General features: G+C 44.4%; 99 protein-coding genes and 1 riboswitch (1 of these 100 running past the window's edge). Of the genes, 40 read left to right on the top strand and 59 right to left on the bottom strand.

Annotation, left to right across the window (positions count from 1 at the left end; genetic code table 11):
* Together V6C11_RS18210 and V6C11_RS18205 are read right to left on the bottom strand one after the other, a co-directional pair.
* Positions 1-346, bottom strand: the 5' portion of a protein-coding gene (locus V6C11_RS18210) for a GGDEF domain-containing protein (RefSeq protein WP_333532630.1). It extends 878 nt beyond the left edge of the window; only the first 346 of its 1,224 coding nucleotides appear in the window; the start codon lies at positions 344-346; its stop codon lies off the left edge, out of view.
* Positions 347-655: 309 nt separating this feature from the next.
* Positions 656-2,224, bottom strand: a complete 1,569-nt coding sequence (locus V6C11_RS18205; protein ID WP_333532629.1) for a methyl-accepting chemotaxis protein — start codon at positions 2,222-2,224, stop codon at positions 656-658.
* A 239-nt stretch (positions 2,225-2,463) separates the two neighbouring features.
* Here V6C11_RS18205 and V6C11_RS18200 point away from each other — a divergent pair, with 239 nt between their 5' ends.
* Positions 2,464-2,799, top strand: a complete 336-nt coding sequence (locus V6C11_RS18200; RefSeq protein WP_333532628.1) for a hypothetical protein — start codon at positions 2,464-2,466, stop codon at positions 2,797-2,799.
* 179 nt (positions 2,800-2,978) lie between these two features.
* A complete protein-coding gene (locus V6C11_RS18195) occupies positions 2,979-3,434 on the top strand; it encodes a hypothetical protein (protein ID WP_333532627.1) in 456 nt (151 codons plus the stop codon).
* A gap of 243 nt (positions 3,435-3,677) precedes the next feature.
* On the opposite strand, the gene V6C11_RS18190 is transcribed toward V6C11_RS18195, so the two are convergent.
* The 6 genes from V6C11_RS18190 to V6C11_RS18165 all read right to left on the bottom strand — a co-directional run bounded on the left by V6C11_RS18190 (position 3,678) and on the right by V6C11_RS18165 (position 10,728).
* Entirely contained in the window at positions 3,678-4,763 is a 1,086-nt protein-coding gene (locus V6C11_RS18190) for a dehydrogenase (protein ID WP_333532626.1), read from the bottom strand.
* 207 nt (positions 4,764-4,970) lie between these two features.
* Positions 4,971-5,885 (bottom strand): DUF1177 domain-containing protein, encoded by a 915-nt coding sequence (locus tag V6C11_RS18185; protein WP_333532624.1) that lies wholly within the window; start codon positions 5,883-5,885, stop codon positions 4,971-4,973.
* Positions 5,886-5,896: 11 nt separating this feature from the next.
* Positions 5,897-6,718 (bottom strand): nitrilase-related carbon-nitrogen hydrolase, encoded by an 822-nt coding sequence (locus V6C11_RS18180; protein WP_333532623.1) that lies wholly within the window; start codon positions 6,716-6,718, stop codon positions 5,897-5,899.
* Between the two features lie 10 nt (positions 6,719-6,728).
* A complete protein-coding gene (locus tag V6C11_RS18175; protein WP_333532622.1) occupies positions 6,729-8,276 on the bottom strand; it encodes a hydantoinase/oxoprolinase family protein in 1,548 nt (515 codons plus the stop codon).
* A complete protein-coding gene (locus V6C11_RS18170) occupies positions 8,276-9,376 on the bottom strand; it encodes a DUF917 domain-containing protein (protein WP_333532621.1) in 1,101 nt (366 codons plus the stop codon). Before V6C11_RS18170 ends, V6C11_RS18175 begins: the two co-directional genes overlap by 1 nt.
* Before the next feature lie 26 nt (positions 9,377-9,402).
* The gene (locus V6C11_RS18165; RefSeq protein ID WP_333532620.1) at positions 9,403-10,728 is read right to left on the bottom strand and encodes a purine-cytosine permease family protein; all 1,326 of its coding nucleotides are present in this window, start codon (positions 10,726-10,728) and stop codon (positions 9,403-9,405) included.
* A gap of 413 nt (positions 10,729-11,141) precedes the next feature.
* Between V6C11_RS18165 and V6C11_RS18160 the strand changes: the two genes are divergently transcribed.
* The 3 genes from V6C11_RS18160 to V6C11_RS18150 are packed head-to-tail and all read left to right on the top strand — an operon-like array spanning position 11,142 to position 15,281.
* Positions 11,142-12,842, top strand: a complete 1,701-nt coding sequence (locus V6C11_RS18160) for a sigma-54 interaction domain-containing protein (RefSeq protein ID WP_333532619.1) — start codon at positions 11,142-11,144, stop codon at positions 12,840-12,842.
* A 6-nt stretch (positions 12,843-12,848) separates the two neighbouring features.
* The gene (locus V6C11_RS18155; RefSeq protein WP_333532618.1) at positions 12,849-13,967 is read left to right on the top strand and encodes a DUF917 domain-containing protein; all 1,119 of its coding nucleotides are present in this window, start codon (positions 12,849-12,851) and stop codon (positions 13,965-13,967) included.
* 3 nt (positions 13,968-13,970) lie between these two features.
* The gene (locus tag V6C11_RS18150) at positions 13,971-15,281 is read left to right on the top strand and encodes a methylhydantoinase (protein WP_333532617.1); all 1,311 of its coding nucleotides are present in this window, start codon (positions 13,971-13,973) and stop codon (positions 15,279-15,281) included.
* 7 nt (positions 15,282-15,288) lie between these two features.
* On the opposite strand, the gene V6C11_RS18145 is transcribed toward V6C11_RS18150, so the two are convergent.
* The 10 genes from V6C11_RS18145 to V6C11_RS18100 all read right to left on the bottom strand — a co-directional run bounded on the left by V6C11_RS18145 (position 15,289) and on the right by V6C11_RS18100 (position 27,705).
* Complete coding sequence (locus V6C11_RS18145) at positions 15,289-16,359, bottom strand: ATP-binding protein (RefSeq protein ID WP_333532616.1); 1,071 nt, start codon at positions 16,357-16,359, stop codon at positions 15,289-15,291.
* 53 nt (positions 16,360-16,412) lie between these two features.
* The gene (locus V6C11_RS18140; RefSeq protein WP_333532615.1) at positions 16,413-16,865 is read right to left on the bottom strand and encodes a response regulator; all 453 of its coding nucleotides are present in this window, start codon (positions 16,863-16,865) and stop codon (positions 16,413-16,415) included.
* Between the two features lie 77 nt (positions 16,866-16,942).
* Positions 16,943-18,259 carry an MFS transporter gene (locus V6C11_RS18135; RefSeq protein WP_333532646.1) on the bottom strand — a complete coding sequence of 439 codons (1,317 nt, stop codon included), beginning with the start codon at positions 18,257-18,259 and terminating at the stop codon, positions 16,943-16,945.
* 170 nt (positions 18,260-18,429) lie between these two features.
* A complete protein-coding gene (locus tag V6C11_RS18130) occupies positions 18,430-19,365 on the bottom strand; it encodes a cation diffusion facilitator family transporter (protein WP_442886096.1) in 936 nt (311 codons plus the stop codon).
* Between the two features lie 171 nt (positions 19,366-19,536).
* Positions 19,537-21,453, bottom strand: coding sequence for an anaerobic carbon-monoxide dehydrogenase catalytic subunit (cooS, locus tag V6C11_RS18125; protein WP_333532613.1), 1,917 nt, complete (start codon positions 21,451-21,453; stop codon positions 19,537-19,539).
* A 212-nt stretch (positions 21,454-21,665) separates the two neighbouring features.
* Entirely contained in the window at positions 21,666-23,471 is a 1,806-nt protein-coding gene (locus V6C11_RS18120; protein WP_333532645.1) for an ABC transporter ATP-binding protein, read from the bottom strand.
* Between the two features lie 68 nt (positions 23,472-23,539).
* Positions 23,540-25,267, bottom strand: coding sequence for an ABC transporter ATP-binding protein (locus V6C11_RS18115; RefSeq protein ID WP_333532612.1), 1,728 nt, complete (start codon positions 25,265-25,267; stop codon positions 23,540-23,542).
* A 183-nt stretch (positions 25,268-25,450) separates the two neighbouring features.
* Positions 25,451-25,642 (bottom strand): hypothetical protein, encoded by a 192-nt coding sequence (locus V6C11_RS18110; RefSeq protein ID WP_333532611.1) that lies wholly within the window; start codon positions 25,640-25,642, stop codon positions 25,451-25,453.
* A gap of 82 nt (positions 25,643-25,724) precedes the next feature.
* A complete protein-coding gene (locus V6C11_RS18105; RefSeq protein ID WP_333532610.1) occupies positions 25,725-26,384 on the bottom strand; it encodes a potassium channel family protein in 660 nt (219 codons plus the stop codon).
* A 10-nt stretch (positions 26,385-26,394) separates the two neighbouring features.
* Entirely contained in the window at positions 26,395-27,705 is a 1,311-nt protein-coding gene (locus V6C11_RS18100; RefSeq protein ID WP_333532609.1) for a TrkH family potassium uptake protein, read from the bottom strand.
* 234 nt (positions 27,706-27,939) lie between these two features.
* On the opposite strand from V6C11_RS18100, the gene V6C11_RS18095 reads away from it, so the two are divergent.
* Positions 27,940-29,520: a DHA2 family efflux MFS transporter permease subunit gene (locus tag V6C11_RS18095; protein ID WP_333532608.1), complete on the top strand. Its 1,581-nt coding sequence runs from the start codon at positions 27,940-27,942 to the stop codon at positions 29,518-29,520.
* Between the two features lie 3 nt (positions 29,521-29,523).
* Here V6C11_RS18095 and V6C11_RS18090 read toward each other — a convergent pair whose 3' ends face one another.
* Together V6C11_RS18090 and V6C11_RS18085 are read right to left on the bottom strand one after the other, a co-directional pair.
* Positions 29,524-31,404, bottom strand: coding sequence for an MASE3 domain-containing protein (locus V6C11_RS18090; RefSeq protein WP_333532644.1), 1,881 nt, complete (start codon positions 31,402-31,404; stop codon positions 29,524-29,526).
* Between the two features lie 149 nt (positions 31,405-31,553).
* Complete coding sequence (locus V6C11_RS18085) at positions 31,554-32,057, bottom strand: hypothetical protein (protein ID WP_333532607.1); 504 nt, start codon at positions 32,055-32,057, stop codon at positions 31,554-31,556.
* A 189-nt stretch (positions 32,058-32,246) separates the two neighbouring features.
* Between V6C11_RS18085 and V6C11_RS18080 the strand changes: the two genes are divergently transcribed.
* Both V6C11_RS18080 and V6C11_RS18765 read left to right on the top strand, forming a co-directional pair.
* Positions 32,247-32,393, top strand: a complete 147-nt coding sequence (locus V6C11_RS18080) for a hypothetical protein (protein ID WP_333532606.1) — start codon at positions 32,247-32,249, stop codon at positions 32,391-32,393.
* A gap of 590 nt (positions 32,394-32,983) precedes the next feature.
* A complete protein-coding gene (locus V6C11_RS18765; RefSeq protein WP_442886095.1) occupies positions 32,984-33,154 on the top strand; it encodes an aspartyl-phosphate phosphatase Spo0E family protein in 171 nt (56 codons plus the stop codon).
* 34 nt (positions 33,155-33,188) lie between these two features.
* Here V6C11_RS18765 and V6C11_RS18075 read toward each other — a convergent pair whose 3' ends face one another.
* Entirely contained in the window at positions 33,189-33,449 is a 261-nt protein-coding gene (locus V6C11_RS18075; protein WP_333532605.1) for a TIGR04076 family protein, read from the bottom strand.
* A gap of 184 nt (positions 33,450-33,633) precedes the next feature.
* On the opposite strand from V6C11_RS18075, the gene pdxK reads away from it, so the two are divergent.
* From pdxK to V6C11_RS18040, 7 genes are all read left to right on the top strand, one after another.
* Positions 33,634-34,455, top strand: a complete 822-nt coding sequence (pdxK, locus tag V6C11_RS18070) for a pyridoxine/pyridoxal/pyridoxamine kinase (RefSeq protein ID WP_333532604.1) — start codon at positions 33,634-33,636, stop codon at positions 34,453-34,455.
* Positions 34,456-34,614: 159 nt separating this feature from the next.
* A complete protein-coding gene (locus tag V6C11_RS18065; RefSeq protein ID WP_333532603.1) occupies positions 34,615-36,024 on the top strand; it encodes a sigma-54 interaction domain-containing protein in 1,410 nt (469 codons plus the stop codon).
* 334 nt (positions 36,025-36,358) lie between these two features.
* Entirely contained in the window at positions 36,359-37,213 is an 855-nt protein-coding gene (locus V6C11_RS18060; protein WP_333532602.1) for a 3-hydroxyacyl-CoA dehydrogenase family protein, read from the top strand.
* Between the two features lie 15 nt (positions 37,214-37,228).
* Positions 37,229-38,008: an enoyl-CoA hydratase-related protein gene (locus tag V6C11_RS18055; RefSeq protein ID WP_333532601.1), complete on the top strand. Its 780-nt coding sequence runs from the start codon at positions 37,229-37,231 to the stop codon at positions 38,006-38,008.
* Positions 38,009-38,033: 25 nt separating this feature from the next.
* Complete coding sequence (locus V6C11_RS18050) at positions 38,034-39,215, top strand: thiolase family protein (protein ID WP_333532600.1); 1,182 nt, start codon at positions 38,034-38,036, stop codon at positions 39,213-39,215.
* Positions 39,216-39,230: 15 nt separating this feature from the next.
* Positions 39,231-40,367, top strand: coding sequence for an acyl-CoA dehydrogenase family protein (locus tag V6C11_RS18045; protein ID WP_333532599.1), 1,137 nt, complete (start codon positions 39,231-39,233; stop codon positions 40,365-40,367).
* 25 nt (positions 40,368-40,392) lie between these two features.
* Positions 40,393-41,736, top strand: coding sequence for an acetyl-CoA hydrolase/transferase family protein (locus V6C11_RS18040; RefSeq protein WP_333532598.1), 1,344 nt, complete (start codon positions 40,393-40,395; stop codon positions 41,734-41,736).
* A gap of 158 nt (positions 41,737-41,894) precedes the next feature.
* On the opposite strand, the gene V6C11_RS18035 is transcribed toward V6C11_RS18040, so the two are convergent.
* The 3 genes from V6C11_RS18035 to V6C11_RS18025 form a co-directional block, all read right to left on the bottom strand.
* The gene (locus V6C11_RS18035; protein WP_442886094.1) at positions 41,895-42,047 is read right to left on the bottom strand and encodes a hypothetical protein; all 153 of its coding nucleotides are present in this window, start codon (positions 42,045-42,047) and stop codon (positions 41,895-41,897) included.
* A 123-nt stretch (positions 42,048-42,170) separates the two neighbouring features.
* Positions 42,171-43,442, bottom strand: coding sequence for a sensor histidine kinase (locus tag V6C11_RS18030; protein ID WP_333532597.1), 1,272 nt, complete (start codon positions 43,440-43,442; stop codon positions 42,171-42,173).
* A gap of 18 nt (positions 43,443-43,460) precedes the next feature.
* Positions 43,461-44,186: a LytR/AlgR family response regulator transcription factor gene (locus V6C11_RS18025; RefSeq protein ID WP_333532596.1), complete on the bottom strand. Its 726-nt coding sequence runs from the start codon at positions 44,184-44,186 to the stop codon at positions 43,461-43,463.
* A 179-nt stretch (positions 44,187-44,365) separates the two neighbouring features.
* On the opposite strand from V6C11_RS18025, the gene V6C11_RS18020 reads away from it, so the two are divergent.
* The 7 genes from V6C11_RS18020 (at position 44,366) to V6C11_RS17990 (ending at position 57,076) form a co-directional block, all read left to right on the top strand.
* The gene (locus tag V6C11_RS18020; RefSeq protein ID WP_333532595.1) at positions 44,366-45,502 is read left to right on the top strand and encodes a hypothetical protein; all 1,137 of its coding nucleotides are present in this window, start codon (positions 44,366-44,368) and stop codon (positions 45,500-45,502) included.
* Entirely contained in the window at positions 45,499-46,062 is a 564-nt protein-coding gene (locus tag V6C11_RS18015) for a hypothetical protein (protein ID WP_333532592.1), read from the top strand. The genes V6C11_RS18020 and V6C11_RS18015 overlap by 4 nt, the downstream gene beginning before the upstream one ends.
* A gap of 86 nt (positions 46,063-46,148) precedes the next feature.
* Positions 46,149-46,703 carry a LemA family protein gene (locus tag V6C11_RS18010; protein WP_333532591.1) on the top strand — a complete coding sequence of 185 codons (555 nt, stop codon included), beginning with the start codon at positions 46,149-46,151 and terminating at the stop codon, positions 46,701-46,703.
* Between the two features lie 8 nt (positions 46,704-46,711).
* The gene (locus V6C11_RS18005; protein WP_333532590.1) at positions 46,712-48,406 is read left to right on the top strand and encodes a DUF2207 family protein; all 1,695 of its coding nucleotides are present in this window, start codon (positions 46,712-46,714) and stop codon (positions 48,404-48,406) included.
* 26 nt (positions 48,407-48,432) lie between these two features.
* A complete protein-coding gene (locus V6C11_RS18000; protein WP_333532589.1) occupies positions 48,433-49,341 on the top strand; it encodes a DUF4428 domain-containing protein in 909 nt (302 codons plus the stop codon).
* Positions 49,342-49,379: 38 nt separating this feature from the next.
* Entirely contained in the window at positions 49,380-49,559 is a 180-nt protein-coding gene (locus tag V6C11_RS17995) for a hypothetical protein (RefSeq protein ID WP_333532588.1), read from the top strand.
* Positions 49,556-57,076: an S-layer homology domain-containing protein gene (locus tag V6C11_RS17990; RefSeq protein ID WP_333532587.1), complete on the top strand. Its 7,521-nt coding sequence runs from the start codon at positions 49,556-49,558 to the stop codon at positions 57,074-57,076. The genes V6C11_RS17995 and V6C11_RS17990 overlap by 4 nt, the downstream gene beginning before the upstream one ends.
* A gap of 69 nt (positions 57,077-57,145) precedes the next feature.
* A riboswitch (cyclic di-GMP riboswitch) is annotated at positions 57,146-57,232 on the top strand.
* A gap of 47 nt (positions 57,233-57,279) precedes the next feature.
* On the opposite strand, the gene V6C11_RS17985 is transcribed toward V6C11_RS17990, so the two are convergent.
* The 8 genes from V6C11_RS17985 to V6C11_RS17950 form a co-directional block, all read right to left on the bottom strand.
* Positions 57,280-57,465 (bottom strand): hypothetical protein, encoded by a 186-nt coding sequence (locus V6C11_RS17985; RefSeq protein WP_333532586.1) that lies wholly within the window; start codon positions 57,463-57,465, stop codon positions 57,280-57,282.
* Between the two features lie 101 nt (positions 57,466-57,566).
* Positions 57,567-59,099, bottom strand: a complete 1,533-nt coding sequence (locus V6C11_RS17980) for a PAS domain S-box protein (protein ID WP_333532585.1) — start codon at positions 59,097-59,099, stop codon at positions 57,567-57,569.
* A gap of 48 nt (positions 59,100-59,147) precedes the next feature.
* On the bottom strand, positions 59,148-61,901 hold the full coding sequence (locus V6C11_RS17975; RefSeq protein ID WP_333532584.1) for an ATP-binding protein: 2,754 nt from the start codon (positions 61,899-61,901) through the stop codon (positions 59,148-59,150).
* Positions 61,902-62,029: 128 nt separating this feature from the next.
* Positions 62,030-62,593, bottom strand: a complete 564-nt coding sequence (locus tag V6C11_RS17970; protein ID WP_333532582.1) for a hypothetical protein — start codon at positions 62,591-62,593, stop codon at positions 62,030-62,032.
* Positions 62,594-62,767: 174 nt separating this feature from the next.
* The gene (locus V6C11_RS17965; RefSeq protein ID WP_333532581.1) at positions 62,768-64,387 is read right to left on the bottom strand and encodes an ABC-F family ATP-binding cassette domain-containing protein; all 1,620 of its coding nucleotides are present in this window, start codon (positions 64,385-64,387) and stop codon (positions 62,768-62,770) included.
* A gap of 158 nt (positions 64,388-64,545) precedes the next feature.
* Positions 64,546-65,214 carry a TerC family protein gene (locus V6C11_RS17960; RefSeq protein ID WP_333532580.1) on the bottom strand — a complete coding sequence of 223 codons (669 nt, stop codon included), beginning with the start codon at positions 65,212-65,214 and terminating at the stop codon, positions 64,546-64,548.
* A gap of 155 nt (positions 65,215-65,369) precedes the next feature.
* Positions 65,370-65,831, bottom strand: a complete 462-nt coding sequence (locus V6C11_RS17955) for a universal stress protein (RefSeq protein WP_333532579.1) — start codon at positions 65,829-65,831, stop codon at positions 65,370-65,372.
* A 179-nt stretch (positions 65,832-66,010) separates the two neighbouring features.
* The gene (locus tag V6C11_RS17950; protein ID WP_333532578.1) at positions 66,011-67,123 is read right to left on the bottom strand and encodes a YeiH family protein; all 1,113 of its coding nucleotides are present in this window, start codon (positions 67,121-67,123) and stop codon (positions 66,011-66,013) included.
* A 463-nt stretch (positions 67,124-67,586) separates the two neighbouring features.
* Between V6C11_RS17950 and V6C11_RS17945 the strand changes: the two genes are divergently transcribed.
* A complete protein-coding gene (locus V6C11_RS17945; RefSeq protein WP_333532577.1) occupies positions 67,587-68,264 on the top strand; it encodes a hypothetical protein in 678 nt (225 codons plus the stop codon).
* Positions 68,265-68,302: 38 nt separating this feature from the next.
* Here the strand turns inward: V6C11_RS17945 and V6C11_RS17940 are convergent, their stop codons facing one another.
* The gene (locus tag V6C11_RS17940) at positions 68,303-68,485 is read right to left on the bottom strand and encodes a hypothetical protein (protein WP_333532576.1); all 183 of its coding nucleotides are present in this window, start codon (positions 68,483-68,485) and stop codon (positions 68,303-68,305) included.
* Between the two features lie 157 nt (positions 68,486-68,642).
* Between V6C11_RS17940 and V6C11_RS17935 the strand changes: the two genes are divergently transcribed.
* Together V6C11_RS17935 and V6C11_RS18760 are read left to right on the top strand one after the other, a co-directional pair.
* A complete protein-coding gene (locus V6C11_RS17935; protein WP_333532574.1) occupies positions 68,643-68,918 on the top strand; it encodes a hypothetical protein in 276 nt (91 codons plus the stop codon).
* Between the two features lie 61 nt (positions 68,919-68,979).
* Positions 68,980-69,036 carry a hypothetical protein gene (locus tag V6C11_RS18760; protein WP_442886099.1) on the top strand — a complete coding sequence of 19 codons (57 nt, stop codon included), beginning with the start codon at positions 68,980-68,982 and terminating at the stop codon, positions 69,034-69,036.
* On the opposite strand, the gene V6C11_RS17930 is transcribed toward V6C11_RS18760, so the two are convergent.
* From V6C11_RS17930 to V6C11_RS17835, 20 genes are all read right to left on the bottom strand, one after another.
* Positions 69,033-70,688 carry an outer membrane protein assembly factor BamB family protein gene (locus tag V6C11_RS17930; RefSeq protein ID WP_333532573.1) on the bottom strand — a complete coding sequence of 552 codons (1,656 nt, stop codon included), beginning with the start codon at positions 70,686-70,688 and terminating at the stop codon, positions 69,033-69,035. The two genes, V6C11_RS18760 and V6C11_RS17930, sit on opposite strands and share 4 nt — an antisense overlap.
* A 357-nt stretch (positions 70,689-71,045) precedes the next feature.
* Positions 71,046-71,507, bottom strand: coding sequence for a chemotaxis protein CheX (locus V6C11_RS17925; protein ID WP_333532572.1), 462 nt, complete (start codon positions 71,505-71,507; stop codon positions 71,046-71,048).
* A gap of 2 nt (positions 71,508-71,509) precedes the next feature.
* Complete coding sequence (locus V6C11_RS17920) at positions 71,510-71,977, bottom strand: chemotaxis protein CheX (protein WP_333532570.1); 468 nt, start codon at positions 71,975-71,977, stop codon at positions 71,510-71,512.
* Positions 71,978-71,988: 11 nt separating this feature from the next.
* Positions 71,989-72,354 carry a response regulator gene (locus V6C11_RS17915; protein WP_333532569.1) on the bottom strand — a complete coding sequence of 122 codons (366 nt, stop codon included), beginning with the start codon at positions 72,352-72,354 and terminating at the stop codon, positions 71,989-71,991.
* A 59-nt stretch (positions 72,355-72,413) separates the two neighbouring features.
* Positions 72,414-73,478 (bottom strand): protein-glutamate methylesterase/protein-glutamine glutaminase, encoded by a 1,065-nt coding sequence (locus V6C11_RS17910; protein WP_442886093.1) that lies wholly within the window; start codon positions 73,476-73,478, stop codon positions 72,414-72,416.
* The gene (locus V6C11_RS17905; protein WP_333532567.1) at positions 73,475-74,299 is read right to left on the bottom strand and encodes a CheR family methyltransferase; all 825 of its coding nucleotides are present in this window, start codon (positions 74,297-74,299) and stop codon (positions 73,475-73,477) included. Before V6C11_RS17905 ends, V6C11_RS17910 begins: the two co-directional genes overlap by 4 nt.
* Before the next feature lie 53 nt (positions 74,300-74,352).
* Complete coding sequence (locus tag V6C11_RS17900; RefSeq protein ID WP_333532566.1) at positions 74,353-76,467, bottom strand: methyl-accepting chemotaxis protein; 2,115 nt, start codon at positions 76,465-76,467, stop codon at positions 74,353-74,355.
* A gap of 18 nt (positions 76,468-76,485) precedes the next feature.
* Positions 76,486-76,962, bottom strand: a complete 477-nt coding sequence (locus V6C11_RS17895; protein WP_333532643.1) for a chemotaxis protein CheW — start codon at positions 76,960-76,962, stop codon at positions 76,486-76,488.
* A gap of 22 nt (positions 76,963-76,984) precedes the next feature.
* Positions 76,985-79,135 (bottom strand): chemotaxis protein CheA, encoded by a 2,151-nt coding sequence (locus V6C11_RS17890; RefSeq protein ID WP_333532565.1) that lies wholly within the window; start codon positions 79,133-79,135, stop codon positions 76,985-76,987.
* Between the two features lie 17 nt (positions 79,136-79,152).
* Positions 79,153-80,739, bottom strand: coding sequence for an HD domain-containing phosphohydrolase (locus V6C11_RS17885; protein ID WP_333532564.1), 1,587 nt, complete (start codon positions 80,737-80,739; stop codon positions 79,153-79,155).
* A gap of 289 nt (positions 80,740-81,028) precedes the next feature.
* Positions 81,029-82,480, bottom strand: a complete 1,452-nt coding sequence (locus V6C11_RS17880) for a sigma-54-dependent transcriptional regulator (protein WP_333532563.1) — start codon at positions 82,478-82,480, stop codon at positions 81,029-81,031.
* Between the two features lie 170 nt (positions 82,481-82,650).
* Positions 82,651-85,386, bottom strand: coding sequence for a PAS domain S-box protein (locus V6C11_RS17875; RefSeq protein WP_333532562.1), 2,736 nt, complete (start codon positions 85,384-85,386; stop codon positions 82,651-82,653).
* On the bottom strand, positions 85,379-85,840 hold the full coding sequence (locus V6C11_RS17870) for a response regulator (RefSeq protein WP_333532561.1): 462 nt from the start codon (positions 85,838-85,840) through the stop codon (positions 85,379-85,381). The genes V6C11_RS17875 and V6C11_RS17870 overlap by 8 nt, the downstream gene beginning before the upstream one ends.
* A gap of 68 nt (positions 85,841-85,908) precedes the next feature.
* Positions 85,909-87,612 carry a sensor histidine kinase gene (locus tag V6C11_RS17865; protein WP_333532560.1) on the bottom strand — a complete coding sequence of 568 codons (1,704 nt, stop codon included), beginning with the start codon at positions 87,610-87,612 and terminating at the stop codon, positions 85,909-85,911.
* 234 nt (positions 87,613-87,846) lie between these two features.
* Positions 87,847-88,674, bottom strand: coding sequence for a sulfite exporter TauE/SafE family protein (locus tag V6C11_RS17860; protein ID WP_333532559.1), 828 nt, complete (start codon positions 88,672-88,674; stop codon positions 87,847-87,849).
* Between the two features lie 78 nt (positions 88,675-88,752).
* Positions 88,753-89,103, bottom strand: coding sequence for a DsrE family protein (locus V6C11_RS17855; RefSeq protein ID WP_333532558.1), 351 nt, complete (start codon positions 89,101-89,103; stop codon positions 88,753-88,755).
* Between the two features lies 1 nt (position 89,104).
* Positions 89,105-90,037: a (2S)-3-sulfopropanediol dehydratase activating enzyme gene (gene hpsH / locus V6C11_RS17850; RefSeq protein WP_333532557.1), complete on the bottom strand. Its 933-nt coding sequence runs from the start codon at positions 90,035-90,037 to the stop codon at positions 89,105-89,107.
* A gap of 78 nt (positions 90,038-90,115) precedes the next feature.
* The gene (gene hpsG / locus V6C11_RS17845) at positions 90,116-92,602 is read right to left on the bottom strand and encodes a (2S)-3-sulfopropanediol dehydratase (protein WP_333532556.1); all 2,487 of its coding nucleotides are present in this window, start codon (positions 92,600-92,602) and stop codon (positions 90,116-90,118) included.
* Between the two features lie 179 nt (positions 92,603-92,781).
* Positions 92,782-94,095 (bottom strand): MFS transporter, encoded by a 1,314-nt coding sequence (locus V6C11_RS17840; protein ID WP_333532555.1) that lies wholly within the window; start codon positions 94,093-94,095, stop codon positions 92,782-92,784.
* A 419-nt stretch (positions 94,096-94,514) separates the two neighbouring features.
* Entirely contained in the window at positions 94,515-95,240 is a 726-nt protein-coding gene (locus tag V6C11_RS17835; RefSeq protein ID WP_333532554.1) for a GntR family transcriptional regulator, read from the bottom strand.
* 250 nt (positions 95,241-95,490) lie between these two features.
* Here V6C11_RS17835 and V6C11_RS17830 point away from each other — a divergent pair, with 250 nt between their 5' ends.
* Positions 95,491-96,321, top strand: a complete 831-nt coding sequence (locus V6C11_RS17830) for an amidohydrolase family protein (protein WP_333532553.1) — start codon at positions 95,491-95,493, stop codon at positions 96,319-96,321.
* 79 nt (positions 96,322-96,400) lie between these two features.
* On the opposite strand, the gene V6C11_RS17825 is transcribed toward V6C11_RS17830, so the two are convergent.
* The gene (locus V6C11_RS17825; RefSeq protein WP_333532552.1) at positions 96,401-97,513 is read right to left on the bottom strand and encodes an iron-containing alcohol dehydrogenase family protein; all 1,113 of its coding nucleotides are present in this window, start codon (positions 97,511-97,513) and stop codon (positions 96,401-96,403) included.
* Positions 97,514-97,686: 173 nt separating this feature from the next.
* Between V6C11_RS17825 and V6C11_RS17820 the strand changes: the two genes are divergently transcribed.
* Complete coding sequence (locus V6C11_RS17820; RefSeq protein ID WP_333532551.1) at positions 97,687-99,072, top strand: substrate-binding domain-containing protein; 1,386 nt, start codon at positions 97,687-97,689, stop codon at positions 99,070-99,072.
* A gap of 90 nt (positions 99,073-99,162) precedes the next feature.
* Here the strand turns inward: V6C11_RS17820 and htpG are convergent, their stop codons facing one another.
* Positions 99,163-101,007: a molecular chaperone HtpG gene (htpG, locus tag V6C11_RS17815; RefSeq protein WP_333532550.1), complete on the bottom strand. Its 1,845-nt coding sequence runs from the start codon at positions 101,005-101,007 to the stop codon at positions 99,163-99,165.
* A 423-nt stretch (positions 101,008-101,430) separates the two neighbouring features.
* On the opposite strand from htpG, the gene nhaB reads away from it, so the two are divergent.
* Positions 101,431-102,957, top strand: a complete 1,527-nt coding sequence (gene nhaB / locus V6C11_RS17810) for a sodium/proton antiporter NhaB (RefSeq protein ID WP_333532549.1) — start codon at positions 101,431-101,433, stop codon at positions 102,955-102,957.
* Positions 102,958-103,052: 95 nt separating this feature from the next.
* Here nhaB and V6C11_RS17805 read toward each other — a convergent pair whose 3' ends face one another.
* Positions 103,053-103,433, bottom strand: a complete 381-nt coding sequence (locus V6C11_RS17805) for a DUF4363 family protein (protein WP_333532548.1) — start codon at positions 103,431-103,433, stop codon at positions 103,053-103,055.
* Positions 103,434-103,458: 25 nt separating this feature from the next.
* Positions 103,459-104,139 (bottom strand): DUF421 domain-containing protein, encoded by a 681-nt coding sequence (locus V6C11_RS17800; RefSeq protein ID WP_333532547.1) that lies wholly within the window; start codon positions 104,137-104,139, stop codon positions 103,459-103,461.
* 145 nt (positions 104,140-104,284) lie between these two features.
* On the opposite strand from V6C11_RS17800, the gene V6C11_RS17795 reads away from it, so the two are divergent.
* The 10 genes from V6C11_RS17795 to V6C11_RS17750 all read left to right on the top strand — a co-directional run bounded on the left by V6C11_RS17795 (position 104,285) and on the right by V6C11_RS17750 (position 111,522).
* The gene (locus V6C11_RS17795; protein ID WP_333532546.1) at positions 104,285-104,491 is read left to right on the top strand and encodes a DUF1657 domain-containing protein; all 207 of its coding nucleotides are present in this window, start codon (positions 104,285-104,287) and stop codon (positions 104,489-104,491) included.
* 72 nt (positions 104,492-104,563) lie between these two features.
* The gene (locus tag V6C11_RS17790) at positions 104,564-104,779 is read left to right on the top strand and encodes a DUF1657 domain-containing protein (protein WP_333532545.1); all 216 of its coding nucleotides are present in this window, start codon (positions 104,564-104,566) and stop codon (positions 104,777-104,779) included.
* 23 nt (positions 104,780-104,802) lie between these two features.
* Entirely contained in the window at positions 104,803-105,663 is an 861-nt protein-coding gene (locus V6C11_RS17785) for a DUF421 domain-containing protein (protein ID WP_333532544.1), read from the top strand.
* A gap of 13 nt (positions 105,664-105,676) precedes the next feature.
* Positions 105,677-106,156, top strand: coding sequence for a stage V sporulation protein AC (gene spoVAC / locus V6C11_RS17780; RefSeq protein ID WP_333532543.1), 480 nt, complete (start codon positions 105,677-105,679; stop codon positions 106,154-106,156).
* Positions 106,156-107,163: a stage V sporulation protein AD gene (gene spoVAD / locus V6C11_RS17775; protein WP_333532542.1), complete on the top strand. Its 1,008-nt coding sequence runs from the start codon at positions 106,156-106,158 to the stop codon at positions 107,161-107,163. The genes spoVAC and spoVAD overlap by 1 nt, the downstream gene beginning before the upstream one ends.
* 12 nt (positions 107,164-107,175) lie before the next feature.
* Complete coding sequence (gene spoVAE, locus V6C11_RS17770) at positions 107,176-107,529, top strand: stage V sporulation protein AE (protein ID WP_333532541.1); 354 nt, start codon at positions 107,176-107,178, stop codon at positions 107,527-107,529.
* A gap of 17 nt (positions 107,530-107,546) precedes the next feature.
* Entirely contained in the window at positions 107,547-107,990 is a 444-nt protein-coding gene (locus tag V6C11_RS17765) for a YhcN/YlaJ family sporulation lipoprotein (RefSeq protein WP_333532540.1), read from the top strand.
* A gap of 109 nt (positions 107,991-108,099) precedes the next feature.
* Positions 108,100-108,603, top strand: a complete 504-nt coding sequence (locus V6C11_RS17760) for a BglII/BstYI family type II restriction endonuclease (protein WP_333532539.1) — start codon at positions 108,100-108,102, stop codon at positions 108,601-108,603.
* An 81-nt stretch (positions 108,604-108,684) separates the two neighbouring features.
* The gene (gene nadE, locus V6C11_RS17755) at positions 108,685-110,595 is read left to right on the top strand and encodes an NAD(+) synthase (RefSeq protein ID WP_333532538.1); all 1,911 of its coding nucleotides are present in this window, start codon (positions 108,685-108,687) and stop codon (positions 110,593-110,595) included.
* Positions 110,596-110,841: 246 nt separating this feature from the next.
* Positions 110,842-111,522 (top strand): hypothetical protein, encoded by a 681-nt coding sequence (locus tag V6C11_RS17750; RefSeq protein ID WP_333532537.1) that lies wholly within the window; start codon positions 110,842-110,844, stop codon positions 111,520-111,522.
* A gap of 160 nt (positions 111,523-111,682) precedes the next feature.
* Here V6C11_RS17750 and V6C11_RS17745 read toward each other — a convergent pair whose 3' ends face one another.
* Together V6C11_RS17745 and V6C11_RS17740 are read right to left on the bottom strand one after the other, a co-directional pair.
* The gene (locus V6C11_RS17745) at positions 111,683-112,831 is read right to left on the bottom strand and encodes a DUF4179 domain-containing protein (RefSeq protein WP_333532536.1); all 1,149 of its coding nucleotides are present in this window, start codon (positions 112,829-112,831) and stop codon (positions 111,683-111,685) included.
* Between the two features lie 19 nt (positions 112,832-112,850).
* Positions 112,851-113,408 carry a sigma-70 family RNA polymerase sigma factor gene (locus tag V6C11_RS17740; RefSeq protein WP_333532535.1) on the bottom strand — a complete coding sequence of 186 codons (558 nt, stop codon included), beginning with the start codon at positions 113,406-113,408 and terminating at the stop codon, positions 112,851-112,853.
* A 211-nt stretch (positions 113,409-113,619) separates the two neighbouring features.
* Here V6C11_RS17740 and V6C11_RS17735 point away from each other — a divergent pair, with 211 nt between their 5' ends.
* A complete protein-coding gene (locus V6C11_RS17735) occupies positions 113,620-114,666 on the top strand; it encodes a DUF2157 domain-containing protein (protein ID WP_333532534.1) in 1,047 nt (348 codons plus the stop codon).
* Positions 114,663-115,199 (top strand): GDYXXLXY domain-containing protein, encoded by a 537-nt coding sequence (locus V6C11_RS17730; RefSeq protein ID WP_333532533.1) that lies wholly within the window; start codon positions 114,663-114,665, stop codon positions 115,197-115,199. Before V6C11_RS17735 ends, V6C11_RS17730 begins: the two co-directional genes overlap by 4 nt.
* Positions 115,200-115,343 lie beyond the last annotated feature (144 nt).

The following is a 115,343-nucleotide window of genomic DNA, read 5'->3' as shown; positions in this document are numbered from 1 at the left end:
CACAGTATTCATGCCACCTGGTAACAGCTTCCGGGGCTGCTGGTGGTTTGGCTAGCAATAGAAAAACTACTGAAACTCCAATTATCACCAAGCGAAGTTCTGTAATGAATGGTGCTATTGCCAGTGCTCTAGAAAGGTCAATGTGTTCAATATGCTTTAAATTCACTCTATCTATAAATACCTGTTGAATACCTATGAAGAAACCATTAAAAAAGATCAGCAACCAGGCAATCATGCGTAGCCTGAGGATATTTGTATGAACCAGTGTTTTTTCCAGATAGCCCCGTTGTATTTCCGGTACTATTGTTCCCCAATTTTTGAATATACTTTTAATTTTAGCTATCATAATGATTATCCTTTGCGGTGCTAGCCCCATTAGCAAAAGTATTTTTCTTAATATTCAGTGTTTCTACAAGCAATAGGTCATTCCTGCAAGAAACCTATTATTCCCAAACATTGGATATTTTTTTCTTTCCATTGTATGTCTCCTATCTTGTACAAACCCATAATATTATTAGAAAAGCTTGGCGCGAGCCTTAGCTTTTCTAATAATATTATCCTTAAAATTCTATACTTTCTGATTAGTACAAAAAAACAAGGCCAACAATTGTCACTGGCCTTGTTTCTTGCAACATAAAAATCCCCTGTTTTTAACTTAGACCTTAAATATTCTTACCATCTCGTTTAATTCCTCTGCCATTTTGCTCATTGCGGTGGCCGAAACAGTGACTTGCTGAACAATGGCACTCATTTGTTGAGAAGAACCGGCTAAATCCTGTGTGCTTTTGCTTATTTGCTCGGCACCGGTGGCAATTTGGGAAATTGAACCCGAGGAATTCGCCACGCCCAAGGATATCTCGGCAAAGGCATTCCCTGTTGTCAGGATAACACCGGTAACTTTAGCTACCTCTTCTTCACTTCTCTGCATGATCTCCAGAACACCTTCAACACGGCGTTGGATTCTTACTATGAGATCTTTAATTTCTTTGGCAGCATTGGCAGATTGCGCCGCTAATTTTCGAACCTCCTCAGCAACCACGGCAAAGCCTCTGCCATTATCTCCGGCCCGGGCTGCCTCTATGGCAGCATTTAAAGCCAAAAGGTTCGTCTGGTCGGCAATTTGGGTAATTACTTCGATTATCTTACCAATATTTTGGGAATGATCATGCAGTATTTTAACCGATTCAACGGATGTATTAACCGTTTGTTTTAATGTATTCATTTGTTCAATAGAGTTTTGAGCAGACTGATTTCCCCGCTGAGCCTTATCATTAATCCCATCCATATCCGTCGCTGCCAGGCGTGAGCCGGCGGCACTTTGTTCGGTGATGGCTACCACTTCTGTGCTGTTAGAAGCCATACTTTCAATGGTTGCGTTGACTTCCTCACTTACAGCAACCAACTCCTGACTTTTACCGGCTAAGTCAAAGGAATTCACTGCTAACTTACGGATGACTTGTTTTAAATTAGCAGCCATTTTGTTAAAATTATTGGCCAATTCACCCAATTCATTATGTACGGTAACCGTAATCTCCTGGTTTAAGTCGCCTTCTGAAATGGCCGTGGAACCGCTTTTCAATTTATTGATGGGCTGTATGACCGTTTTATTAATCCGCCAGAGAATAATTACGATCGATATACCCAGAATAACGAAACTGATCAGGCAAATATTTCTTAAAGCCTTATTTAGCATACCATCAACAAATTGTTTTGAAACACCAACGTAAAACATGCCTATGACATTGTTCGCTTGATCATAGATCGGTTTGTAGGCAGTTTGATAGATTACCCCGACCACATTTGCCTCACCGTAATAGGGTTGTTTCTGTTTAATAACTGTATCGATTACCTCTTGGGAGGCCTTGGTACCCACGGCCCTCGTGCCATCTTCCTTTTTTACATTTGTGGCAACTCTCTGATCGTTTAAAAAGATCGTGCAAGTATCATTGGTTAGTTGACCAATTTTGTCAACAATGTCGTCATTATGATTCATTAATGTGGTACCTTTATATAACTGATCACCTTCCACCCTCCAGGGACCTGGAAAGGCTTGTTCTATAAAGGCCTCACCCAAGGCTAGGTCACCCTTTGCCTTCTCCACAACGGAAGTATCTGTTGCTTCGTTTACCATGCGGTAAGCTTCATATCCCGTGGCGGTAATTGCCATTATTAAGACTAAAATGACAATACCCAGAAGCTGAAATTTAATTGATTTTTTTGCCATCGTATACCCCATCCCTTTAAAAATTACCGTACCAATTTTACCATATCAATATTATACCTTAACAAATAAAAAAGTACATATGAACTATATTTCACTAATGAAATTCTTTGCTGCCTTTTTAGACCTATAACAATTTTCCTTGACAATCATTTCAACAAAATAGTAGTAATATGTCGCATTTTGTTCAAAGGGTTTGCCCTATCCTGTGTTTAAACCTACTGTGTAAGGGGGTATTAATCATGAAATCAAGCCAGGCTCTACGATTATTTGGTTTATGTGTTAACGGGCTAATTGATCTTGGACATACAGAAAAGATAGAAGATATTGAAAGAGAAATGGCAAAGGAGAGCATTCTGGAATATTTATCAACAAAATATAGCCAAACCGGTTTTTTCTCTGAATTGGTGGAAGGTGCCTATAAGGAACAGGCCCTTGCATTGAACAACCTATTTTCACAGTGGTCGGGCTATATCGAGGGCAACGAATGTCGCAGATTTTGGGTGAAAAAGAGTGGGCTTACCTTACTCTCCAGTCTCTGTTTAGAAATGCTTTCCGAATCAGACCGAAAAGACTAGACCAAACCCATGACCCATGTCAAAGGGTTCATGCACATATGATAGGAAATGCGAAGCAAATAATTCAAAGAGGTATTACGGTCTTCCTAAAAGAAGATAATTAAATCGATCAAAAAGATTGGCTTAATTCTATAGGCTGATTGGCGAACTTTTAATCTTTAAGGAGTGGAGCAGTGGGTTTGAACAACAAATCGAATCAGATCATCGCTATAACCATGCTATCTGTACTTCTATTCGCTTTACCTTTTTTTGAGGAGATTCACTATACCGTTCTTTATTACGTAGTGATTATTCTTTTTATACCAATTGCAATCTATCGAATCATTTTGGCTGAAAAATTTGAGGCTAGATTTTATAAGAGATGGCAAAAAGCGAAAGAGCAAGGGTTTTGGGTAAATGTTGTTCGGGAAGGGACACGATCACTTGTTTCAATGATCGTATTAATAAGTACCTCACAACTCTTTGGCAATGGTCGTACCCCATTAGAGATCGTTTCAAAGTTACCAGGCAGTACACTCGTATGGATATCCTTGTTTCTTTTAGCCTTTAATTTAGTGGTAGGAATCGTCGCTTGGCACGAGAATAACAAAAAATACAATCGAATCCATGGTGCCTTGCAAAACAACAATAAGTAATTTAACTTCTACCACACAGCATCTGTAAAATAAGTCAGAGGTGCAAGAGCAGCACCTCTGACTTATGATAAATTTCAACTTAAGAGCGACTATCATGCGAATCAGCAAAAATTCCCGTTTATCTTCTCAGCCCCAATACCCATATTTTGTATAATTATTGTTTTATCATATGGGTAAATGTTGGAAATATCCCAGAACTTGAGTGATGCGGAACAACACTGAGGTTGTTCCCTAAAATTTTATCTATTTATATATCCCCTTAAGTACTTCTCCTGCCATATCAATAAAATTTATGTCTGTATCATAAAAAACATGTTTTATACCCGGTGTTCCCATGGTTGTAATTAGCCTATCCAAACCTTTATTATCAAGCTTTTCTAAGGGCTGGCGTAAAACTGAAATATTTTCAATATGATTTTTAAGTGGCTTCATCAATGTTTCATAATCCTTCCCATTGATAATGGCTCTGGCAGCCATAATTCCACTAATTATGGCTGCTACACCACCAGCACCCATCAGTCTTTCGGTTAAACCTGCAGCACGTCCGGCTAATAGGACATTGTCTATTTGAAACTTACTAACTTTTCCCGTAGAAAATACAGGCAAGGAGTATTTCATTGTAAACTCTAAGTGTTCCAGCCCTTCCCGCACAATAAACTCATTAAATAAGCTGTCTACTTCCATTTCGTCATGCCCTATGCAATATAAGGCTAGTTCCAACTCTGTAGTGGTAATAGGAGTTAATTTGGCATAACCATGTCCTGCATATCTGGTGTCATAAAAAAAGGTTGTGGCATTGGGAGGGTAGTCTCCCATAGCCAAACCTCCTCGGATATGAACCCGCCCCATATCCTCCCAAACCCCTAACTCCTTGGCTGCGGTATCTTTGCCTGTGGCTACTACAACATAGTCATAGCTTTTAGCCAATTCTTTATAATCCGCCGGACGGTTAAAGTGAATGGGAGTTCTTTTCAATGTTCTTATTAACTGATTTTCAATAGAATCAGGGTGTTTACCCCGATAATAAAAATAACCCAAATGACTATTTATTTCCGCTTTTGCATTGGGTGACTTTAATATAAGACTTCTGCATACTCCAGAAGGTTTTAAATCAAGATGATACTCCCTGCGAAAGTTTTCCCTAACGTCACCCATTCCCCTTTCAAAGACATTGACAAAAACAACTATCCCTGGCCATATCCAGCCAACGTTATAGCTTTTTTCAAAAACATCGGCAATAACCCCAAGTCTTTCACACTCCAGTGCACAGGCCAAGCCCGTTGGTCCGGCACCAATAATGGCAATCTTTAAATCATTTTTATGCTTCATGTTTTATTTCTGTCTCCTTTATAAGTAACACATATACATTCTGGCTGTAGATCCTCTTAATATGCCTCAAAAAATAAAAAAAACCTATAAAAATTGATTTTAAGGTGGATTTCCAATATTAGACTAATAAAAAGAGAGAGCCTCCAACACCGGAGACTCTCTCTTTTGCAATAAGATTATCGGTTTTAACTTATTCAACAAACTGACTTATTTAACCATCGGCAGCCTATATAAACTTTGCAAAAGTTTAAACTCCCCGGCATCATAGAACTGGCAGCGTCCGGCACCGTAGTCTTTGGCCACTTCCAGGGAGAATTTGGCTGCGGCGGCAATATCGGTTTCGTGGCTTGCTCCGGTGGCGCAGCCTGGTACCGTTACTTCACTGGTGATGGCCACCGCCACCAGGGGTGAGCTTGTCACCACCGAGGGCTGAAAGATACTGTTAATGTGGTGCAACCCGTTGCCATAGGGGGTTATATCCTGCAGGGCCACCGGGAAGGTTACCGGCAGACGGCCGGTGGTGATCTGCAGGGTCGTTAATAAATCCTCACTGACTCTTAAAATGTATCCCTCTTTGATGGTAGGGGAAATAGCAATACCACGGTGGTTAATCACCCGGTTACCCTTGGTGGTGTCAAGGGATAAAATAGCGTCCATGGCTGGGTCCACTTCATAGCGATTCATGGTTTCCATATCCACCGGGGACCCCATGAAGGGTACCGGTTCGTGGGGTTGGGTCGGTGCATGGGGGCAAATATGGGTGGTGATCATCACATCCCCGGGCAATTTGTCTCCCTTTGCTTGCATTTCCACTAATTTGAGGGCCACAGCCAAGGCGGCAATGGCCCCGTCAGCATCGGATACCAGACCAATGCGCTCGGGTCTGGCGCCTATGCCTCCTAAGCGGCCAATTACTCCCAGGGTGGGTGCCGCTCCCCCCGCTGACTTGCCGCAGGTACCGGGTACATCAATTCGAATGAAATCAGTCGAACCAGCCTGTCCCTGTACCTGTTTTACGGTAACCTTATTTGCCCCCCGGCTTTGCAGTAAATCTGCCACTTGTTGTCCCGTTACCGCGGCACTATCCAGTAATTCATAAATTTCTATTACCTGTTTTAACATCGGTCGCCACCTCAATAAGTTTGCGTAATTAAGCCATAGCCGGCCGGTTTGCGATCCTTTAAATAGGGGGTCTCCCGGCGCCCTTGGATCAATTCAGCCAAATCCACCGTAGCCACCAGAATATCTTCCTCGAAGCGGGCTGCCTCGGCCAAGGTTTTTCCCCTGGTACTGACAATCTTGCTTTTGCCGTGCATAACCACATCTTCTTCCCTGCCGACCCTATTCACCGCTGCCACAAAGAGCCTGTTTTCCAAGGCCCGGGCAGCTATGTTAATATCCCAGATATCTTCATCCTCCTGGCGCCAGGCCGAAGGGGCAAAAATCACCTCGGCCCCCTGGAGAGTCAATATCCTTGCCACCTCGGGAAAGCCCATATCATAGCAAATCATAACCCCTACCTTACCAAATTCCGTTTCAAAAACGGGATAATGGTTGCCATCGGTAAAATAATAACGCTCCGTCGCATAGGCATGGACCTTACGGAAAACACCCTGCACCTGGCCGCCCTTGTCGATAAAGACAGCAGCATTATGGATCAGGCCGGTACTGGCACCCTTTTCATTCATGGGCAAAATAATATAAATACCTAATTCCTTCGCTAACCGGCAAAATATATCCGTGGTGGGACCGGGTACAGGTTCCGTTAGCTCCCATAATCTATTCTCTAGAAGCTCCGGTCGGTAGCCGGTGGTGCAAAGCTCCGGCAGGCAAACGATTTGTGCTCCCTTGGCTGCCGCCTGCCTGATCTTGTCACTGGCTGTGGCTACATTGGCCGGGACATCCCCCAGTACACAGTCCATTTGAATTAATCCAATGGTTACGTTTCTATTCATCACCCAACACCTATACCACCAGATTGCCGGCGGCCTTCACTCTGATTTTGGTGGCATTGCCCGGTAAATATGCCAGTGGCACATCTTCAATTTCAACAATATCGATGCTGTCTGGATCAGCACCGGCCTTGATTGCTTCTTCAATGGCCATTTGTTTAGCCCTTTGGATGGCCCCTTCCCGTCCCATTTCGTCAATGGAAAAGACCCTTTCCACTTGTCCGCTCACCTGGGCTATGGCCGAACCAATGGCATTGGCCACATCGTAGTGAGCCGGGCGTATTACTTCCGAAGCCCCGGCTAATTGATCCGGCAGGATGATACTGCCACCACCCACCAGGATAACGGGAATCGGCTCTGAGCTAGTTTTCATCCGATCGATGACGTCCTCGGTCATAGCAACGATTTGACCATAAGCTTGGTCCAGGGTTTCTTTGGGCAGGTCTTTCACCTTGCCGGCATCCCCCATGGCTGCTAAACCCAGGGCGGTTACCACATCCGAGGTGGTCAGGGTTTTGCCGCCAAAAATCATGGCTTCTTCGGTAATCCGGTAACCCACACTGTCCGGGCCAACGGTGATACCCCTTTCATTGCGTACAATGGTGCCGCCGCCCAGTCCAATGGAGATTAAGTCCGGCATGCGGAAATTGGTGCGCACACCGCCGATTTCTACGGCGATGGAGGATTCCCTGGGAAAACCGTTGACCAATACCCCCACGTCGGTGGTGGTACCACCCACATCAACCACCAAAGCATTCTTTTGCTTGGCTAAATAGGAGGCCCCTCGGATACTGTTGGTTGGGCCGCAAGCAATGGTTAGAATGGGGTAACGGGTGGCGTAGTCCACAGCCATTAAGGTTCCGTCATTTTGGCCAAAGTAAACGCTGGCATCAATGCCCTCCCGCTGCAGTGCGGCGATGAAACCTGCCGCTGTGGTCCGGGCCACATCAACTAAAGCGGCATTCAGCACGGTGGCATTTTCCCTTTCCAAGAGACCGACACTGCCAATTTCATGGGAAAGAGATACTGGGATATCGCCCAATTCCTCCCGCATAATTTCCGCTGCCCTCAATTCGTGGGTATTGGTGACCGGCGAAAAAACACCGATAATGGCGATCGAGTCCGCTTTGCCTTTGATTTCCTTGGCAATTTCCCGCAGCCTTTGTTCCTCCAAGGCAGCAATCTCCCTGCCGTCAAACTCATGACCGCCCTTCACCAAAAATTGTAGGTTGCCAATGGCTTGGCGCAGATCACTGGCCCAACCGGTTAGTGGTTTGATGGCACCGGTGGCCGGTAAGCCAAGTCGAATTACCGCCACTTTATTTAAACGCTTGCGCTCCACCACGGCATTGGTACAGTGGGTGGTGCCCAGCATGGCATATTTAATCTTACTGGGTTCCACTGCCCCCTGCTGCAGTACCATGGACATGGCCTGATAGATGCCAGTGGATACATCCGGCGTGGTGGGTGTTTTCGTTTTAGCCACAGGAGATAAGTTTTGATCCAAGATTACGGCATCGGTGTTGGTGCCGCCTACGTCAATACCAATTCTGAAACCCATTATTCTTGACCCCCCTTGTTACTTAGAACCCTTTCCTCTAATGGGATGTAATCAAGATCATAACCAAAATAGCGGGGTCCTACTGTGGCAATACCTTTGGCCGTACGCCAATGGGGGTGGCAGGGAATACCAATAACCACAGCCCTGGCTCCGTATCTTAGCCCTTCAGTGGTAATGGGGCGGCCGGTTTCGGCATCCAGAACGGCAATTAAATCCGGTGTGGTAATCAGCACTTCATTTTCTGTCCTGGCAATCAGGTGTTCGTTTTGGAAATTTAGAGTCAGGGCCTGTCCTCTATAGGCGTCAATGCCTTCCAGTTTACTTTCACCCCGGGCAAAACCACCCACGGTTCTACGGGCCACATCCACAACCTTGCCCCGGAACAACTCAAAACCATTGGTTACCCCTAGTACTGTTTTGATGGGGTCCATCCGATTTACCTTGGCCTCCCGAATCGCCCGGCCAATTTTCTCCGTTAGGGTAATAATGCCGTGGATGCCGCTCTTTTTCAGTTGTAAGCCTTGCATGGGATAAATGGCCAGCATCACTGAGCCACCCATTTCCACCGTGGCATTTCTGGCCAAACGCTCGGTCCAGACATTATCAACGGTATTTAACATTAGACTATTGCCCTTTTCATCGCAGAGCACCATCGGGGTGGCAGATATATCATTTAAGTGAAAGGTCACCATTTGCAATTCTGGAAAGGCTCTGCCCATGCCATCTGTGTCCACCACCGGAATACCCATCCGGGCAGCCAAGGCCAGAGGGATCATGGAGTTAACACCACCCGCTTCAATGGGAATCGTGGCATAAATCTTAGAACCCAGATAGCTCTCCAGGGAGTTAAAGGCACTCATAACCTCTTCGCCGCTGGGCACCTTTTCCACCAATACCGTGGGTGCACCCATCATGGCAGTGGGCACAATCAAGGCATCGTCGGGAACTTCATCTGGCTCTAAAAGTTTAATGGGACCAAACTCTTCCACAGCCTGGATAGCCATCAGTTTCCCTACATAGGGATCACCGCCACCCCCGGTACCCAATAAAGCTGCACCCAAGGCTATATCTTCAATGGCCTGAATATCTAAGATGCGCATTTAAAACTCTCTCCTTAAAATAAAAATTAAACAGTTTCGTGGGTCTTAGCAAATTCTACTTGGCTCTGGTTTGACACCATGGCATACACTTTCATGCCGATATAGTAGCCCAGTCCACCGGCCACCAAGGAGTTGATGGCAGGAATGCCGGTGTCGGTAACAAAATAACCCACCAGAAAACCAAGCAACCAGGCAGCCATGGTCACAGGATTCCATATTTCACAGGAATCTGGTAAAGCCCCCCGCTCCCTGCTCTCATCCAGAATCTGCCGGTTTCGTTTTAAAATATAATAGTCCACAAACATAATGCCAGCCACCGGCGGCACTGCTACCCCCAGGAATACTAAGAAATCAACAAAATAATTAATAATGCCAAGCATGGAGAGAACCGTTCCAATAACGCCAATGGCCCAAGTGGCGGTAACGCGGTTTACCTTCCATTGGAAAAGGGCATTGAGCATGTTGGTGATACCCAAACTCGAGGAATAAAGGTTGATGTCGTTTAATTTAATGGTTGAGAAAATAACGATGGCTGCCCCGATCCAACCGGCCAGGGATAGCATAATCGTTACGATATCACTGGAGCGAACTGCCAGAGCCATTAAAACAGACATCATGTTCATACCCAATTCTCCAACAAAGGTACCAATCAGAGTCATCCAGAATACATCTTTTTCTGATTTCATAAAACGGCTTAGGTCGGGGGTAATAATGGCACCAATCATAAAGCCCCCTGCCACCATGGTGGTGGCCACAGCAAAACTCAGAGGTTCCCCGGCAGGTTTGGCATGAATTAACTGCCCCACATCATGACCGGACAACACTTGATACATCGCAAAGCCTACGGCCAAAATAAACAAGGGTACCGAAATATTGGCAGTCAGACTTAACAACCGGAAACCAAAAACCACAATGACGGTTACAGCCAGCCCGGTAATCATAGCCCAAACTTGGACATTGAAAAGGCCAGTGGCCTCTAATAGCCCTTCGGCAAAAACCGTGTTTTGCACACCAAACCAACCCATCAGGGCAATAGCAATAACCCCCCCAATAATGGAGGAACCCATTTTACCAAAACCGGCCCAGCGGGATAACAAACTGGTGGATAAGCCTTCTCTGGCCGCCGCAGCACCCAGGGCATAACTTACCACCTGCAGCAGAACACTGCCCAGCATGGTTGCCCAAAAGGCACCCCAAAAAGTCATACCATAACCCAGTGCTGCACCTAACATAAGCTGGGAAACACAGGCTAGGGAACCAATACGGATCACCAGTACCTCCCACATTGGCCGCCTGGCCTCCATTGGTACCCTAGCTAACGAGTAATCGTCGCCGCCGTGTAGATTTGCCATCAATACTCCTCCTCAAAAAGATAAAATTATTTCTCAGGTAGACACCGGCAGGACTATTATTATGCAAAAACAATGCCATGGTTTTGTGAGAATCGGAGTTGTTGCAAAACACTGTTAAAAACAGCAACGAATAGGATAACAGGAGCTGCTTGGCCATCAGCCTTCCGCCTTCCGCTTTTTTGCATGTTTTGCTTAGGGGTCCATTGAGGATTAGCCGTTATCTTTTTTAAGCTGAAGACGGATGGCTAAATCACATTTCTCATTTTACACCTTTTTTCTCAATCATGTTTGCTTATTTATTAATTTTATATATATATTTCTCATATTTTCTCGTACTTTATCATTAATTTGCATATTGATACATAAACCCCAGGGGTATATAGTATAGTTATTAAACATTTGGAGGAAGACCTATGCTTATCAGTGGGGCAATAACTGCGGCTGTTAATAGCTTGGAAAATTTGTTACCCTGTCAGATTACCCTTTGGTATCGGCAGAAAATAATCTTTACAACCTTACCCTCGCCTCACACCCTGGTCAAGGAATGGCCAATCATAGGGGAGGCCCAACAGCTAAACAGCTCAGTTGTAATCAATTCCCCCAGACAACACCACCTGTGCCTGAAATGTCCAGTGGTTGATACCTGCTCAACAGCATTGGAGTTGTTTTTCCCCTTTCTGGAAAATAGCCAGGAGCCAGGCAGCGGAGTATGTCTGCAATTTACCCAGACAGCTCTGGATTACATGAAAACCCTGGGCTTAAATCCTTGGTTGCGTCACCTCAAAAACTATGCAGAACATATCGAATTTCTACTTAGGCAAAATGCCCAGATAAAAAAAGACTTGCTGCATACCCAGCAAATCCATTATCTATTATCACTCATCCCAGAGGGTGTTGTCTTAATGGACGAACAAAGGGAAATAAGTACCATGAACGAGCCGGCAGAAAAACTTAAACTTCCCCATTACTTGGAGAATAACAAAAACCCAAAGAGTTTTAAAACCCTTGGCAATAACTTTAACTTAATGGAAACCCCTTTACAAATCCAAGTTAAAAACTTTTATCATGATAAAAAGTTTATCGGAGCACTTTATCATAGCCAAAATGCCATACCCACTAACCCTACACCCCAACGAGTTCCACCCGCACCGGAGTTACCTAAAATAATCGGTAAATCCCCTGCCCTGCAAAAAATAATTAGTATGGTTAAACAGGTTGCAGGTTCTGAGTCCACTATCTTGCTGCGGGGCGAGAGCGGCACTGGTAAAGAGTTATTCGCCCACTCCATTCACGAATTGAGTTTGCGGTCCGGTGGTCCCTTTGTGGCCATCAATTGTGCCGCTATTCCAGAGTCACTTCTGGAAAGTGAATTGTTTGGTTATGAAGAAGGCTCCTTTACAGGTGCCAAAAAAGGTGGAAAACCAGGTATCATTGAGCTTGCCAACAATGGTACGCTTTTTCTGGATGAGATTGGTGATATGCCCTTAACCCTTCAGGCTAAACTCCTAAGGGTAATCCAAGAAAAGAGTATCGAACGTGTGGGGGGATCCCGTCCTATTTCTATTAACATACGACTGGTGGCCGCCACTCACCGCAACCTGGAAGAAATGATTGAGGCAGGCACCTTTCGGGAGGATCTGTTCTTTCGATTAAATGTAATACCCATTTTTATCCCTCCACTAAGACAACGTCCAGAGGATATCGAGTTATTGCTTAACTATTACCTGAGAAAATATTGTCTTTTGCTGAGGAAACCCTTTAGGATCTTGTCTTACGCCGCCCTACAGAAGTTGCTTGGCTATAATTGGCCGGGAAATATCAGGGAATTAGAAAACATGGTCGAATATCTGGTTAATATTCATAATCAAGAAATCATTGCCCCCGGGGATTTACCCTTAAATATTCGACAACTAACCAACGAGAAAACCCCTCTGGTCCATACCACGGCTCCCTTGCCCCAAAAAACGAAGGAACAAAGATCCCAGCAAGAAATAATTGACCTGCTTAATCGTTATGGTTGGCATACCGAGGGCAAAAAAAGAGTCGCCGCTGTCCTGGGAATCAGTCTGGCGACACTTTATCGTCGGATCAAAAAATATAAGATCAAGGAGTAAGCAATGATGCGGGAAAATTTTGTTGACCAAGACATCCTTCCCTTAACCCTGGGCAGTATCCTCTTAGGTTCCGGCGGTGGCGGCAATGCATTCACTTTGACTACCCCGCTGGAGAACGATTTAAAAAGAAATAAGCAAAGGATTAAAGTGATCCCCTATCATCAATTACCTGATAATTATACAGTTGCTTCGGTTGGGCTGCTTGGTTCGCCGGAACTAATGGAAGAAAACCTACCCGATGGCAGCGAAGGAAAAAGAGCCATTAACCTACTGGAAAAAGCCATTAACCGTAAGGTAGATGCCCTTTTTGCCCTGGAAGCTGCGGGCATTAATATCCTCTATCCCCTAATGGTGGCAGCTAAAACCGGTATTCCATTAGTTGACGGCGACGGCATGGGCCGGGCTTTCCCGGAATTGCATATGACCACCTTTCATATCTACGGCCAACCTGGCACTCCCTCTGCCCTTGCCAACTCCGAGGGAAAAGAGGACTTGTTTTTCCATGAAGATAACTTTCTGTTTGACCTTAATATAAGGAAAGCTCTGGTTAAGTATGGGGGAGTGGGCTACTTTGCCGGGCAGGCTATGACTGGCAGGGAAATGAAAGAATTCATCGTGCCAGGCACCCTTTCCTTCGCCCTGGAGATGGGGCTTGCTTTAAAAAATGGTCCCTATGAAGATACCTTTCAGGGTTTAAGCCATGTAACGAAAAACTCTATCTATGGCCAGGCCATCGAACTATTTATTGGCTCTGTGGTGGAAATAGGTAATATTGCCACGCAAAAATTAAAATCCGTGGTCTTAAAAGGAATTAAACATTATCAAGCGGATAGCTTTCAGGTACTAATACAAAATGAAAACGTCTTTGCCTATCGCAATGATAAAATGGTGGCCATGGTGCCGGACATCATTTCTTTTCTCGAATATCCTTCGGGTAAGCCCATCAATAATAATGAAATATATAATGGCATGCAAATAGCGGTCATTGGTATACCCTGTCCCAATATGCTGCGTACCACCAAAGCCTTGACCGTGGTTGGCCCGGCCTCCTTTGGTTATAAGTCCAGTTATGAGCCCTTAGAGATGTTTCACCCTGATTACTATTTTGGTAAAAATGGAGTTTAAGCTATGAACTATACCTTGAGCATATATTTGGAAGAAAAAAACATTTCCTGCCTTCTGGCCATTGAAGATATCCTATCGGCAACCGGCCAAGTTGGTTATGACCGTGATTTATCCGATACCTTTGACAGGTTAATTAATGATCTGCTCAAGCAGTCCGTTGCTGCTCCCGCGGAAATCAAAACCCTTTTGATTACCTGTGATTTTCTTGACCTTTTTGAGGTCGGTCAAATTAGCCGGGACAAAATTGGTTATATCCGATATCTCCCTAAGATAACCAGGGATCATCACCCCTTGGAACACTCTTCCTTACAAGAACTTGTTATCACAGGAACAGTGGATAGTCTCGGGGGCCTGGAGGATATCCTGAAAAAAATGAGCACCCAAAGGCTAAGTGCCTTGGCCATTAATCCTTCCTATTTTACATGGCGTCACTTGACCAGGGAGGTTCTAGAGCCCCTGGTGAGTAAACATCTTGGTCCATTACCATTTCTTATCGGTTCTGCCTTAAATAAAATTGGTTATTCGGCCAGGGAAAACCTGTTATTAATAAATACCCTGCTGCTGCCAGGGGTTAACCATTTTTATAATAAGCTGCATCAAGCAATGAAGAAAGTAGGAATTGAGGCTAAAATCCTTACCCTGCGCGGTAACGGTATGCTGATGACCGAGTCAAAGGCACGCCAGTTTCCTATTTATACGGTCAAGGCACCCATGGCAGGATGTTTTCTGATTGACTCTCCTTTTTCCGGACATGTCATTAAAGTTTTTCAACAGGATAAACAACTTATTTTTGGGCTGACGGAGCAGGGCTTACCCCACGCACCCAGTGCCCCAATCCATTACCGCCAGGCTTCCTTCCAAATACCCTACCCCTTCACCCGAAGGGTAATTTTGCCGAATCACCGCAGTTCGGATAGCTTGGGTAAAGCCATTAAAGAAATATTAACCTCATTAAATATGACCAATGAGTCTATACCCGTTGTGATCGATTTGCCAGACAGCGAAATAAAATCAATATTATTTCGCATCTGTCAGCGTCTCTACTTGCCGGTAATTAGTTGCAATCCCCACACTAAGACAGGTGCTTTGGCAGCACCTGTCTGTATCGAACATGAATATTGCCTCTCAGACTACAGAGATGCAAACCGCCTAAAAATACAAGCAGCACTGTGGGATAAAATAGATCAAGAACTTATTTCTGAACAGTTGCAGCCACTGGGTGAATGGTCGAGGTTCTGGGACGAACGTTTCATTCGTTACCTGCCAGAACAAACAACCCTCGTCCACCTTGGTGTATACGGCCGCTATCGATAAATAATTTTTATAAAGGCTTGGTTTTAAATTTTAATAGGACAGTTGTTCCTGAAGATCCCGTTTCAATATCGATGGTTGCCTGATGTCTTGCTGCTATGCCATGGCAAACGGTCATGCCCAGACCAGTCCCCCGCTCCTTGGTTGTGAAGAAGGGGGTGCCTATCTTAGCAAGTACATCTGGGGTAATTCCGGGGCCTTGATCTGAAACGGAAAGAATGACTTCATCACCGGAAGTAAAGGTACGAATGGTTAGACAACCACCCTGGGGCATTGCTTCTAAACCATTGCGGGCTAAATTTAGAATGACCTGACGGATTTGCGCAGGGTTAAGACGTACCTGGGGAAGTTGCTCCAGCTTAATTTCTATCGTATTATTCCTCCCCAGTGCATCCACCTGAAGGAGGGGAGCTATATTTTCAATAATGGGGTTTAACGGATGCCAATCTAACTGACTCGTGTGGTTTCTGCCAAGGGAAAGAAATTCGGAAATAATATCATTGGTTCTATCGATTTCTTCAATCATTGTTATAAAATAATCTTGATACTGGGCACATTCTTTATCCGCCAGCATTTGTAAAAAACCACGCACTACGGTCAAGGGGTTGCGGATCTCGTGGCCTATCCCGGCTGCCATTTGACCAATCAAATTTAATTGGTCTAAGCGAATCATCTCTTTTTCTAATTGCTTTCTCTGCTTTCGGCTTGCAGCCTCACGAATTTCACGTTCGATGGCAGGAATCAGTCGGGCCAGATTACCCTTGACAATATAATCATGGGCCCCGGCCTTCATGGCCTCCACCGCTGTACTTTCCGTAATATTCCCTGATAAAATGATAAAGGGAATATCCAGGTCCCTTTCCTTAACCAACCGAAGTGCGTCCATGCCTCCAAAACTAGGCATCACATAGTCTGCAATAACAATATCCCATTTTGCTTCTGCCAAGGCAACAAGCATATCTTGTCGGTTATCAACCTGTTGATAGAAAATATTATAGCCACCCTTGCGCAATTCCCGTAAAAGAAGCAGGGTATCATCCGCTGAGTCCTCCACGATTAATACTCGAAGATCCTTTGTCATTCGCCTAAAACCCCCAGCTATCGTGCATTAACGTTAATTAAGCAATTTACACCCTAACTCCTTGACATTTTTTCGTTTGGCAATTGGTTTAGTACCATCCAATACAGACCTAACTGCCTGACAGCCTCGGTAAACTCTATAAAATTTACTGGTTTTCGAACATAGCTATTTGCTCCTAGCTGGTAGCTTTCAACAAGATCCCTTTCCTCAATGGACGATGTCAGAACAACCACTGGCACAAATTTTGTCCGTGCATCACTTCTCATTCTTTTTAATACTTCTAAGCCGCTGACTTTGGGAAGTTTTAAATCCAACAACATAACCTCCGGCATGAAACTGGTATCACGCCCCTCATAAATCCCCGTACCAAACAGATAATCCAAAGCCTCCACGCCATCCCTGGCCACCACCACATCATTAGCCAGATTGTTCTTTTTTAATGCCTTCAAGGTTAAAAACTCATCATCAGGGTTGTCTTCCACCAACAAAATTACTTTTTCACTCATAACATAACTCCGTTCCAAATATTTTAGCTGTTAGCCCTTAGCCAAAAAACCAAAAACGAATCGCCAACGGTTAAAGGCTAGGTTAAGATCTTGCCTCGGGTTTCTTGGCCCAAAAACAGAACTGCCAGGGCCGTGATGGCAAAAACCGCTGTTAGCATAAAAAAGACCACCGCATAGCCATTTTCATTTCCCAGGGCCTCATAAAGCACACCTACCACATAGGGGGCCGCGATGGCACCTAAGCGACCCACCGCAGCAGCCCAACCAACACCCGTGCCCCTGACACGGGTTGGGTAGTTTTCTGGTGTATAGGCATAAACCGCCCCCCAGGCACCCAGGCTAAAGAAGTAAAGGAGGCTTCCCATAACCATAATCTCAGTAACTGTGTTACTTTGACCAAAGAAGTAGGCCGAAACCGCAGTACCAGCTAAATAAAGGATCAGTACCGCTTTGCGGCCAATTACTTCTATTAAATAGGCAGCAGTAAAATAGCCTGGCACCTGTGCCAGAGTCATAATTAAGACAAACTGCAAACTCTTAATTACCAAAAAGCCCTTACCCACCAATAAAGTAGGAATCCACATAACAAAGCCATAGTAACCGAAGTTAATACCCAGCCATAATATCCAAAGGGTTAGGGTGGGCCGCCAAAATGATCCCGACCAAAGTTCACGGAAAGAAACACCCTGCTCCTTAACAAGGGTCCAATCCTTACTGGTTTCATCTACCTTCATGCCCGCTTGTTGCTCCATTTGAGAAACAATGGCATCCGCCTCTTGGTAGCGGCCCTGTTGTACTAAAAACCGTGGTGACTCCGGTATCGCTCGCCTGAGGAAAACAGCAGCCAGTGCCGGAACCGCGCCAATATAAAAGGCAATTCGCCAGCCATATTGCGGAATCAGTAGATAGGCTATGAGGGCTGCGGCAATCCACCCCCAGGCCCAAAAGCTTTCCAATAGAACAACAAAACGTCCCCGCACGGATAAGGGGGAAATCTCACTAACCAGAGTTGATGCCACAGGTAATTCACCACCCAATCCCAGGCCAACAAAAAATCTCGCCAATAGCATCGTGGTAAGACCAGTTGCCAGCCCAGCAAAACCAGTGGCCAGGCCAAATAAAACTAAGGTAAATAAGATCACCTTCTTGCGCCCATATTTGTCCGCTAAGGTTCCACTGAGGGCGGCCCCCAGGGCCATCCCCACCATGCCAATACTGCCAATTAAACCAAGCTCTGATGGTGACAGTCCCCATTCCTTCTGCAGGGCAGGCATAACAAAAGAAACCAATCCGACATCCATGGAATCAAATAGCCAGCCAATACCAGTGGCCAGTAAAATTGACCAATGCATGGGAACCACCGGCAGCCTGTCCAACCTTTTTGCAATATCCATCAACTTGTATCCTTTCCCCTCTTGTGTCAACAGTCCCAAAATTTTCCTATTGACAAAAAAACCTATTTTTCTTTAATTTTAGCACTAAGAAGTCAACCTTGCCATAAAAATTGCCAATTAATATTATATACAAAAAAATAAGAAAAACCCGTGATCTTTTCACAGGTTTTCTATAGGAATACTTTATAATGTTTTTTGCAGCGTTTACAGCGATTGGGTGAATTCTCTGCGTAGCATTCCGCGCCGCATGGTTCTGCATGGATTAAAATACAAATATTCGGAAGCTGCAAACGAATATCCTTTTCTATTTGATCACATAAATGGTGTGCCTCCACCAGAGTACAACACTTGGGAATTAGCAAATGCATATCAATGTATCTCTCGCTGCCAGATTTTCTTGTGCGAAGATCATGATAATCAATGATCTGGTCTGAATAGCGTTTTATGGTTTCATCAATGATACTAACTTCATTTTGAGGCAGTCTGGCATCCAGAATGCTGTCCATGGAACCTCTGATCAAGTTAAAAGCCGCTTTAAGAATTAAAAAAGCAACCGCAATGGCAACAATTGGATCGATGATGGTAAAACCAGTAAAATAAATGACAACTATGCCAATAAATACCCCTAGAGAAGTATAAACATCCGTTAACAAGTGCCAGGCATCCGCGGCTAAGGCGGGTGAGTCCGTTTCCTTGGCAACCTTCATCAGTTTTCTTGAGACAAGTAAATTGACAAAGGCGGAAATACCCATCACCGCAGCCCCTAGACCAAGATGGTTAATGACAACCTCCCCTAAGAGCTTTGGTATCGCATTGCAAATAATCATGATGGCCGCACCGATAATCAACACAGCCTCAATGACGCTGGCAACGTTTTCATACTTTCCATGGCCGAAGTTATGACATTCATCAGCTGGTCTAGCAGAAATTTTCACGGCCGAAAATGCAATAAAAGATGCTATTAAATCAAGACCCGAGTGAATTGCTTCTGAAATTACGCTTACTGAATTCATAGAAAAGCCAACAGCCAACTTACCGAGGGTCAACAAAGCATTAGACATGATCGATAATCTTGCTGCCCTTATCTTAGCACTCAACCCAACCACCCCTTTTTGGGAAGGGTATAATCTTTGATCTAATAATACTCTATGATCATTCGTTGGGGAAGTTTCAATTTTTTTGCTTTTAGCTGTCAGCCTTTCGTTTTTGGCTAGCTATTCTGAAAAAGGACCATTAAAAGGGGTTCGGATTATGTCCGAACCCCCTTCAACATCATGCTATATACCCAGCGCAGCCCGTTTCTTGTTAATATGTGCTTCAATGCCGTCGGCGGCATCAACTGGGTTGTTGGCTAGAGCTACTTTACCGCCGGTAATTCCCTCTAAATCTTCGGTTAATAGTTTTACTAGGTCTGGTCCGCCACTTACTGGTGGTATGGGTGCTAGGTGGGTGTAGAGGCCATAGCCCAGGGCAAAGAGGGCATCAATGGTTGCCTTTTGCTCTAAATATTGGGGAGCAGTGACAGCCACTGGCAGGTCGGAGGTATCCACGCCAAGGGCATTGGCAATTTCCGTTACCAGCATGGACATCCGTCCCGTGTCGGTACAAGTACCAAAACTAAGCACAGGGGGTATGCCCAGGGCCTGGCAAATTTCCTTCAAACCGGGTCCCGCCATCTCCACGGCCTCCAGGTTGCACAAGCCGGCAACTTCCATGGCATGGTTACCACAGCCGCCGCCAATAACCAGAATATCCCGCTTAATTAATTCCTTAGCCACATTAACCGTCATATAGTCATGGGGTCCAGTGGCCAGAGTGGTGCAGTTGATCAGGGCCACCACCCCTTTGATTTTGCCAGCTTTAATCACATCCAACAGGGGATCTAGTTTTCCTCCCAGAACCTTTAAAACGGCCTCTGTGGAAAAACCAGCAATGGCCTTTTGTACCTTGGTGGGTACCTTTGGCTCAATTTTACGTTCCTTACGTTTTTGGAAGTTTTCAATGCCCCAGTCGATTAGCTGTTGGGCAATATTGGCGGCCTCCGGTGGCTTGTAGTCAAAGTTTTTCTCTACGCCCGGAATACGCACTAAATCGTTTACGGATACCATGGTAATCTGGTATTTATCCGCATAGGGAGCGATATAGGGTGGTGAACAGTTTTCGTCCATAGCAAAGATGTCCACCGTTCCAGTGGCCAAAAGTGGTTCAATGGCCAACCAGTTACCGGTAAGTCCATTAAAGACCTCATCCATTTCAAACCGCTGCAGTACTTCCTGGCCACACTCAATGGAACCAGTTAATTTAATTCCTTTAGCCCCAGCTTGCCTTGCCTTTTCCTGATTCTTGGGGTCCTTAGCAGCCAACAGGGTTGCTACGCCAATCCAAGGCTCATGACCATTGACGACAATGTTTACATACTCGGGGTCCATAATACCCAAGTCGACTTGTACTTCGTGGGGACTAGGGGTGCCAAATAGGATATCCTGAACCATCTCCAGGCCAATTTGTGAGCCATAAATTGTGGCAATACCCAAACGCATGGCCTTTTTAGCCATCGAAACATGGTCACCATCGACGTTGGTCAAACAACTGGCCGCAGCATCTTTGATTTCATGCATAACCCCGGCTGGGTAAATAGCCAGTTCACGCCATTTCTTTTTCCTTGGCTCCGGGGCAAATACTTCCACCATCTTAGGTGGATCATCGTAACCACTGCTTAATTGGTACATGAGAAAATCCGCCAAATGAATGGCCGCTTCCTCTTTACTATTGCCCTTATCAATCTCTAATTTATCGCACATCCAGTAAAGCTTATCGACATCGGTAATCTGAAAGGGTGTTTTACCCTCTGCGGTGGACTTTAGGGTACGAAAGGCATTGTAGGCATGGTGGGTATAGGTAGATGTACCCATCATATTGCGCAGCAGCATATCCCGCATAGCCATGGCGTTACGATCAATACCGCAGGCACCATGGGTGGCACCCACTTTATCTGAGATACGACAGGGACCACCGGTACATAACTGACAGCTAACCCCTTCATTACAAAAGTTACAGCGAATCTTGGCCTGGGGGTCATAACGATCAAAAACGTTACTCAGACCGTCCGAGTGAATCCTTTCATACATTTCTTGCACAGAGTCGTGAATACTGATACGCCCATCCTTACGATGGGAGATAGCCTCCCGGGACAAATAAACCCCCCCTTTGAAATTTTTATTATGATTACCAGTTTTTTTGTTTTTATGTAAAATATTCAAAAAATGGTGTAAAAAAATAAGTCTACCTCCTTTAGGAAGTAGACTAGGGTAGTCGGCCTTGGGCCTTGGCTTTTTAGGCATTGTTCTTAGGGGTCCTTTGCTCATGGCTCCTGCCCATCTACCATTCCATAAGCGGAAGGCGGGGCTTATACCGCTTCGAAAATCCCTTTGGATGTAAACTGGCTGTTATAAAGGTCGGCATAAAAACCACCCTGGGCAAGAAGTTCTTCATGCTTACCCTGTTCGATGACCTTACCAGCATTCATCACCAGAATCAAATCTGCATCCCGAATGGTGGAAAGCCTATGGGCAATGACAAAACTTGTTCTGCCCTTCATTAACTCCTTCATAGCCCTTTGAATGGACACCTCGGTTCTGGTATCCACATTGCTGGTGGCTTCGTCAAGAATCAGGATGGGCGGATTAGCCAGCAGGGCCCGGGCAATGGTCAGGAGCTGCTTCTGCCCTTGGGAGATATTCGAAGCTTCTTCATTTAATACTGTGTCATAACCATCGGGCAGGGTTCTGATAAAGTGATCCGCCTGGGCAGCCCTGGCTGCCCTGACAACCTCTGCTTCGCCGGCACCAAGGCGGCCATAGGCAATATTATCCCGGATGGTGCCGTTAAACAGCCAGGTATCCTGCAGCACCATGCCAAAGAGACTGCGCAGACTGCCACGCTGGAGTTCTTGAATATTTACCCCATCAATGGTAATTTTACCGCCGTCAATTTCATAGAAACGCATCAACAAATTAATTAAGGTCGTTTTACCGGCACCGGTGGGGCCAACAATGGCGATGGTTTGGCCTGGCTTAACAGCAATATTCATATCTTCAATCAAGGTAACATCTTTTTGATAGCCAAATTTAACCTTTTCAAATTTCACTTCCCCCTTGGGGATTGCCATGTTCTTTGCCTGAGCAGCTTCCGGTATCTCTTCCGGTTCATCCAATAATTCAAAAACCCGCTCAGCGGAAGCAATGGTGGATTGAATAATATTGCTGATATTGGCCACTTGGGTTATGGGTTGGGAAAACTGTCTGGTATATTGGATAAATGCTTGAATATCACCAATTTCAATGGCCCTTCTTGTGACCAAAACACCACCCACCACGCAGACTAACACATAGCCAATGTTATTAATGAAACCCATAAGAGGCATGATAATGCCTGAAATAAACTGGGCTTTCCAACCGCAATGATATAACCTTTCATTTATATCATTAAACCCTTGAATTGATTTAGCCTCATGCCCAAAGGCTTTAACAACCGGATGTCCGGTAAACATTTCCTCCACATGCCCATTTAGTTCCCCAATGGTCCTTTGCTGCTCCATGAAAAAAGTCTGTGAGCGTTTAGCTATCAAAATGGTTACCACAAAACTAAGGGGTAACGTAAGAACTAGGATTAAGGTCATTAAGGGACTGATCGTCAACATCATCACAGTTATACCAACCAAGGTAATGATGGAGGTTATCAGTTGAGTAAGACTCTGTTGCAAAGTGGTACTGATATTATCGATATCATTGACAGCTCGGCTTAAGATTTCCCCATTGGCATGGGAGTCAAAATATTTAAGGGGTAAGCGAGAAAGTTTATCATTGACTGCCTTGCGCAGATCAAAAACCGCCCGCTGGGCCACCCCAGCCATAATAATTTGCTGGGTATAGGTAAACAAAGCACTAAAAATATAAAGTATAGCTATCATTTGGATTATCTGAAGGATCGATGCAAAGTCAATTGAGGCACCCGGTACACCCTTCATTTTCATCATAATTCCTTCAAACAATTTAGTTGTGGCTTTACCTAGGATTTTCGGGCTGACAATATTAAAAACAGTCCCCAACACAGCGGCAAAGAAAACCGCCATTAAACGCATTTTATAGGGCCTTAAAAAACCAAGCAGTCTTTTCAGGGTGCCTTTAAAGTCCTTGGCCCTCTGCACAGGCATCGTTAGGGGCTGTGCCCCATGGCCAACGCCACGCCTGCCTTTTGGTTTATGTTTTAGATCTTTATCACTCACGCTACTTCCTCCTCCGACAACTGCGAGGCCACTATTTCACCATAGACGGAACAGCTTTGCATCAATTCCCGGTGATTGCCGATGCCGGCAATGCGTCCCTCATCTAAGACAATAATTTGATCTGCATCCATGATGGTGCTTACTCGCTGGGCAACCACTAACATTGTGGCATTATCGGTTTCCTTTCTGAGGGCTGCCCGAAGTTTTGCATCCGTTTTAAAATCAAGGGCGGAGAAGCTATCATCAAAAATATATATTTCCGGTCTTCTCACCAAAGCCCGGGCAATGGCCAGACGCTGTTTTTGACCACCCGATAGGTTTGTCCCACCCTGGGAGATCATAGCATTGAAACCCTCCGGCAGAAGCTGGATAAACTCATTGGCCTGGGCAATATCAGCTGCCTGTCTTACTTCTGCATCTGTAGCCCCTTCCTTCCCATAGCGAATATTATCCGCAATGGTTCCTGAAAAGAGCATCGCTTTTTGCGTTACTAAACCAATTTTGCTCCTCAGTTGTTCCTGTGACATTTGACGTACATCCACACCGTCAACCAAAATACGACCGCTATCAAGATCGTAAAACCTGGGAATCAAATTAATCAAGGTAGACTTACCTGCGCCTGTACCACCAATAATTGCGGTCATCTGGCCTGGTTTGGCACAAAAAGATATGTCAGCCAGAACTGGCATTTCTGCACCGGGATAGCTAAAGGCAACATTTTGAAACTCAACATAACCCCTCCCTGCCTGGGTAAGCTCAGCCCTCTGGGGGTCTTTAATTTGAGGCTCCATATCCAATACTTCATTAATCCTCTGGGCAGACACAGCAGCCCGCGGAATCATGATAAACATCATGGAAACCATCATGAAAGAAATTAATATTTGCATGGCATACTGGATAAAGGCCATCAAGTCCCCCACCTGCATATTGCCATGATCGATACGGATGGCCCCAAACCAGATGATCGCAATGGTAGAAAAATTTATTACCAGCATCATGGTGGGCATCATCGCTGCTATAACTTTATTTACCTTAATTGCGGTATGGGTAAGGTCATCGTTGGCCTCATGAAAACGCTCCTTTTCATAGTCCGTCCGGTTAAAGGAGCGGATAACCCGAATTCCAGTGAGGCCTTCCCGCAGGACCAGGTTTAGTTTATCCAGCTTAAGCTGCATGGCCTGAAAAAGAGGTATTCCTTTACTGCTAATGATATAAATAGCCAGGGCAAGAATGGGAATAACCCCCACCAGCACCAAGGATAGTTTGGCATCCTTAGAGACTGCCATGATAATGCCACCAATGCACATCAGTGGTGCGCTGATCATCATACGAAGAATTACGATTAATACCTGCTGGACCTGGGTAATATCATTGGTGGTCCGAATAATAAGTGAGGCTGTACCCATTTGATTAAATTCCTGCAAGGAAAAATTCTCTACATGGGTAAAGATCTTTGTACGCAAATTTTTACCAAAGCCCACTGCAACCTTGGCCGAAAAAAAGTTTGCCGCAACGGAACAGACTGTACCCACCGCAGCAACCACTAGCATAAAGGAACCAATTTTTATAATATAACTTGTATCACCATTAACAATCCCAATATCAACAATATCCGACATTAAGGTTGGCAGGTATAGTTCCGCCATGGATTGTAAAAAGACAAGCATCACTACCAGAAAAATAGGCAGCTGATATGACTTGAGAAATTTAAATAGCTTTAGCAAGCCTAGTCATCTCCATTCCAATCATCTTTAGCAATTCTTTTCTATTATGTTCGATTAATTATATTTTGCCTTACTCGTCATATCAATCAGTTTTTATTACCCTTTTTTCAATATGTTGTATAAAAGTGTTGTATAAAAAATAAATCCCCGGCTTTGGCCGGGGGGCTTAGGGACCTTTTCATTTTATTGGTAGCCCTGGGGTAAAATATTTTCCGTTAAGTTATACTCACAAACTACACGAAGGTATTCATTGCTTTGCCAATCCAATGGTTTGTCCGAGCCCTCCTGTTTTACAACAATCTCGCCAGTCCAAGCCTCTGTTAAATGATATTCTTTACCATTACAAAGGATAACACGAGTGTATTTAGGAAACATGAGAACCACCTCCACTGTTTTAAAAATATATATTCAGTGGGGGTTGAAAATAAACACATTTTTCACAAATATTTTTTGTACCCTAAGCAAAGTTCTGTTTTTCAAATTCCTCCAACTTATCCCTTTTCCCAAATACAATAATCTCATCACCGACTTCTAAAATTGTTGAAGCCTGAGGTTGGATGGGAACATCGCCCCGATATACCAGTAAAATATAAACACCGAAGCGGCTAGGTATATCCATTTCAGCCATTGTTTGGCCGGTAAAAATTTTACCTACCCCAATTTGCTCCACCATAAATCCTTGGGGCAGCTCTAAAAGGTCTATTACAGAATCATTCGATATAAGATGGGCCAATCTGTGGCCAATATCTCTTTCAGGAAAAACAACTCGATCCGCACCCATTTTGATTAAAACATTGCCCCTTCTCTCTGTGGAAGCCTTAACCGATACAGGCAGGCCGGCTTCCTTGAGAATATGGGTAGCGATTAGGGCACCTTCCAGATCCTCACCCATGGCCACCACCGCCTCATCAAAATTTTTGTCACCAACAATTCGGGTTAACTCCTCATCATCCTCCGCCACATCCAGTATGGCCCCGGAGACAATCATGCCACGCACACTTTCCAACGCATCCTCATTGGCATCGATGGCAAAAATATCTTGACCTTTTTCATAAAGCCCCTCAATAACACCCCGGCCAAATCTACCAATACCTATGACTAAAATTGATTTTCTCATTTAGACCATCCTATCCAATTAAGATATCTTCCTTCATATAACGTAACCGACGATTTTCTTGTTTGGTCAAAAAGATTATCAGTGATAAAACGCCAATCCGTCCCACAAACATTAAAATCGTAATTAAGACTTGTCCAACGGGGGATAACTCCGAGGTTACTCCCAGTGAAAGACCCACAGTTGCCATGGCAGATACCACTTCAAACAAAACAGGCAGTAAAGAAAGGCCTTCGATGGTCATAATGGCTAAGGTACTAAGAAAAATGACAATCAAGGCAACGACGGTTACGGTGAAAGCCTTCATTACACTTTCGACGGCAATTTCCCGTTCCCAGAGGACAACTTCCTTTCTGCCCCGGGCTATGGACCAAACAGCCAGTACAATGGTACCAAAGGTGGTGGTTTTAATACCACCGCCCGTGGAGCCAGGGCTAGCTCCCACAAACATCATCAGAATCATGAGGAAAATAAAGGGTTCGTTCCAGATTGCAGTTGGTACGGCTGTAAAACCCGCGGTCCTGGTTACTGTATGAAAGAAACTCTCAACAATTTTTTGTCCCAGAGATAAACCTGCCATCTGGCTGTACTCGGTTATAAAGTAAAAGGTACTGCCCAGGAGAGTGATTAGGCCGGTTACCCATAAAACCAAACGACTGTGCAGGCTAATGCGGGACCAGCGACGTTGAATAAGAAGTTCCTGTAAGACCACATAGCCTAAACTACCCAAAAGGATTAACAGCATAAACACCAAATAAATGCCGGGAGACTGGCGAAAGGGTTCCAAACTTTGTCCGGTTAAGTCAAATCCCACCCCATTAAAGGCACTTACTGCATGAAAAATAACAAAAAAAGTACCCGGCCAAAATCCGTTTTGCCAAACACCCGGTATAAAATAAGCCATTAAAAGCGCTCCGATTCCTTCAATGATTAATGTCAATAAAAGTACGCTTCGGGCCAATCGAATAACACCTGTAACATTAAAATTATTACGGTCCTGTGCAATCAGCAGCCTTTGCCCCAAGGGAATTCTCATGCCAAGAAGAAACAGGAACAAAGTGGTAAGAACCATCACTCCCAGACCGCCTATTTGCATTAGGATAAGAATGACAGTTTGGCCAAATACGGTCCAATGGGTATTCGTGGACACTACCGTCAACCCTGTGGCAGTCAGCGCAGATGTGGCTGTAAACCAAGCTTGTAAAAATGTACTGGACGAACCTTCCCTGGTTGCCCAAGGCAGCATTAATAATAACGTTCCGACCATTCCTACCGAGAAATAACTGGCAACCAATAATTGTCCAGGGTTCCATCTTCTATACATTGTTTCACCATTCCAATATCTAACAATACCCAGAATCTCTCTATTAAAAGTTATAGACAGGGACTTCTAAATCCGATAGAATTTTATCATAATTTTCTTCTATTAGCTATGATAGCTTTTAGCCTGTTTCGTTTTATGAATGGCTATTCGGCTTCCGTGCCGTTAAGGTACCAGCAAGGAATGAAAATTTAATATTCGTGGATTATTATTTTGGGATGGGAGATTGAACATACGATGGAATCCAACCAATCAGTTAACAAAGAGCCTTCTTTTTGGCTTCCCTTATTTGTGCTTGTCACCGGTGCCTTTGCGGCCATTATGAATAACAGCTCCGTTAACGTGGCCATCCCGAAATTGATGACCATATTTGGTGTCTCCGCCAATGAAATTCAGTGGGTGGTTACGGCCTATATGTTGACCTCCGCTGTGGTAATTCCCATTACCGGCTATTTAGGGGATCGTTTTGGCAATAAAAGGGTGTTTATCCTTTCAACGGCTGTTTTTACAATTGGCTCCATACTTTGTGCCCTTTCCTGGGACAACAATTCCCTGATTGCCTTTCGGGTGCTGCAGGCCATTGGGGGCGGCATCATTATGCCAGTTAGTATGGTTATTATTTATAAGATTGTCCCAATGCAAAAAATCGGTTTAGCTCTGGGCGTCTGGGGCATGGCTGCGGTTATGGGACCAGCTGTCGGCCCAACCCTGGGAGGCTATATCCTGGAACATTCTAGTTGGCGCCTATTATTCTTAATTAATGTACCGGTTTGTGTTATCGGTATATTCCTGTCCATCCAATTACTAAAGGAAACCCCCGTCCGTCCTAACATAAAATTTGATTACTGGGGGTTTTTCTTTGCCACAGTGGGCTGTTTTACCCTGCTTCTGGCCCTAAGTCAAGGTAGTAAAGAGGGTTGGATGTCTTATTACATCGTTATGCTATTTATCATTTCTTTTTTCTCCCTCTTGCTTTTTGTTATATCCCAACTAAATGGCAAGGATCCTATGTTAGATTTAAGGTTGTTTAAAAACAAAACCTTCACCCTTAGCGTTATCATCGGTGGTCTTATTAATATCGGCCTTTTTGGCGGTATATTTTTAGTACCCATTTTTACCCAAAATTTGATGGGCCTGTCTGCCTATGACACGGGAATATTGTTACTTCCTTCGGCTCTCGCCTCTGGATTTATGATGCCCCTCAGCGGGCTGTTATTTGATAAATTTGGAGCCAAAGTGATTAGCTTTGTCGGAATTGCCATCACCGCCATCGGCACAGTTAAGCTCAATTATATAACGATGGATACCAGTACTCATACGATCGTTTGGATTATGATTGTGCGCTCGATCGGTATGGGCCTGTCCATGATGCCTTTAACAACTGTGGGCATGAATGTGGTGGCAAAACATCTCGTGGGTCGTGCTTCCTCCTTAAGTAATGTATGCCGGCAAATATTTGCCTCCTTTGGGATTGCGATTATGACTTTTATTATGCAAAATCGTCAAGCCTTTCACGCAGCCAGACTGTCCGACGGAGCTTCCTATACCTCACCGGTTGCTTCCTCCATTACCGGACAACTTCAGGGCCTGTTGGTTGCCTCCGGTGCCAGTACAGATGCAGCAACCAGCGGAGCCATTGGTATCATTTACGGACTCGTACAAAAACTGGCGATGGTCTTAGCCATCAATGATACCTTTTTAATTTCATCCTTTTTCCTTTTTGCAGCGTTGCCCATGGTTTTTTTCCTACAGGGTAAGGATCATGCCAAGAAAAAACCGGCACCAGAAGAAAACCCTGTGCCGGAAGCGGTTAAATAGAGCTTATGGGTAGATGTCTATAGACTTTGGGCTTTCATCGTAAGTTTGGCTAAAAATTTGCAATGTAAAATAAATGGTTGCCCCTTGGCCCAGCCTTCCCTCAGCCCATACCTTGCCACCATGACGGTCAATTACCCGTTTTACGGTGGCAAGCCCTATGCCTGTACCGGAAAATTCTTTTATCCCATGCAATCGTTCAAAGGGCCTGAATAATTTGTTTACATAGGCCATATCAAAGCCCACACCATTGTCACGAACAAAATAGACTGGATTTTTCTCACGCCACTGGCGGCCTATCTCAATGAAAGGGTTATTTACTTTGGCCGAAAACTTCAATGCATTGCCAATTAGGTTGCTCAAAGCAATTTTTAATAATCTGACATCACCCTGGGCAATAAGATCAGAAGAAACCTTGAACTCGACCTGTCGTTCTGGTTCAGTGGCTTGCAATTCTGCAAAAACCTCCCGGGCCAATTGGCTTAAATCGATTTCCTTAAACAGCATTTGCTGCCTTGTTACCCGAGACAAATGCAGCAGATCATCAATCATTTGCCCCATTCTTTGACTGGCTGCCCGAATACGGTAAAGATAATCCTTGGCCACGTCATCCAACTGATCTTCGTAATCCTCGAGCAGGGACAAACTAAAACCATCCATACTTCTTAGGGGTGTCCTTAGATCATGGGAGACAGAATAAGAAAAAGACTCCAGCTCTTTATTCGTAGCATCCAATTCCTTATTGGCCCTGGATAATTTTATCGTACGTTCCTCCACTAAATCTTCTAACTTTTCTTGATAAGCATGCAACCTCTGAAGCATTTCCTTTTGATCCGTAACATCCCTTGCCGCAGCAAAAAACAACTCCTTATTTTGATCAAAAACAGCCACCCAGGCCAGCCACTTATAGGAACCATCATGGCATTTGTTTCTGCTTTCAAATTTTATTGCAGACTCATCCGTGGACATACTTCTATTTATTTCTTCTCGGGCCATCGGCCTATCCTCTGGGTGGATCAAAGTATAGAGATCCTGGTTTAGCAAATCTTCCTTGGTGTAGCCAAGGTTCGTAATAAAAGATTGGTTAATTTGCCTGATCTGACCCTTTGCGTCAAAGATACAATAAAGGTCCTGGGCGATGTTAAAAAAGTTTTTCAGTTCCTCTTCCACATCCCTCATTTTCTTAACCACTTGTTTTACTTTAACAAAGGGTTCATCTACTGTAACAATATACATGCAGCGAAGCAGGTAAAAATACCCCATCACCTTGTAAACATGCCCCAACATGTTATATACACTGTGTACATTGCGATACAGGGTAAATATCAGCTCCCCGCAGAACAGGAAAACCAAAGCGGTGATCATTAGTAATTGATTTTGTTGTTTAGCCTCACGATAACGGCGGAGAATCATGATCACCGTAGCGAGATGTAAGATGCTAACAAGGTATTCAATGCCTAGTTTTAGATTGGTTACCCCTTGGCCTTCCACAACCAATACCGGAAGTTGCCCCGCCCAGCCGATAATGATACAGGAAATTGTCACTGCGTAAAAAAATGACGCTATAAAATAAGACTTCCAGTGTTTATGGTAAACTTGTCGTTCCCGGTAAAAGAAAATAATGGCTAGAGAAATAGCCTCCGTTAAACGAGCAGTCACCCAAAACCAAGTTGCCTTGGCCACAGAGCTTTCTGTAATAAAGGGAGGCATACCCTGAAAGGATAAGGTATGTACTAAATCCAGGGTGCCAACAGCTAAAAAAACAGCCCCAAGATAAAGACGGCGGCTATCGAAGGTATGGGGATAGGTTAACCAACCCTGCAGCATGATGGAAAAGGAAACAGCAATGCTAAAAAACTCCAATATAATATGTAAACTAAGATAAATATCTTGACTAATTTTAATATTTAGATCGCTTGCGCCAAAAATAATAAATAATAAAATAGCCAGTCCTGTAATTACACAAGTTCTTTTTTCAAAACTGTTTATTTTGCCTCCCCCCTTGTTCGGTCATAAGGCCTTCGAGCTAAGCTGCATTATTCAGGGCTTTGTAGTATTAAACACTTGTCTGTTTCGGAGGCACCCATCACATATACATTTTTGATTTTGCTCTTATCGTAGGGTACCTTGAAGCCAAACTCTTTGAGGGCTTTTTCAGGATTTGGCTGAACCTGTATGCGGATACAAAGTTCATTGCCAACGATCTTATATTGGGAATTTTTATATTGAAGATCGGGATCTAAAATTGTCCCTTGTATTAGCAGACTCTCCTTTTCAAATTGAGGGTTGTATAGATATATTTTTGAGGTATCTATAATCTGCATTTGCTGTTCTGATTTTTTTGTTTCTGCCCCTAAAGCTAATGGTAAGTGCATGTCTCTTTGTAGTAGATAGTAACCACCGGCACAAAGGGATAGCAGCAACATCAAACAAAGAAATCGTTTAAGTCCTTTTTTCATTCGGTATTTTTTCTTTTTCCTGCTTCCCTTTGGGTTGGCAAATTCGCTGGTCATGCTTAGGTCGCTGGCCTCTGTGTTCATACCAATATCTCAACTCCAAGCGCGGTGTTCTTTCTCTTTCTATAATAACTTTCACACCAAGGAAATGCCACTACTTTTAGTAAAATCATCTATTTCCTGACAATAAATACTTTTAGATTTATGTAACAAAAAAAACATACCACCATAGTATGGATCAAGTTTTAAAATAATTTATGAGGAGGTCTTCTAATGGGTTTTGGTTTTGGTGGTAATTGCGGCGGCAGTGGTGGTTGTGGTGGTGGTGGTAATAACAGTTCCTTTATCATTTTTTTAATTTTAATCTTGTTACTATTGGGCGGCGGTGGCGGTTACGGCGGCTGCAGTGTGGAGAAGTAGTTTAATAAACCGCTTGTAAATGATCCCTTTTGAAAAATGTTGGATTTTATCACAAGCCAGCATAAGGAAAGGTGGTAAAAAACATGGGTTTTGGTTTTGGCGGCGGTTGTAATGACAATTCCTTTCTTATCTTCTTAATTCTTATCCTTTTATTCCTAAACAACGGTTTCGGCTGTTGCGGAACACAAAAATAATACTTTAAACAACCCCCGGTTGCCGGGGGTTGTCGATTTTACATAGACAAATCAGAAGGAGGTTTTTCTGTAAGCCGTATCGAAAAACAAATAATATAAACTGCTTGGCTGGTTATTCCTAGCTGGTTATTCCTAAAGGAACAACTAAGCAGTACTTTCTTTTTAGGCAGCTTTTTCATTATCCTTGGTGTATACTATAACATAAGGCAGGAAAACCACCGAACGATCAATAATCTCAAAAAAGCTCTTCTAAATTAGAAGAGCTTTTCTCTGTAAAATATTTCAAAAAACAAGAAGGAATTTAGTTGTTCCTGTCTAATTTACTAAAAAATTAAAAAGTAACTTTTAAAAATGTTTTAATCGGGGGGCATTATCATTATTACCATATCAGACTTATTGAAGGGGAATATTGAGCTTCTTAGATTTAACTTGCAAAATTATGCAGTAGATAAACCCTTATTCGATTCAAGAGTGGTTCGTTTAAGCCAAAAATTAGATTCGCAAATATATGTTTATCAAAAAATTTTAAGTTATCAGCTTGACGTTTATTACCAAAAAGCTCTCTAGTCGCTGGGCAATCAACGATTAGAGAGCTTTATCTTTAAACCCTTTCTATTTTAAAAACGTTAATAACCTTTACATCCGGGCAACAAAAAACCCCGGATTTTTCATCTTCTTCACCTGGCAATAAGCCGCCATATCTAAGAATATCAATCATCGGAAATAATACATGCATCGCCATTGGGCAAAGATTGCCACGCTCGGTATCAAAGTCAAAGGTGTCTCCTATTTTATGGCCCCGGTGACAGTGGCCTTTGCCAATTTTATCAACTACAGTAATTTTAATTTTTGGCTTTTTCATCCTATCAAAGCCTCCTATTTTTTCTGTCTTTAAGATAAAATCAAATATACTTCGTTCATTTGAAAAAGTCAATTTCTTATATGACTTGATTTTTAATGTTAGGCATATACTATTTCTTGGAGGATTTGCGTTACCTACGTCGAAGATATCTTTTTTGTACGCTAGAAGGAAAAGGGGAATTTTTATGTCTATGTTCAAAGCTTTAACGATTGCTGGTTCCGACAGTAGTGGCGGTGCCGGTCTACAGGCTGATTTAAAAACATTTCAGGAGCTTGGTGTTTACGGCATGTCCGCAATCACTGTTATCGTTTCTATGAACCCTAAAGACTGGTCTCATAATGTTTTTCCTCAACCTATTGAAACCGTAAAATCGCAATTAAAAACCATTTTAGCCATTGGTGTAGATGCCCTCAAAACAGGCATGCTTGGCACAACGGAATTGATTGAGCTGGCAGCTGATACAATAGAGAAGCATCCGTTAAAAAATGTGGTAGTAGATCCTGTTTTGGTATGTAAAGGCGCAGATGAGATTTTGCATCCTGAGAATGCAACCTATTTAAGGGAAGTACTGGTTCCCAAGGCCACCATTGTTACACCAAATTTATTTGAAGCAGCCCAATTGAGTCAACGGGCACCCATTACAACACTGGAAGAGATGAAAAATGCCGCTCAAAGGATTTATGACCTTGGCTGCCCCTATGTTTTAATCAAGGGTGGTGCAAAGTTAGTACACGAAAAAGCCATTGATGTATTTTATGACGGAGAAACCTTCGAAGTGTTGGAAGGTGATCGAATCAATACCACCTTTACGCATGGTGCCGGCTGCACCTACTCCGCAGCCATAACTGCCGAATTAGCCAAGGGCAAACCAATCAGGGAAGCCGTACATACCGCTAAGGCTTTTATTACCGAAGCGATTCGCCACTCCTTCCGGTTGAATGAACATGCTGGCCCAACCAACCATGCTGCCTACCGCAAATATTGTCAGAATCTGCCAACATCATAAAACCGAAAAATCCTGCTGCTAAGCAGGGTTTTTTTATTGTTTACCCATCCAGGACCCCCCTGTATTAGTACATTTTTCCAGATGTCCGATTATCTAGCAGGAACTCGACCGTTTATTGGCGAAATATTTCAAAAATTATATACTAAGGGGGTCATCCTGGTGATTAGCAGATCAAGAGACCACCAAACAATAGAACAAGCACTAACAAGGGATCCAGTATTGGCCAATATCTGGGATGTACTAATAGACAGTCCCCATGAGGGAATGGTGGTTGTCGATAAAAAAGGCTACGTGGTATTAGTCAATCGCACTTATCAGGAAATGGTGGCAGTCAAGAGAAAGGATGCCATCGGCAAACACATTACCGAAATTACACCAAATACAAAACTGCCTGAAGTTATCCAGACACAGCATCCAATTTTATATGAGCCTTGGGAAGTAAATAACCATAAACTGATTGTACACCGTATTCCGATCTTTAACAGCCAGGGCGAGGTCATCGGTGCCATTGGTAAATCCCTTTTTGCCGATTCTTCCTCGGGAAAGCTGCTGGCATTGAAATTAAGGCAATTGGAAAAGGAATTGGAATTATACAAGGAAGAAATTCGAAAAATTTATACGGCCAAATATACCTTCAATAATCTGATCGGCGAAAGTAAACAGATAAAAGAGATCAAAAGACTGGCCCAAAGGGTGGCCCCTTCATCATCCACCATTCTGATTACCGGTGAAAGCGGTACGGGTAAGGAGGTTCTGGCCCAGGCCATTCACAATGCCAGTAACCGTAAACAGCATTCCTTTGTCCGGGTTAATTGTGCCGCCGTGCCGGAAAACCTATTGGAAACAGAGCTTTTTGGCTATGAGGATGGGGCCTTCACCGGTGCTAAAAAGGGTGGTAAGCCCGGTAAATTTGAGTTGGCCCAGGGTGGTACGATATTTTTAGATGAAATCGGTGAAATGCCTCTCACCATGCAATCGAAGCTGTTAACTGTCTTACAGGAACGAGAGCTGGAAAGAATTGGTGGGGTTAAAACCGTGACCCTTGATGTTCGAGTTATCTCCGCTACCAATCAAAATATCGAGGAAATGATTAATAAGTCAACTTTTCGCGAAGACCTCTATTACCGCTTAAATGTGATTAACTTCAAACTCCCCTCCCTACGAGAACGCCCAGAAGATATCCCACTCTTAACCCATTATTTGACGGATAAGCTTAATCAGAAACTTCACTGCCAAATTGAAGGCTATACCGATAAAGCCATGGATCTTCTTAAAAAATATCATTGGCCAGGCAATGTCAGGCAATTGGAAAATGCTTTGGAACGCATGTTTAGTTTCACAGAGGATAAAATTATCTCCGTAGAACATATGCCCTTTTTGGAAAACATTTTCAAAGATGATCCAAACTTAATGAAGCAACAAACGCTAGCCGAGGTCATTGTTGAAACGGAGAAGGAGCTGATTGCCAAGACCCTGCAGCAGGTGGCGAGTAATCGTAACAAGGCGGCAGAAATTCTAGGTATACACCCTTCTGTTTTATACCGTAAAATAAAAAAATACTCCCTATAGAAAAGTATACAAAAAAGGTCAGGCCCTGAATTTACTGATTTGCGACGAAAGCCAAATCAGTAAATTCAGGGCCTGACCCTTTTTTGCTTTTTTGCTAAAACTTTCTCAAAAAGGCAAACGCACCAAAGTCAACCATGGCTTAATTTAGGTATATTTCGCTTCGTGAAATAACGAAATATTTTTAATATTTCGTTATTTTTGTATTTTGGCAATTCTCAAATATCTTAATCTATCTCTCCTTTTCTTACTATTTCTTATTATATTACCACATTTTGTTTTTTATGGCACAAACTGTGCTATACCATTAGCTTAACAAATAAAAGGAGGTAACTATATGGGAATTAGTAAAATTGCCGTTCTCGGCAGCGGTACCATGGGTTCCGGCATTGCACAGGTGGCGGCCCAATCAGGCTATGAGGTGCTGTTAATTGATGTGGATCAAAAATTTATTGACAGGGCCTTAGCCAATATTGGCAAGAGCCTTCAAAAGGCAGTTGATAAAGGCAAAATGGCCGCCGATGACAAGGAGCAAATCCTGTCTCGCCTGAAAGGCAGCATTTCCTATGAAGATTGTAAAGATGTCGATTTGGTCATTGAAGCCATTCTGGAAAACATGGATCTCAAAAGGCAGGTCTATCAGAAGTTAGATGAAACTTGCCCCGCTCACGCCATTTTGGCTAGCAATACGTCCTCCCTTTCTATTACCGAAATGGCCGCAGCCACCAAAAGAACAGACAAGGTTGTGGGTATGCACTTCTTTAACCCTGCCGCAGTGATGAAGCTGGTGGAAATTATTCCTGGTTTGGATACCTCCGATGAAACAGTCTCCGCCATTGAAGAAGTAGCCAAAAAAATGAATAAGGTTCCAGTATATGCTAAAGAGTCCCCTGGCTTTATTGTCAACCGGATTCTGGTTCCCATGATCAATGAAGCAGTGATTACCCTCGGTGAAGGAATTGGCACAGTTGAAGAAATCGACACAGCCATGAAGTTGGGTGCCGGTATGCCCATGGGTCCTCTAGCTTTGGCAGATATGGTGGGCTTGGATATCGTTCTGGCCGTAACCGAAGTTTTCTACAACGAATTTTCTGACAGTAAATATCGTCCAGCCCTGCTATTAAAACAAATGGTGCGGGCCGGGCATTTAGGTGTTAAAACCGGACGAGGATTTTATAAATACCAGAAATAGATTAGGGGTGAAACAATGGAGTATAAAAGCTTGCTTTATGGCAAGGAAGAGAATATTGCCCTTATCACCTTAAACAGGCCCAAGGTTCTTAACGCCTTAAATCAAGATCTTATTGCTGAACTTCACCGTGTTCTGGATCAAGTGGCTGCAGATGAGGAAGTAAAAGCTGTCATCATCACCGGTGGCGAAAAGGTTTTTGCTGCAGGAGCGGATATTCCCTTCATGCTGGGACTGAGTCCGACCCAGGCCGAAGAGTTGGCAACTACCTTTCACTCAGCCTTTGATCGTATTGAATCTCTAAATAAACCAGTCATCGCTGCCATCGGAGGTTTTGCCCTGGGTGGCGGCTGTGAACTTGCCCTCGCCTGCGATCTGCGTCTGGCCACGGAGGATGCTAAGCTTGGACAACCTGAGATCAACCTGGGTGTTATTCCCGGTGCCGGAGGGACCCAGCGACTGTCCCGCTTAATCGGAGTGGCCAGGTCAAAGGAACTGATCTACACCGGAAAGATGATTGATGCACAAACTGCCCTAGCCTACGGTTTAATTAATGAAATCGTAAAAGCTGAAGATTTATTAGCTAAGGCCAAGAAGTTGGCCCAGGGCTTGGCTGCAAAACCCCCGGCGGCCCTAGCTGCTGCCAAAAGAGCCATCAACTATGGAGTTGAGGTTGATAAAAATACCGGCAATTGCTTTGAAAGACAGTGCTTTGCCTTACTATTTTCCACCCAGGATCAAAAGGAAGGTATGAATGCCTTTTTAGAAAAACGCAAAGCAGAATTTAAGGGGAATTAAGCCAAGTGACAAGGAGGTAACAGGATTGAGAAATGTAGTTATCGTCGGTGCCGCCAGGACACCCATTGGGGATTATTTGGGTTCTCTTAAAGAAGTATCAGCGGTTGATTTGGGTGTCACAGCCGTGACTGGTGCCTTAAATAAAGCTGGTTTAAAGCCGGAACAAGTAAATGAAGTGTTAATGGGGATGTGTATGCAGGGTGGCGCAAAGGGTAACCCTGCCCGTCAAATACAGATTGCTGCCAAAATACCGGTGGAAGCTCCGGCAGCCACCATTAATCAACAGTGTGGTTCCGCTATGAGAGCCCTGGAAATTGCAGCCCAACAAATCATGTTGGGTAAAGAGGATGTTATTGTGGCCGGCGGCATTGAAAGCATGTCCCAGGCACCCTACTATCTGCTCAAAGCCCGGGAAGGCTTTCGCATGGGGGATGGCAAGATCCATGATGCCCTCACCTATGACGGCCTAAATGATGCCATCAACGGCTACCACATGGGCATCACCACAGAGAACCTGGTGGAGAAATATAATATTTCCCGTCAAGAACAGGATGAGTTGGCTATTCTAAGCCATCAACGGGCTATTGCAGCCATGCAGGCAGGTACATTTAAGGAAGAAATCGTTCCTGTGGAGATTAGTACAAGAAAGGGGACCAAAATAGTCGACAGCGACGAGCACCCCCGAGCAGATATCTCACTTGAGAAACTCGCTAAATTAAGACCCGCCTTTAAAAAGGATGGTACGGTTACTGCCGGCAATGCTTCCGGCATCAACGACGGTGCCGCCGCCCTGGTATTAATGGCAGAGGATAAAGCAAAGGAGCTGGGCATTAAACCTTTAGCCCGGGTTTTAAACACCGCTTCCTACGGCGTAGATCCATCCATCATGGGCATCGGACCAGCCTATGCCATACCCAAAGCATTAAACTTTATCAATCTAAAATTAGCTGATATTGATCTTTTTGAAATAAATGAGGCCTTTGCCGGACAGTTTTTGGCCTGTAACCGTGAACTAAACATCCCCATGGATAAGGTCAATCGAAACGGTTCCGGTATTTCCTTAGGCCACCCGGTGGGTGCCACGGGTGTCAGAATCATCGTCAGTCTTCTTTATGAAATGAAACGTCAGGGATCACGCTTAGGGGTTGCATCGTTATGTTGCGGCGGTGGTCCTGGTATTGCTGCAGTAGTTGAAAGCTTAGATTAAAAGGAGGTTTATGGTATGGATTTTTTACTAACGGAAGAACAAGAAACCCTGAAACAAGTGGCTAAAAAATTTGCCGAGCAGGAAATTATGCCTGTGGCTCTGGAGTATGACGAGAAAAATGAGTTTCATGCTGAGCTGATTCCCAAGTTATTTGAGGCCGGTCTGTTAACAGTAGGAGTCCCAGAGGAATACGGCGGCCCTGGCATTGACACAGTTGGCCAGGCAGTGGTAATGGAAGAACTATCCCGGGGCTGTGCTGCTGTGGCCACCACCGTTGCCGCATCCTGCCTCCTCGCCGCTGATCCAGTGGTAATTGCCGGTAATCATGAACAAAAGCAGCGCTTCTTCGATGTCCTAAATGAAGGAAAACTGGCTGCCTTTTGTCTCACCGAGCCAGGGGCCGGTTCTGACGTGGCTGCACTAAAAACTACCGCTACCCTGGAAGGTGACGAGTATGTAATAAACGGTACCAAATGCTTCATTACAAATGGTGGTGTGGCTGATATCTTCACTGTTTGTGCCTCTGTGGACCGCAGCAAAGGTCACAAGGGTCTCTGCTTTTTCATCGTGGAAAGGGATCTTCCCGGCGTTTCCGTAGGCAAAAAGGAAAACAAACTGGGCATTCGTTCCTCCAGTACCACCGATGTAATCTTTGATAATGTTCGTATACCTAAAGAGAATCTGCTGGGCAAAGAAGGCGACGGCTTCAAAATTGCCATGCAAGCACTGGATATGTCCCGTCCCATGGTTGCTGCCCTGGCAGTGGGTGTAGCCCAAGCGGCTATGGAGTACGCCACCAACTATGCCAAGGAAAGAATTGCCTTTGGCAAACCCATCGCAGCCTTACAAGGCATCCAGTTTATGCTGGCGGAGATGGCTATGCAAGTTGAAGCAGCCCGCCTTCTGGTATATAAGGCCTGCTGGCAGAAAGATGCTGGCTTACCCTACAGCGTCCTTTCCTCACTATCCAAGGGTTTTGCCGGTGATATGTGCATGAAGGTAACCACCGATGCCGTGCAGGTCTTGGGCGGCTATGGTTATATCAAAGAATACCCGGTTGAGAAGTATATGCGTGATGCAAAAATCATGCAAATTTACGAAGGAACCAGCCAAGTGCAAAGGGTTGTTATTGCTGGCAATATGTTGAGATAGTTCAACTAAGGGAAGGGGGATTTTAGTGGCCAATTATACTGAAATGTATAAAAGTAAATTGACCACACCTGATCAGGCTGTCAGTGTTGTCAAATCAGGAGATTGGGTGGATTATAATGCCTTTACTGGCCGCCCCATCGCATTGGACAGGGCTTTGGCCAAAAGAAAAGAAGAATTGAATGGTGTAAAAATAAGGGCAACTACCACCATGTATGGCGTACCCGAAGTCGTCAAGGCAGACCCTGAATCACAGCATTTTATCTATAACAACTGGCATTTTAGCGGCCTTGATCGTAAGTTAGCCGACCAGGGAAACTGTTGGTATGCTCCGGTCCTTTACAGAGAAGTCCCCAGTTACTATCAAAAATATGTAGACGTTGATGTAGCCATGCTGCAGGTTTGCCCCATGGATGATAAGGGCTATTTTAACTTTGGTGTCCAGGTTTCCCATGCCAGAGCCATTGTTGACAAAGCCAAAATCGTTATCCTAGAGGTAAATCAAAATATGCCCCGGGCCTTGGGCGGCTATAATGAAATCATTCATATTTCGGAAGTGGATTATGTGGTGGAGGGTGACCACAATCCGATCCCACAGATACCCAGCCCCGTGGCCTCAGATGAGGATCGCAAGATCGCCCAATACGTAATGGAAGAAATCGAAGATGGTGCCTGTATCCAACTGGGTATTGGCGCAATGCCCAATGTAGTGGGTAAATTGTTAGCCGATTCTGATTTAAAAGACCTGGGTGCTCACACCGAGATGCTGGTGGATGCCTATGTGGATATGTATGAAGCCGGTGTGCTGACGGGAAAAAGGAAAAATATTGACCAATACAAAATGGTCTATACCTTTGCCATGGGCACCCAAAGACTTTATGATTTTATTAATAATAACCCCATCTGTGCCGCCTACCCGGTAAGCTACACCAATAACCCAAAAAACATCGCTCAAAATGACAAGGTGATGTCCATCAACAATGCCGTGGAAGTGGATCTTTTCAGTCAAGTGAATTCCGAGACCTCCGGCATGAGGCAGATCAGCGGCACAGGCGGTCAATTTGACTTTATAACCGGTGCCTATGAATCCAAGGGGGGCAAGAGCTTCATCTGCCTTACCTCAACCTATAAGGATAAACAAGGTAAGTCCTTTTCCCGCATCATTCCTTTCCTAAGAAATGGCTCCATCGTAACTGCCCCCAGAACATCGGTGGAATATGTGGTTACTGAATATGGCAAAGCTGTTTTAAAAGGAAAAACTACCTGGGAACGTGCCGAAGCCCTTATCTCCATCGCCCATCCCGATTTTAGAGATGAGTTGATTAAGTCAGCACAGGATATGGGTATTTGGCGGAGGAGCAATAAAATATAGCCAGCCGCTGTCAATGGCCGTGAGCCATGAGCCATCGGTTATAGGGGCGACCTTTGGTCGCCCCTTCCCCATGGTGCCGTTAGTTGATGGCAGCACAAATACGCAAGAACAAAACCCACAGTCAAAGGGCTGTGGGTTTTTAAGCTTAGAGGTGGGGATCAGACTATCTGTTCAGAAACCGATTGCTCAAGCAATATGGTTTTATCCTCTAACCATTGCCGTCTGGGAGCATCCAGTGCTGCCTGGGGATTTAATTGAAAATCTGTATTCATGATCATCTGGTGTCCCCGGGGCTGCATGAAGGCACCCATGACGTCAAAGGAACCCCTGGCTTAATTGTCCTTGGTTAAAAAGCCGGGGATAATGGCAATGGTTGTGAAGTATGACTCCATTTTACCTGGAATCGCTCTGCACTTTGTAGTTAAAACAATCCTTTATGCAGTGGCCTGAAACATAAACCAGCCATCCTTGACCGAAAATTGGCATACACCGCCATGCTTTTCCACGATATGAGCCATACTTTTTGTGCCAAAACCATGCCCCTGTTCTTTTGATACAGGAAGCCCCTGATGGAATATTGGTTCGGTCTGATAACTGTTGCGGATGTCAATGCACAGTTTATTATTCTTGTCATACACACGCAGCTTGATATAGCGTTCATTGCTGTCGGCTATATTTTCACAGGCATCTATGGCGTTTTCCAAAGCATTTGACAATAGTGAACAAAGCTCGGTGTCGCTAAACGGAAGCGAGTCGGGCAGCTTCGCTTCTACCGTCAATAGAATTCCCGATTGTTTTGCTTTGGCGGCAAAAGCGGACAAAATCAGATTGACGGTTTCATTTTCGCAAAAGCGCATGGGCGTGATGGCATCCATGTCGGACTGGGCAGTCCGTAGATACTCTTTGATCTCCTCTATGCGTTCCTCGGATGCCAGACCCTGTAAAAGAGCGAAATGGTGGCGCATATCGTGCCGATAGGCCACGGCATTCTGCTGCAGCTGCCGCAGAGAAGCAAATTCTGTTTGTGCCTGCCGGAACTGCGTATCCAGCATATCCCGCTCTCTTTGGATACTTGCCTGTTTTTGTGTTTCGGCATAGTAAAGGAGGACAAACACAAAATAGAATGCCGATGTCACGAAGGGCATGAACTGTACAGCCGCACGTGTTCCGCTATACATAAAATCGGTGTAAACCGTGGCGGTATAGTCGAACAGATAGTAAAAAGCCGGCATGGCGCCAAACAGCAGGCAGGATTTAACGGAGCGTTCCATCAGATGCCGAACCGATTTCACCACATATTTTTGCAGCAAATAGTACATCAGAAACACAGCCGCGACATAGCCGACATGGTTTATGGAAGCACTGTCAAAAGCGGCGCCTGCGACACTGCCGATCCAACGGGGAGGCTGGCAGCACAAGAAGGAGGCAAACATGCTGGTTAGTGAAATCAGCCACGGGCGTTTTAAGAACACGACGATAAAAACAGCCACCGGCAAATGAGAAATCAGCGGATATATTTTTATCGTCATGTCCATGCCCCAGATTCGCAAGCAGACTAGTTGCACAATAAATAAAATGAAGGTAAAGCATCCGAAAGCCAGATGATTTTTCCGTGTATGCGCCATTCCGGCGAAACTGACCGCAACCGCCGCACCGAATAACAGGGCAAACCAATAGCGAGAGAACGCAATGACAGTTTCTAGCATTTTGGTTCCTCCTTTCTCTTATTCCCCCTCCATTTGATAAGCCAGATACTGCTCTTTAATCTCCCGTGCCTTACCTTGTGCAACAGGAACAGATGAAAGGGTTTGTAAGGTCACCCGGCGATTTTCAATGGTATCCACATACTGCATATTCACAATATAAGAGCGATGGGTTTTGATAAAACGCCCATATTTCAGCAGATTATCGCAGACGGAGGAAAAGGGTTCTGTGCATTCGATTACCTTACCGGAGCGCAGATGATACAACACATTTCTGCCAATGACCTCGGCAAAAACCAAATTGGAGATCAGTATTTTTTGAATTCCCTCATTACTCTTTACGATAACCGCATCCTCACTTTTTTCCGCTTTTATCCGCTCCAGCATTTCGTCAAAGGTGAAGAATAATTTTTCCTTCGATATCGGCTTTAATACATAGTTAATGGCTTTCACCGAATAGCTTTCCAAAGCAAACTCGGGCGATGAGGTAAAGAACAAAATCGGTGCGGTTTTGTCAAAAGCACGGATTTCCTTTGCGACATCAATGCCCATAAAGCCCGGCATAATGATATCCAGACAGTATATATCAAACCGCTTTCCTTTTTCTAAGGCCGAAACCAGCTCAAATCCGTTTGGAAAGACGGCGTATTCGCAGTCCAGATGTTTAGAAGTTCGGTACAGATCTATAAGCTGTACCATATTGGATAACTCGTCAATATTGTCATCACAGACCGCAATCTGCAGCACAAGCACCCCCCATTTCCCTATTATTCTATTTCTCCATGATAAATTTACCATAAAAATCGAATATCCGACACTATGTTTCATGTCGAAAAAATCATGTTTCATGCAGCGGACGGTTTTTGCGGGGGAATTTCTGATAGCTTGAGGCTGTGAAACAAAATTTCTAAAGGAGGAACACCCTTATGAAAAAACGATTTATGGGCATACTGCTCATCTTTTGCATGGCACTGACGATGCTACCGATGACTGCATATGCATCCCTTCCCAACAACCCCACACCGAAAAATGGCTGGTACTATCTTCGGTGCATGGGCAACTATCTCAACCTTGACGCAAAGGGCAACGCGGAACTGCGCGACAAAACCAACACTCCGGAGGGAAATACAAAATGGCTCCTGCGCTACCTCGGAAGTGCCGGAAGCGGTGGCGCGTACGCCTTGGAGACGGTGGACGGCAAGCGTTTGGGCATATCCAGCATATCGAACGGTGCCCGGGTAAAGGTGTTGGCAAATGACCCGGCTAACCCTTTGCTGAGCTGGCGGCTGTGCGGCGAAAATAAACCCAGCAAGGATATTTGCAGCCTGCGCCCCGTTGATAATCAAGATATGTTATTGAACGCCTCCGGTCAAAAAAAGACGGATGGAACCGCGATTATTTTATGGAACCATATAGACAAATGGGTTTGTCCGAGCCACCCTGTCCCTGACGGGCCCGAACATAGCGAGTTCCGGTTTATCCCCGCGGACAACCCCTCCGCAGGCATCGCAAAAGCACCCGCCACCGGTTGGTACTGTCTGCAAGTGTTCAGCGGCAACAACCAGCGCACGCTAAACATAGATGCCTCGGGCAATGCGGAATTGAATCGCTGGAACCAATCCACAGAGGGCACACGGGAGCTCTATGTGGAAAACAAGGGGAACAATCAAATAACCGCCAGAATGAAGGACGGAAGATATCTGGGCATCGCCGATCCCATAACGAACGGAACACGGGTAAAGGCTGTGAGCAGTCCGTATCTTTGGAATGCCTACAACGAAAACACCGCTGGCTTAAAATCAAGCTACGAACGGTGCAGCCTGCGACCACCTACTGCCACTAAGCTGGTAATGAACGCCTCAAATGAAAAAAGCGACATCGGAACTCCCGTTATCCTGTGGACAGAAACGAACATGAACGCCCCGAGTCATGCCGAGTGGACATTTACCGTTTTAAGAGAAGACCAAATCCCGAACGTGCAATTCTCAACGAAACCTACCCCGGCGCCGGTCACACCACCCGCGCCCATGGTTACCCAACAGAAAATGGAGGATTTGAAATGAAAAAATTACTGGTACTTATGATGGCGCTTGCCATGACGCTGAGCCTTGCAGCCTGCGGAGGAAACAATTCCGCACCAACTTCCACGCCTGAGACATCGGCGCCTGTCGCTTCGGACATCACACTTGTCAACAAGGTAGCAAATTACACCGCTCTGCTCGTTCCCAGCGATTTTGGCGAATTTAGTGACAAAGACGGCTACGCTGTGGCTGAAGGTCCCAATGCCAGCATTGTCGTAACACCTACATTCCCATCGGATACACGGATTGGGGATGTTACCGAGGACTATATGCTTGAATCACTGGGGGATACCTATTCCAACATCAAGGTGCTTGCCTTTGATAATCCTGCTAAAATTGCGGAAGTGGATTCCTTGTCCTTCCTCTGCACAGGCGACAGCAATACCAGCGGCAAAAACGTAACCACTTGTCAAATTATTTTATACTTCGCAATCGATGGTCAGAATTGCGAGCAGCATATTGCTTTTACTTACACCACAGGGGCAAATTCCTCCCTTGAGGCGAATCTGGCCGATATACTTCCGAGTATCACATTGGAGTAATCACGCATACAGGCAACAAAATGGGCAGACGGACAAAATAGTGGTCTGTCTGCCCATTCAAAAATAAACAAGGAGGAAACTTTATTATGCTGCCAACTTTCATCGCAATCATCACAATTGCTACGGTCATTGTGTTGTGGATAATCTCTACACAGCGCAAGCTGGTGGTGCTTGATGAGAATATCAGCAATGCCATGAGCCAGATCGGGGTGCAGCTTTCCAGCCGTTTTGATGCCCTGACGGCTCTTTTGGATTTGACAAAGGGCTATGCCAAGCACGAAAGCGAAACGCTGATTGAAACAATCAAATCAAGAAGAAGTGTGATTACGGCAAAATCCACACCGGATGATGTGCTGCGTCAAGAAGGGATTATTTCCGAAGCCTTGGGCAGGATTGCCATGGTAACGGAGCAATACCCCGAATTAAAGGCAAACCAAACTTATATCAAAACCATGGACGCGGTGCAAACCTTTGAAAACATGGTGCGCACCAGCCGCCTGATTTACAACGACAGCGTGACGAAGCTCAACCGTGAAATCCGAATGTTCCCGGTCTCCATGATTGCTGGGATGTTAGGCTTCCGGCAAAGAGACTATCTGGAGGAGCAGGCGGCCAAGGCGGATATGCCAAGCATGAAATGAGGTGCTTTATGCGTAAAAGAGTGAGCAGCCTGATTCTATGCTTTGTCCTGCTATTTGCCCTACCTCTCCCCTCCTTTGCAGCGAATCAGGTGCATACCATGGATATTCAGGCTGTCATTTACGAGGATGGCTCTATGCACATCACCCAGAGCTGGGAAGGGAGCTTTGAGGAAGGAACCGAATGCTATATTCCCATGAATGCACCCGATTATCTGACCGTCAGCGAGCTTAAGGTCTCTGACCAAAACGGTATCTATGATACGGTGCCGGATTGGAACATTGATTGGAGCTTTGAAGAAAAGGCAAAAAAATGCGGTATTCATGATACGGACAGCGGTTATGAAATCTGCTTCGGCATCAGCCGGTACGGGCAAAATCGCTACACCATTGCATATAAGTTGGATAACGTAGTAGGTGGATATGCCGACAGGGACGGCGTAAATTTCCGATTTGTGGGTGACGGAATGAATACAACACCCACCGATGTGACGGTTCAAATCCGCCTTGCGGATGGCACACCCATCACCGATGAAATTGCCGATGTATGGGGCTTTGGCTTCGCAGGCGAGGTGGCATTTGAGAATGGAAGTATCGTTGCCCGTACAGATACCCCGCTCTCTGCGGAAAACCATGTGACGGTACTGTTTAATCTGGAGAAAGGAATCCTTTCCCCCTTACGACAGGAATCAGGGAGCTTTGAGGAAGTGAGAGAAAAAGCCTTTTCGGGCAGCGATTACGATAACATCGGCTCCACCGGCGAAGAAGTATCCGTATTTGCGGTAATCGTTACGATACTGCTGTCCATCGGACTTCCCATCGGGCTGATTATCTGGATTGGCAGGATGAAAAAGAAAAGGGCAGAGAAAAAACGGCAAAGATTCGCAGAGCGGTTCGGGTATTTCAGAGAGCTTCCCAACGGGGGCAGACTGAGCGCCACCTATGCGTTAGGGAGAATGTTTGATGTGTGTGAGGATGGCGCGATTCTCGCCACAGGGATGCTGCGGCTTACCCAGCTGGACTGCCTGTCCCCTGTGGAAACCCAGGAAGTCGGCTTTATGGGTAAGACCAAAGAAGCGGTCAGTCTGCGGTTGATGGGCAGCCAGCATGACAAAATGAACGAGTACGATGAGTACCTTTATACGGTATTGGAGGGTGCTGCCGGTTCGGATGCCATCTTGCAGGCAAAGGAGCTGGAACGCTTTGCAAATCAAAATGATACGCTGCTTCGTGCTTATATTCAAAAGCATGACAGTGCAGGCAGAGCCTATTTGAATCAAAAGCACTGCCTGAAACGGTGGAATATTCCTGCCAAACTAACCGACCTGACGCCAGCCGGTGAACAGGAGCTGGGCGAGCTGCTGGGGCTCAAACGGTATTTGGAGGATTTTTCACTGGTTGCCGAGCGGGGTGTCAAGGAAATGCCGATTTGGCGGGAGCTGCTGACCTATGCCATGCTGTTTGGCATAGCCGATCAGGTGGCGGAGCAAATGAAAGAGTTATATCCGGCACTTTCTTCCGAACTAACTGATTACAGCCAGAGCATGGTTACAGCCTATTCCTATCACTATTTGCTTTACAGCAATATGAAGAAAGCCGAGGAGCGGCGCGAACAGGAAAAGCGCAGCGGCGGAGGCGGCGGATTTGCTTCCTTTGGCGGAGGTGGCGGCTCCATCGGCGGCGGTTCAGGCGGCGGAACGAGATAAGAATTGATCATAGGGAGGAAATGAAGATGGGCTTATTCTCTAAAAAACCCCCTTGCCCCATCTGCGGCGGCAAAATTTCGTGGTTTCTGCCATCGAAAATAGAGGGCGAATACATCTGTGACACCTGCCACAACAAGATCGATATGGAGACCGACAAGGAAAGCCAACTGACGATGCAAAGTTTTCGGGAATATTTGACATTTTACGATCAAAACCAGCTGCTGAAAGATCAGTTCGTGATTTCTGAACGGATTGACTTCGGCCTTTGGGATACCAAAATTATCTTCGATTACCAGAACAAGCTGTTCTGCCTGAGCAAAAACCTGGACAAAACCGTATTTGAGGGCAAACAGTTGAAATCCTTTATCATTAAAGAGGATAGCGCCCCTCTGTTCGAGGGTTCGGCGGCGGGCCTACGCCGCTATGCCAGTACCGTGCCGGAGCGCGCCATGGCCCTGGCACCGCAAATCTCCCAGTTTATGATGAACAGGCAGATGGCCCGTGCCATGGACAAGCTGGATGACGGCAAGGCAAACTGGTCAGCACCGAGGCAGTATTTTGATGTGCCGGAACCCTTTCAGGTGTTTAACGTGGAACTGCATTTCGACCACCCCTACTGGACGGTGATTAAATGCGATATGGACGGCCCCCGATTTGATAATAACCTCCCGGATGTGAACGGCTACATCCGCTCGTATCAGCGCAGCATTGGGGAAATTGAAAAGCTGGTGACTGCATTCAAGACGGTGGCCTTTCCGGAAGCACCAGATCAGTCCATTGGTCATGGTGCAGCGGGGGCACAGGCGGTACATACAACCATGGCACCCCCTGTCGACGCCATCGGGGAAATCAAAAAATACAAAACACTGATGGAAGAAGGCATCATTTCCCAGCAGGAGTTTGACGCAAAGAAGAAGCAGTTGCTTGGAATTTGAAGAAAACCGCTATATCACTGTGGAAAGAAGGGGATTGCATGACTTACGCCTGCGAGGACTGCGGCTTTCTGTTCTACCGGGCAGGAGAGGTAAGGGAATGCCCCTCCTGTGAGAAAAACCATATTCGCTCTGCCACCAAAGAAGAAACCCAGAGGTTGCAGACACTTCTGGAACGAGGAAAACCAACTTTACCAGTTGAGGAGGAACAGACCCTATGAAGAAAAGAGGTAAAATGCTGCAACGCGGCAAGAGAAGGACTCCTAGGGGACGATTGCTAAGTATGTTTCTGGTGCTGTGCATGGTGCTTACCATGCTGCCGGTTTCGGCAATGGCGGAAGAAGCGCAAACGACCATTGGCGCAAGCGGGGAAATTATTGCATTTGAGCCGCTAGCAGAAACAGAAAAAACGGTCACGACCGGTACATCCATTAAGGATTTAGAACTGCCCGAAACCCTGACCGCCACAGTGCGGGCAGCCGTGATTTCGGACAGCGGCGCGTCGGAGGAAACCGTGCAGGATTCCGCAAGCCCGGAAGAGGATACGGCAGTGGATGATTCGGCTACTGCAACCGCCGACTCCGCCATAGAGGCAGAGGTCAGCGAGCCGCAGGAAGCAGGCGAAGCGACCACTCCCGAGTGGGAAGAAACAACCGTGGACATTCCCGTTACATGGATTTCCCAGCCGGAATATGACATGGACACCGAGGGTGAGTATGTATTTACCCCTGTGATTGGGGGATATACGGTCAGCGCTGAGCTGCCGGAGATTGCTGTGACGGTGGAAGCGGCGCGCATGATGATGGGGATGATCAGCCCGATGGCTGTCACAGAATACAGCATCTGGGTGGGCGGCACGCGGGTGACCAGCGACAACATGAACGATGTGCTCGGGGACGGAACGGTGCGCTACACCCCCGCGTCGAGCAGTCCGTACCCAACCCTTACCTTGAACAACGCCAGAATTACGGGAGCGCTTACTTCGCAGACGGTGCCCCAAAGAAAATACGGCATTTACACGGAATACAGCCTCAAAATTGTATTGGAGGGCAGCAATACGATTACTACTGAGTCCGGTGCTTATAGTTACGCCATCTGTGTGAATAACGGGCACCTTACCATATCCGGCACCGGTAGCCTCAACGCCGCAGGCGGGAAGGCAACATATAATCAAGGCGCCAGCTACGGTGTGTATCTCGACCAGGGTAACCTAATCGTTGAAAGCGGCAGTTTGACAGCAAGTGGGGATGTATCTAAGGGGTTCGGCAGTTACGGTGTGGTGGTGCAGAGCGGGAATGCCATAGTTAAAGGCGGCAGCCTTAAAGCCACAGGCGGGCAGGCAACAGATAAATCAGATGGTAAAAGCTATGGCATATGGATAATAGGCAACTCTAATAGACTAGTTGTTGAAGGCGGCGCGGTAAGTGCCACCAGCGGTACGGCAAAAACTGACAGCTACGGCATTGGTGCCAGTAGCATCAGCATCAACGGCGGCACGGTAACCGCCAGCGCTCAGGGGCAGGCAATGAAAATAGCCCCCACCTTCGGCAGCAGCTATATCCACAAAAACACTGCCGGAGCAAGCCCCAGCAGCACCGGCGCGGTAGTTGTGACCGACGAGATACTCACAACAGATATCAGGAGCTACAAATATGTCAAGATTGAGAGCCCAGTTGTTGCCAAAAATACAACAACAGGCACAGGCTACGCCACCCTGCAAAAGGCGGTTGATGAGGTTGCGGAGAAGGAAACCATTCAACTGCTGGATGACATCACACTCACAGCTACTGTCACCATCGCCAGCGGCAATAGTAAAAGCTTTACCCTTGACCTAAACGGACACACGCTGAACGGCGGCTACGCTACCGCCATAAGCCATGAAGGTAGCGGAACATTGACCATCACCGATACCTCAGGCGGTGAGGGCGGTACAGTTTTGAGCAGCAGTGGTTGGAAGGGCAGTACAATTACGCTACTAAATGATAGCTCTCTGGTTGTTTCAGGCGGTACTGTGAAGTATACAGGCGACGGCCTCGGTGCAATTTATAGCACATCCACTAGTAGCGTAAGTGTGACCAGCGGTACGGTGGAAAGCACTGGCCAATCCAATGGTATTTATAGCAGTAGCACTGGTAGTGTAAGTGTGACTGGCGGCACAGTGAAAAATACCAATTCTTCATCTGCAAATGCCGATGCGATTTCCAACAATGGCACCGGCATGGTGAGCGTTTCCGGAGGCAGAGTGATTTCGGGTTCGGGCCGTGCGATTCTCAACCTTGACGCCGGCAGCGTAAGCGTTTCAGGAGGAACGGTAAGTGCAGATGCAAGTCCTGCGATTTTGGAGGGTGGACTCGGAAAAATCACTATCGGCGGCACGGCTACGGTCACCAGCGCAAATTCTTCAGCCACCTACCCCGGCACGATTTATCTGGACTTTGGCGGTAGTCCTGCCCTTGAAATCACCGGCGGAACGATAGAAAATACCGCGGCAGGCGGCAATGCAATTTATAATATAATCAACAGAAAAATTTCAATCCCAAGCGGTACGCCTGTTATTAAAGGCGACGGCAAGGCGATGAACAAAGCCCCGGATTTGAGCGGCTATGCCAATGTAAAAGTTACGGCAAGCACCTTTTACAATGGAGCTTCACCGGTCACTTACAATGCGGCGAACATCGCCACCTACAAATACCTCAAGTTTGAACAGGGCTCGGCCAATGTCGCCCAAATCGGCAGCACAGGCTACGAAACCCTGCAAGAGGCGGTTAATGCAGTTGCGGAGGGACAGACCATTCAGCTGCTGGATGACATCACACTTACAGCTACTGTCACCATCGCCAGCGGTAGTAATAAGAGCTTCACCCTTGACCTAAAGGGCAAAACCCTGGACGGCGGCGCTAACACCGCCATCAAGCATGAAGGCACCGGCACGTTGACCATCACCGACACCAAAGGTGGCGGAAAGGTCACAGCAAAAAAAGACAAGTACTCCTGCACGATTGATCTAAATGGCGGCAGCCTTGTTGTTGTCGGTGGTACATTGGAAAACACAGATGTTGGTTCTGCAATCTATAACGAAGGTGCTGGAACTGTCAACATCCAAGGCGGCACAGTAAGGGGCTATTCTTATGCAATTCAAAACAAATCAACCGGCGATGTGATCGTTTTCGACGGTGTTCTAGAAGGCCAAATTGCGATTTATAATTCCTCCGGGAGCGGCAATGTAACGATTTCCGGTGGTGCATTAAGCGGCATGCGGGGCATTTACAACTTTAGCACCGGCGAAGTAAGTGTTTCCGGCGGTACGGTAAGCGCAAGCGGAGACAATTCGCAGGCAATTCAAAACGTGGGCGGCGGCAACGTGAATGTCTCCGGCGGCACGCTAAAAGCAAGCGGAGACAAATCACGCGCAATTTCTAACGGGAGCATGGTCAACGTGAGTATTTCCGGCGGCACGGTTAGCGCCACAGGCACAAACAGCGTTGGAATTGATTCTGCCACAATCTACATCCCAAGCGGTTCGCCCGTCATCCAGGGCGGAGGCAGAGCGATGAATACGGCCCCGGATCTTAGCGGCTATACCAAAGTAAAGGTTACAGCAAGCACCAATTACGATGGAACACCATCGGTTGCTTACGATTCGGAGAAAATAGGCACCTACAAATACCTAACCTTTACGAATGATACGGACAATACGGTCACCAACTTGAATTTGGGCGGCAAGCTGATCGCCCCGGAAACCGGCGGCACACCGATGACAACCATCACCGATGATGATCAGTACACCGGCACAGTGGAATGGGATGGCAGCCCCACGAAATTCCTTGCCGACACAGTCTACTCCGCCACCGTCACCCTAACGGCGAAACCCGGTTACACCTTTTCAGGCGTGGCGCAAAGGGCGTTTACCTGCACCGGTGCAACCTATGTAATGAACCCTGCAGGCGATGGAGATATGCTGAATGTGACCATTACATTCCCTAAAACGGCGGCAAGCGCACTGCAATCAATTGCCATTACCACGCCGCCTAACACGACGGCTTACAAATTTGGAGATGCTTTCAGTATTGCAGGCATGGTGGTGAAGGCCACCTATAACGACGGCACGGAGGATGCAAACTTTACCGCCTACACGGTGGATAAAACAGGTGCGCTCACCATGGGCGATACCACAATCACCCTGACGGCAAACGGCACAAGCATCACAACTACCCAAGCCATCACCGTTACCAAGGCCGACGGCCCCGCCGCTCCAACAGGGCTTGCGGGTGTAGCACCCACCAGTGCGGGCGGCACAGACGGCAAGATCACCGGTACAAGCACCGCCATGGAGTATGCTAAAAACCTCGGCTTTACCGGTGCTGCCGACTGCACCGCAACCGAAACCACTGGCCTTTCCGCAGGAACTTACTATGTGCGCGTAAAAGCCACTGCTACCCATGAGGCGAGTGCATCCGCCACAGTTACCGTTCCGGCAGGCGTTACGAAAATCGCCGTGCCTACCGCAAACACAGGACTCAAGTGGACTGGTACTGAACAAATCGGCGTGAACAGCGGCACAGGCTATACCCTCAGCGGAACCGATAAAGCAACGGATGTCGGGGACTATATCGCTACAGCGACTCTGCAATCCGGCTATGCTTGGAACGATAACACCAACACTGACAAAACAATCTCTTGGAGTATAGCAAAGGCTGACGGTCCCGCAGTCACCGGCGTATCTGCCGTGAACTGCACCACTGTCAGCAATAATGACGGCAAGCTCACCGGCGTGACTACCGCTATGGAGTATAAGAAAAGCGATGCTGCAAGTTACATCCCCGGTACCGGCAGCGACATTACTGGACTTACAAACGGCACCTATTTGGTGAGGGTCAAGGCAACTGCCACTCATAATGAAGGTGCGGACAGCAGCTTTACCGTGGGTGCATATGTGCCCGGTGCCCTCACCGGCACGGCAACCATAAGCAATGTAGCTCCGAGAATTGACAATGTGCTGAACGGCTCCCTTGACGACAGCAACAACACCGGTACGCTGACCTATGTATGGAAAGCTGATGGAACACAAGTCGGCACAGGCGCAAGCTATATGGTAAATATGGCAGACCACGGAAAGACAATCACGCTTGAAATTCAGTCAACTATAGAAACCGGCACGGTCACCAGCACAGCGACCGCGGCTGTGTTAAAGAAAGCGGCTCCGTCCGCACCGGGAGCGCCTACGCTCGCTTCAAAGACGCATAACACCGTTACGCTTACGGCAAATGCGGCTTACCAGTTCTCTAAGGACGGCACCACCTGGCAGACAGGCAATGTGTTCAGCGGCCTGACGGCAAGCACAGCGTATACCTTCTACCAGCGGGTGGCTGAAACTGCCGACACAGAAGCGTCGACGCCAAGCACGGGATTCAGTGTGACCACCGACACCGCTCCGGCAGATGCCCTTACCGGCACGGCGACCATCAGCGGTACGCTAAAATACGGTCAAACGCTGACCGTCGCATACAGTTCCGGCAATAACACCGGCAACCTTTCCTATCAGTGGAAGCGGGGCAACATCAATATAGGCACAAATTCCAATACTTATACCATTGTGGAAGCCGACATCAATCAAACCCTCACCTGTGAGGTAACAAGTGATGTGCAAACAGGCTCAGTTTCCGGTAGCATCACCGCTACCATTAGCAAAGCGGATGGTTACGCAGTCACCGGCGTATCTGCCGTGAACTGCACCACTGTCAGCAATAATGACGGCAAGCTCACCGGCGTGACTACCGCTATGGAGTATAAGAAAAGCGATGCTGCAAGTTACATCCCCGGTACCGGCAGCGACATTACTGGACTTACAAACGGCACCTATTTGGTGAGGGTCAAGGCAACTGCCACTCATAATGAAGGTGCGGACAGCAGCTTTACCGTGGGTGCATATGTGCCCGGTGCCCTCACCGGCACGGCAACCATAAGCAATGTAGCTCCGAGAATTGACAATGTGCTGAACGGCTCCCTTGACGACAGCAACAACACCGGTACGCTGACCTATGTATGGAAAGCTGATGGAACACAAGTCGGCACAGGCGCAAGCTATATGGTAAATATGGCAGACCACGGAAAGACAATCACGCTTGAAATTCAGTCAACTATAGAAACCGGCACGGTCACCAGCACAGCGACCGCGGCTGTGTTAAAGAAAGCGGCTCCGTCCGCACCGGGAGCGCCTACGCTCGCTTCAAAGACGCATAACACCGTTACGCTTACGGCAAATGCGGCTTACCAGTTCTCTAAGGACGGCACCACCTGGCAGACAGGCAATGTGTTCAGCGGCCTGACGGCAAGCACAGCGTATACCTTCTACCAGCGGGTGGCTGAAACTGCCGACACAGAAGCGTCGACGGCAAGCACGGGATTCAATGTGACGACAAATCCAAAGGGTGGCAGTGGTGGTTCCGGCGGTGGCGGCGGTTCCGCAGACAACAACAGTAGCCCTGTCCTTGTCACGCTACCCGCACCGGACAAGCCTAATTCTCCCACCCAGGGCGAAATCAAGGTTCCCGGCACAATGGACAGCAAGGGCAACGTCACAGTGAACATCACTGACAAAACCGTGACCGACGCCTTTGATAAGGCTCTGGCGGACGCCAAGAAAAACGGCAATGAGCAAAACGGCATCACTGTAGTACTCCGTGTGGACACCGGCAGCAAGACCGGCTCCCATGTTACGGTCAATCTGCCAAAGACCGTGCAGGATACCATCCTTGCAAAGAAAATCGTCAACATCCTTGTGGTGGTGGCCAACCCCGACATCCGAATCGGCATGGATTTGGCAACCGTGCAGGAAATCAATCAGCAGGCAAAATCGGATGTCAATATTACCGCCACCCGCACGGATAGCGGCAGGCTAACCGGGGAAGCGAAAAAAGCCATTGGCAGCCGTCCGGTATTCGACCTCACGGTGAACTACGGCAGCGGCAAACAGGTGCAGAGCTTTGGCGCAGGCAGCGTATCGGTAACCATCCCATACACCCTTGGCGCAAATGAAAAAGCCGGGAATGTGCAGGCGGTCTATGTGGACGGCAATGGAAAGGTACACTGGCTCACCAGTTCTGTTTATGACAGCGTAAACAAGGTACTGCGCTTTAGCACCAATCATTTTTCCACCTACGGTATCGGCTACAAACAAACCAATACCATATTTACGGACATTGCAAGCCATTGGGCGAAGGAAGATATTGAGTTTGTGGTAAGCCGTGGATTGTTCAGCGGCACTTCCACCACCACCTTCAGCCCGAACACTGCAATGACAAGAGGAATGTTTGTCACCGCGCTGGGACGGCTGGCAAAGGCCGATGTGAGCAGCTACAAGCAAAGCAGCTTCACCGATGTGAAAAGCGACGCTTACTACATGAGCTACATTGAATGGGCAAGTAAAAACAACATCGTAAACGGCACCGGCAATGGAAAATTTGCCCCGGATCAGTCTATTACCCGTGAGCAGATGGCAGTCATCATGCAGAACTGCACCAAAGTCATCGGCTTCACACTGCCAACGGTTCATGGGGAAAACACCTTTGCGGACAGCGCCAAAATCAGCGCCTACACCAAGGATGCCGTAAAGCAGATGCAGATGGCAGGCGTAATCAGCGGTAAAAATGGTAATCTCTTTGATCCGCAGGGTACAGCCACCCGCGCCGAGGCTTCGGCCGTGCTACGCCGCTTTGTGGAACTTGGCGATCTCCAGTAACACCATGCAGGATTGGACGATGAATGTGCTTCGGATTCCAACGAAGTAAAGCACGAACAATAAAATGAATAATGCCAAGGGCAAACCCGGTTAAAGCCGGGGACGCAAAGACATAGGGTCTCCGGCGTTTTACGCTATGATAGCCTGGCTGCAAAATCGTGCAGAGCCTACCCTCCATTCTGAGGGTGGGCTCTTGCCATATCTTACGGGTATTTCGGGTATTTGTGGTATCGGGCAGGGCTTTTGGTCTTTTGCCTTGGGCAAAGTGAATAGCTTAGACAAAATCGTCCGTATTTCCCCAAGTTATCAAGTTTGGCTTTTCCATCAACTTCAATGTTGGGATATAGCAGACCGTCCATCTCAATGTATTCCAGTTCAAAGTTTGTCATAAAGCAAATCCTCCAATAAAGATTATTTACAATTCATCGGTAATCGTTCGGCTGTATGCTAAACAACTATGATTTTCGTAAACATCCTTATTGGAGGAATGCTATTGTCCATATTTTTTTGTATTAAATCGAACATAAAAGGTTGTACCCTTGGTACTGGTATCGAAATTTATTACCGCATTGTGTCGGGCAGCTATACTATAACAAATACTTAGACCAAGCCCTGTTCCGTGGGCTTTGGTTGTAAAAAAAGGGGTACCTAATTTATTCATTATCTCGGGGTTGATCCCGTTACCTTCATCTTGCACCATTAAAACAACCATGTCCTCTTCCATATAGGTTTTGAGGGTAAGTTTGAAACCACTGGGCATAGCCTCCAGACCATTGCGGCAAAGATTTAAAATTACCTGCCTGATCTCCTTACTATTTAATAGCAGCTCCGTAATTTCATTGGTTTCTACCTGCAAGCCCTTACCCTGACTAACTGCGTCTGCTTGAATGAGGGGTTCAAGGGATTTCACGATGGAATTGAGATTTTGCTTTTCCAAATTAGAAGGCATGTTCTTACCAATAGAAAGAAACTCGCTGATAATGGAATTAGCCCGGTCAAGCTCTTGAATCATTAAATTGAAGTAGTCCTTATACATTAAACAATGATCTTTTCCCTGCAGCATTTGCAGGAATCCCCTGACAGTGGTCATGGGGTTTCTCATTTCATGACTAATCCCCGCGGCCATCTCCCCGATAATATTTAGCCGATCTAAGCGGACCATTTGTTCTTCCAAACTTTTTTTCTCAGTTATGTCTTGGACAAATACAATAATAAGCTCAATACTTGCATTGATATCCCGTGCTAAAAAAGCATTTAGCTGCGCCCAAATAGATTTGCCATCTTTCCGTATATAACACCGTTGCATTTCACAATAGTTTATTTTTCCATCTAATAAGTCCTTATATTTTCCCCCCATACTTTTAAGCTGGGTCAATTCATTGCTTACCCTTTCCTTTAATTCATCGTCCGTATAGCCTAACATTCTCTGAAAGGCTGGATTACTTTCCAAAAAGCTGCCTTCTGGATTTAGTAAGATAATACCGATTAGGGAATTTTCAAAAAAAGTACGAAACCGCCATTCACTTTTATGCAGTTCTTTTTCAGTACGTTGATGCTGCTCAATCTCCTTTTGCAGTTGTTGATTAACAAACAATAGTTCTTGGGTTCGTTGTTGTACCATAATCTCCAGTTGTTCCTGATGTTTGAACAGATTGACAAAGCCCACAATTTTGTATTTTAATGCCTTGGGGTCAATGGGTTTAAAAATATAATCAATGGCACCCAGGGCATAGCCTTTAATTACTTCCTCCGTGTCATGGTGGCTGGCGGTAATAAAAATAATGGGTGTTTGACGGGACCTTCCCCTAGATCGGATAAACTTTGCGGTTTCATAACCATCTAGTCCTGGCATACGCACATCTAGTAAAATTACAGCAAAATCCTCCTTCAAAACGAGCCTTAGGGCTTCCTCCCCTGAGCTTGCGGTGATCAATTGGTACATGGGGGAATCTAAAATACCCTCCAATGCTAGAAGATTTTCACGTCGGTCATCCACCATTAATATTTTTATTACACGTTCCATCCTTTTGAAATTCCCCCTAGCTTCCTGTATTCTATCGATGTCAGCCCACTACCTATACAGCCACACTTTCATTAAAGAAACCAATTGGTTAATATTCAGTGGCTTACTAATATAATCAGATGCACCAGCCTGTAAACATTTACTACGGTCATCCTTCATAGCCTTGGCAGTAAGGGCTATTATGGGAAGTTCTTCGTACCCGGCCATTTGCCTGATGGCTTGCATGGCCTCATAGCCATCCATTTCCGGCATCATAATGTCCATCAGTACCAGGCCGACGCCGGGGTTCTCCAGCAGCACGGACTGCGCTTCCCGTCCATTTTCTGCAAACAGGACTTCCATTTCCTGTTCCTCAAGGGCAGCAGTAATCGCAAAGATGTTGCGCATGTCGTCATCCACCACCAGCACCTTGTGCCCCTTGAGGGGTTTATCCCCAAAGTTATGGGTCTTGGCATCTGCCCCTTTGCTGATTTCTGTTTTATTTTCTGGAATAATCTCAACAGCTGCAGCAACCTCGGTCCGGTCAGTTTCAACATAAGGGGGAATGTAAATTGTAAAGGTACTTCCTTTCCCTTTGCTACTCTGTAGTTCTATATAACCACCTAATAGCCTGGTAAGTAAGCGACATATATAAAGTCCCAGACCTGTTCCCCCAAACTTGCGGCTGGTTGTACTATCCGCCTGATGAAAGGACTGGAAAATCAGCTCCTGTTCTTCCTCTGCAATGCCAATTCCGGTATCTGAGACGGAGAATGCTAATTGTTCGGATGTGCCTGAAGTCCTTTGGATCTTCAATCCTATACACCCTTCATGGGTAAATTTGAAGGCATTGGATAAAAGATTTTTTAAAATCTGCATTAATCTGTGTTCATCCGTAAAAAAGATTTTCGGCAGATTCTGATCCAGTTCAATCGTAAAATCTAACTTCTTCTGGTGAGCAACCGGGTCAAACTGGTTTTTTATACTCTTAACCAGTTTATCAAGGGAAATCATTTCAGGTTTTATATTTAATTTGCCCGCTTCAATCCTAGCCAGATCAAGAATGTCGTTAATCAAGGCCAATAGATCATTACCCGCTGCCAAGATCGTCTTGCCATATTCAATCTGCCTTGGGGTAAGGTTACCCTCCTTGTTTTGCACAAATATGTCGGCTAGAATCAACAGACTGTTTAGGGGAGTTCTTAGTTCGTGAGACATATTTGATAGAAATTGTGATTTATATTGGGAGCTAAGGGCTAATTGCTTGGCCTGTTCTTCTAATAACGTCTTGGCTTTTTGAAGCTCAAGGGCCTTTTGTTCGGACTCTTTATATTGATTTTCAATCCTTTCATTAAAGGTTTTCAATTCCTCAGACTGGGTTTTTAATTCCTCAGATTGAGTTTGTAATTCCTCTGTTAAGGCCTGGGATTCCGCCAGCAGTTTTTGAACTTGCATGTGACTGAGAATACGGTTTAGGGCAATGCCAATATTCCAGCGAACCTGCTCCAGTAGTTCCTGCTGCAGAAAACTCAACTCCGTAAAGGATGCCAGTTCCATAACCGCCATAACCTTTTCCCCAAACTCCACTGGCAATAGGGTAATGCATCTGGCGGGTGCTGTGCCAAGTCCAGATGTAATACGAATATATTGGTCGGGAATATTTCTAAGGTAAATCGCCTTGTTTTCCAGCAAACATTGCCCCACTAGACCTTCCCCGGCAGCAAAGCTCGCTGTTCCTACCTCCTGCCCATCACTGGCATAGGCTGCTGCTTTTACAAGCCTTTGTTGATGACCTTCACCTACAGAAATATAAAACACACCATAATTTGCTCCCACCATCGGAGGTATCCGACTTATAATTAGCTGAGCAAAGTTTTTAACATCCTGTACTCCCTGAAACAGAGACATTATTTCAGCAATCTTTGATTTCAGCCAGTGTTGTTCTTGAATTGCTAGGTTTCTTTCCTTTTCCTGACGGACGTGCTGCTCCAAGGCTTCCGCCATATTATTGAAAACTTCGGAAATCTCTCCAATTTCATCGCGCGATGCAATATCAAGGCGGGGTAGGGATGTTTTATCCTGGTAAGAGGAAACACCCTTCATAGCTATTGTAACTCGACTGAGATTTCCCGCAATATCCCTTATTAACCAAAATACAATGCTGCCACCCAAAACCATACCTACAAATACCAGCAGGGTAAAAATAACAATCACTCGATTATAAACTTCCTTTGAGCCGACCATCGCCGAATCCATTCCCTGTTTTTGATCGGCAGCAATTTCCTCCAGTAGGTGAACTAGCTTTGATCGAGTCTGTACAGAAGAATCCTGATATAGGACATTTTTAGCCTCATCTCGGTTACCTGATTGGACTAAGTCGTAAATACTTTTTTCAATTTGCAAATATTCATCGAAGGTCGTTTTAATATCAATGGTTAATTCCTTTAAAGCATCATCTTGAGCAACTTTCTCTAGGTTGGAAATAGCCATCCGTATTTCCTTGTTGGATTTTTCCATCTTCTTATAGGTCTCTAAGGTTGTGTTGTTTTCTTCTAAAATTAGATCCCTTAAATATCGGCTGGCATTATTAATCTCAAACTGAATGGTTGCAGTAAACTGCACCTTTTGGTAATCATCTTTTACAATTCCTTCTATTGTATTGTTTAACTTTTTCATCTGGTATATGGCACTGCCTGAAATTAGAAGCAAGATGATAAAAAGACCGCTCAGTCCTAAAAAAAGCCTTGTTTTTAGCCGCATCTCCTTTAAATCCCTTTCTTTCTTATTGCCTGGTAATATCTCATATCTTATTCTTTGAATCATTTTCAAAACCTTCTTTAAAGTTGTAATGTTTTGCAACTTTTGGCAAGGAAAAATCGCCTTATTTGTCGCAAGCCGGACCCATCAAAAAAGACTTGGCTGCCCACTAAGGACACCAAGTCTTTCAACAATTAGTTTACTAGAAAGTTATATTTACTGTTGCCAATAAATTTTCTTAAAATATCCTTTGCGTAACGGGTGTTCGCATCTCTGTTCAGGTAATTAATAATCTTATTAAAAACCCACCTGCGGATCGTCTCATCCTTTATTTCCTGCTCGATGGTGGAAAAAGCTTCTATAAAGAAACGACGCCATATTGGGTCCAAAGAAGAAAACCTGCTCCTTGGTAAACCATTCTTCTTTACCACCCTGAATCTTTGATCCAAGACAAACCCTAAATTTTTTAGGAGATCATTCATTTTTTGAATAACCACTGCCCTTATTTCTTGATCAATAATGCATTCATTTACCGCTGCAAAAATTATTTTGACAAGGTAGGAAAGTGACCAGCTTTTAGCCAGCGCCCTGGGAAACCAAATGAAAAAATAATGAAAAAGCAGGATTCCCGGCAGGAAGAAGCCTGTAACAACCGCTAACTTTCTGTACATATTAGCCTCCCCAAGCATTTGGGCTATTCCATATACCGTTACGATACTAAAAAACAGCATGCCCCAGTACTTCGTTTTTATTGTCATCACCCTCCCCCTAAAGTTACGCTCATACTATCATTAATTTTCACTGTTTCGCTTTAAATATATTTTAAAGCATTTACCACACCTTGCCAACCATTATCATATTATCTTTTCTTATCCTTCTGAAAGTAAAAAATGAGTTCCACCCGATGGTGAAACCCACTCTTTGTCCAAAAACTATTTCTGATAAAGTTCTGCACGCAACCTTTTAACTTCTTCATTTGTTAAGTATTCATCATAGGTCATTTGCCAGTCAATGAGACCGTTGGGGGTTATTTCTATGATGCGATTGGCAATGGTTTGGATAAATTGATGATCCTGAGATACGAATAAAATGGTACCATCAAACTTTATTAATCCATTATTAAGGGCAGTAATGGATTCTAGATCTAAGTGGTTGGTTGGTTCATCTAGGATCAATACATTGGCTCCACTAAGCATCATTCTGGACAGCATGCAGCGTACCTTCTCACCGCCTGAAAGAACCTGGCAATTCTTTTGGGTTTCTTCACCGGAAAAAAGCATTCTTCCCAGAAAACCACGAACATAGGATTCCTCTTGATCCCTAGAATACTGGCGCAGCCAATCCACCAGATTTAAATCAACATTAAAATAGTCAACATTGTCCTTTGGAAAATAGGCTTGGGAAGTGGACACACCCCACCGATAACTATTTTCTTCAGTGGCAGGCAGCTCACCCATTAAAACCTTAAACAATGTGGTTTTCACCAGACTATCAGGACCCACAAAAGCAATCTTATCCCCTTTGTTTACGGTAAAACTGAGGTTGTTGATAACCTGTTTCCCATCAATCGTAACACTTAGGTTTTCTATATCTAACAACTGCTTGCCAGCTTCTCGATCAGGCTTAAAATCAATAAAAGGGTATTTACGGGAAGAGGGTTTAATATCTTCCAAGGTTAATTTCTCCAACTGCCTTTTCCGGGATGTGGCCTGTTTAGCCTTAGAAGCATTGGAACTAAACCTTTCAATAAACCGTTGCAGATCCTTGATCTTCTCTTCTTTTTTCTTATTGGAATCTTTGGCTAACTGTAAGGCCAACTGGCTCGATTCTAACCAAAAATCATAGTTACCCACATACATTTGAATGTTACCAAAGTCAATATCGGCAATGTGAGTACATACCTTATTCAAAAAATGGCGATCGTGAGAAACCACGATAACGGTGTTCTGAAAATTATATAGAAACTCTTCTAACCAAGTAATCGCCTCTACATCCAAATGGTTGGTTGGTTCGTCCAGCAGAAGGATATCGGGATTGCCAAATAAAGCACGGGCCAACAAAACCTTTAATTTCTCAACCCCGTCTAATTCCTTCATTTTTTTATTATGAAGTTCATCATGAACCCCCAATCCATTGAGTAAGCGGGCTGCCTCTGATTCTGCCTCCCAGCCATTGAGCTCGGCAAATTCACATTCCAACTCCGATGCCCTGATACCATCAGCCTCGGAGAAATCTGGTTTGGCGTAAAGCTCATCCTTTTCTTCCATGATGGCATAAAGTCTTTCATGACCAGCCATGACCACTTTTAAAACTTGAAAATCCTCATAGGCAAAATGATCCTGTTTAAGAACTGCCAAACGCTCACCTGGGGTAATGATCACTTCCCCGGCACTTGGTTCGATCTCACCGGCTAATATTTTTAAAAAAGTGGATTTTCCGGCACCATTGGCTCCAATGAGTCCATAACAGTTCCCCGGTGTAAATTTTATATTGACATCCTCAAATAAGGCTCGTTTGCCAAACCTTAGTGCTAATCCATTTGTACTAAGCATTTATGACATACCATCTTTCTTTATATAATCTAGGCCAACAGCTTTTTATTATATCACATTTGTGTATTAAAGCTACTTAAAACCCTAAGTTAATAATTCTGCACATAAAAAAGGTGCTGATAAACATATCCAGCACCTGCCTTCAATGGCACTATATCTCAAGCGAATTCTTTCTGTTTCTTTTTAATTACTCCGGCACCTATGACGCCAAACGTTATCAATGCTATTAACAGATATTGTAAGGTTGGGCTGCCACTAAAATAATTCTTTATCAAGGGTTCATCCGTAATCATTTTTCCGGCAGTAATAGCAATTACACCTGCCCCTAGATAAATAATTACCGGGAACCTTTCTATCCACCTTATAACAATCGTGCTGCCCCAAACGACGATGGGAATGCTTATGAGCAAACCCAATACCACTAAGAGAAAACTGCCATGGGCCGTACCCGCCACTGCTAAGACATTATCAAGCCCCATCACTGCATCGGCAACGATAATTGTTTGAATGGCTGCACGGCTATTTTGACCTGCCTCAATATTATGGGACCTTTCCTCCACCAATAGCTTATAGGCAATCCAAATTAGAAGTAATCCTCCCAGCAATAACAGTCCAGGTATCCTGAGCAGCCAAACAACCACTAAAGTAGCCGCCGCCCGGACAGCGATGGCTCCAACCGTGCCCCAAATAATAACCTTCTTTTGTTGATCAAGGGGAAGGTTTCTTGCAGCAAGTCCAATAACAATGGCGTTATCCCCAGCCAATACTAAATCGATTAGGATAATAGCAAATAAAGCAGAAAAAAACTCTGCGGATAAAAACTCCATCCCGTCACCCTCTCTTATTTGTGTTTACTACATTTATTTTTGCCACAAATCAGAAAAACTAGCACGAGGGGTCAGGCTTGCAATACCGCAAGCCTGACCCCTTTAAAGAAAGGAAGTGCCGCTTGCTACTAAAAATAGCTTTGCGACACTTCCTTTTATGATCGTGGCCCAATATAAATTGGGCATTTTACCTTTTTGGCTAATGAGTTCAGATTAAACCTGAGACCAGCGGCTGCAGCTGGAGCCGTTGCATGGGGATTAGGCAAAATCAGTACGGCAGTTTCCTTTTCAACGGTCAGTTCCCTAATAACCTTTTCTGTTTTACCAATTCTCATCTCGGTCTCCACTTGGCCGCCTTTTTCTTTGACTTTTGCCGCAACCTCGGTTAGTACCTCTTCGGAATGTTTATGAAGGCCATCTTCAAACCAGTGAAAAAATCTCATCCGGGTTGAAGAAGTATTAATCCATTCATCCCCTAGTAAATTATTCCACCCTTCGTCCAAAATAAATACTGCCCTTAAGGGTAGCTTTAAAGCCAAAGACATCTCAGTGGCCATTTGACCTGCTGCATCCGCTGAAGGTGAACCATCTGTAATAAATAGGATTTGACCGTTCATTTGGAACCCTTCTTTCTATGTTCTTACAATATTATAACGATTATCATCACTAGGGCGGCACCAATAATAGCAGCTAAGTCCTCCGATTTTTCATTACTAAATAAAGACAATTGACGTTCTTCTTTTTTCTCGGACATATCTTTACCTCCTTATATGTTACCACTAGAGACTATCTTATATTAAAAAAACAATAGCACAACAATTAAGGAAAGTGCAGCCTTCAGGAAACCTGCGGTAGAACCAATAATCAGTGGCGTGCCCCCTGCTTTTCTCATTTCAGCAAAAGAAATCTGCAGGCCTAGGCCGGTAAGACCGATGGAGAAGAACCAACTATATATTTCACGGAATGCCACCAGATCAGCAGAAGCTGGTTCGGTAGGACCAAAGGCACCAAAGGAAGTTAAAGCAACAGTAGCGATAAAGCCAAGTACAAATAAAGGGAACTTGCTAAAGAAGGTTTTCTTAGCAGTAGCAGCAGAATCAACAGTTTTATCATCAGACATACGAGCATAAAGAATAGTAATCAGCAGAACCACCAAGGGCAGGAATACAACACGGGTTAAGTTGTAAATTTCACCTACTTTTAAGCTAATGGAAGGAACTTCTGGGGTACCTGGGTCAAAGGCAAGGGCCGCCGCCAATACTTGACCAGAGTTTAGGATACCCGTACCAGCCCACATTCCAAATTGTTCGGGAGTTAATCCCAAGAGGTGACCTAAAACAGGGAAAGTAAATAAACATACAATGCCGAAAGAAAGAATAGTAGCTATGGAGTAAGCAATGTCCTCACCTCTGGCTTTAACAGCCGGAGCAACTGCAACGATGGCGGATACACCACATACACCGGCACCGGCAGCAAGACAAGCAGAAGAACCAGGATGCATCTTATATTTCTTACCAAGCCACATGGTGAAAACAATTGTGCTGAACATGAAGGTGGCAATTAGGAAGATAGAGGTTGATCCTAACTTAGCCAGTTCAGCCAAGCTATAAAGTGATCCCAGTAGAATTACACCCATTTTGATAAAGACACGAGAAGTTTTCACGCCCATCTGGGCCCATGAGGGAATTCCAATGGTATTTCTAATTAACATACCGATGATAATAACAATGATAACGTGATTGATTTTTAATACCTTACCCAGGAAATTAGAGTTCGCTTTGATCCAGCCCTCAATACCGCCCCACTCACCGCCGAAGGATTTCGTACCCATTGCTAGTAAAGCAATGATAAACATAAACAGAACACCAGGTAATGCTTTAATCCATTTGCTAGACGTGCTCTCACTCACAAAAATACCTCCTTTTTGGTAGTAACAACTAACTAGTTTAAATTTGTTCTTGTTTACCCGGGCCTCCAAGAAGGTTGATAAGTATTTAAATACCCATCAAAAAACATTAATTTTTGAGCTCAAGGTAGTTATAACATCCACCTGACATTTATTATGTCATCTACACGACAATAAATTTGACACTACGGTTATGTATTTTTTGTCACAAATATCTAAACTAATTTTTTGATTAAATACTCTTTATTATGGCTCATTATGGCCTTTGTTAAGTTTCTTTTCTACCAACAACTTGAACATTATACTTCAGTTGTTGACACATTTGTGTCATTTTGTTGAATTATAAATTTCTAAAATGGTAAATGTTTATGGTATATTTAATAAAACACCAAATTATAAGAAACATGCTATTGACTATTGTATATTTTTATATCTATCTAAAAACAAGAAAAAAGGGTTGAGGTTTATGAACATTTTTGCCTTTTTTGAAACCTTCATTTGCCTAAGCACATTAGGCACTATCATTCCTACAATCTTTTTGGGAAAAAAACTTAAACCCCATTATCTGCCTCTTCATTTCATTCTATCTGGTCTTATGGTTGGGGTTTTATTATCATTGTCAAATACCCTAAGCCAGATAGGATTAAAAGATTTGTGGGGTATTCATACCTGGATACCTGTTTGCCTTAACTTAGTAATACTGGTTTATGTCATTCGTTTGCCTGTGCTTCGTCTAAAAAGTTGCTTAGAGATAAATTTTGTTATACAAACACTATTAATTTCAGGCCTTCCGATCCAAAATCAACTTTTTATTGAAAACACCTTGCTAAGCCAAGTGTTAACCTATACTGCCTTAACCGTAAGCATTATTTTTGTTTTTTATTACGCCAGTATTTTTTTATCTGCTTATTCTAACAGCAATAATATTACTAATCTTAGTACTTATTTGTACATCGTATTACTTGTTCTTATAGCCTTTAAGCCACTCTCCGAGGCTCAGACTTATATAACTTTTATTACCAATTTTGCCATTCAACTTGGCTTCTGGCCCCTAAGCATTTCCCTTTTCATTCATCTATTTCTCTTGCCAATCTTAAGCTTTATTCCCTATGGAATAATAAAATCCTTAACAGCCCATTATTAATAACAAAGACCGACGTTAAAATTTACGTCGGTCTTTGTTTAGCCAAGTATCGGAGCGTTATCTTTCTCTTCTTTTACCTTTTCTGCAAAGGGTTCGATAACCATGTCATTATCAATAGGAAACGGCGGAACTAACTCTTCTATATAGTCCTTGGGCAAGGGTATTGTTGCTTCAACCACCTGTCCTTTTTCATCCTTTTTTAGGACAACAAATTTATCCATTTCTTCTTTCGCCTCCTATATATCTTTTAAATGTAATTTCTCCTATTGTTTCCCGGTATAAGACCTTTCACTCTTTGTCTGCTTTTACTAGTACTGTATTTTTTCCTGTCCAACTGGCTAAAATTCTTGTAGAAGATATCTGTGAGGAGGCTATTTTATGACTGATAAGCAGATTCGCTTAACCACCGTTGAAGAATTGGCTCAATACCTGGAAAACCTAGGAGATCAGAACCAATATTTTCGGGCCATCCCCATATCAGGAACCCCGGAAGAATTTCTTTATAAAGGTCAGGAAAAAGCTGTGCTTCGAGAGAAAGACCAGAGGCTCTTTGACAATTTGGAGGATTTTATCTGCTACGCCTTTCAATGTGATCCAGAAGGTTACTCCCATACGGAATATGTAGACCTTGAAATACTAAAAGACCTGAGGTGAGATTGGTGGCAAAAGAAATAACCGCCCATATTCAACGGGCAGGTTATCCAATGTTGATATTATGTTTACTGCTTTCGAGAAAAACAAGTATTATGAAAATGGTCAGCATTTTGGTTAATCAATACACACGCCATAGATTTTTTGCCCTCTGGTGCCAACCACGATCATGTTGTCAAAAACTGCCGGGGAGCCTTCAATATTGGCACCTAGGGATATATAGTGAAAGATCTGACCGGTTTTCCCCTTGATAAAATACATTCTGCCTACTGAATCACAGACCACAAGGAATCCTTCGCCATTGGGGGCATACACGGCAACCGGCGAACTCCAACAGTAATTGGGGAGATTTAATTTCCATACTTCTTCGCCGGAATCTTTATCCAATGCAACCAGCAGACCTCCGTTGGGTGTACCGCACCGTGCCAGGTTGTAAATAACCAAATTAGCAATATCCTGCTTACCCAGCACGGGTGTGGCTAAGGCACCTCCATTGGTATGGGTGTTTAAATAACATTTGTATTGTTTTTCCCACTGGGGTTCGCCGGATAAAGCATCAAATTTACGAAGATAGGATTTGCCAGTATTCCCCTGTAGGTCAACCTCACAGGCAGTGTATAAGAATACCCTTTGAGGCTCTTCTTCTTCCAGTACCAATGTACTGTCTGTATCATCCGTTACATCCCTGGCCCAAACTGGTTTCATCTGGTTCGTATCGACACATTGCAATACCCCGCCATTGTCAGCAAAATAGGCGTAGTTTTTATATATAACCACGGAATTTTCGATACCCTGGTGGTTACCCTTATCGACAACCTTGTAGCGATACCGGATGATATCTGGCTTGACGGTTATCTGATTAATCTGTTCATTATAAAAACTATTTAATTTCACCTTATAAAGGATGCCATTTTCCCCACCCAATAGCATCGTATCGGTTTTACTATCTACCAAAGCAGTTGAATCAAAGGCTCCCCAGTTTCTGTAGGCAAATGGGTCATATCCCGGTAGAAAGAATAATGGATGTTGATCCAGTAAGCTAAAAATGCGGTAACCCATTTCTACCCTACGCCCATTATAACTGTCAATACCCTGCCCAACATAAAGTAACGGTAAGCCTCGGGGGTCTACTGAGACACTTCCCTTTACCGGCCCAGGGATTTTAATAACGGGTCTGGTGTATTCGCCATCTTCAAGATCTAAAAAATAAACATTGCCATCCAGGGTTGCGTAAATGACCTCTTTAAGACCTTCCCTCTGTTTTTTAGCCGGGGAAATATTCATTTTATTTTTCCATTCATCATCCCATTGGACAATGGCTGGTTGCCCATTCCAGCCTACACCTGTCCATTCACCCAGTCTGCCGATTGGTCTGCTCCAAACTACCCTTAGCTGGCCCTTATGCATATCCGCAATGCCGTAACTTGCAGTGTCACGATAATTATTACCCCGGAAACAGGTCACTCCGGCCAAACTACTATAATCAGAGTCCATGTTGATTTGCTGGGTATCTTGATATTTTTCAACCAGTTGGTCATTAACCTTTACTTGATGAAATAGCTTCTCAGATATGGAGTTACTGGTATGTATGACATCGGTCAACCGGACTGGTTCTTGGCTGAACTTCTGATTATGCCCAGCAGATCCTGCTGTTGTATGATGGGTTGTATTGGCTTCAGCCTTGATGGGTTGACCTGTCAGGTGATTTAACCATAAAGTATAGCTTACTAACAGCATCATAAAGAACAGGTTTCCCTTTTTATACCCAAACATCAAAACCAACTTCTTCCATATAATTTTTTAAAAACTTACTTTTATCTGTATATGAATCCGGTCATGATTTATCATTGTATTCCATATTCTCTTCAAAATATTACGTTCCTCCTATGGCAAACTGTTTAGACAATATCTCACATAAAATTCAAATAAATTACAGTAAATAAACTACGAGAGTGTTGCAAAACTACTTAATTAGCAGCAATCAACACTCTCTTATCATATAATCTACTTTGCATGGTATAGAAAAGAGTCTGAGTCAATAATGAATATGACCTTGGTCCGTGAGCCTTGGACCATGCAAAATCATGGCTCACGACCCAAAGCCCAAGGCCAATAAGGCTGACGGCTGATTTAAATTTCCAAACCAATATTAATCTCAATCGACCCAGCCTCTGTGATTATTTCCACCATAAGACTTTTGACCTGACTGATTCTGGCCGTGATATTTTTTCCCACTACCAGGGTGGGTGGTGAAATATTGGTTTCCAGGCCGATGTTTTCGAGGGAGATGGCCGCATTGGCTGTAACCATGTTCGCTAACTCACTGATAGCGCTTTGGGCCATTTCATCAAAATTTTCCACTGGCATCCCCCCCATCATGATGGAAGCGATATTTTTAGCAGTGTCTTCGGCCATACCATAGGCCACATTGCCTCGGATTTTTTTTGTTAGACCCACAATGGCTGTGATATCTCTGGTGGCCATCAGTTTTTCCTTGAGGGATAGATTGCCTCGCTTTACTGCCTGAAAGCCTAACTGGGGTAATATCTCAGCAAAGGCATCCACAAAGGGAGCATACTTTTTAGCATCCATTTTTATCTTCCCCCCTCAAAGCCGATACTTACCACGATTTCTCCCAGCGGGGTTGCCGCATTGATAATTTCCGACTGGATTTTGGGACTGGTTATACAAATATCTTCACCACAAAATATACCGGGGGCAGTAAGCATGAGGTTAAGACCCTTATTGGCATTATTGGCATGGGTAATGGTATGACCGGAAATGATATTGCCTAACTCTGCCATTGTATCCATTACTTCTTCTTCATTTAATTCCTCTTCGCCGTTAATAATTTGACTCAGTTTAATGGCTGTGGTTTTACTGGTATCAATAATAATCCGCCCGGGTCTTTTCCCTGTAATCCCAAAGATAACTGCCATTCCCCTGGAAATAAAGGTTTGCGCCTGTGGTTGGGGCTCGCCAATATCACAGTTTAGCTGAGCCATTTCCAAGAGGTTATCCTTTAGGGCAGTGGCAAAAAAGTTCACATAATTATTACCCATCATGTCCTCCGCTACATAAATACTCTTCTTATAGATGCCATCATTTCATCTGCTTTAAAGGGTTTTTGAAGAAAAGCACGTACCCCAAGGGCCTTGGCCCTTTCAATTAGTTCCTCATCACCCATGGCACTTAACATAATAATCCTAGCTCTTTTATCCTTGGCCAGGATTTCCTCTGCTGCCTCCAGGCCATCCATAATAGGCATGGTAATATCCATGGTCACCACATCGGGATAGAGGGAAAAATATAAATCGATACCTTCTTTACCATTTTGGGCTGTACCGCAAATATCAAATTTATCTGCCGGCAAAGCCTTCTTGATATTTTTATGAATAAACGGAGAGTCATCGACAATAAGCAAACGTAATTTTGCCATTTATAAACACTCCTTCCTTATTGACTTTTGGCTTTTAGCCTTTATCATTCGTCTAAAGGCTAAACCAGGGCCATGGCAATGGCCTTGGGGATAGCACTTAAGGGGATGAGGACATCGGTACCTCCTTTTTCATAGGCCACCTTAGGCATGCCAAAGACTACGGAACTGTGCTCATCCTGGGCCAGAGTTTGAGCACCGGACTGACGCATGGCCAGAAGCCCCTCGGCCCCGTCGTGACCCATGCCGGTTAAGATAACCCCCACGGCATTGCTACCTACATTTTTGGCCACTGAGTGAAACAGGACATCCACCGAAGGGCAATGGCCGTTGACGTTGGGCCCCGGTTCACAGGTGACGAGATACATACCGCCGGAGCGACGTACCGTCATGTGCTTACCTCCGGGGGCAATAAGCACCCGGCCCGGCATGACCCGGTCATTGGTCTTGGCTTCTAATACTTCCATCTCACAGATATCATTTAATCCCTGGGCAAAATGTTTGGTAAACCCTGGGGGCATATGTTGGACTATGACAATGCCAGGAGTGGAGGCAGGAAAGGCTTTGATTATTCTTCGGATGGCTTCGGTACCTCCAGTGGATGCCCCGATGGCAATCACCTTATCCGTGGATTCAGCCAAAGCTGCCTTGAGGGTCCGGGAAGGTAGGGTCGTGGGTCTTTTATCCTGCCAGGCCTGCACATTGGCTGCTGCGGCAATTTTTATTTTCTGGCGCAATTCCCCCAACATGGCATTGAGTCCCCTGGCAATGTCCGTACTGGGCTTGGTGACAAAATCAATGGCCCCTGCCGCCAATGCCTCCAGGGTAATCTTAGCCCCCTGTTTGGCCAAAGCACTGACCACCACAACCGGCAATGGATACTGAGGCATTAGACGCCTTAAAAATTCCACACCATCCATTTTGGGCATTTCCACATCCAAGGTCAAAACGTCAGGCCTTAATCGGATAATCTTATCCCTGGCTACATAGGGATTGGAGGCAACACCAACCACTTCAATTTCCGGGTCCATTGACAGGCCCTGGGTTAGGATTTCCCTTACCAATGCGGAGTCATCTACTACCAAAACTTTAATGGCCTTCACTGCATCATCCCCATTCCTAATCATCTCTTCTGGTAGATGGCCGGTTGAATAAACCGATAAAGGTTGTTGGACTGTCCCAGTGATTCTGAGTGGCTGATAAATAAATAGCCTTCTGGTTCTGTATACCGATGAAATCGCTCGATAATGGCGATTCGAGTAGCATTATCAAAATAAATCATGACATTTCGGCAAAGGATAACATCAAAGAGCCCTTTAAATGGATAGCTCTCATTGGTCAAATTCAGCCGACGAAATAAAATTAATTCTTTAAGTTCTTGGCTAACCAGCCAATTACCCGCCGCATCAGGTTTAAAGTAACGGATACGGTACATGGGGGGAACCTGTTGCAGTTGGGCTCCGGTGTAATTTCCAGCAATGGCCTTGGTCAGGGCACTGCTGGAAATATCCGTGGCCAAAATACCAATGTCCCATTTATTTATTTCCCAGCCAAAAAACTCCTTTATTAGCATGGCCAGGGTATAGGGCTCTTCCCCGGATGAACAACCAGCAGACCAAATCCTAATTCTTTTAGAATGACGATTCTTTTCTACCAGCCTGGGAAGTACCACTTCTTGTAAAAATTGAAAGTGCTCAAACTCTCTAAAAAAGTAAGTATAGTTGGTGGATAATTTATCTGCCAGATGTAAAAGGGCTTGACCCGATGGATCCTTTACCACATAGTCATAGTAGGCCTTAAAGCTTGCAAAGCCACCTTCATAGACTGTTTTCAGCAGTCGATCAATGAGCAAGGATCTTTTTTCCAAGGTAATATTAATACCAAAGCTTTTATATACCAAGTTACTTAGGAGACGAAACTCCTCATCGGTCAACTGAAGATTTTTCATCCCTTTAGCCCCTTCCGGTTTAAACAACCCATAGATACCACAGAGTACTTACATTAAAACTTACCAAAATCGCTATCGTCTAAGGATATGATATCTTGTGGCCTAACCAGGTTTTTCTTTTCCTGTCCCGTTTGGCTCGGTTCTACTTTATTTTTTTTACTGCTTTGCCTCCCAGATACAATCCCAACGGATGTGTTCATTAGGGTTGGGTTTCCTTGACTCTTTCGGCTAAGTCTGAAGTGCCCCAGCATCTCTTTCAGGTTCACTGCCTGACCGGATAATTCCTCACCGGCGGCGGCGGATTGCTCAGCACTGGCGGTGTTTTGTTGGGTAACTTGATCTACTTGGCTGAGGCCAGCGTTGATTTGACCGATGCCCTGGGCCTGTTCCTTGGAGGCCGCGGCTATCTCACTGATTAAATCAGTGACCTTGGTGGCTCCGTTGACGATGCCCTCTAAGGATTTTGAAGTATCCTGGGCAATTTGTGTTCCTACCTCCGTCCTTTTGATGGAATCCTCAATCATTTCCGTGGTTTCCTTAGCAGCCTTGGCACTGCGTTGGGCCAGATTGCGCACTTCCTCCGCCACCACCGTGAAGCCCTTGCCGTGTTTACCTGCCCGAGCTGCTTCCACTGCGGCGTTGAGGGCCAATAGGTTGGTTTGGAAAGCAATCTCATCGATGACTTTGATGATTTTGGATATTCCATTGGCTGATTCATTAATATCGGTCATGGCCTTAACCATTTGCACCATCTTTTGATTGCCGTTTTCCGCATTGTCTTTGGCCAGAACAGCCAGTTGATTAGCCTGCATGGCATTTTCAGCATTTTGGCTGGTTTGTGAAGCCATTTCCTGCATGGAGGATGAAATTTGTTCAACGGCACTGGCAGATTCAGTGGCCCCCTGGGATAGGGCTTGGCTGGCTTCGGATATCTGCCGGGACCCTGCGGCCACCTGATCCACCGCCACTGTCACTTGACTTAGGATCTGATTGATGGAATCGATGGTACTGTTAAGGGCCTCTTTGATCATGGCATGGTCACCCAGGTAATCTCCGTTTACATTGGTATCAAGGTTGCCCTTGGCCATTTCCTGTAAGCAGGCAACCGCCTCGTTGATAGGTCTAAGGACAGCATCCAAAGTATCATTAACACCCTTGACTATTTCATAATAACCACCTTTGAATTTAGCTGCCTGGCCTCTGGTTTCCAGTCGTCCCTCCACTGCGGCTTGGACTAATAAATTGCTTTCCTCCACCAATTCCTTAATGGTATTTACCATTAAGCTAAGATTCTTTCCTAAAACATCATTTTCCGAACTTACCTTTACTTGTACAGATAAATCCCCTTCGGCCACCTTTGCTAAGGCCAATGACTGGCATTTAATATTTTCTGCCATGGACTTAAAGGAAGCTGCCAGCATACCTACTTCATCTTTGGCAGTGGCTTTAACATCAACATTTACATCTCCCAGAGCCAGTTTATCTGCCGCTGCTGCCAATTCCTTAATCGGTCTGCTAATAATCCGGGCAATGAATAACCCTAGACCAATGGAGATCAGTACACCCACCAGAATGATAATAAGCATTGAAGTCACGGCACTGGCGGCAATGCTGCTGTTTTCCTCAGCGGTCTCCTTGGCCATTTCAATTTTGATTTCCATAATTCGATTGATAATATCTAATTCTTCTCTGGCCGCTTTCCCATGGGTTCCATTTTCACTTATTACCGCCAGCGCCTCCGCATCCTGATCGGCCATGGCCAATTGAATCAGCCTGTCTGTTTCAGAACGAAAGACCCGATCCACTTCATAATATTTCCTGAATAATTCTTTTCCTTCCTCGGTTAGAATGGTTTTTTCTACTTCTGAAATATTTTTATCAATGGTGGCAAAATAATCCTTAATCCTGTTACTACGTTCTTGGATTTCCGCCGGTGAATTCGATATAATAATGTCTCTGGTATTTACCCGAATACGTTGAAAGGCGGTGGACATTTCAGCCATATTACCCATGGGTGCTGTCATTTTTTCATACATATTATTGTCAGCTTCGTTAATTTTTTTGATATTACTAATGCCGATATAACCAATAATACCTGCAACAAGAGCCACGATAATAAAAGCAATGGTTAATTTGGTAGCAATTTTTAAATTATAAAACCAGTTCATAGGTCTAGCCTCCTATTTTTATTCCTCCAGGAGTTTCTCCACATCCAGCAGCAGCTTGACTTGTTCCCCGACTTTCCCCATACCCTGAATGTACCTATTTTCCCTGCTCCGTCGCATACTGGGTGCTGGTTCAATATCCTGTTTTGGTATATCCAGCACCTCTGATACACGGTCTACAATTAACCCCATTGGCTGACCTTTTACCTGAATTACGATAATACAGGTTCGTTCATCATACTCCCTCACTGCCGCACCAAAGCGCAAACGCACATCCATTACCGGAATCACTTTGCCCCGTAGGTTTATGACTCCTTTGATATATTCAGGTACGTCGGGAACCTCGGTGATTCTTTGAATACCGATGATTTCCGTGACATACTGAATTTCTAAACCGTATTCTTCATTAATCAGGAGAAAGGTAAGGTATTTCCCCTCTTGGGTATCCTCTAAATCATCCTCCTCTTGCAGAAGATCCAAATCTAATTTATCCTTCATAGCCATCCTTTCGCCTTCTTTCTTATTCGGTTTTAATTCCCAGCAGATCCTCAGTGGAAACCATTAAATTGGCTATATCCAAGATCATACTGACTTCCCCATCCCCCAAGATTGCCATCCCAGAGACCCCCCTGATATTCCCCAGAGCCGGTGGAAGGGGTTTAATAACAATTTGTTGTTGACCAATTAGTTCATCCACAAATAGGCAACATTTCTGGTCTTCGCTTTCCATAACAATTAATATACCTTCGGTTAATCCCTCAAAGGTCGGCTGAACTTTGTAAAGCTGATGCAGTCGGATAACTGGCAGTAATTCGCCACGGATATTCACAACTTCTAAGCCATCCGGGTTCACCACGATTTGACTGCCCTTGGGTTGAAAACATTCCTTAATGGAGGCAATGGGGAAGGTATACATGGCCTTACCCACCCGCACCACCATTCCTTCAATAATGGCCAAGGTTAAGGGTATGCGGATAATAAACAGGGTTCCCTGGCCAGGTGTACTGCGTATTTCAATGCGTCCCCGCAGCTTTTCAATATTTTGCCTTACTACATCCATGCCAACACCCCGGCCGGAAATGGCTGATATCTCAGCGACGGTAGTTAGCCCCGGTTCAAATATAAGTTTCCAAACCTCTTCATCTTTTAAATCCTGGCGTTCATTAAGAAGCAAACCGCGTTCAATGGCTTTGTTTAAAATTCTTTCTCGATTTAATCCTTTGCCATCATCCCTGATCAAAATCCAAACCTCACCACCTGTGTGTCTTGCCTCTAAAATGACTCGCCCGGTTTCAGGTTTTCCGACAGCCCTACGTTGTTCGGGGGATTCAAGGCCGTGATCCACAGCATTACGCATGATATGGACCAAGGGGTCTGAAATTTGCTCAATGATGGTTTTATCAACCTCGGTATCCTCACCAATAATTTCCAGGGTTGCTTTTTTATGCATTTTATTCGAAACATCCCTTACTACCCGAACCATTTTGCGAAAAATCCCGGCCAAAGGCACCATCCGCAGGCTCATGGATACGTCTTGAATATCCCGTGTGATTTTATTAAGATGGCTAATGGCCTTTTCAAATCGATCCAACTGAAGTCCCTGGAGATCGGGATTATGGGAAACCATTGCCGCAGAGATAACCATCTCCCCCACCAAATCTAACAGTGTATCTAGCTTTTCCACATCCACTCGAATGGCCTGTTGAATGTTGTTAGTGACATTCTTGTTTGGGTCAGCACCACCGGTAACATTGCCATTGGTAGGTAGTCTTTCTGCTTCCACCAATACCTGCTGCTGCTCAAGAAGGGAGCTTGACTCCGCCTGTTCTCCCACCAAATCATCCTCTTTGGCTATCTTTTGTTCATAGGGGACAACAACTTTACCCAAACGATCCCTCAGGCTATCAATGGTCTTAAGTAATTCTGAAATTGCCTCATTGTTTACGGTTACCTGACCCTCCAGCATTTCGTTAAGCGTATTTTCAGCCCCGTGGCTGACTTGTTCCAAATCACTAAAACCAAGAAAACCGGCATTCCCTTTAAAACTATGAAAGGAACGAAAGATCTGCTCCAGCAGTGGATAATGATTGGGTTTATTCTCAAGCTGTAATAATGAAGTTTCAGCTTCTTCCAGGATCTCCCACCCGTCCTCGATGAATCGTTTAATCATTTCTGGGGTTATGGTAAAGATCCATGCTGCGGGATCGGGGGGACTTTGTTCTTCTGGTTCCTCCGCCGGATCAGCCTTTGCCGCGATACCTTGAATCGTCTGTTGAATCTCGCCAATTATGCCCCTGGCCTCGTTTTCCAAACCCCCATCTGAAAGTTGCTGTTCAATGGTATTCAGCAGCCCCTTGATAAAATCGCCGGTTTTATAAAGCAGCTCAATATGACCCGGTGCCAGGCTGGCTTTTCCTTTGCGGAAAATATCCAGCAGGGTTTCTGCTTCATGTGTGACATTAATCACCGTTTGCAGGTCTAGAAAGGAGGCCATACCTTTAATGGAATGAAAAAGCCTAAAGATGCTGTTTAAAATCTCATCATCCACCATTCCCGCATGAGAAACATGTTCTTCCATAGCGATGATCTGTGGTTCTATTTCCTCCAGCAATTCTCTGCTTTCGGCTACAAAATCACCAATCATCTCAATGCGTTCCTGGTCTTCACCCATCTCTCCTCCTCCTTTCTCTATCGCTCTTTTTCCCGCAGCAGTGCCTGCAGTTCCTCATAGGCCCTTTTAAGCTTGTTAAACTCCTGAGCCATTCGCTCCTGTTCCTCTTTGGTTTGTTTTCTTACCTCTGCCTCATCACCGATTTTTTCTATTGTTGCCAAAAGCTCCTCAATCACCACTGGTTTGCCAAAAAAAGCATAGGCCCCATGATTAACTGCTGCAATGGCCGTTTCAGCATCACCATAGCCGGTAAGAATGATGACCTTAGCATCCTGATCCAATTGCCGAATGGCCTTTAATACCTCGATACCAGTCATGCCAGGCATTTTCATGTCAGTAATGACAACATCATAGGAGTTTTCCAAGTAGTCTTTTATAGCTTCCTCCGGTACAGTAAACACGTTTAATTCATGACCTGTGGGTTCAAGAGCACTGACCAAACCATCCAAACAGTCACGATCATCATCAATCAACATAAATTTCATTCGAATCCCCCCATACTTTACCGTACTGACAATACAACCAGTATTTTGCTGTAAGTCAATTATTTTGTTGTGCTCCGAACTCTGCTCGTAGGGTGAATAAATAATTTTGACCCTGGGCCTGGTGGGTGCTCTTGTGGGTATTCCCACCACCATCCCCACTTCCCCGGTATTTAAAGTAACCATGGTATTCTCCGGATATAAGACGACTGTTTGCAGGAAGGCCTGCACCACCCGGGGGGAAAACTCCTGCCCTTCACCCTTCAAAATAATTTCCACTGCATGGTAGGGTGGAAAACCAGATCGGTAGGGCCGGTCCGTGGTTAAGGCATCGAAAACATCGGCAACAGCTATGATTTGGGCATTGGGGTGAATTTCATCCCCCTGCAATCCATCTGGATACCCCTTGCCGTCCCATCTTTCATGATGTTGGCGCACGGTAGTTATATGTTCCTTTGTATCTAACAAAGGCATAACGATGTTCATTCCTATCAGCGGGTGTTTTCTTATAATGGAAAATTCGTCCGGGGTTAGGCCCCCCGGTTTATTTAAAATTTCCTTGGGCACCAGTAATTTCCCCAAATCATGCATTAAAGCCCCAGCGGCCAAATCAGTCAGACCTTGACGATTAAACGCCATCTCCATGCCAATCAGAACAGCTAATAAAGCCACATTAATGGAATGCACATAGGTATAAGGGTCATGCTCATGAAGCATATCAAAGTACATTCTTAATTTTGAATTCTTCCGTATACAGCTTCTAACATCATCCACCACATTGTTGGCATCCCCCAGCCTTTGCTGATTGACCAATTTAGCTTCTTGGTAAAGTCCTCGCATCCGTTGGGCTGAATGGGCCATTAGATTTTCCGGTGTATCGTCATAGTCTATGCCCTTTTTAATGTAGGGTAGCTGACATATCCTTCTCTGAAATTCCTGCCATGCACCATGCAAAACATATAATTCTTTATTCTTAAACATATCCTGAATTTCTGAAGTAACCTTTTCTCCTTTTAGCAAAATCGGCTGACCTTGTCGGTTAAATAAATCTAAAGGAGATGTATTGTGGATATCTAAACTTAGATGATAGGGTTTTAGGATATGGTGAATTTCCTTTGCCACTGCCTCACTTCCCTTGTCCGTTATTGCTGTTTAACTATTCAAAGCAAAAACCATGCCGATTTTGTTGTTAGCCGTTCGTTTTTAGCTATCCTGAAAAATGGCCATGCGCCTTGGGATTTAAAACCGCTATCTAGGTCATCCTGAGCGGTAGCGAAGGATCTTTTCCATCATTGAAAAGCTAGCCCTAAGATCCTTCGCTGTCACTCAGGATGACATTTCTTTTTCATGTAAGAAAAAACAAGTGAACCCTTTGGTACACCAAAGGGTTCACTTGTGCAGGGTGGTTCATTTATAGCTTTTGCATTCGACCATAGAGTACGCGGCGGGATATATCCAGGTAGCGGGCGGTTTTTGTTCGATTACCGCCGTGCATTTCCAATGCTTTGACAATGATCCTATTCATGTATTCCTCTAAGGAAAAGGGTTCCTTGGGCAGAGTAAATTCCTTGGGGTTGAGCTGCTGCCCGATCGTGTTTTGACTGGGTGTGAGCATCGTATTCTCGGGGGTTAGTAAACCTAAGTGAGAGGATTGCAAGGTTTCGTCATTGTACATAAAAACCGCCCACTCAATGGCATTTCGTAATTCACGGACATTGCCTGGCCAGGGGTAGTTTTCCAACAACTTGGCCGCTGCAGTTCCAATCCTTTTAAACCCTTTACCCTTTTCTTTGGCAAACTTATCCAAAAAGAGTTTGGCCAGGGGTAGGATATCTGCCACCCTTTCCCTTAGTGGAGGAAGTTGCATATAACCTATTTTTAGGCGATAATACAGATCTTCTCTAAACTTCCCTTCCTCTACCCTGCTTTTTAAATCGACATTGGTGGCACAGATTACCCTCACATCAACCTTTACTTTTTTTAGACCGCCAACCCGATAATACTCCCTTTCCTGCATCACACGCAGTAGTTTTCCCTGCAGTTCCAGGGGAATTTCCGCCACTTCGTCAAGAAAGATGGTCCCTCCCTGGGCGAGATCAAACTTACCCCTTTGTCCCTTGGCCAGACCCCCGGTAAAGGCCCCCGCTTCGTAGCCGAACAATTCACTTTCAAATAAACTTGGTGTCAGGGCTGCACAGTTAATGTCCACAAAGGGCAACATTTCATTGATGCCGCCATAGTGAATGATCCTGGCAATAACTTCTTTGCCACTGCCGGTTTCTCCTTGAATAAGCACCGGAATGGTACGGTCTGTATGATATTTATGAGCCTGATCCACCAACCGGATCATTTCCTGGGAGAAAAAGCCGATACCAGCCATGCCGATGGATTGGGCCAGGGTCTTTTTTAATTGCACCAATTCCCTGCGGGTTGCCTCCGTCTCATCCTGCAATTTTTCCTGAAAGTGTTTGGTCAAAACAGTATTTTCTTCGATGAGGGCTTGGTGTTCGGCAATCCGTTCGGTTATGACTGCCAGTTCCTCTATATTGATGGGCTTTAATAAGTAGTCATAGGCCCCTGCCCGAAGGGCTGAGATGGCTGTCTCCATATCTCCATGGCCGGTAAAAAGCACCACGTTCGTATTGCTTTTCAGAGGGGTTTGTGCTACTTGTCTAAGGAAGTCTAACCCAGACATTTTGGGCATTTTTATGTCCGATAAGACCATGGGAAAATGACCCCTGGCCAAAAACCCGAGGGCTTCTTCCCCGTTGCCGCACTCCGTCACATGGTGTCCCATTTCACACAAAAAATCAGCCACCCCGGCCCTGCTGTCCCGGTCGTCATCCACCAGCAGTATATTCACTTTCACCCCTCCTGCTTTGTTGTTAGCTGTCAGCACTTCTACCGCTAACAGCCCTAGCAACGAATTAAAACTTTGTGTCATCCTGAACCACAGCGAAATAACCAGCCAAGGAAAGAAAAGACCCTCCGCTATCACACCGGATGACCTGGTTAATCGCTAAAAGCGAAAGGCTAATGACTGGATACCCAGGTGCATCTGGGTCCATCGTTAAGGAAAGGAAACTCCACTCGAAAGACGGCACCTGCCCCAGACTGTTCCTTACAATAAACTTGGCCGCCCAAGGAATGTACAATCGTATGGATGATGGCTAAACCCAGTCCCATACCCACTCCCGCAGGTTTGGTGGTAAAGAAGGGGTCAAAAATCCTTTTCCTGTCCTCATCTTTGATGCCTGGCCCATTGTCACTTACTTCCAGGATTACCTTATCTTCGGCCCAGGTGGCACAGATAATTTCCTTCGTACTCTGATTCACCGTATCCAGGGACTGCATGGCATTGATTAAAAGGTTAATAACAACTTCCTCCAACCTGGTTTCCTGACCCAGTATAGGGGGAAGATTACTTTGTGTTTTCTTTACAACGTGAATACCATGGGATGACAGTTGTTTGCCAACCATCGCCAATGCACCCTCCACCGCATCATTTAAATTACAAGGGGCAACACTGTTCAGTTTTTCTGTTCGGACAAAGGAACGCATGTGTTTGATAATATCATCGATGCGGCTGGCCTGGGCAGAGATCTTTTGAATATTGGTCATTGTTCTTGCAACATCCATAACCCGTCCCCTGTTGTGCCAATAAATCATACCGTCTGCTATTACCTTAAGGGAATTTAGGGGCTGATTAATTTCATGGGCAATGCCCGCAGCCATCGTGCCAAGGGAAGCTAGCCTTTCTACCCTGGCCAGTCTTTCCTGGGTCTCCAGCATCTCCGCCTCTGCCCTTTTTCTTTGTGAGATGTCACGAATCACACTTAATAAAAGGGAACTGCCGGCCACCTGGGTGACTCCCAGTGAGCTCACTTCCACCGGAAAACAACTGCCATCCTTTCGACGGTGCATGGTCTCAAATAAAAACTCGCCGCCAAAGGACCTGCGAAACTGTTCATCATAATTTCGCATATCTTCCGACGCACGTAAATCGATAATCTTTAAGGCAAGAAGTTCCTGCCGGGAGTAACCATAGATCTTTTCTGCCGCTTCATTGGCCTCAAGTATTTTCCCCTCTGTATCCATCATCAAAATAATATCATTGACACTCTTAAACAAAAGATGATAACGCTGCAGCACTTCTTCTGCCCTTTTGCGCACAGAAATATCTTGTTTAATGGCAATAAAATTGGCAATCATCCCCTGCTCATCCCGTACCGGAGTGATGGTCATCTCTTCGGCGTATAAAGTTCCGTCCTTGCGCCTGTTAATCATTTCCCCCTGCCAGACATGACCACACAGGATATGTTCCCAAAGTTCTTGATAAAAGGCGCGATCCTGCAGCCCAGATTTTAAGAGGCGGGAATTTTCCCCCAACACCTCCCATTGGGAATAACCAGTGAGATTACAAAAGGCAGGATTCACCCATTGAATATCGCCGGCCGGGTCAGTTATGACAATGGCGTTAGCGGCAGCTTCCATAACTTTCGTTAAAAGCTTTAGCTGTTGTCGGGATGAAGCATCATGGATGGCAATGGCCAGTTGTCCGGCAATATTTTCAAAGGAATGGTTGCGTTCCCTGGTGAAATAGCTTACTTGGTCACTGTAAATTCCCAGGACACCAATCACTTGCCTACCGATAAGCAAAGGAAAACCAGCCATGGAACGAATGCCACAGGAAGTTAGTTGTTCCTGCCAAATACCACGTACCTCATTGGTCGTCAATAACTGCGTTTGGCCGGATTCGATGGCCTGGGTACAAGGGTCCCGACCTTCTAAAAGATTTTCCCAGATGAAAAAATGTGTATATAAGTCTGCCTCGATGGCACCGGCCTTGGCACCAATGCGGACAGATCCGTCCGGTTCCTTGAGGACAATCCAAGCAAGTTTAATATCCAGCAAACGGGACAGTTGATCACAGATAAAATCAAGAATTTGATCCAAGGGTTTTTCTGCCAAGACCATCATGGCCATTTGGTATAACAAAACATCTTGGAACTCAAGCCATTTTCTTTGGGTAATGTCCCGAACCACACAGACAAATCTTTCCTTTGGTTCAATTGTCTTTTTATTCAAGGATAGCTCTGCGATAAAGCAACTGCCATCCTTTCTTCGTCCGGTGGTCTCAGTAATGATACCCTTTCCCTCTGTTTTCAGTTGATTAAATGAGACATATCCCATCAGCAAATAAATGGCTTGATGTCGTATCTCTGCCTGGCTATAGCCAAACATCTTCTCCGCAGCAGGATTAAAGGTTTTTATTTCCCCTTGATTATCAAAGGTAATGATGGCATCAAAGGAACCTTCGAAAATCGCCCGCATCCTGACCTCGTTTTGGCGCATGGACTTTTCGGCTAATCTTGCTTGCTCCTCCGCCCTGCTTACACGCAGGGCATAACGCAGGCTTTGCTTCAGAGATTCAGGGGAAATTCTGTCCTTTGCAAGGTAGTCTGAGGCACCGGCTTTCATTATTTCCACCGCTGTTTGTTCGTCCCCATAACCAGTCAGCATGACCACAGGAACGCTCGAATTGACCGCCTTAATTTTTTGTAGTATTTGTAAACCATTTTCCCCGGGCAATCGATAATCAATAAAAACACAATCAAAATCTTTTTCCTTGAGTAAAACCAGTGCTGTCACGCCGTCACTGGCTTCGGTAACCTCCAAATTAAATTCTGATGTTCTTAACATGCGACCGATAGCCATTCGATCCACTTGGTCGTCATCAATGACAAGGATTTTTATTTGCTCACTCATGTAAATCCTTCCTTATACTTGATTGCTTTACTTTGTTCGCAGGTAATTCACTTAGGGTCCAGTATAGGTCAAGAACAGAGATGGCCTCCACAAACTTTGGCAGGGAAAGGGGTTTTACGATATAGCCTGCTACATTATAATTATAGGCATCGATAATATCCCTTTCTTCATCCGAGGTGGTTAATACAATAACTGGAATCGTCTTTAGACTCTGATCATTTCTTATTTCCCGCAATAGTTCAATACCGTTCATTTTAGGCATGTTGATGTCCAATAAAGCAATACTTGGTAGAGGTACATTATCTCCTCTTAACATCGCCAAGGCTTCCACTCCATTGCGGGCTATGTCAAGGGGATTGGTGATATTATTCTTTTGAAAGGCCCTTTTTACAGCCATGATATCCACTTCATCATCTTCTACCAGTAAAATACGTAGGTTTTTATCTCTCATCATCTACTCCACCCTCTATTTAGTCATTAACCATTGGCTATTTGCACAAAAGCCTACGCTAAAAGCAAAGGCTATTTGGGCCATGTAAACTGGAATGTCGTACCACGGCCTCCATCGGAAAACAGTCGCAATTCGCCTTTTTGGCTTTCAATGATTTTTTTAACGATAGCAAGACCAACCCCTGTATTTTCTGCTTCATCTTTGGGACATAGGGTTTGAAAAAGTTCAAAAATTTTACCGTGATATTCCGGTGCAATGCCTGGCCCATCATCCGCCACTGAAAATTGATAAAAGTCCCCTTTATCCTCCACCGCAATGCTTATTCGACCCTTTGGTTGATCATGATGCTTAACGGCATTGCCAATTAGGTTTGCCAGTACCTGAATTAGCTTGGTGCGATCTGTTTTGATAATGGGCAAATTGGCTGCCGTAGCCACAATAAAACCTGCTGGGAGATGCAGCATATCAATTATTTCCACGATAAGCCGTTTAAGATCCGTCTCCCGTATTTCAGCTTTGAGCCGCCCGGCTCTGGAATACTGCAGAATCCCTTCAATTAGTGACTCCATTCGATGCACCCGTTTACGTAACAGATCCATCATTTTCTTGGCTTCTCCCTGCAGGTCTGGACCCATCTCTTCTTCTATCCAATCGGAGAGATGGGCAATCCCCCGCAGAGGGGCCTTTAAATCATGAGAAACCACATAGGCAAACTGTTCCAATTCCTTGTTGCTTTTTTCCAAATTCCAAGCATATTTTTGTATTTCTTGCTGTTTTTCCCTTAGTCGATTTTCTGCCTCCTTAAGCTCCGTAATATCCCTGCCAATTCCTTCGATAGCGATTAAGCTCCCCTTCCGGTAAACAGGCACATTGCGATGCTCAACCCAAATAACCCGACCATTCTTATGCTGCCAACGTAAAAGCAGTGGTTTGGTAAAGTCCGGTGTCTGAAGATAATTATTAAATATATCCCTTTCCTCAGGGATAACTACCCTAAAGGCTAAGTCTGGATCACCATAATATTCCTCTGGGGTATAGCCAGTAATATTAAAGGTAGCTGGGCTGACATAATCAAATTTCGGATTAGGACCCAGTCTTAACCGATAAATAACATCATGAGCATTTTCTGCCAATAGACGAAATCTTTCTTCACTTATTTTTATGTTATTTCTTACCATTTGGAAATAAATCATTAGGAGTCCCACGGCCACCGTTAGCTCTAAGGTCGAGGCCAGGAAATAACGCCAAAAGGGGTAAGGAATAAAGGACTGTAGCAAAGGATAAGAAATCTTATGAAGGGACCAGATAATAAAAGCCCAACCCACAATGGCATTACCAATCCCATCGGGCAGTTTCTTACTTAAGAAAAGAAATCCGTTCCAAAAATATAAAACTGCTATGAAAGTAAAAGCTGGTATAACCACTAAATAAACGGATAACTCTAAAACAAGGCTGAGGATAAGCCAGCTACTAAAAAACGCTGTGGATATGACCCAGCCTTTTTTCATAGACTGTCCTACAAAGGAATAGGTACCCCATAGTAAACAAAGGGCACTTAGGATACAGGGCAGTTGATCCCCGTGGAGGTAATAGGTGGGGATGTTAGCATAGATAATAAACAGATCATAGATTAAGCGAAATACATAAATCGTCCAGGCAATGGCCCAAATGGCCAGATATTTCTGCCGCTCTTGACTATAAATATACCAATACAGGGACACTAAGACTAAGGTACATAATAATCCCGCCAAAGCCGAGGGTGCCAGCCAGTTCATACGGATCCTCCTAACTCGAACCTGTCTGTTATTAAAATATAATTTGCAACTTTTGTCCTAGGATAGTATGTACGTTCCCTGTTTCACATCCTTTTCCCTTCTAAAAGTTACTTTTTTATTAAGAATTTTAAATCAACTTGTAATATTTGAATACTGTAAAAAACACAAAGGCCCCTGCTAAATTATACCTCTAATTAGCAGGGGACCAATATATATCAATCATCTTGCCTTGCCTTATAATGATTTAACTAAAATGTAAATTCCCATCAATAATAACATTGCATTTGTCATCAGTTGAAACATGCTGCGATTTATTTTTTTAAACAGCAGATTGCCAACAATAATGCCCAGAATAACGGATGGCATTAAATATCCCGAAAGAGTAAAAACCTGTGGACTTACTCCCACGGTAACAAATTGCATCGCCATTCCCGTCATATAAACAACGATAAAGAAACCAAGGGTTGTACTTCGGACAACCTCATTTTTAAAATTACCATGATTAAAGTACAGGGAAGTAGGCACACCGGGCATATTAACACTGGTAGTTAAGGCTCCCGCAAAAAATCCCACCAATATTTCCTGGCATTTTTGAACTACATCTAGAAAAGTCCTATCGTTTGGCCTATTGGCCGGTGATTTATCGATCATTCCTACGTCACTTGCATCCGTTGCAATCGCTAATTGATTCGTGCCCTTTACAATAAACTCCTGATAGTATTTATACAAAGAAAGCATGGTAAGGGACAAAACAACAATGGCTATGGTGATTTTCAAGGTTTCTAATGGTGCATAGGCAAAGAATGCTACCCCAATGGGAACCCCAAAAATACTCCCAACGATGAGTTGCTTTAAAATCCTGTAATCAATATGCTGCTTTATTTTCGGTGTTAATACGACAGCTATTAAAAAGGAAAGCAGGATACTGACTTGGATACTTTCCTGAGAATTATATAAAATCAATAGAAAAGGCCCTGCCATGATGGCAAACCCTGATCCTGTAATGGATTGTAGGGCAGAGGCAATAAAAACAATTACAGAAGCATAAATCAATTCATGCATTTTTCATCACCACTTATTTGTGAAATACCCCCATAGGCTAAGGGGTAGTCATTTGCACTACCCCTTAAAAAGTAACTACTAAGGTCTGATATAGCCAAAGCCATCGGCCTGTTTCTTTACAAGCTCGGTAATACCCGCAGGAATTACCTCGACAAAATTTGGCCTTTGACCTTCGTCAAGGTCAAAGGACCGAAGGGAATTTCTGCAGGCCTTAAATACTACGCCAACGTCATTAAGCTCTGCCATCCTAGCTAAGATTTCCTTCTTTTCCTCTGTTTGGTAAAAGGTATTCACCGCTGCCGAATTGACAACTACCTCCACTTCGGCTTCCTGGGGCCCTACATCTTTAAGAAAGTTCGTGATATTTGCTAGGACTCCGGGCCAAATTTCGTTGTCAGATACATGAAATAATACTTTATGGTCAGCCATACTATACCTCCTGCATTTTCTCTTTTGCCAGCTTTTTCAAAGCAAGGATACGTTCTTCCTGAAGAGGCGTAACCCCATGCAGTAAATATTCTTTACCGATATAGGAGTACTTCTGTTCACCTAAACGATGGTAAGCCAACAATTCATACTTTACATTAGGATTTCCTTTAATAAAATTAATTATCGCTAAAATATCTGCCTCTGTATCATTAAACCCTGGAATGACCGGTGTCCTTACCAGAATACTCTTGCCCGGAAATTCTTCACACAGCTTTTTAAAGTTATCTAAAATAATATCATTGCTAACACCTGTGTATTGTTTATGCTTGACAGCATCCATACTTTTTATATCAAATAATAGGGTATCAACATATTGACATACTTCTTCTAACTTCGTCCAGTCTGCATAACCACAGGTTTCAATGGCAGTATTGATTCTTCTTCTTTTTGCTTCTTTTAATAGACCAATGGCAAAATCCGATTGCAGGATTGGTTCACCACCACTGAGGGTTATTCCTCCGCCGGACCGGGAGTAGAAATTGCCATCCTGCTCTACCATATCTAAAACTTCTTGCACACTCTTCAAGTTGCCATACATCGTTAAAGCCTTGGCTGGACAAGCTTCCGCACACTCCCCGCAGTGATTGCAGGCCTCTCTGTCCACCATGATTTTATTTTCTTTTTCCTTAATGGCACCTTGGGCACAGACCTTAAAGCAGTACTGACAATCCTTCGTGCCAATGCATTTGTTATTATTAAAGGCTAATTCTGGCTGTAATAATTGGGATTCAGGGTTGGCACACCACTGACATTTTAGAGGGCAACCCTTTAAAAACACAATGGTCCTAATGCCAGGACCATCATGCACGGAATATCGCTGGATGTTAAAAATATAGCCGTATTTACTTTTATCATAACCATTGGCTTCGCTCATAGCGGCCTCCTAACTGAATATGGCTGTAAGTCCTGCTATCAAAGCAGGACTTACAACTTCAATTCATATTATTATAAATTACATGTCGGCATGCTCGGTTCTGGCAATAATATCATCTTGTAAATCCGAGGACAGATCACAGAAGTAAGCACTGTACCCGGCAACCCTTACAATGAGGCCACGGTACTTATCAGGATCTTGCTTGGCCTTTAGGAGGGTTTCTTTATTTACGATGTTAAACTGCAGGTGCCATAGTCTGAGGTCACACCAGGTTCGAATAAAGGAGACCAGTTTTTGAGTACCTTCCTCACCTGCTACGCAGGAAGGAGTAAACTTAATATTCAGCAGTCTGGATGCCCGTTCCCGATAGTTGTAGTTCTTGGAGTTGTAGTTGGACAACAGCACTGCGGTGGGCCCATTTACATCTGCACCGTGGGATGCCGAAGATCCATCAGACAGTGGCGTGTAGGCTTTTCTGCCGTTAGGAGTTGCACTTACCACCTTACCAAAGGGTACGTGGGAGGTAAAGGGCACCAGCCGCAGGTCAAGGTGTACACCTAGCTCCTTGGAATACTTTCTGGTAAATTCAAGGGCTTGACGATCTACTTCCTTAGCCAGGCTATCCACATAGGTTTCGTTATTACCATACTTAGGAGCATTGGCGAGCATTTGTCTAATGGCTTCTTTACCTTCGAAGTTGCATTCTAAGGCCTCGATTAATTCAGCCATGGTTAACTTTTTATCTTCAAAGACCAGCTTTTTAATAGCGATCAAAGAGTCAACTACGGTACCATAACCCATTAATTCAAAGTAACCCATATCAATGCCGCCGGGGATTACCGGGGTATGCAGATCTAAGCAATGCTCCATGCACAGGTCATGCATTGAGGAACCCAAGGGAGTGGCAAAGTGTTTGGGACGCAGGTTAATAATAACATGTTGTTGAATAAATGCATGTTTTAAGAAGTTCGTAGTTTGAGCGGTATAGGCCTGCCAAAACTCTTCCCAGGTCTTGAAGTTTCTAGGATCACCCGTCTCTAGACCAATTAGTTCGTCCCCAGTGAGCCGTGTTTTACCATTATACATAACCATTTCCACAGCAGAGGCAAAGTTTACATAGGCACAACCACTGGTATAGGTATCCCTATTGGGCATTCTGGCCTCAGAGCAACCGGATGCTGCATAGTCAAAGGCCTCTTCGAAGGTTGCGCCCTTGGAAAGTAATAATGGTATAACCTCTTCGTCATTGATGAGTTTGGGAAAACCAGAACCCTCTTTAATGGTCAAAGCTACTTCATGCAAATAGCGTTCAGGGGAACGTGCATGGATACGTGCTGCCAAGTCAGGATAGTTTAAGGGAAATTCTTGTTTGGATTTTAAGAACAAATAGGTTAATTCGTTAGTTGCATCACGACCATCTGGCATCTGCCCACCAATGGTTACTGCTTCCCAGTGGGCATACCCTTCGTTAAAGGCACCACCTGTGGGGGAAACATACAAGTCAATAAATTGGGCCATTGCTACCCACATGCATTCCAATAATTCGACTGCTTTTTCTTCGGTAATATGACCTTCTTCAAGGTCTTTCTTATAGTAGGGGTAGAAATACTGATCCATCCGACCGTTCGAAATAATGGTACCGGTCTTTTGCTCAATCCTAGAGAACATTTGAGTAAACCATTGAGATTGCACAGCTTCCCGGAAGTTGCGGGCAGGGTTTTCAGGAACCCACTGACAAATTTCAGCAATTTCCAATAATTCTTGTTTTCTGGTGGCGTCCGCTTCTTTTTCTGCTAATTCAGCAGCCAACTTAGCATGTCTGTTCGCCCAAAGGACAATGGCATCACAAACGTTGATGATCGCTTGCAGGTAAGGAGCTTTCTCCATATTGGCAACTGGGCTATTGGCATCAAGGGCGGCCAATTTCTGCTGGGCCTCTTCTTTAATCCCTTTAAAACCTCTCTTTAATACTCTTTCATAATCGTGTACCCACTGAATAGAGGAGCGGAAAGAAGCAGTTTCGTTAACGATAAACCTGGATTTTAAAGGATCCTGAGGATCATAGGTCACTTTTAAGGTCTCTTTGGGAAGTGCCTGAGCCAATGCCTCATGGAAGGTTTTACCTTTCCAATAGGGAGCAATTTCATTAATTACAATATCTGCATCTTCCTGGGAGATATTAAAGGGAGATTCAACACGGCTGGGCAATTGTTCAATGGCGATATCAAGAAAATCACCATCTAACTCAGGGAAGAGCATCCCATAGCGACCGGGTTGACCACCTCTGCCGACCAGCAAGTTATTGTCATCGATATAAACAGTCATATTTTCAGCAATGTGCATTAAAGCCTTGGACCATCTTAAAACTAAGGGTTCACCTTCGGTTTTCTGCATGGATGCGGTGAAATATTTGGCCCTTTCAATATCTATAATAGGACGCAAGGTGTTGAAGCTTTCTAAAATTTTATAAATTCTCTCTCTGCCTTTTTTAAAATCATCTTTACCCAGCATTTCATCTTGAATTCTTTGTTCATGAGGTGATAATACGTTACAACAACAACTCATGCTCATACCTCCTTATTGTCCCGTACATTTGTACATGATATTTCAATCACTTGGGTAATGACGCAACAGACATATTCGTCGTGACGTCACTACCAGTTGTTTTTATACTAACCTTGTATTTTCTTTTTGTCAACTAGCTTTTCTGTCTTTTTGCTTCTTAATTGTTAAATCCCGTTAAATTACGCAACATTTGTATTGCTGTCAAGCGCTTGCTGGGCCTTTTCATTGGCTTGTTTACAACGCAGCCAATAGGCGGAGTAAGCACTGATTACACCAGCGAAGGCAACGTAGGCACAGAGCCAGTAAATATTGCCATAGGCTAATAGTGCTGTGGCAATGATCGGAGTTAGACCACTGGCAAAGATACCGGAAAATTGGTAAACGAAGGAAATACCTGTATAGCGCACCTTAGCATCAAACAAATCGGAGAACAATGCAGCCTCCGGCCCATAGACCATCGCGTAAAAGATACCAAAGGGTATGATGATGGATAACCAGATTATTGTTGTGCTGCCACCACTTGCATTCATTAACCAAAAGGCTGGGAAAGCTGAAAAACCAACGATTAAGCTGCCGTATAAGTAAAGTGTGGTTCTACCCATGCGGTCTGAGAGACGTCCAAAATAAGGAATGAAGATACACATAACCAGTGCTGCCACCATTACACCCATGAGGGCATCGGTGCGGTTAACGTTAAGGTGTGACGTAAGATAGCTGATTGAAAATACAGCAAAAACGTTAAAGACAACACCATCAATATAGCGAGCACCCATGCCAGCCATTACGTTACCAGTATAATTTTTCAACACTTCAACAATGGGAATCTTAACTTCGGCATTTTCATTTTTAACCTTTTGAAATTCCGGGCTCTCCATAATATGCAGACGAATGTACATGCCAACAAATACTAATAAAATACTAAGGATGAAGGCAACCCGCCAGCCCCAAGCCATAAACTGGGCATCGCTCAACATAAAGGATAACCCACCTACAACACCGGAAGCCAGAGTCAAGCCGATGGCCAGTCCCATTTGCGGTAAGCTAGCATAATAGCCCCGTTCGGACTCCGGTGCAGTTTCAAAGGTCATCAACACCGCACCACCCCATTCACCGCCTAAACCGATACCTTGAAATATCCTCATGGTTAATAAGAGGATGGGTGCCCAAATACCAATTTGTTCATAGGTGGGTATAAAACCAATTAATACGGTGGCACCCCCCATAATCATTAAGGTCAACACCAACATACTCTTACGGCCGATCTTGTCTCCAAAATGACCAAATATCACACCACCCAGGGGACGGGTAATAAAGCCAACAGCAAAGGTTGCATAGGCCAGCATGGTGGAAACCACTGGGTCATGCGAAGGAAAATACAATTTGTTAAAAACAATTCCGGCTATTACTCCGTATAAAAAGAAGTCGTACCACTCGATTGTAGCCCCAATGATACTGGCCTTTACGACTCGGCGCATCATCGTCTTGTCCGCCATGAAATTTCCCCCTAATCTTATTCAAATATTCTTGCTAATTAATTGGGATCCAAAGCTGTGGTTTTTTGTAAAAAGCTAAATTGTTTAGGGACTAAATTGATCATCATTTCACATAACGACATTGAATGAATTCTTATAATGCCTTTTCCCTTACCTCGCCTTGCCCCTCCTTTCAAAATCCCTAGAGTCCTTGTTCCTGTGATTACTAACACAATTGTTAAACGGTATATAGCGATGTTATAACGTCATCACGTACGTACCAGTTAAGTAAAATATATTACAATCTCCTTAAAATTGCAATGCTTTTTTTGTTGATTTTGTAAGCTGCATTGCATTTTTTTTGCCAAAAAAACCTGCCTCACCAAATATTCAGGAGAAACAGGTTTCCTTGACAAATAATTTTCGTCACAAGTCTTCGGCTAAACGGTCCGCATGCCTCTGGACATTTTTAAACTAAAAGCATATTTATCCGCACGATAAAAACTGTGATAGTATTCTACGGGGTTACCCAAAGTGTCCGTTATCACCCTTTGTGCAACTAATATACAAGCATTGTCCGGTATCTCCAATAGAGCGGCATCTTCTGTACTCGGTCTCTCTGCCAGGATCCTCTGCTCTGCGTTTGATAAACTAACTCCTTCTGATTCCAATTTCTCATATAAAGCAATTTGGTTTAGGTCATATTTTTTTAAGATTAAACCTATTTTTAAAGGATAGTAATGTCTCTCGATGGCTACCGGTTCGTCATCTGCAAATCTTAACCGTTTGATGTAATAATATTCTTCCACACAGAGAGTTTCTGCTATTTCCTCGTTAGAGCCTACTCCTTGAGATAGCAATTTAGCACCTGGTTTCATACCCATTCGGTTGATCGTTTCTGTAAAGCTGCTTAAATACCCTAACCATTCATTAATGGGATGGGAACGATTGATAAAGGTACCTTTCCCGTGAATCTTTTCTAATACCCCTTCGCGAACCAATGAAGCTACTGCTTCTCGCACAGTAGTACGGCTTACCGAATATTGGTCCATTAGCTCTCTTTCACTGGGTATTTTTTCCTCATAAATGCCTTGGGTAATGTCCTTTAATAAAATTTCCTTTAATTGTATATGCAAGGGTACGGGGTTACTGCTGTTTAACGCCACTAAATTCACGCTCCTGCCCAATTTTCTTGAATTTTCGACACTTGTGAATCTTTATCCTTTTTTACTTTCAAAAAGTATAAAACTATTGCTTATTTTTTTTGTCAGATATATGATAAATAGCAAGATGTGGTACGGACATCATAACATCTCCCGGCCACCTTTAGCAAATAGCTCTTACCCTTCCCTGTCCTTATGTTCCTGTGAGTACTTACACATGGTTAAAAAACACGATCGAAAGGAGACTCAAATCATGAAAATAATCGATTTTCGTTTTAGACCCAATACCCCGGATGTTATGGCCATTGGAGAGAGCAAAATGTTTAAAGCCCTGTGCGATTCCATTGGGTTCTCGAATACAAAGACCCAGGCATTAGAAGAAATTGTCGAGGAATTAAATGAAAATGGCGTTGACAAGTCGGTTATCCTCGGCAGAGATGCCGAAACCACCTATCAATGGAAAGGGAGCAATGATGGCGTAGCCAATATGGTTCATCAATTTCCTGATAAATTTATTGGTTTTGCCGGGCTAGATCCCCATAAAGGCATGGCCGCCATTCGGGAGCTTAATCGTTCGGTACAGGAGCTAGGCTTAAAAGGAGCCTCCATCGACCCTTATCTGGCTAAAATTTATGTAAATGATGCCAAATATTATCCCATCTATGCTAAGTGTTGTGAATTAGACATTCCGATTGTCATCACCACTGGCCCCGCCTCCCTTGTGCCTGATGCAGTCATTGATCATGTAGCCCCCCGGTATATTGATTTTGTTGCTCGGGATTTCCCAGAACTGACCATTATTGTCAGCCACGGAGCCTACCCCTGGGTCAATGAGATGATTACTGTGGCCCAAAGAAACAACAACGTGTATTTCGACATGTCTGAATACGAATTCTTCCCTATGTCCGAATTTTATGTACAGGGAGCGAACACTATTATTAGCGATAAATTACTCTTTGCCAGTGCCCACCCCTTTATCAATTTCAAAGACGCTATCAAAAGCTACGAAAAACTACCCTTTACCGCTGAAGTCCGGGAAAAGGTTATGTACAAAAATGCAGCCCGTATCTTAAAACTGACATAGGATAAATTTTTTCAGAAAACAAGCAAAAAGGAATCCTCTATCACCTTAGAAGGTGATGCAGGATTCCTTTTTGCTTCTCTTAACCATCTGCCAGATTACTTAATTTAAATATCTCATCGATATCCTTTTCCTCCGGAATTTTTGCAGAATTCACTAGATTTTTCGTTTTCATGATTTTACCAACAAAGTTTTTCTGTTCTGCACGGGTAAGTTTCAAGTCGACATTGGGCAGCACCCTTGTTAGAAGTTCCCCTACCTCCGAAAGGTTATGGCATCCCATTGCCTTTACCACCTGACCAACCCTTTCCGGACAATCCTGTTCTATAAAGTCCAGTGCTGCTTTCAGTACCATGCCATTGGCCAAACCATGGGGTAGGTTTTTGTAATAAGTTAAGGGGTAACCCATGGCATGAACAATATTGGTTCCGGTTTGGGCAATGACTATACCAGCCAACATCGAGGCATAAAGAAGTTCCTCCCGCTGCGCCAGAGAAATATGATCCGGTTCCATGGTTTGGAGCAGCTTACCCAGCATACCAATACTTTCTAATGCCAACATATCGGATAACACTGTGGCTCGCTTATTTAAATAACCTTCAATACTATGGGAAAGTGCATCAACCGCCGTATTAGCAGTGATTTGCCAGTTAAGCTTTAACATGTATCTGCCATCCAAAAAGGTCAGCTTCGCAAATAAATCTTCGCCGGCGATAGATATCTTTGTCTCAGCAGTATCCACTGTAAGAACAGCATAGGGTGTTACCTCACTGCCGGTACCGGCGGTGGTGGGTATGGCCACGAACGGCAGGGCTTTGACAGACCAATTTCTTTCTAGCAACTCCTCCGGACGGATCTCGTTAACCGCCAATACCGCCACTGCCTTTGCAGCATCCAGGGGACTGCCTCCCCCAATACCTACAATAAAGTCGGCAGCCATTTCCTTCGCCCTTTGCCCGCCCCGGAACACCGTGGCAAGGCCGGGGTTTTCTTCTACTTCATCAAATATTTCATATTGGATACCCTCTTTTTTAAGGGCGGTGATCACATCGGCCAAAGAGCCATTTTTTTTGGAGGAACTTCCCCCTGTTACAATCAAGGCCTTATTGCCCAAGGCTGCCAATTGCCCACTGTTTCGATCAACGCATTCAGATCCGGCAAATATTTTGGTTGGACAGTGAAAACTAAATTGCATCGTGATCCTCCTGAAATGTTATTCGCACCTTTTTAATTCTATCAATATTTTAACTCCCAGACCATATTGTTACGGATATAAACTTTAATTATTTTTAATTATTGAAGTTCAGCTAATATTTCCTTTCTTTTAAGTCATAATAGATGTAAGAATACACAAGCAGAGGTGCTGCAATGAAGGATAAAACAAGCAAATCCGTGATCTTATTTATGCTCATACTATCTCTTGTTTTTATTTCCGGTTGTCCCGGTAAGGAACCACAACCAAAGCCGGAAACCCAGAAAAAAATTAAAATCGGAGTCAGTTTAGCCTCCATGGAGTTTGACGGCAACAAAATTATTAAGAAATTTATGGAGGATCGCAGTAAAAAGGAAAAAATTCAACTAACCTGGCTGGATGCTAAGATGGACCCCTCCCAACAGGAAAAGGATGTTGATAAATTAATCCAACAAAAGGTCCAGGCAATCATCCTGCAAACTGTTGATCCCAAAGAGGGTGCCAAACTGGTAGACAAGATTGTCCAAGCTAAGATCAAGGTCATTGGCTTGGAAACACTCCCCTATAATGCACCACTGGATGGTTATGTAGCTGCCGATCATACCCGGGTTGGTGAATTACAGGCTAAATTCATTTTAAACCAGGTAAATGGTTCCGCCCAAAATACCCAAGGGCAGAGCCAGGGACAACAGGCAGGTGAAAATTCCCAACAGCAAGACCAACCAGCAATAAAATCCAATGTCAAAATTCTTGTCATCAAGGGCGATCCCCTGGACCCTGTGGCCAAGCTCATTGCTGACAGTGCCCGGGGGGTCTTGGAACAAAGCAAAAATGTAGAAAAGGTTACCGTTCAGGAACACCCTGAGGGTGACCCCGAACTGGCCCAAATGACCGTAATGAATACCCTCCAAGAGGGTTCCATCGATGCCATTATCGCCACAGACGATCGTTTGGCGGAAGCCGCTGTTAAGGCCTTAAAGGCTGAGAATAAAGCCAACACCGTCATAACCATTGGTGTGGGTGCTGATCAGAAGACATCCGAGGCACTGCTCAAAGGAGATCATGATGCCGAAATTGATATCATGCCAGAGCAGTTAGCCAATTTTACGTTGGATGCAGCCTTAGACCTGGCAAAAAAGGGTAATTGGAATAATGATACCATTATTCCAAATGGCAATTTTGATATCCCAGCCAAAATCATACCCGTACGCTTAATCGATAAGGAACAATCTCACCTCCTGTTGGCCCGCTGGGGTGATCTGAAAAAAGAAGAGAAAAAAGCCCAGGAAGAACAGGCCGGGCAGCAAGAACAAGAGCAAAACCAAGAACAACAAGGGTCTTCCGAATCCTCCGAGGGTAGCGGCTCAGATAAGGAAGCCGGTCAAGGTAGTAAAGGTGATAAAGGCGGCCAAGGAAAGAAAACCAAGGTAAAAATCGTCACCCAGGACGGTAAAGTGATGGAAGTGGAAGTAGACGGAGAAATTAAAAAAATCGAACAGGGTGAGGGTGGCGACGAGAAGGGCAAAGAAGGCGAAGAACAGGGTTCCCAAGGTGGGCAGTAGCTATTTAAAGGTCCCTTAAGTGATCGCTAACCATTTTACACAAAACAAAAACCCCTGTAGATACTGACCCTACAGGGGTTATCCATTCAATTACTGCAATGCTCTTTCCAATATCTTATTCATTCTTTGTACAATCCCCCGGGGGTCGACAATCAAGCCAGCAGAAATTAGAGCATTGTCAAATAGTTGCTCCGCAGCCATTTTAGCAAAATTTTCATCCTGCTGTTTGAGATTGCTTAACCGTTGGATCATGGGGTGATAGGGGTTAATTTCTAAAACCTTGGGTCCGACCGTATTTAAATCCTGATTTGCCATTTGCATCATTCTGTGCATGCTGCTGGTAAATTGGTCAGCATTTAAAACAATGGCGGGGCTATCTGAAAGACGTTTTGACCCTTTGACTTCACGAACCTTTTCCCCCAGTACGTCCTTTAACCACTGGCTTAGGGCTTCGATTTGATCAGCTTCAAGGGACTCCCCCTGTTGCTCAGCTTCGGGCAATTCAAGGTCTGCTGAATCCAGTGAACAAAGCTTTTTTCCTTCATATTCGCCCAATTGGCTTAATACATAATCCTCCACCGCCTCATGGGTGTAAAGGACTTCAATGTCCCGGTGGCGGAAGGCTTCCAGATAGGGACTGGCTTCAATTACCTCTTTGGTGGGACCATTGATGAAGTAGATACTGTTTTGATCTTCTTTCATCCTGTCTATATATTGCTGCAGGGAGACCAACTGACCTTCCTCTGCCTTCGATGAACCAAATCTTAAAAGCTTGACCAATTCCTTGCGATGGGTATAATCCGTGGTTGCCCCTTCACGGATAAACATACCAAAGTTTTGCCAGAAGTCCTTGTATCTTTCTGGTTCTGTTTTAGCCTGTTGGTTTAAAAACTTAATAATGCGTCCGGTAAGAATTTTACTAAGCTTTGCCATCAGGGCACTATCCTGCATGGTTTCTCTGGAAATATTTAAAGGGATTTCCTCACTATCCACCACGCCCCTGACAAAACGCAACCACTCCGGTAAAATATCCTTGGCCTGTTGTTGAATAAGAACCTTCCTACAATATAGATGAACACCCGGTTCCAGGCGCCCAAAGCCAAAGCGTTCAAAATTATCCTTGGGGAAAAACAACAGGGCATTCATGGTCAGGGGAGCATCCACTGAAAAATGCAGTTTTAATAAAGGTTCCTCATAGGCATTGGCCACATATTTGTAAAACTCCGTATACTCTTCCTCGGTAACTTCATTTTTATTTTTTGTCCAGATGGCTTGTACCGTATTAACCTTTTCGCCGTTTACTGTAATGGGAAAGGGCACAAAGCCAGAATATTGTTTGATAATCCTCTTGATGACATCCTCTTTGGCAAACTCCTGGGCATCCTCTTTGAGGTGCAGGGTTATCTTGGTTCCTCGTTGCAGCCCCTCTTTCGTATGGATGGTATAACTTCCGATCCCTTCTGATTCCCAGATCGTGCCCTCTGCATCAGGTTGGTAGGAAAGGGTCTCTACGGTAACCCGATCTGCCACCATAAAGGCAGCATAGAACCCTACCCCAAACTGGCCAATCAGGTTGATATCCCTTTGCTCCCCTTCGGCAAGGTATTTGATAAAGGCCTTTGATCCAGAATGAGCAATGGTCCCCAAATTTTCAATTAACTCCTGCCGTGTCATACCGATACCACTATCTTCGATGGTCAAGGTATGCCCTTGATCGTCTAATTTAATGGATATTTCCAGCGGCAATTCACCATTTCTTATTTCTTTATCCGTTATTTTACGGTAACGAATTTTTTCCAAGGCATCCGCGGCATTGGAGATAAGCTCCCGCAGAAAAATTTCCCTATCCGTATAAAGGGAATGAATGACAATGTTGAGAAGCTGTTTAACCTCGGCTTGAAACTCATGTACCTCGTGGTTGACCTGTTGCGTCATTTTTTTACCTCCTCCACTGATTTAGGGTAAAACATTCCCAATAAATAATATAGTTAGGCTCAATACATTTGTCAATATTATGTATGAATAACAAAAGAAGGAGACTTTTCAGACCTACATATTCTACACAGGTGACAACATTTTATTGACAATTCTTAATAACAGCAGTAATTTACCGTTAATCTAATCTTTTTGTTTTTTTCCTAGACAACCGTTTTTGTTTTTGTTATACTCTAAGATAATTAAACATTGTTTAAACGTGTTGTACAGTTTTTTCTGTGCAAGGATTTTGCTAACGGGGGGGGTAGCTCTTATTAGGGCTGCCCTTTTCTTGTTTGGAAGTTTTTCAAGGGCAGCCCAAACTTAAGTGTTTTTTAAGAGAAAAAAGATCAATTAGAATTTCACATTTTGGAGGTATGTCGTATGGAACAGAAGGGTCTCGGACAAGTGAAACGGCTGGGTTTCGGAGGAGCATTCAAAGCAAATTTTCTGGGTGACGCTCCGAACTGGTACAAAACAACTATTCTCGCTTTTCTGGTGTTGAACCCTATTTTATTGTTTACCGTCGGTAAGTACGTTACCGGTTGGGTATTGATTGCCGAATTTATTTTTACCCTTGCCATGGCACTAAAATGTTATCCGCTCCCTGCAGGTGGACTTCTTGCCGTCGAAGCCGTAGTGATCGGGCTTACTAATCCACAATCGATCTATCACGAAGTTCAATTGAACCTCCCGGTTATTCTGCTTCTAATGTTCATGGTTGCCGGGATCTATTTTATGAAAGACGGTCTTGTGTACCTGTTTTCCAAGATCCTTACCAAGGTACGCTCTAAAGTCGCCCTTGCATTCCTGTTCTCTATTATGGGTGCCGTTCTTTCCGCTTTTCTGGATGCGCTAACCGTAACGGCAGTGATTATCGCCGTGTCCTATGGGTTCTACAGTATCTTCCACAAGTTTGCTGCCATCGAAAAAGGCGAAAAGTATGATGTTAATAACGACCATATTATTGATGCCAAATATCAGGGAGACCTGGACCAATTCCGTGGTTTTCTACGCAATCTGATGATGCATGGTGCGGTGGGTACTGCGCTGGGCGGAGCAACAACACTGGTTGGTGAACCGCAGAACCTACTGATCGGCACCATTATGAAATGGGACTTTGTTAATTTCTTTTTAAATTGCGCCTCTGTTTCCATTCCGGTACTGATCGTAGGTCTTCTTACCTCCATGCTTCTTGAAATCACCAAGTTTTGGGGCTATGGCTATCAGCTTCCTGATTCTGTTCGAAAGGTTATGGAAGATGACGTAAAAGCCAAAGAAGCTGCGATGGATAATCGCGAGCGTGTACGCCTAATTATTATGGCGATAGCCGGCGTTGTGCTAATTTTCTCCCTGGCACTTCACTTGGCAGAAGTCGGTATTATTGGTTTAATGATTATTATCCTGCTTACAGCTTTCAACGGGGTTATTGAAGAAGGGCGCATCGGTCATGCCTTTGAAGAAGCACTGCCCTTTACAGCACTGCTGATCGTATTTTTCTCCATTGTTGCGGTTATTCATGACCAGCATCTGTTTACGCCGATCATTCAGTGGGTACTGAATATGGACGGACAGAATCAACTTGTTGCTTTCTTTGCGGCAAACGGTGTTCTTTCTGCAATCAGTGACAACGTATTTGTTGCTACGATATATATGACTGAAACACAAAAGGCCTTTGAGGCTGGCGGCATTGCGCTGGATCATTACCAAAAGATGGCGGTTTCAATTAACATGGGTACAAACATCCCCTCCGTTGCTACACCAAACGGTCAGGCGGCGTTCCTGTTCCTGTTAACCTCTGCCCTTGCTCCGCTGATTCGCCTGTCTTACATGGAAATGGTAAAACTGGCTCTGCCATACACCATCGTTATGACTATTACAGGTTTGTTGGCAACCATGTACCTGCTGTAGTCAAAAGGTAACACCAAGGGGTCAGGCTTTGAATCATTCACTTATCAGCATTGCTGCAAATAAGTGAATGATTCAAAGCCTGACCCCTCTTACATTTACAGTATGTTTTTAAGATTGACCGTCTCCTTCTCTGGTAGGTGCAGGATCATTAGTTTTAACTCCGAAAGACTTCCCATCGATAGAGCCCTATTTTTTGCTGCAACATACTCTTTTAATTTAGCCAAGGAAAATTCTATATTATCGATTTCCTGATGATCCAATACCACTGGCCACCAAGATCCAATCTCCTGCCACTGTTTTTCCAAATGCTCCACCTTTCCAGAGGCTTCCTGCCAGTTACCCCGTTCAACTTCCTTTGTCAACACTTGAATGCTCTGGCATAAATCCTGAGACGCAACCTCCAATGAATGGTTAACCCACAAACCTAAGCCAATTGCCAAAGCAACTGCAATCGATAATATAATTAATTGCTTCATGCCCTACCTCACATCCAAAAAAGTTCTAGGCCCTTTGATTCTTGAGCTGATAAAACAAATTGCCCTGGGTATCTAAACTTGCTAATAGTACCTGCTTTAGGTCATGAATACCAAATTTACTAAGTTCACTGCTTAACCATTGTTCAGAAAGATTTATTTTATCAAGATTATGTACAATAACATAACCATCAATAATTAAAGAGATGGGTATTCCCTCGTAATCCGTAGGAATATTAAGATCCGCAGGGTTAATTGGTCTTTTTTGGGATTTTGGAATAACACTGATCTCTCCGCTTGTTTCCAGGATCGCGAATTCCACGTCGGCAATATCGGGAAAATTTTTTGTCCTTAATTGTTCCAATAAATCATTTATGTTGTAACGCAATTTATATAGCTCTTGTTCCATGACTTTGCCATTTTCAATTAAAATACTTGGTCCGCCGCAGATGAACCCACGAAGTCTCTGACTTTTTAATAATGTATAAGAAATAAGCACCTCTAAAAATGCCAAGGTGATGATGGCTATAATGCCAATTACCAGCGGAAATCGGTTATCAGCCATTGGTAAAGAGGCCAACTCTGCCAACATAATAATAATGACCAATTCATATGGTTGAAGTTTACCAATTTGCCTTTTACCCATAATCCGCAGAGCAACTACCACTAGGGTAAATAAAATTAAAGTTCGTATCATAACAAGAATCAACTAAGAACACCCCAATGTAAATGTCAATCCTCTTTAATTATCCCTAAAAATAATTAATTTATACAAATTATTATTTGCCTCAGGAGAATAGATCGTTTTTTTATCGGGCAACTTAAACTCAGAATATTGAAAGGAGGAATTTGACATGACAGTAGCTTCACAAGTAAAACAAACCTTTGCCAGCTTAAAAAGTGCCCAATCAAATTTCGAGTCCTTTGCTCTCAACACCCAAAATCAGCAGGCTAAGGATTTGTATACCCAGGCGGCCCAACAAACCCAATCAATTATAGACAGCCTAGAACCAAGGGTGCAACAAATCGAACAGGAAGAACCACAATACAAAGGCTTTTAATATACAAAAACCGGGTCCTGGATCCGGTTTTTGTATATAAACTGCCTCCATTACGAAAGATATTTAGGTGGGGTGATTGAAGTGACCGTAGCTGCCCAGGTAAAGCAAACCCTTGCCAGTTTAAAGGGAACCCAGGCAACCTTAGAGGTATTTCATCGTATCGAACAAGACGAAGCGAATATAAAGTTGCTGCAAAATAATTCCCAGCGCATCCATGAAATTATTGAAAGACTTGAAAATAGAGTAAAAATACTTGAATTTGAGGAACCACAGTACAAGGGTTTATAAAAACCGATAAGGGGAATTGAATCATGCCAGATTGGTTAATCATAGGACTTCGCTCCCTGGGGATCTTTGCCTTAACTCTGCTAGTTGTTCGGATCATGGGCAAAAGGCAGACTTCCCATCTCACTTTTTTTGATCGAATAACCGCCATTGTCATTGGTGTACTTGCTGCTGCTACTTCCCTTAATCTTACCAATGGTTTGATAAATGGTTTAGCGGCACTGGCTGTATGGATATTGTTACCGATTTTTCTTTTTTGGCTGGCCCTTAAATACAAAACAGTCCGAGATATTTTGTTGGGCAAAGAAACGATCCTGATCAATCACGGCAAGGTATTGGAAGATAAACTTAAAGAGGTTCGTTTCACCCCTGAAGATCTACTTAGTCATCTGCGCAGAAATAATGCTTTTAAAGTTGCCGATGTGGAGTTTGCCATGTTGGAACCAAGTGGAGATGTCAGCGTACTTTTGAAAAAGGGAAACCAACCGGTCACTGCCTCTACGATTGGTTTGCAAGTTAACCATGAAAGTGTACCTCAAACGGTGATGCTAGACGGGGTTGTCATGGATGAACCCCTTACAGCAATGGGCCTCAATCGAAACTGGCTGCATACAGAACTAGAGAAAGCGGGAGTTGCACCGGAAAATGTATTTATTGCCCAGGTGGACTCCTTGGGGCAACTCTATTTAGATTTATTTGATGATGCCGCCCAAGTGCCACAACCCAAAACGAAGGACTTGGTTTATGCTACTCTCAAGAAATGCCAGGCTGACTGTGAACTGTATGCCCTCGGTACGAAGGCGGCCTCTGCCAAAAAAAACTATAGCCAGTGTGCAGCAGAACTGGATCAAATCATTTCGGAATTAAAGCCTTTGCTTAAAAGGTAAGGGGTGAAAATACATGTCAAATAAAAAGAAGAAAAAATTAACCCCCACCCAACAGGAATATCAAGCCTTTGCTAAAGCAAGGGAGCCAAAACGCCCGGTACTGACCAACGTATTGAGGGCCTTCCTGGTGGGGGGACTAATCTGTTTAGTTGGTCAGGGAATCCAGGATATCTTTATCTGGAATTTTGATTTTACAGAGAAAACTGCCGGAGGCCCCACTGCTGCTGTTTTAATCTTACTATCTGTTATTCTTACCTCCCTGGGAATCTATGATCATATTGCTCAATGGGCAGGTGCCGGTACCGCTGTGCCGGTAACAGGCTTTGCCAATTCCATCGCCTCCGCCGCCATCGAGCACCGCACGGAGGGACTGGTCCTCGGTGTGGGGGGAAACATGTTTAAATTAGCCGGATCTGTTATTGTTTTTGGCGTCTTTGCAGCATTTATCGTGGCACTAATTAAAACCTCATTGAAAGCATTGGGGGTGGGTTAATGTTAAAGGGCCATCAAACCTGGGTATTCCCCAATAAACCCGCTATACTGGCTACTGGTACTGTGGTAGGTCCTTTCGAGGGCAACGGTCCTTTGGCCAATGATTATGACTTAATTCACGGTGACCTATGGGTGGGACAGGACAGCTATGAAAAGGCTGAAAAAAAAATGATGGAAGAGGCTTGTGAAATTGCCGTAAAAAAATCCGGACTGCAAAAGCAGGATATTCAGTTTTTCCTAGGCGGTGATTTATTAAACCAAATTATTTCCTGCAGCTTTGCAGCCCGTAGTTTGGCCGTCCCCTATCTAGGCTTATTTGGTGCCTGCTCTACCTCAATGGAAGGACTGGCCCTAGGTTCCCTGCTAATCGAAAGCAATGCAGCCAAATATTTGCTCTGTGGTACTGGCAGCCATAACGCCGCAGTGGAAAAACAATTTCGCTACCCAACGGAATATGGGAGTCAAAGACCTCCCACCGCCCAGTGGACTGTAACAGGGTCCGGCGCAGCCTTATTGAGTCACCAGGGAGATGGGCCCAGGGTGACTTCCGCTACCATCGGCAGAGTCGTTGATATGGGTCTAAGTGATCCCTTTAATATGGGTGCTGCCATGGCCCCGGCAGCGGTCGATACCATTACAGCACACTTGAGGGATCTTGGCATATCCCCCCAGGAATACGATTTAATTGCCACCGGAGATCTGGGACAGATAGGGCATACCATCGCCCGTGATTTGTTAATAAAACATGGACTAAAAATACCAGAGAAAATTTTTACTGATTGCGGCCTGCTGATCTACAGTAAAGATCAACCAGTGATCGCCGGGGGCAGCGGTTGTGGTTGTTCAGCTGTTGTCACTTATGGACACATTTTAAATCGGATGAAAAAGGGTGAATTAAAAAAGGTATTAATTGTTGCTACTGGTGCCCTGCTTTCGCCGTTATCTTACCAGCAGAAGGAAAGCATTCCCTGTATCGCCCATGCTGTTTCTCTGGAGCTGAATGTTTAGGGGGTATTACAAATGGAAGGGTATTTTTGGGCCTTTGTGGTAGGTGGCTTGATTTGTGTAGTGGGACAGTTACTGATGGATATAGGAAAATTGACCCCTGCTCACACCATGAGCCTATTAGTGGTGGCTGGTGCAATTTTAGACGGTTTAGGTCTCTATGAGCCTTTAATTGATTTTGCCGGTGCCGGTGCTACCGTTCCTATCACCAGTTTCGGCAACTCATTAGTCCACGGGGCCATGGCTGAGGCTGAAGCCACTGGACTTGTAGGCATTATAACCGGCATATTTGAAGTGACCAGTGCAGGCATTTCTGCCGCCATTATTTTTGGTTTTATGGCTGCACTTATTGTAAAACCTAAAGGATAGATAGAAAAGGTGATCAAATGAAAAAAGTCTTCACTTTCGTCCTATTGGGAATGATGATTCTTTCCCTGGGCTGTCAGATGCAATCCACTAAAAAGCCGGAACAGAAATCAGCTAAAAAGGAAAAATCCGTACAAATCGAACCGGAACTGGCTGAAAAAGCTAAAAAAGCCGCTTTAACAGTTAAAGGTGTAGAAGCCTCCACCGCAGTTGTTATTGATAAAAATATCTCAACCGGCATCAAAGTCAGTGGCTTTGATCGACTAAGGCTCGATTCAATAAAAAAAGAAGTTCATAGCAAGATGTCAGAAATCAACGATGAATACCAAATACATGTGACCTCCGATAAAAAGTTATTTAAGGAACTTCAAGAGATAGAAAAAAAAATCACGGAGAAAAACCTGCGCACCACCACTGAGCTGCATAAGAAAGTTGAAGGAATTAATAAAGACATGAATGGGTAATATTGGGGGTCAGGCCTTGAATAATTCAAGGCCTGACCCCTTATAGGCAGGAAATAGAGAAAGTTCGCAGAAGTTATAGTTAATACTAAACAAAAGGTCGGTGAGGGCGATGAAAATAGCTTTACAAAAGCATTATTACCGGTCGGCCCACGATATAATGGCGGATGATTTTGCAAATGAGATCGATAATCTCTTGTTGCAATCAACCAATGACATTCCTTCCCTCTCTCGGATTTACTATAACCACTTATTAAAGGAGCTTTTTAAAAATAACGGCTGGCAAAATAACCCCTCGCTTTTTCACGAACCAGTTAACCCCTTTGATAAGATTGAGCTGGTAAAAAACAACATTGGCCTAGAGATTGGCTTCCGACATGCGTCATTAACAGGGCATAATCTGTTAAAATTTCAGTTGTCTCCCGTACACAATTCCGATAAAATTGATATGGGTATTTTTGTGGTAACCACCCATAACTTCCAAAAACAAATGAGAAAAACCTTTGGTCAAAATTGGAGCGGGGCCATGACCTTTGAAAAAACCGATCGGTATTTACGAAACTTTAAAACAACCCTGCAAATACCTATTTTTTTAATCGGAATTGATGCTGCCTAATGCCCGTACCAACATGTACCGGGCATTCTTTATGTTTATAAGGCAAACGATAGAATGGAAAACATCAGAAGAGGCGATGGCATGAAGATAAAAATTATGATGGGCCAGATGGAAATAATACCGGGACATCCCGACATCAATACAGCAACCATATTAAAGATGATGGATGAAGCCCGCCATGCCCAGGTTGATCTGGTAATCCTACCGGAAATGTGTATTTCTGGCTACTTATTGGGGGATACCTGGGAACAACCAGCCTTTTTACGGGATTGTGAAAGCTACGGCCAAGATGTGATTAAGGCTTCTCAGGGCTTAACCGTGCTCTTTGGCAATGTGGGCATAGACTGGGGTAAAAAGGGTGACGACGGTAGAGTTCGCAAATATAATGGCTTTTTTGTGGCCCAAAACGGCAAACTTCTGGGCGAGGAAAATTTTCCTTATCCCTTTCGAATTAAAACCCTACAGCCTAACTACCGGCAATTCGATGATGAACGGCATTTTTACAGCCTACGGAAATTAGCCCAGGAATACAGCAAAGCTCCAGCAGAGCTATTAGAGCCGGTTTATCTTAACCTAAAGGGACAAAACTTAGCCTTGGGTTGTATGCTGTGTGAAGATGGGTGGAGTGAAGATTTTTATGCGCTAAAGCCCATGGCAACCCTGGCCGAAAAAAAACCACTGGATATGTTTATTAATATCTCCTGTTCCCCCTTTACCCTGGGAAAAAACGAAAAAAGAAACCGGATTTTCTCCCGCTTAGCCAAGCAATCTGGGGTTCCAATAATCTATGTAAATAACGTAGGTATCCAGAACAATGGCAAAACCATTTATACCTTTGATGGTTCCAGTACCGCCTATGATAAAAACGGTACGGTGATCTATCATTGTGCCGAACCATTTAAACAGAGTTCAGAGATATTTGAACTAAATTTAACCTCTGAGACCTTTCGTGGCGTTACCGAACAGGTACCAGCTAATCAAGAAGCAGGTTATATTTACCAATCCCTTAAATATGGCATTGAAAAATTTTCTTCTTCTATTGGTTTGAAAAAAGTAGTTATTGGTATCTCCGGCGGCATTGATTCTGCTCTTAATGCTGCCCTCTATGCAAATGCACTGGGTCCAGAAAATCTGCTATTGGTAAATATGCCTAGTAAATACAACTCCCAGACCACCAAAAATTTGGCCCGGCATCTGGCCGAAAACTTAAACTGCCTGTATACAGTAATACCGATACAAGAATCGGTGGACTATACGCTCAGCCAGTTGGAAAGCACCCCGATCATTAATCCAAATTCAGGCCAAACCAACTACCTAAGAATTAGCTCCTTTATGGCTGAAAACATCCAAGCGAGGGATCGTTCCGCCCGGATTTTAGCGGCAGTGGCTGCTGCATTTGGGGGCGGTTTCTCCTGTAATGCTAACAAAACGGAAACCACGGTAGGCTACTCCACCCTCTATGGAGATCAGGCAGGATTTCTAGCTGCCACTGCCGATTTATGGAAGTATCAGGTCTATGAGCTTGCCAATTATCTAAATCATCAGGTGTACCGGCGTGAAGTAATACCGCAGGGCATTATCGACATTGTGCCCAGTGCTGAATTAAGCTTTGAACAGGCCGTTGATGAAGGTAAAGGAGACCCGATCATCTACTCCTATCACGACTATCTCTTTCGCTCCTTCGTTCAATGGTGGGACAAGGCTACCCCTGAGGATATTTTGACCTGGTATGCAGAAGGGATACTGGAAGAAAAACTGGGCTGTGAGGCCGGACGGATTAATAAGGTCTTCCCCGCCGCGTCAGAATTTATTTCTGACCTAGAACGCTGGTGGAAACAATTTACCGGCATGGGTGTGGCCAAGCGCATTCAAGCCCCCCCTATCCTAGCCCTAAGTCCCAGGGCCTTCGGCTTTGACCACCGGGAAGCTCAGAACGGGGTTTATTTTACGAAAGGGTATTTGCAGTTGAAGGAAGAATTAATGAGGTTATAGCGTAAGGGGTCAGGGTTGCGGTAGTCATTATCAATAATGACTACCGCAACCCTGACCCCTTTATGCCTGTCACCTACTTGCAAAACTTATCTTTTTACCATATAGGTAAGCTGACATACCCTATTCGTCTCAAAATATCTCTGTATGTCGAAAAACATTCTTATTTTCATTTGCGTGAAAACATTTCAGTTTTTATAAATAGACCGATAATATAAGTATAGAGTATTTTTAAGGTGGTGCTTGCGCATGTTGTCTGGTAGCTTTCTGCCCGTTATATCCGGTACAATGCAAAACTATTTGAAAAATACCGAGCTTAAGATGAAGTTTGAACAGCAAAAGCAAAACCCTGCTATGCCCAAGGCTAACGAAGAAAAAACCGCCAAACAAAGGGAAATTGAAAAATTCCAAGAGGATTTGGCCAAAATTAACGAGGGAAACAAAACTGCCTCATTGGATATAAAACTTTGGGCGGGCGGCGAATTGACCGATGAAGAATTACAATATTTGAAACAAAAGAACCCAGAACTGTACCAAAGGGCCATGGACATCAAAGAGGAACGCCGAGCCTACAAAAAAGCACTTGAACGCTGCCGGACCAAGGAAGAGGTCGACCGGGTACATACCTCTAAAATTCTAGGATTTATGTCTGATGTTAAGATCATTCAATCCAATGCCGGTGCTTTCGGGGAAAAGTTGGTGGAGCAAATTAACTGCCGGATGGCTGGCATCTCATCCGAGCAGACAAAATTTATCAAATCCACAAAATATCGGGCATTGCCCACCGAACAAGAATTTAGGAAAGGCAAAAGAAAGAAAAAAGAACCTCCTGCGGTTTGTGAACAGAAAAATATTTCTTATTATAAAATCGTAAGAACACAATTAAAAAATAAACTGGCTGGGGGAAGATTAAATAAAATGATTGATTAGTTAGCAAAAATTGGCTTAGTTTTATGGAACGTTCGTGAATGTAAATATAAGTCCTGGGGGAAAAGAAAAGAGTGGAATATCATTCTTTTAGACAATTAAGAAAGACCCGTCGCAAAAATAGGGCGGGTCTTCCTCTTTCTCTTTAAACAGCTTGCTCGTTTTATTTCGCGGTGCTAAGGTCTACGGTAATTTGTTGCATCGTCCACTCCCCAGCGGTGACTCCCTTTGGCAAGCCTTCATTGGTAAAGTGGGTTTCCTTGCCGTTTTCATCAATGGACACACCGCCGCCCTTGGTAGGATACAGTTTCAAGGTCGGTGTAATCAACAGGGTTTTCGCTTTAGGATCAAGGGGTTTAAAGGTGATGCTATATTCCATTTCCGTTGTTTCAGCACCAACCTGGCCCTGCCCGCCATTCCCTTCATACTCATAGACATTGCCCAAATCGTCCTTGATCTTCCAATCCAACTGCACCGATCTGGACAGATTGTTGGGGCTGATCTCCGAGTAGTGCAGAATGGTATTAATGGGGGTTAGGGAGAGTTGCTTTGCGCTAACAGCCACATTCTGAACCCGATCCTGATTTTTCTCAATCATTACCTCTTTATAAGCCAAGGTTTTTAAAGCCACGCTGTAGTTCAGTCTACAGTCTATCGTCTTAATCTCTTGCTCGACTCTCCCTAAGCTACTTACCCCAGAAACACTCCAGCGGAAAGAGAGGGTATCCCGGGGCACCTTTTCGCCGGGAAATGAATAGTTGTTTTGCCCCACATAGACACCGGGACTAACCCTTCTTACCTGCGCGCCACCGGTCATGCCAGTGACACCCCTAACGTGGAGGTGATCCCGCACGTACAGTTCTTCGCCCAAGTCTTCTTTGGTTTTTATGGTATAGGTCAGGGCTAAGGTTCTGCCGTCATAGACCCCTTGGTTTAGTGTCAATTCGATACCATTATCTGCCTTTATCATATTGATGTCCAAAGCACTTTCTTGATACAAATCATAAACTCCCGTCCGCCCGCCATCTAAAAACCGGAAAATATCACCTACCACAGGAACTTCCTTGGCATGAACAGGAAAGGCCAGGCCAAAGCCTGAGATGCCCGCCAGCATAATCGTAATAGCGGCTACAGCCACCATGGCCTTGCTTTTTCTCCACCTCTTCTTCAACCCAACCGGCTGACTGGTTTGAGCAATCTTTTCTCTGACCATTTTTTTGACTCTCGCCTTTTCCAGCTCGTCTACCTCCGCCTCTGCCAACTCACTTGGGTCAATATTTATTTCATTAAAATATTCATAGATATCTTTCACTGGTTCATTCCCCCCTTCTCTAAAAACTCAAGACACCTTCTATCAGTTGTTTCTTGCTCCTGTAAATACGATTATCCACAGCGGATTTGGTTAGTCCCAATTTGCCGGATATCTCTTCTGCGGACATACCCCAAAGAAATTTCATAATGAAGATGCTGCGATCTGTAGCAGAAAAGGAGTTCAGCAGTTCTTTCATCTCCTTGGTGTTTTCTTTAAAAAGCACCTGCTCTTCGGCCGATGCCTGCGGCAGCAGCATGTCCAGGCTCTCCTGATCAGAAGCAGGAATTTCAACATATTTTCTTTCCCGGCGATAAAAATCAATGGCCTTGTATTTAGCGATGGCGCAGAGCCATTTGCGAAAATCCACTTCGCCTTCCCCCTTGAATTTTTCCGCATTATGCCAAAGGGCCAAGAAAACATCACTGATACATTCCTCTACCAGTTCCTGCCTTCTGAGAGGAAGCAGGACCTGTCTGACAATACCCTTCACCAAAGGAAAAAATTCATCCATGATCAACTCCAGGGCAGCTTCCTCTCTATTTTTCAAGCGCCTTATGTAATTTCCATTGCTATTCATGGTTCCCCCCCTTTCCTTGCAAAAGCTCTTACACTCTATACAACGAAGTTAACATCCGTTTTTCTCAAAATAAATTTAAAAAAACAACGGCAAGCAATCGAGCCGCTGTTTCTCTTTTTTGACATCCTTTTATTAATGGGGGATTTTTACGCTTTATCAAGAACCCTTTTCCTGGTTTTTGCGTCTTAACTAGTGAAAGGGGTTTGGTAAAATGCGCTATCTTAGTAAACAGCAGTATAAGTTTTTGCAAGAAGAACTAGCGTACAGCCGGGAGCAGGATGTCCTTAGCCAGGAAAAGACCGATAAAATCCTGGCTCTCTATGCCATAAAGCCCGGACTTGGTTTTGTACGGGTCATGTTAGTCATTGGAGCCGTACTGGTAGGATTGGGTATTCTTAGCTTCATAGCATCCAACTGGGATGAGTTGACCAAACTTGTTAAATATCTAATCATTGTTGGTATATTTCTTGGCTTTATCGCAGTCAGCTACTCTATGTCAGAGAAATATCCTAAGACATCCAGGAGCTTTCTCTACCTGGCACTAATCACCTATGGTGCCGGCATCTTTCTCATTGGTCAGATGTTTAATTTTGGCGGGCATTTTACACAAGCCTTTTTACTCTGGGCCATCGGGGTCTGTCCCGCTGCCCTGCTCTATAAAGATAAGCTTATTTTCCTCTTTACGCAATTTTTGCTGCTTATCTATACTCTCGGTTCTATTGATACAGCCGGATTTGCCTATGGTATTTTGTTACTGCCGGCCGGTTACTCTTTTGCCAGGGGTATCCCCTCTCACTCCATTACTTTATTTAATCATCTGCTTTCGATTGCCGCTGTTATTTATCTGGGAAAATTCTTTACGTTTGAACCGATTATGACGGTTCTTCTATTGTTTATCCTCGGCCAGGTCGCCTTTTATAAACTGCCGCCTATCTACAGATGGCAGGGAGCACTGCTCTTTTGCATCACTGGTTTCATGCTTACTCTCCCAGGCATCTGGGAGGTTGGGAAACTGGCTTCATTTAGTACGGAAATAAGTATTGCCTTTTCTATTGGCTACCTCCTCTACCTGCTCTGGCTCGTTAAAAAGGAATACTTGATACCTTTAATTTTTATTTGCGCCACTATTTTCCGCTATTACATTGACTTTACCTATGCTTTTATGTCCAAGTCCTTTGTCTTTATCAGCGGCGGCCTGCTACTCTTACTCTTTGGCTACTATATTGAGCACAGCAGAAGAAAGGGGGTGCGTTCATGAGAAAGTATCTTCTAATTGCTTTGTTACCGCTATTGATCCTACTTGGACTGACGGTTAAACCGGTGCTTACTTACACCCTGGGAGAGGAAATACTTCTTAAAACGCAGCCCGTTGACCCTTATGATTTATTCCGGGGCCGTCATATGGTGGTTGCTTATGAAATATCCTCGGTTGCCAGTAGTAAAATGCCGGGCGACTTTAATCCTGTTAATAACGAAGGCCCTTATAACAAAGCGGCAAAAAATTACCGGGAAAAAAAGCTTTATGCCGTTCTTAAAAAAGAGGGTTCCTATCACACGGTAGATCGCATTGTATCCGATAAACCGAAAGGTCTTCACCTTCCTTGCAGCTATCAGTATGTAGAGAGAATTGACAGCGAATATCGTGTTAGACTAGACTACCAGCTTGATAAATACTTCATCCCAGAGAACAGCAGCCCAGAACTGGAAGATGCCGCCAGAGAAGGTAAGGTTTCGGCCAAGGTCAAAGTTTATAATGGCTACCCGCTGTTGGTTGACTTAAGTAAATACTAAAAACTAGTCCAAACCAGAAAGGGGCTGTCGCAGTAAGATAGCTTGGAAAACAACAAAAGACGGCGACTGGCAAATGCCAGAAGCCGTCTTTTGTTGTAAAATATAGTTGTGAACAACACTTTACAGCCAGATTATACATTAACC

Origin of the sequence: Desulfotomaculum sp. 1211_IL3151, from assembly GCF_036763075.1 — a bacterium.
Lineage (GTDB): Bacteria > Bacillota > Desulfotomaculia > Desulfotomaculales > Desulfotomaculaceae > Desulfotomaculum.
The sequence above is the reverse complement of the archived record's forward strand: the minus strand, read 5'-3'. Positions and strand labels throughout refer to the sequence as shown.

Coding starts and splice junctions, on each gene's coding strand:
- V6C11_RS18205 (WP_333532629.1), bottom strand. CDS start 2,224: ATGGCAAAAAAATCAATTAAATTTCAGCTTCTGGGTATTGTCATTTTA.
- V6C11_RS18200 (WP_333532628.1), top strand. CDS start 2,464: ATGAAATCAAGCCAGGCTCTACGATTATTTGGTTTATGTGTTAACGGG.
- V6C11_RS18190 (WP_333532626.1), bottom strand. CDS start 4,763: ATGAAGCATAAAAATGATTTAAAGATTGCCATTATTGGTGCCGGACCA.
- V6C11_RS18185 (WP_333532624.1), bottom strand. CDS start 5,885: ATGTTAAAACAGGTAATAGAAATTTATGAATTACTGGATAGTGCCGCG.
- V6C11_RS18180 (WP_333532623.1), bottom strand. CDS start 6,718: ATGAATAGAAACGTAACCATTGGATTAATTCAAATGGACTGTGTACTG.
- V6C11_RS18175 (WP_333532622.1), bottom strand. CDS start 8,276: ATGGGTTTCAGAATTGGTATTGACGTAGGCGGCACCAACACCGATGCC.
- V6C11_RS18170 (WP_333532621.1), bottom strand. CDS start 9,376: ATGCGCATCTTAGATATTCAGGCCATTGAAGATATAGCCTTGGGTGCA.
- V6C11_RS18165 (WP_333532620.1), bottom strand. CDS start 10,728: ATGGCAAATCTACACGGCGGCGACGATTACTCGTTAGCTAGGGTACCA.
- V6C11_RS18160 (WP_333532619.1), top strand. CDS start 11,142: ATGCTTATCAGTGGGGCAATAACTGCGGCTGTTAATAGCTTGGAAAAT.
- V6C11_RS18155 (WP_333532618.1), top strand. CDS start 12,849: ATGCGGGAAAATTTTGTTGACCAAGACATCCTTCCCTTAACCCTGGGC.
- V6C11_RS18150 (WP_333532617.1), top strand. CDS start 13,971: ATGAACTATACCTTGAGCATATATTTGGAAGAAAAAAACATTTCCTGC.
- V6C11_RS18145 (WP_333532616.1), bottom strand. CDS start 16,359: ATGACAAAGGATCTTCGAGTATTAATCGTGGAGGACTCAGCGGATGAT.
- V6C11_RS18140 (WP_333532615.1), bottom strand. CDS start 16,865: ATGAGTGAAAAAGTAATTTTGTTGGTGGAAGACAACCCTGATGATGAG.
- V6C11_RS18135 (WP_333532646.1), bottom strand. CDS start 18,259: ATGGATATTGCAAAAAGGTTGGACAGGCTGCCGGTGGTTCCCATGCAT.
- V6C11_RS18120 (WP_333532645.1), bottom strand. CDS start 23,471: ATGCCTGTGCAGAGGGCCAAGGACTTTAAAGGCACCCTGAAAAGACTG.
- V6C11_RS18110 (WP_333532611.1), bottom strand. CDS start 25,642: ATGTTTCCTAAATACACTCGTGTTATCCTTTGTAATGGTAAAGAATAT.
- V6C11_RS18105 (WP_333532610.1), bottom strand. CDS start 26,384: ATGAGAAAATCAATTTTAGTCATAGGTATTGGTAGATTTGGCCGGGGT.
- V6C11_RS18100 (WP_333532609.1), bottom strand. CDS start 27,705: ATGTATAGAAGATGGAACCCTGGACAATTATTGGTTGCCAGTTATTTC.
- V6C11_RS18095 (WP_333532608.1), top strand. CDS start 27,940: ATGGAATCCAACCAATCAGTTAACAAAGAGCCTTCTTTTTGGCTTCCC.
- V6C11_RS18085 (WP_333532607.1), bottom strand. CDS start 32,057: ATGAACACAGAGGCCAGCGACCTAAGCATGACCAGCGAATTTGCCAAC.
- V6C11_RS18080 (WP_333532606.1), top strand. CDS start 32,247: ATGGGTTTTGGTTTTGGTGGTAATTGCGGCGGCAGTGGTGGTTGTGGT.
- V6C11_RS18075 (WP_333532605.1), bottom strand. CDS start 33,449: ATGAAAAAGCCAAAAATTAAAATTACTGTAGTTGATAAAATTGGCAAA.
- pdxK (WP_333532604.1), top strand. CDS start 33,634: ATGTCTATGTTCAAAGCTTTAACGATTGCTGGTTCCGACAGTAGTGGC.
- V6C11_RS18060 (WP_333532602.1), top strand. CDS start 36,359: ATGGGAATTAGTAAAATTGCCGTTCTCGGCAGCGGTACCATGGGTTCC.
- V6C11_RS18055 (WP_333532601.1), top strand. CDS start 37,229: ATGGAGTATAAAAGCTTGCTTTATGGCAAGGAAGAGAATATTGCCCTT.
- V6C11_RS18045 (WP_333532599.1), top strand. CDS start 39,231: ATGGATTTTTTACTAACGGAAGAACAAGAAACCCTGAAACAAGTGGCT.
- V6C11_RS18035 (WP_442886094.1), bottom strand. CDS start 42,047: ATGGGTGCCTTCATGCAGCCCCGGGGACACCAGATGATCATGAATACA.
- V6C11_RS18030 (WP_333532597.1), bottom strand. CDS start 43,442: ATGCTAGAAACTGTCATTGCGTTCTCTCGCTATTGGTTTGCCCTGTTA.
- V6C11_RS18020 (WP_333532595.1), top strand. CDS start 44,366: ATGAAAAAACGATTTATGGGCATACTGCTCATCTTTTGCATGGCACTG.
- V6C11_RS18015 (WP_333532592.1), top strand. CDS start 45,499: ATGAAAAAATTACTGGTACTTATGATGGCGCTTGCCATGACGCTGAGC.
- V6C11_RS18010 (WP_333532591.1), top strand. CDS start 46,149: ATGCTGCCAACTTTCATCGCAATCATCACAATTGCTACGGTCATTGTG.
- V6C11_RS18005 (WP_333532590.1), top strand. CDS start 46,712: ATGCGTAAAAGAGTGAGCAGCCTGATTCTATGCTTTGTCCTGCTATTT.
- V6C11_RS18000 (WP_333532589.1), top strand. CDS start 48,433: ATGGGCTTATTCTCTAAAAAACCCCCTTGCCCCATCTGCGGCGGCAAA.
- V6C11_RS17995 (WP_333532588.1), top strand. CDS start 49,380: ATGACTTACGCCTGCGAGGACTGCGGCTTTCTGTTCTACCGGGCAGGA.
- V6C11_RS17990 (WP_333532587.1), top strand. CDS start 49,556: ATGAAGAAAAGAGGTAAAATGCTGCAACGCGGCAAGAGAAGGACTCCT.
- V6C11_RS17985 (WP_333532586.1), bottom strand. CDS start 57,465: ATGACAAACTTTGAACTGGAATACATTGAGATGGACGGTCTGCTATAT.
- V6C11_RS17980 (WP_333532585.1), bottom strand. CDS start 59,099: ATGGAACGTGTAATAAAAATATTAATGGTGGATGACCGACGTGAAAAT.
- V6C11_RS17975 (WP_333532584.1), bottom strand. CDS start 61,901: ATGATTCAAAGAATAAGATATGAGATATTACCAGGCAATAAGAAAGAA.
- V6C11_RS17970 (WP_333532582.1), bottom strand. CDS start 62,593: ATGACAATAAAAACGAAGTACTGGGGCATGCTGTTTTTTAGTATCGTA.
- V6C11_RS17965 (WP_333532581.1), bottom strand. CDS start 64,387: ATGCTTAGTACAAATGGATTAGCACTAAGGTTTGGCAAACGAGCCTTA.
- V6C11_RS17960 (WP_333532580.1), bottom strand. CDS start 65,214: ATGGAGTTTTTATCCGCAGAGTTTTTTTCTGCTTTATTTGCTATTATC.
- V6C11_RS17955 (WP_333532579.1), bottom strand. CDS start 65,831: ATGAACGGTCAAATCCTATTTATTACAGATGGTTCACCTTCAGCGGAT.
- V6C11_RS17945 (WP_333532577.1), top strand. CDS start 67,587: ATGAACATTTTTGCCTTTTTTGAAACCTTCATTTGCCTAAGCACATTA.
- V6C11_RS17940 (WP_333532576.1), bottom strand. CDS start 68,485: ATGGATAAATTTGTTGTCCTAAAAAAGGATGAAAAAGGACAGGTGGTT.
- V6C11_RS17935 (WP_333532574.1), top strand. CDS start 68,643: ATGACTGATAAGCAGATTCGCTTAACCACCGTTGAAGAATTGGCTCAA.
- V6C11_RS17930 (WP_333532573.1), bottom strand. CDS start 70,688: ATGTTTGGGTATAAAAAGGGAAACCTGTTCTTTATGATGCTGTTAGTA.
- V6C11_RS17925 (WP_333532572.1), bottom strand. CDS start 71,507: ATGGATGCTAAAAAGTATGCTCCCTTTGTGGATGCCTTTGCTGAGATA.
- V6C11_RS17920 (WP_333532570.1), bottom strand. CDS start 71,977: ATGGGTAATAATTATGTGAACTTTTTTGCCACTGCCCTAAAGGATAAC.
- V6C11_RS17915 (WP_333532569.1), bottom strand. CDS start 72,354: ATGGCAAAATTACGTTTGCTTATTGTCGATGACTCTCCGTTTATTCAT.
- V6C11_RS17910 (WP_442886093.1), bottom strand. CDS start 73,478: ATGATTAGGAATGGGGATGATGCAGTGAAGGCCATTAAAGTTTTGGTA.
- V6C11_RS17905 (WP_333532567.1), bottom strand. CDS start 74,299: ATGAAAAATCTTCAGTTGACCGATGAGGAGTTTCGTCTCCTAAGTAAC.
- V6C11_RS17900 (WP_333532566.1), bottom strand. CDS start 76,467: ATGAACTGGTTTTATAATTTAAAAATTGCTACCAAATTAACCATTGCT.
- V6C11_RS17895 (WP_333532643.1), bottom strand. CDS start 76,962: ATGAAGGATAAATTAGATTTGGATCTTCTGCAAGAGGAGGATGATTTA.
- V6C11_RS17890 (WP_333532565.1), bottom strand. CDS start 79,135: ATGGGTGAAGACCAGGAACGCATTGAGATGATTGGTGATTTTGTAGCC.
- V6C11_RS17875 (WP_333532562.1), bottom strand. CDS start 85,386: ATGAGTGAGCAAATAAAAATCCTTGTCATTGATGACGACCAAGTGGAT.
- V6C11_RS17870 (WP_333532561.1), bottom strand. CDS start 85,840: ATGATGAGAGATAAAAACCTACGTATTTTACTGGTAGAAGATGATGAA.
- V6C11_RS17865 (WP_333532560.1), bottom strand. CDS start 87,612: ATGAACTGGCTGGCACCCTCGGCTTTGGCGGGATTATTATGTACCTTA.
- V6C11_RS17860 (WP_333532559.1), bottom strand. CDS start 88,674: ATGCATGAATTGATTTATGCTTCTGTAATTGTTTTTATTGCCTCTGCC.
- V6C11_RS17855 (WP_333532558.1), bottom strand. CDS start 89,103: ATGGCTGACCATAAAGTATTATTTCATGTATCTGACAACGAAATTTGG.
- hpsH (WP_333532557.1), bottom strand. CDS start 90,037: ATGAGCGAAGCCAATGGTTATGATAAAAGTAAATACGGCTATATTTTT.
- hpsG (WP_333532556.1), bottom strand. CDS start 92,602: ATGAGTTGTTGTTGTAACGTATTATCACCTCATGAACAAAGAATTCAA.
- V6C11_RS17840 (WP_333532555.1), bottom strand. CDS start 94,095: ATGGCGGACAAGACGATGATGCGCCGAGTCGTAAAGGCCAGTATCATT.
- V6C11_RS17830 (WP_333532553.1), top strand. CDS start 95,491: ATGAAAATAATCGATTTTCGTTTTAGACCCAATACCCCGGATGTTATG.
- V6C11_RS17825 (WP_333532552.1), bottom strand. CDS start 97,513: ATGCAATTTAGTTTTCACTGTCCAACCAAAATATTTGCCGGATCTGAA.
- V6C11_RS17820 (WP_333532551.1), top strand. CDS start 97,687: ATGAAGGATAAAACAAGCAAATCCGTGATCTTATTTATGCTCATACTA.
- htpG (WP_333532550.1), bottom strand. CDS start 101,007: ATGACGCAACAGGTCAACCACGAGGTACATGAGTTTCAAGCCGAGGTT.
- nhaB (WP_333532549.1), top strand. CDS start 101,431: ATGGAACAGAAGGGTCTCGGACAAGTGAAACGGCTGGGTTTCGGAGGA.
- V6C11_RS17805 (WP_333532548.1), bottom strand. CDS start 103,433: ATGAAGCAATTAATTATATTATCGATTGCAGTTGCTTTGGCAATTGGC.
- V6C11_RS17795 (WP_333532546.1), top strand. CDS start 104,285: ATGACAGTAGCTTCACAAGTAAAACAAACCTTTGCCAGCTTAAAAAGT.
- V6C11_RS17785 (WP_333532544.1), top strand. CDS start 104,803: ATGCCAGATTGGTTAATCATAGGACTTCGCTCCCTGGGGATCTTTGCC.
- spoVAC (WP_333532543.1), top strand. CDS start 105,677: ATGTCAAATAAAAAGAAGAAAAAATTAACCCCCACCCAACAGGAATAT.
- spoVAD (WP_333532542.1), top strand. CDS start 106,156: ATGTTAAAGGGCCATCAAACCTGGGTATTCCCCAATAAACCCGCTATA.
- spoVAE (WP_333532541.1), top strand. CDS start 107,176: ATGGAAGGGTATTTTTGGGCCTTTGTGGTAGGTGGCTTGATTTGTGTA.
- V6C11_RS17765 (WP_333532540.1), top strand. CDS start 107,547: ATGAAAAAAGTCTTCACTTTCGTCCTATTGGGAATGATGATTCTTTCC.
- V6C11_RS17760 (WP_333532539.1), top strand. CDS start 108,100: ATGAAAATAGCTTTACAAAAGCATTATTACCGGTCGGCCCACGATATA.
- nadE (WP_333532538.1), top strand. CDS start 108,685: ATGAAGATAAAAATTATGATGGGCCAGATGGAAATAATACCGGGACAT.
- V6C11_RS17750 (WP_333532537.1), top strand. CDS start 110,842: ATGTTGTCTGGTAGCTTTCTGCCCGTTATATCCGGTACAATGCAAAAC.
- V6C11_RS17740 (WP_333532535.1), bottom strand. CDS start 113,408: ATGAATAGCAATGGAAATTACATAAGGCGCTTGAAAAATAGAGAGGAA.
- V6C11_RS17735 (WP_333532534.1), top strand. CDS start 113,620: ATGCGCTATCTTAGTAAACAGCAGTATAAGTTTTTGCAAGAAGAACTA.
- V6C11_RS17730 (WP_333532533.1), top strand. CDS start 114,663: ATGAGAAAGTATCTTCTAATTGCTTTGTTACCGCTATTGATCCTACTT.